The sequence below is a fragment of the Streptomyces sp. NPDC045431 genome (assembly GCF_040646655.1).
Classification (GTDB): Bacteria; Actinomycetota; Actinomycetes; order Streptomycetales; family Streptomycetaceae; genus Streptomyces.
In genome coordinates, this window is sequence record NZ_JBEZAQ010000006.1 from 55448 (window position 1) to 169904 (window position 114457).

A 114457-nucleotide genomic window follows, 5' to 3' on the forward strand; every position below is an offset into this window, starting at 1 on the left:
CTCGGCCACGCCGCACGTGAACTGTTCGGGAGCTGACGCCAGAGATGTCCACTGATCTGACCAAGTCCGCGGTCGGTCCCGTCGAGGGCGTGAGCCTCTACGACGTCGACCACCCCGCCCCGCTGATCGAGCCGCCGCGCAAGCGCACCACGAAGACGCCGAAGTCGACGCGCGGCAACTTCGAGATGGCCGCGTGGCTCTTCATGCGCCTGTCCGGCGTGGTCCTCGTCGTCCTCGTCATCGGCCACCTGCTGATCCAGCTGGTGCTGGACGGCGGCGTCTCCAAGATCGGCTTCGCCTTCGTGGCCGGCCGCTGGGCGTCCCCGTTCTGGCAGGTCTGGGACCTGCTGATGCTGTGGCTGGCGATGCTGCACGGCGCCAACGGCCTGCGTACCGTGATCAACGACTACGCCGAGCGCCCGAACACGCGCCTGTGGCTCAAGGGCCTGCTGTACACCGCCACGGTGTTCACCATCCTTCTGGGCACGCTGGTGATCTTCACCTTCGACCCGAACATCCGCTAGGCACGGGGCTGAGGAAATCCGCATGAAGATCCACAAGTACGACACCGTCATCGTCGGCGCCGGCGGCGCGGGCATGCGCGCCGCCATCGAGGCGACGAAGCGCAGCCGTACCGCCGTGCTGACGAAGCTCTACCCGACCCGCTCCCACACGGGCGCCGCGCAGGGCGGCATGGCCGCCGCGCTGGCGAACGTGGAGGAGGACAACTGGGAGTGGCACACCTTCGACACGGTCAAGGGCGGTGACTACCTGGTCGACCAGGACGCCGCCGAGATCCTGGCGAAGGAGGCCATCGACGCCGTCCTCGACCTGGAGAAGATGGGCCTGCCGTTCAACCGGACCCCGGACGGCACCATCGACCAGCGCCGCTTCGGCGGCCACTCCCGCAACCACGGCGAGGCCCCGGTCCGCCGGTCCTGCTACGCCGCGGACCGCACCGGCCACATGATCCTCCAGACGCTGTACCAGAACTGCGTCAAGGAGGGCGTGGAGTTCTTCAACGAGTTCTACGTCCTGGACCAGCTGATCACCGAGGTCGACGGCGTCAAGAAGTCCGCCGGTGTGGTCGCCTACGAGCTGGCCACCGGCGAGATCCACGTCTTCCAGGCGAAGGCCGTGATCTACGCGTCCGGCGGCACCGGCAAGTTCTTCAAGGTGACGTCGAACGCGCACACCCTGACCGGTGACGGCCAGGCCGCCTGCTACCGCCGTGGCATCCCGCTGGAGGACATGGAGTTCTTCCAGTTCCACCCGACGGGCATCTGGCGCATGGGCATCCTGCTCACGGAGGGCGCCCGCGGTGAGGGTGGCATCCTGCGCAACAAGGACGGCGAGCGCTTCATGGAGAAGTACGCGCCCGTCATGAAGGACCTGGCGTCGCGTGACGTCGTGTCCCGGTCCATCTACACGGAGATCCGCGAGGGCCGCGGCTGCGGCCCCGAGGGCGACCACGTCTACCTGGACCTGACGCACCTGCCGCCGGAGCAGCTGGACGCCAAGCTCCCGGACATCACCGAGTTCGCGCGTACGTACCTCGGCATCGAGCCGTACACGGACCCGATCCCGATCCAGCCCACCGCGCACTACGCCATGGGCGGCATCCCGACCAACGTGATGGGTGAGGTCCTCAGCGACAACACCACCGTCGTGCCGGGCCTGTACGCGGCCGGCGAGGTCGCGTGCGTGTCGGTGCACGGCGCCAACCGCCTGGGCACCAACTCGCTGCTCGACATCAACGTCTTCGGCAAGCGGGCGGGCATCGCCGCCGCCGAGTACTCGGCGAAGGCCGACTACGTCGAGCTGCCGGACGACCCCGCCTCCTTCGTCCAGGAGCAGGTCGAGCGGCTGCGCAACTCCACCGGCACCGAGCGGGTCTCCGTACTCCGCAAGGAGCTCCAGGAGACGATGGACGCCAACGTGATGGTGTTCCGCACCGAGCAGACGATCAAGACCGCGGTCGAGAAGATCGCGGAGCTGCGCGAGCGGTACAGGAACGTGGCGATCCAGGACAAGGGCAAGCGGTACAACACCGACCTGCTGGAGGCCATCGAGCTGGGCAACCTGCTCGACCTGGCCGAGGTCATGGCCGTGTCCGCCCTGGCCCGCAAGGAGTCGCGCGGCGGTCACTACCGCGAGGACTACCCGAACCGCGACGACGTCAACTTCATGCGCCACACCATGGCGTACCGCGAGGTCGGCGACGACGGCACCGAGACCGTCCGCCTCGACTACAAGCCGGTCGTCCAGACCCGCTACCAGCCGATGGAGCGTAAGTACTGATGGCTACCCCCGTCATGGACAAGGACGAGGCGGTGGCCAAGTCGGCCGCCTCGCCGTACATCACGGTCACTTTCCGGATCCGCCGCTTCAACCCGGAGATCTCCGACGAGGCGCAGTGGCAGGACTTCCAGATCGAGATCGACCCGAAGGAGCGCGTGCTCGACGGTCTCCACAAGATCAAGTGGGACGTCGACGGCTCGCTCACCTTCCGGCGCTCCTGCGCGCACGGCATCTGCGGCTCCGACGCGATGCGGATCAACGGCAAGAACAGGCTCGCCTGCAAGACGCTGATCAAGGACATCAACCCGGAGAAGCCCATCACGATCGAGGCCATCAAGGGCCTGACGGTCCTCAAGGACCTGGTCGTGGACATGGAGCCGTTCTTCCAGGCGTACCGCGACGTGATGCCGTTCCTGGTCACCAAGGGCAACGAGCCGACGCGTGAGCGGATCCAGTCCGCCGAGGACCGCGAGCGGTTCGACGACACGACCAAGTGCATCCTGTGCGCCGCGTGCACGTCGTCCTGCCCGGTGTTCTGGAACGACGGCCAGTACTTCGGTCCGGCCGCGATCGTCAACGCGCACCGCTTCATCTTCGACTCGCGTGACGAGGCCGGGGAGCAGCGGCTGGAGATCCTCAACGACAAGGACGGCGTGTGGCGCTGCCGCACCACGTTCAACTGCACGGAGGCCTGCCCGCGCGGTATCGAGATCACCAAGGCGATCCAGGAAGTCAAGCGCGCGCTGATCACGCGTCGCTTCTGACCCTCCGCCACGCCTGACGCACCGTCAGAGGGCCCGTTTCTGTACGCTCTTCCGTACAGGAACGGGCCTTCGTGGTTGTCAGGAACGGGGACAGATGAGCGAGCCGAATCCGTACGCGGGCGGGGAGTACAGGGACGGGGAGTACACGTGGGGCCCGGCGCACCCCCCGGGGGCGCCCGGGTACGGATACCCCGGCGGCGCGCCGGGGTACGGCTACCCGCAGCACCCGTACCCGCCGGTCCCCACCGGCGGTGCGGGGGCGCCCCTGCTGTCCATCGGTGACATCACCGTCCTGCCGGACTCGATCGTGACGCCCGCCGGGACCATGCCGCTCAAGGGCGCGGTGTGGAACGCCACCGACATGTCGCGCACCGAGGAGCGGATCCCGACGCACGCGGTCGTGCTGGCGGTCGTCTTCGCCGTGTTCTGCCTGCTGGGGCTGCTGTTCCTGCTGATGAAGGAGAAGCAGACGGTCGGCTTCATCCAGGTCACGGTCAGCAGTGGCGGGCGGTACCACTCCACGATGATCCCGGCGACGGGCCCCGAGACGTTCCCCCTCGTGATGGGCCAGCTCAACTACGCGCGCTCGCTCAGCGTGTAGCGACCGGCCCCTTCGGCCGTTCCGGTGGATTGGCCGAACTGCGCGTAGACCTATTAGGTGCCTCGGGCATGTAGTGGAGATCGGTACGGAGCACGACCGCTCCGTCGCCGATACACGCTTGTGAGGCCACCATGACGGAAACCGTCTCGTTCCCTCAGGACCGCACCTGCCCCTACCACCCGCCCACCGCCTACGCACCGCTGCGCGAGGCGCGGCCGCTGTCCCGGGTCACGCTCTACGACGGCCGCTCGGTGTGGGTCGTCACCGGACACGCGGCCGCGCGCACGCTGCTGACCGACCAGCGCCTGTCGACCGACACCACGCACAAGGCGTTCCCCCTCCCCTCGGAGCGCTTCGCCGCCGTACGCGACCAGCGCCGTGCCGCACTGCTGGGGTACGACGACCCGGAGCACAACGCCCAGCGGCGCATGCTCATCCCCGGCTTCACGCTCCGGCGGACGGCGGAGCTGCGACCGCGCATCCAGGCGACCGTGGACGAGCTGCTCGACGCGATGGTCGAGCAGGGGCCGCCGGCCGAGCTGGTGTCGGCGTTCGCGCTGCCGGTGCCGTCCATCGTCATATGCGACCTGCTCGGTGTGCCGTACGCCGACCACGACTTCTTCGAGGCGCAGTCGCGCCGGCTGCTGCGGGGCCCGACGGCCGAGGACACCACGGAGGCCCGCGATCTGCTGGAGGGCTACCTCGGCGAGCTGGTTGACCGCAAACGCGCCAATCCCGGGGACGGCGTCATCGACGACCTCGTGGCGCAGCAGCTCGCGGCGGGGCACCTCGACCGGCAGCAGGTCGTGGACCTGGCCGTGATCCTGCTCGTCGCCGGTCACGAGACCACGGCGAACATGATCTCGCTGGGTACGTACACCCTGCTCCGCCACCCGGAGCAGCTGGCCGAGCTGAAGTCCGACCCGGGGCTGATGCCGGCGGCCGTGGAGGAGCTGCTGCGGTTCCTGTCGATCGCGGACGGGATGCTGCGGGTGGCCACGGAGGACATCGATGTCGACGGGGCGACCATCCGGGCGAACGACGGTGTCGTCTTCTCCACGTCGGTCATCAACCGCGACACGGCCGCGTACGCCGACCCCGACACGCTGGACTGGCACCGCTCGGCCCGCCACCACGTCGCCTTCGGCTTCGGCATCCACCAGTGCCTGGGGCAGAACCTGGCGCGCGCGGAGATGGAGATCGCGCTCACCTCCCTCTTCGACCGGCTGCCGGGGCTGCGGCTGGCGGCACCGGCGGAGGAGATCCCGTTCAAGCCGGGCGACACGATCCAGGGGATGCTGGAACTCCCCGTGACCTGGTGAGTTGATGTCCGGTATGCGAATCTCCATCGACAAGGACGTCTGCATCGGAGCGGGCCAGTGCGCGCTGACGGTGCCCCGCGTCTTCACCCAGGACGACGACGGCTTCGGCGAGCTGCTGCCGGGCGCCGAGCACGGCGCCGGCGAACCCCTGGTCCGCGAGGCGGCCCGCGCCTGCCCGGTGCAGGCGATCACCGTCTCGGACTAGTCCGCCCGCGCTCGTCCGTGCTCACCGGCCCGTCGGCCGGGGCCCGTCACCAGGGGCTCCGGCCGACGGGCCGGACGGCCGTGCCCCGCCGTTGTGGTGTCGGTGCGCCGGGCTATCCTTCCCGGACTGCTCACCGACCGTAGGGATGACCAGAGTTGTCCGGCCTCTCCGCCTTTCCGCTGCCCTTTCAAGCCTCGCGTTCCATAGCCTTCGCGACACCCCGGACGCTGCGGGAGCTGCAGATGATGGAGTGCAGCGCCCACATCCGGGCGAAGCCGGGGTGGTTCGACAAGATGCACGACGCCGGCATCGTCGCGCGGTGGACGCGGGAGGCGGTCGCCCAGGGGCTCACCGAAGCGCAGGTCCGGTACGTGCTCGCGGAACTCGGGCACTACGCCGCGCTGCGGGACGGGCGGACCGGCATCGAGGTGTCCGCCGTCGACGGGGTGTGGCAGTCGGACACGCTGGTCGACGACGAGCTCACGTCCCGGCTGCGCGAGGCGGTCCGGGTCCTGGAGGAGGTGCCCGAGGCGGAACGGGACTGGCATCCGGGTTCGGACGGACAGGTGCTGGACCTGGTGCACCCCTCGCTGTTCTGCCTGGTGCGAGAGGTGAGCGGGGGGCCCGAGTGGGCCTGGAAGAACCCGACGGACCGCTACTCGAAGCACGAGTTCTCGGAGAGGTTCCAGTGGCTGCCCACGGACGTCGACGTCAGTGACGAGGGCGGCGCCGCCTTCCGTTCGTACGTCAACAACGTCCACCCCGAGACCCATCACGCACTCGCCGCCGTCTTGCCGGACGTCTTCGCGCGCATGCTGCCGCTGTGGGAGAACGTGCTCACCGACCTGCGCCATCCGCGACCCTTGCGGATCAAGGCCGATCCTTACGGGTGGTACGGCTCGGAACCGGAGTTCCCGGACCCGTCCTCCTCCGGTGACGCCGCGGCCCGTGCGGAAGCCGTACGCGCGTGGGAAAAGGCCCAGGACGGCTGGTGGGAGAACCGCCGCCCGGTCGTGCCGGACGCGCCGGACTTCACCCCGCCCGAGCTGCCCGGCGAAGCCGCCCGGGTCGACCTGCGCGGCCGCCGCCTCCAGGTCATCGTCAAGCTCGCCACCATTCACCTCACCCCGGAGAAGCCCGAGTACGCGGGCGGCTCCTGGCACGTCGAGGGGATGCTGAACGAGCGGATCGTCTCGACCGGCATCTACTACTGGGACAGCGAGAACATCACCGAGAGCCGGCTGAGTTTCCGCGCGGCGCTCAACGACCCGGACTACGAACAGAACGACGACGCGGGGATGCGCGAGGTCTACGGCCTGGAGAACGAGGACGCGCTCAACCAGGTGCTGGGATCGGCGGCGACGCCGGCGGGTCGCTGCCTGGCGTTCCCGAACATCCTGCAACACCGCGTCGGCTCGTTCCGCCTCGCGGACCCCACCCGCCCGGGGCACCGCAAGATCCTCGCGTTCTTCCTGGTCGACCCCTCGACGACGATCGTCTCGACCTCCGACGTCCCGCCGCAGCAACCGTGGTCCGCCACCTCCACGATGACGCTCGAGCAGGCGAAGGCGTACCGCGAAGAGCTCATGCGGGAGCGCAAGTTCTTCGTGGCCGAGCACAACGACCAGGTCTACGAGCGGGAATTCTCCCTCTGCGAACACTGACCGACGGCTTGGGTGAGGGCCCGCTCGGCCCTCACGGGGTCAGGGCCCGGGGAGCTTCGGGCTCCCGGGCCGCCCCTTCGTCCTTCCGGGGGTGGGGCCGCTCGGCGAGCAGCATGATCCGGCGCAGCATGTCGTTGAGGCTTCCCCGTTCGCTCTCGCTGAGCACGCCGAGCAGCCGGTACTCCTCGTGGCCCACCGCGTCCATCGCGCCCCGCCAGGTCGCCCGGCCTTCGGCGGTGAGCTCGGCGATGACGCGTCGGCGGTCTTTGCCGATCACGCCACCCTCTCCACCACCGCCTCATCCCCTGCGCACGCGCCCCTTTCAACTCCTGTTCGCCGGACGGGCCCTGTCCCTCACGGGTGACGCCGTCATCCCGGCCGCGCGCGCCAGATGGGGCTCGGCTTCCTGACGCCGATATGGCAGACCACCGTCCAGCGGGCCGTACCGCCGCACGCGCTGGCCCGCGTCACGTCGTACGACTGGCTGCTCTCGCTCGCCGCCATGCCGCTCGGGTACGCGCTCGCGCCGCCCGCCGCCGTGCTGTGGGGGCCCGAAGTGCCGCTTGTCGCCGCGGCGCCGACCGTGGCGGCCCTGTGCGCCGGCACGGCTCCGGTGCCGGGGGTGCGGCGCGTGACGGGGGTCACCGACCCCCGCGTTGAACGTGTTCAAACAGAGGTCTAGAGTCAGTCCTGCCAGCTTTTGAACGCGTTCAAGGGAGGGTGGGGCATGGACCTCACTGTCGTCGCGTATGTCGTCTACCTGCTGATCAGCGTCGCGCTCACCATCTGGGTGGCGCGCACCCTCAGCCGAAACGGGCGGATCTTCCTCGCTGATGTGCTGAAGGGCGACGAGAAGCTCGCCGAGGCCGTCAATCACCTGCTGGTTGTCGGCTTCTACCTGGTCAACTTCGGCTTCGTCGCCCTCTACCTCAGCCAGGACGAAGCCGTCACCGACGCCCGGCACCTGTTCGAGGCGCTCTCGGTCAAGCTCGGGGTCGTGCTGCTCGTGCTCGGCGTGATGCACCTGGGCAATGTGTACGTGCTCAACAAGATCCGCCGACGCGGGGCCATGGAGCGCCAGGTGGTGCCGCCGGTGCCGCCGCAGGGCTGGACCGCGCCCACTGCGCGCTGGTGAGCCGGCCGTGGCGACCGACCGGGTGGCACCGTCCACCCCCGTGAAGCGGCTGACCGTGCTGTACGACGCGCAGTGCCCGCTCTGCGTCCACCTGCGGCACTGGCTGCTGCGCCAGCCGCAGCTCGTCCCGCTGGACCTGGTGCCCGCCGCCTCCGAGGAGGCGCGGCGCCGGTTCCCGGGGCTGGACCACCGGTCGACCCTGAACGAGATCACCGTCGTCGGGGACGCCGGGCAGGTCTACCGCTCCACCGCCGCCTTCATCGTCTGCCTCTGGGCGCTGGCGGAGCACCGGCCGAAGGCCCACTGGCTCGCCACCCCGGCCGGCCTGCCGTTCGCCCGGGCCACCGTCCTCGCCGCCGCCAAGTGGCGTGCGTCGACGGCCGGGAGCGGCTGCGAGGGCGGGCGGTGCGGGGTGCCGGGGACGCCCGGTTAGGCTCGGTCACCGTGATGGACGAGAAGGACGAGAAGCGCAAGAAGGACGGGACCGACGTGACGGCCGAGGCCAGCGCACCGGAAGCCAGGGGCGCGAAGGCGGGCCAGGCGGGCCAGGCGGCCAAGGCGCCGAAGGCGCCGAAGGCGAAGGCTCCGCGCAGTGAGCAGACGCGCACCCTCATCCTCGAGACCGCGCTCCGGCTCTTCCAGGAGCGCGGTTACGACAAGACGACGATGCGGGCCATCGCCCAGGAGGCCGGCGTCTCCGTCGGCAACGCGTACTACTACTTCTCGTCCAAGGAGCACCTCGTCCAGGGCTTCTACGACCGGCTGGCCGCCGAGCACGAGGTGGCGGTCCAGCCGGTCCTCGCGGGCGACCGGGAGCTGGCCGTCCGCATCCGCGACTCCCTGCTGACCTGGCTGGACGTCGCGGAGCAGTACCACCGCTTCGCCGCCCAGTTCTTCAAGAACGCCGCCGACCCCGAGAGCCCCCTCAGCCCCTTCTCTCCCGAGTCGGTCGCCGCGCGCGAGGCCGTGATCTCCATCCACCGGCGGGTGCTCTCCGGCTCCGACACCAAGACCGCGCCCGAGCTGGAGGAGTTCCTCCCCCACCTGATGTGGCTGATGCACATGGGCCTGGTGCTGTACTGGGTGTACGACCGCTCGGACCGCGCCGAGCGCAGCCGCCGCCTCGTCGAGCGCACCGCGCCCATCGCCGCCCGCGCCATCGCGCTCTCGCGCTTCCGGCTGCTGCGGCCCCTGGTGCGTCAGGCGCACGAGGTGCTGGAGGAGTTCCTGCCGGGCGGTGTCACGCCTGCTTCGAAGCCAGCTCCACCAGCGTGATGTCCGAGGGTGCGCCGACCCGTACCGGCGGCCCCCAGGCCCCGGCGCCGCGCGACACGTACAGCTGCGTGTCGCCGTACTGTTCGAGCCCGGCGAGGGTGGGGTTGGCGAGGTCCGCGAGGACGTTGCCGGGCCAGAGCTGACCGCCGTGCGTGTGGCCGGACAGCTGGAGGTCGACCCCGTGCCGTACGGCGTCGTGGATGACGACCGGCTGGTGCGCCAGCAGCACGGCGGCGCGGGCCCGGTCGCGGTCGCCGAGGGCGCGTACGAAGTCGGGGCCGTCACCGTAGTTCTCGCCGGCCACGTCGTTGACCCCGGCCAGGTCGAAGCCCGCGATCTCGACGCGCTCGTTGCGCAGCGGGCGCAGCCCGAGCTCGCGGACGTGGTCGACCCACTCCTCGGCGCCGGAGAAGTACTCGTGGTTGCCCGTCACGAAGAAGGAGCCGTCGCGGGCGCGGAGCCGCGCCAGCGGCTCGGCGGCGGGGCCCAGGTTCTCCACGCTGCCGTCGACGAGGTCGCCGACGACGGCGACGAGGTCGGGCTGGGTGGCGTTGATGGCGTCGACGATCCGCTGGGTGTGGGCGCGCCCCAGGATGGGCCCGAGGTGGATGTCGCTCACCACCGCGATCCGGTACCCGTGCGCGCTCCGCCCCAGCTTGGCGAGCGGCACCGTCACCCGCTTGACGCGCGGTCCGCGCAGGACGCCGTAGGCGCCGTACCCGACGGTGCCCAGCGCGACGCCGGCCGCCGTGCCGCCGACGACACGCGAGACGAAGAGCCGGCGGGAGAGGGCCGCGGAGGACCCGGGGCCTCCCGCTCCGGACGCGGCGGGCTCGGCAGGCGCGGCGGGCGCGAGGGCTTCGGCGGGCACCGGCGGTGCTGCGGGTGCGGGCGCGAGTGCTTCGGGCGCGGCTGCCGGGGCTCCGGTGGAGTCCGCGGGCCGGGCACCTCCGGCACCGCCCGCGGCCAGAGCGGCTCCGGCGGCCATGGCGGTCCCGCAGACCCGGGGCAGAGCCGCTCCCGCCGCCTCCGCCGGCGCGGGCTCCGGCCGGACCGGGGGCTCGGCGGCCGCGGCACCCCGCGCCTCCAGCCACCGCCGCAGCAGCGGCCGCACCGCCTCGCCCACCACCAGCGCCAGCACCACGTACAGCAGCAGCGCCAGCCACAGGAAGCCCGGCCAGGCCAGCACGCGCTGGAGCCAGAACGGCGCGCCGGCCCGGCCCGCCGTCAGGGCGCCGAGCGACAGCAGCGGCAGCACCACCAGGGCGACCGTGCCCGCACGCCGCGCCAGGCTCCCGGGCAGCGTCACGTCGCGCACCAGGCACCGCCATACGTACCAGTGCACCGCGCCCAGCAGAGAGAGCACCACGACGATCGACACCACGACGAGCAGCACGGACACGGCCCCTACCCCCTAGGCGCGGCGTGAGCCGCGACGCAGTGCGCGGACGCCGCGCAACCCGATGACCCCGACCACCGTCCCCAGAACAAAGGACGTCACGGCGAGCAGCAGATGAACCCAGAAGTACGCCGTCGGGTCGCCCGCGTCGTCGAAGGCGAGTCCGCTCGCGTCCTTCCACAGGTTCTTGATGAAAGTGATCCAGATGACCCAGCTCCACACCCCGAACGCGAGCAGGAACCAGGAGGCGGAGCGGCTGAGCTTCATGGAGCCAGTATCGCCACCCCCGAAGGCGTGCCGTGCGCCGGGTGGGGTGTGGGTGGTAGCGCCAACCGCGAACGTGCCCTGTACGTTCTCGATCGTGTCAGCTCTGAAAAAGACCGCGTTGACGGTCACCGCCGCCGCGCTGCTCCCCGCCCTCACGGCTGTCCCCGCGTCGGCGGACACCAAGGAGGACAAGCAGCCCAAGCCGCCCGCGATCATGTCGACGGTCGGCGGCAAGGCGCTCGGCCGCCCGGGCACCCAGGTCAACCTGGCGCCCGGCGTACCGGTCCTCCCCAAGGAGGTCACGGGGCGCTCCTGGGTCGTCGCGGACGCGGAGAGCGGCGACGTGCTGGCCGCGCACAACGCGCACTGGCGGCTGCCCCCCGCCTCGACGCTCAAGATGCTCTTCGCGGACACGCTGCTCCCCAAGCTCGACAAGACGAAGTCGCACCTGGTGACGCAGCAGGACCTGGCGAAGGTGGGCGAGGGCTCCAGCCTGGTGGGGGTCAAGGAGAAGCAGACGTACACCGTCCACGACCTGTGGCTCGGCGTCTTCCTGCGCTCCGGCAACGACGCCGTCCACGTCCTGTCCGAGATGAACGGCGGCATCGCCCAGACCGTCAAGGACATGAACGCCCGCGCCGACGAGCTCCAGGCGCTCGACACCCACGTCGTCTCGCCGGACGGTTACGACGCCGAGGGCCAGGTCTCGTCCGCGTACGACCTCACCCTCATCGCGCGCAGCGGCATGCAGAAGAAGGACTTCAGGGAGTACTGCTCGACACCGCGCGCTCAGTTCCCCGGGGAGTTGAAGCCCGGGGACAAGAAGCGCGGGACGTTCGAGATCCAGAACACCAACCGGCTGCTCACCGGTGACCTCGGCGTCATGCCGTACAAGGGCATCGCGGGCGTGAAGAACGGCAGTACGACGCACGCCGGCGCGACCTTCACCGGGGTGGCCGAACGCAACGGCAAGGTGTTGCTGGTGACGGTCATGAACCCGTCCGCGAAGGAGAGCCACGCCGTCTACAAGGAGGCGGCACGGCTGCTGGACTGGGGTTTCGCGGCGGCCGGGAAGGTCCGGCCGGTCGGTGAGCTGGTGCCGCCGAAGTCGGCGCGTACGGGCAGCTCGGACACGCGGCAGATCGAGACGGGCAACGGCGAGGCGGCGACCAAGGCGCCGGTCGCCGCGTCCCAGACCGGCGGCGGCGGTGGCGCCGGGACCGCCCTGGCGGTGGCCGGCGGGGCGCTGGTGCTGCTGGCGGGCGCGGTGTTCCTGGTCAACCGCCGCTGGCCGCTTCCGGAGCTCGTACGCCGTCGTCGTCCGCCTCACTCAGGGAGCCGGTAGCCGTCCAGGCGGCGCAGTACAGCAGCAGCTTGGCGGTGAAGTTGATCCACAGCAGCAGCGCGACCGGCACGCCGAAGGCGCCGTACATCGACTTCGCCGCCACGCCGCTCATGTAGCCGCCGAGCAGCAGCTTCAGCGCCTCGAAGCCGACCGCGCCGATCAGCCCCGCGACGACGAGGCGGCGGCGCGGCGGCTCCACGCCGGGCAGCAGGGTCAGGACGTAGAGCAGGATCAGGAAGTCGGCGAGGACGGCGGCCGCGAGGGCGCCGGCCTGGAGGAGTACGCCGCCGGCGCCGCTCTCGGGGATGCCGAGCCGCTCGGCGGTCCAGCCGACGGCGGTGGAGCCGAAGGCGGAGGCGGCGAGCGAGGCGAGGCCGGTCGCGCCGAGGCCGACGAGGATGACGGCGTCCTTGCCCTTGCGGACGAAGGGGTTGCCCTCGTCGCAGTCGTCGATGCGCCACACCGCGCGCAGGCAGTCGCGCATGGCACCGACCCAGTTGATGCCGGTGAACAGCAGCACGGCGCCGGCGACCAGCCCGACGGTACCGGCGTTCGAGATGAGGGCGTTCAGGTCGAGCTGGTCGGAGATGCCGGGGACCTGCTCGGCGAGCGTGCCCTCCAGGCGGCGCACCTGCTCGTCGCTGAGGAGCGCCGCGCCGACGGTGGCAAAGACGGCGATCAGCGGGAAGAGGGCGACGAAGCTGACGAAGGTGATCGCGGCGGCGAGGCGCGTCCAGTGGACGCGGTCGAGGGTCTCGTACGAACGCCACGCGTGCGTCCGCATGAGACGCGCGGCCCACGGGCCGATGAGGGGAAGGTTGGTCAGCCAGTCCATGGGACCCGCCTACCCCCGTACCCCGAAGACCAGGGTCCTCGTCCCCCAGAAACGCAGGAAGGTGGCGAGAACCATGCCGATGCCGAGGCCGGAGACCGTGTCGGCGAGCGGGGAGGTGAGCCCGAGCCCGTGGCGCGAGACGCCGAGGCAGGCCACCTGCACGGCGGCGCCCGCGAGGTTGACGCCGAAGAAGATGGCGTACCGCCGCAGGTCGAGGGCCCTGCGGCGGTAGGTGCCGAGGGCGTTGCCCAGGTAGGCGACCGTGCAGCCGGCGAGGAAGGAGAGCGCCTTCGCGGCGAGCGGGTCGAGGGCCGTGCGGCGCAGCAGGAGGAAGACGGCGAGGTCGGCCGCGTACGCGACGCCGCCCACGCCGAGGAAGCCCAGAACTTCCCGGCGTCGCGTCCGGATCAAAGGTCGGCGACCGCCATCCCGTACATCGCCGTCCACACGAGGCCGATGACGGCGAGGGGCCGGTCGCGCAGGACGACGTCCTCGGGCGCGCCGGCGGCGCCGCGGTCGGCGAAGACGGCGTAGCGGAGGACCGCGAGGATGAAGGCGATCATCGACAGCTGGCGCCAGGTGCCGCTGTTCTCCAGGGCCCAGAGGCAGTAGCCGAGGACGGCGACCCCGGCGGCGAGCTGCCAGACGAAGCGGAGGTAGCCGGTGGTGTACTCGGTGAGCAGCGCACGCGTGGTGCCGTTCCGGCCGGCCATCTGCACGGCTTCCGAGTACCGCTTGGCCGCCACCATGAACAGGGCGCCGAAGGCGGTGGTGATGAGGAACCAGCGCGAGAGCGGGATGGCGAGCGCGACACCGCCGATCATGGCGCGCAGGACGAAGCCGGTCGTGACGACGGCGAGGTCGACGACGAGGACCTGCTTGAGGCGCAGGCAGTAGGCGAACTGCATGAGCAGGTAGGCGGCGAGGAGGGCGGCCGTCATGGCGTTGCAGAGCACGGCCCCGCCGAGGAGCGCGCCCACCGCGAGCGCGACGCCCGCCGCGTACGCCACGGGTACGGGCACCTCGCCCGCGGCGACGGGGCGGCGGCACTTGGCGGGGTGCGCCCGGTCGGCGTCGGCGTCGCGGGCGTCGTTGACGAGGTAGACGCCCGAGGCGGCGGCCGTGAACAGCAGGAAGACCACGCCGAGCTGGAGCGCGGTGTGCCGCGAGACGAGCTCGCCCGCGGCGGCGGGCGCGGCGACGACGAGCACGTTCTTCACCCACTGGCGCGGGCGCGCCGCCCGCAGCACCCCGAGCCCCACGGTGGGCAGCGCGGGCCGCCGCACCGGGCGGGGGGCCGTCGCGCGCGGTCCGGGCGGGTCGGTGACGCCGGGGGCCGTGCGGGGCGGGGGCGGGGCGGGGGGTGTCAGCCCGCCGCGGGCCTCACGCATCGCGCACCGCCCGCCCGTCCCTCGCCCAGCCCGCGCCCGCGAGGCCGGTCGCGGCGCCGAGCAGCGCGCCCGCCGCCACGTCCGTCGGGTAGTGGACGCCCACCACCAGGCGGGACAGGCACATCGCGGCGGCCAGCGGCGCGGTCACCCGGCCCGCGCGGGGGCGGAGGGCGGCGAAGAGAAGCGCCGCGGCGGTGGCGGAGGTGGCGTGGGAGCTGGGGAAGGAGTGCCGTCCGGCGGTGCGGACCAGCGCGGGCGCGTCGCTCGGGCGCGGCCGGCGCACCACCCGCTTCGCGCCCATGCTCACCCCGTGCGCCGCACCGACGAGCGCGGTGGCGCGCAGCCAGGCCGCGCGCCGTTCCCGGTCGGCCGCCGCGCCCGCGAGCCCCGCGGCCAGCCACAGCGCCGCGTGCTCGCCGCCGGCCGACAGCACCCGCGCGGCCACCGCCACGGCGGGCCTGCGGCGCCCGGCGTCGCGTGCGGCGGCGAGCAGCCGGTGGTCGACGTATCGCATCTGCCACCCCTTTCTGCACCCCTCTGCATCAGAGGCGACTGTCGCCCGCCGGGCGTCTCATCGCACGGACATCTTTCCTGACACTCGTTTAATCACCCATTTCGGGGAGTCAGGCAATAAGTGGCACATCCCGCTTGAAATCATCTGGAAGAGGCATGGAACGGCTTACCGTCGCCCCATGCCCACCGAGCCCGCCACCGAGCCCGTCACGGAGTCCCTCACCGAGCCCGCCACCGGGTCCGTCACGGAGGCCCTCACCGGCTGGGGCCGCACCGCCCCCACCGTCGCCCGCGTCGTACGGCCCCGCACGTACGAGGAGGCAGCCGCCGCCGTCCGCGCGTGCGGTGCCCGGGGGGCCGTCGCCCGCGGCCTCGGCCGGGCCTACGGCGACGCCGCGCAGAACGCGGGCGGCGCCGTCCTCGACATGACCGCCCTCGCCCGCGTCCGCTCCCTCGACGCCGACGCGGGGGTCGTCGTCTGCGACGCGGGGGTCAGCCTCCACCACCTGATGGAGGTGCTGCTCCCGCTCGGCTGGTTCGTCCCCGTCACCCCCGGCACCCGCCACGTCACGGTCGGCGGGGCCGTCGCCGCCGACATCCACGGCAAGAACCACCACGTCTCCGGCTCCTTCACCCACCACGTACGCGCCCTCGAACTCCTCACCGCCGACGGCGAGATCCGCACCGTGGCGCCCGGCACCGAGCTGTTCGACGCCACCGCCGGCGGCATGGGCCTCACCGGCGTGATCCTCGCCGCCACGGTCCGGCTCCTGCCCGTCGAGACGTCCCTGATGTCCGTGGACACCGAACGCGCCGCCGACCTCGACGACCTGATGGCCCGTCTGACCGCGACCGACCACCGCTACCGCTACTCCGTCGCCTGGATCGACCTCCTCGCGCGCGGCGCCGCGACCGGCCGCGCCGTCCTCACGCGCGGCGACCACGCTCCGTACGACGCGCTCCCGGCCCGCGCGCGGCGCCGCCCACTCGCCTTCCGCACCGGGCAGCTGCCCCCGCCGCCCCACCTGCCCTCCCGCGACGGGCTGCTGAGCCGCTCCGGCGTCCGCGCCTTCAACGCGCTCTGGTACCGCAAGGCCCCGCGCCGCCCCCGCACCGGGCAGCTCCAGCCGATCCCGGCGTTCTTCCACCCGCTCGACGGCGTGCCGCACTGGAACCGGGTCTACGGCCGCGCCGGTTTCGTCCAGTACCAGTTCGTCGTCCCGTACGGCCGCGAGGACGCCCTGCGCCGCATCGTGCACCGGATCGCGCGCCGCCGCTGCCCGTCCTTCCTCGCCGTGCTGAAGCGCTTCGGCGAGGCCGGCTCCGGGTGGCTCTCCTTCCCGATGCCGGGCTGGACGCTGGCGCTGGACATCCCGGCCGGGCTGCCGGGCCTCGGCGCGTTCCTGGACGAACTCGACGAGGAGGTGGCGGGGGCGGGCGGCCGGGTCTACCTCGCCAAGGACTCCCGGATGCGCCCGGAGACGCTGCGCGCCATGTACCCCCGGCTGCCCGACTTCCTCGCCCTGCGGGGCCGCCTGGACCCCGGCTCCGTCTTCACCTCGGACCTCGCCCGCCGCCTCGGCCTGTAAGGAGTACGCCGCCATGAAGGACGCCTTCGGCGCCCCCCAGTCCCTCCTGATCCTCGGCGGTACGTCGGAGATCGCCCTGGCCACCGCCCGCCGCCTGATCGCCGGACGCACCCGGACCGTGTGGCTCGCCGGGCGCCCCTCCCCCGCCCTGGACGCGGCCGCCGCGTCGCTGCGGGAGCTCGGGGCCGTGGCGCACACGGTGCCGTTCGACGCCCTCGACACCGCCGCGCACGAGGAGACGCTCGGCAAGGTCTTCGCGGAGGGCGACATCGACATGGTGCTGCTGGCCTTCGGTGTCCTAGGAGACCAGGCCCGGGACGAGGCCGCCCCGGCGGCCGCCGCGCAGGTCGCCCAGACCAACTACACCGGGGGCGTCTCCTCGGCGCTGGCCTGCGCCAACGCCCTGCGCGCACAGGGCCACGGCTCGCTGGTCGTGCTCTCCTCCGTGGCCGCCGAGCGGGCCCGCCGCGCCAACTTCGTCTACGGCTCCAGCAAGGCGGGCCTCGACGCCTTCGCCCAGGGCCTGGGCGACGCGATGCACGGCACGGGCGTGCACGTCATGGTGGTCAGGCCCGGGTTCGTACGGACGAGGATGACGGCCGGGCTCGCCGAGCCGCCGCTCGCGACGACCCCGGAGGCGGTCGCCCACGCCGTCGAGCAGGGTCTGCGGCGGCGCGCGGAGACGGTGTGGGTGCCGGGCGCGCTGCGGCCGGTCATGTCGGTCCTGCGGCACCTGCCGCGCCCGGTCTTCCGCCGGCTGCCGTTCTGAGGGGCCCGCCGGCAGGACGGGTCAGCCGCGCGTCGGGGCCGGCTCGTCCACCGGTGCGCCCTGCGCGGGCACGCCGCCCTTCGTCGGGCGGCCGGCGCCGAACTCGTACGCGTGCAGCTTGCGCCACACCCCGTCCGCGCCCTGTTCGTAGAGCGCGAAGGAGCCGACGGTCCACGCCGCCTCGAAGCCGGCGAGCTCGTCGTACGCCCGGTCCATCGCCTCGTCGGGGATGCCGTGCGCCACGGTGACGTGCGGGTGGTACGGGAACGCCAGCTCGCGCGCCAGCGGCCCGGAGGGGTCGCGGACCTGCTGCTGGAGCCAGGAGCACGCCGACGCGCCCTCGACCACCTGGACGAAGACGACCGGCGACAGCGGCCGGAACGTGCCCGTGCCGCTGAGGCGCATCGGGAAGGAGCGGCCGGCCGCCGCGACGGCGGCGAGGTGCGCCCGGACCTCGGGCAGCCGCGCCACGTCGACCTCGGTCGGGGGCAGGAGCGTGACGTGGGTGGGGATGCCGTGCGCGGCGGGATCCCCGAAGCCCGCGCGCCGCTCCTGGAGCAGGCTGCCGTAGGGCTCCGGGACCGCGATCGAAACGCCGAGCGTTACGGTCCCCACGTCGTTCTCCTCACTCCTCAGTCCAGTCGTCCGGTCGGTGCGGGCGCAGCGCCAGTGTGGCGGCTGCACCCGCCGCGTGGCCAGAGCCGTCGGGCCACCGCGCGAGCGCGCTCCGTGCTCGCCGACTGCTTGCTCAGGCTTGCTCAGTGCTTGCTCAGGCTTGCTCAGTGCCTGCTCAGTGCTTCGCGGGCAGGAAGCCGATCCGGTCGTACGTCCGGGCCAGCGTCTCGCCGGCGACCGTCCGGGCCTTCTCCGCGCCCTTGGCCAGGATCGAGTCCAGCGTCTCCGGGTCGTCCAGGTATTCCTGCGTACGGGTCCGGAAGGGGGTGACGAAGTCCACGACGACCTCGGCGAGGTCGGTCTTCAGGGCTCCGTACAGCTTGCCCTCGTACGACCGCTCCAGGTCGGGGACGGAGGTGCCGGTGAGGGTGGACATGATCGTCAGGAGGTTGCTGACGCCCGGCTTCTCCTCCGGGTCGAAGCGGATCACGGTGTCGGTGTCCGTGACCGCGCTCTTCACCTTCTTCGCCGTCGTCTTCGGTTCGTCGAGCAGGTTGATCAGGCCCTTCGGGGTGGACGCCGACTTGCTCATCTTGGCGGTCGGGTCCTGCAGGTCGTAGATCTTCGCCGTTTCCTTCAGGATGTACGGCGCCGGGATGGTGAACGTCTCACCGAAGCGGGCGTTGAACCGCTCGGCGAGGTCCCGGGTGAGCTCGATGTGCTGGCGCTGGTCCTCGCCGACCGGGACCTGGTGGGCCTGGTAGAGCAGGATGTCCGCGACCTGGAGGATCGGGTACGTGAACAGGCCCACGGTGGCGCGGTCGGCGCCCTGCTTGGCGGCCTTGTCCTTGAACTGCGTCATGCGGCCGGCCTCGCCGAAGCCGGTGAGGCAGTTCATGACCCAGCCGAGCTGGGCGTGCTCGGGCACGTGGCTCTGGACGAAGAGCGTGCAGCGCTCGGGGTCGAGACCGGCCGCGAGCAGCTGGGCGGCGGCGAGCCGGGTGTTGGCGCGCAGCTCGGCCGGGTCCTGCGGAACGGTGATCGCGTGCAGGTCGACGACCATGTAGAAGGCGTCGTGCGACTCCTGCAGCGCGACCCACTGACGGACCGCGCCGAGGTAGTTGCCGAGGTGGAACGAGCCGGCGGTGGGCTGGATTCCGGAGAGCACACGAGGACGACGCTGCATGGCGAAGCCATTCCCCTGAGGGTGGTGGTGGGCGACGGGAGGGCGATCTGAGGCCATGCCCCTCATTCTCGCAGGTGCCACCGACAGCTGGGGAACGGATCCCGCCCGCCCCCTGCGACGAAGGACACAGGGAGCGGGCGGGCAGGCGGGCGGGTACGTGTCAGACGGGCAGGCCCGGCGCCGGGTGGGCGGCCATCAGGTCGGCGACCTCGGCACGGATCTTGGCCAGGGAGTCCTCGTCCCCGGTCCGGGCCGCGGTGACGCCCCGGTCGATCCAGTCGGCGACGGCCGCCATGTGCGCGGTGCCCAGACCGCGCGAGGTCAGCGACGGGGTGCCGATGCGGATGCCGGAGGGGTCGAAGGGCTTGCGGGGGTCGTAGGGGACGGTGTTGTAGTTCACGACGATCCCGGCCCGGTCGAGGGCCTTCGCGGCGACCTTGCCCGGGACGTCCTTGGGCGTGAGGTCCATGAGGATCAGGTGGTTGTCCGTGCCGCCGGAGACGAGGTCGAAGCCGCGGGCGAGCAGCTCGGCCGCGAGGGCCTTGGCGTTGGCGACGACCGCGTGGGCGTAGTCCCGGAAGGAGGGCTGGGCGGCCTCGTGGAGGGCGACGGCGATGGCCGCGGTGGTCTGGTTGTGGGGGCCGCCCTGGAGGCCCGGGAAGACCGCCTTGTCGATGGCCTTGGCGTGCTCCTCGCGCGACATCAGCATCGCGCCGCGCGGCCCGCGCAGGGTCTTGTGCGTGGTCGTGGAGATCACGTCCGCGTGGGGCACGGGTGAGGGGTGGGCGCCGCCCGCGATCAGGCCGGCGATGTGCGCGACGTCGGCGACGAGCACGGAGCCCGCCTCCCGGGCGATCTCCGCGAAGGCGGCGAAGTCGATGGTCCGGGGCAGCGCGGTGCCGCCACAGAAGATGATCTTCGGCCGCTCCTTGAGGGCGAGGTCGCGGACCTGGTCGAAGTCGATGAGCCCGGTGTCTTCGCGTACGCCGTACTGCACCCCGTGGAACCAGGTGCCGGTCGCGGAGACGCCCCACCCGTGGGTGAGGTGGCCGCCCATCGGGAGGGCCATGCCCATCACGGTGTCGCCGGGCTGGGCGAAGGCGAGGTACACGGCGAGGTTGGCCGGGGAGCCGGAGTAGGGCTGGACGTTGGCGTGGTCGACGCCGAAGAGGGCCTTGGCGCGGCCGACGGCGAGCCGCTCGACCTGGTCGATGATCTGCTGGCCCTCGTAGTAACGGCGCCCGGCGTAGCCCTCGCTGTACTTGTTCTGCAGGACGGTGCCGGAGGCCTCCAGCACCGCGTCGGAGACGTAGTTCTCGCTGGGGATCAGGCGCAGGGTCTCGGCCTGCAGCCGCTCCTCGGCACCGACCAGCGCGGCCAGTTCGGGATCGGCGGCGGACAGGGCCGGGTGGTGCGGGGGAAGGGAAACGTCGCTCATGGCGTCCTCCTGGGAGGGTCGGCAGCACTCACATCCAACGAGGTCCCCAGGCGGGCGGCACCTCGAGCGGTCTGCCGCGCACGACTCCCCCGGGGTCGCTTCCCCGTACGCCAGTCGCCGTGCGTACGGCCCACCTTAGCGGGCGCGTCGCACGGAGGTTTCCCGGCCCACATCGCGAGCGACGATAGATGTGGGTGTACCCAGGCCCCCAGCCGCAGGACGAACGGAGACCCCGTGTCGAGAACGCAGGACGCGATCGCTTCCGCGGAGGCGCGCAGCGCGCACAACTACCACCCGTTGCCGGTCGTCATCGCCTCGGCGGAGGGGGCGTGGATGACCGATGTCGAGGGGCGCCGCTTCCTCGACATGCTCGCCGGTTACTCGGCGCTCAACTTCGGCCATGGCAACCGGCGGCTGATCGACGCCGCCAAGGCCCAGCTGGAGCGGGTGACGCTGACCTCCCGCGCCTTCCACCACGACCGGTTCGCGGACTTCTGCGAGCAGCTCGCCGACCTGTGCGGCATGGAGATGGTGCTGCCGATGAACACGGGCGCGGAGGCGGTGGAGACCGCCGTGAAGACCGCCCGCAAGTGGGGCTACCGGGTGAAGGGCGTCCCCGACGGCACCGCGAAGATCATCGTGGCGGCGGACAACTTCCACGGCCGGACGACCACCATCGTCAGCTTCTCGACCGACCCGGAGGCGCGCGCGGACTACGGCCCGTACACGCCGGGGTTCGAGATCGTCCCGTACGGCGACGCCACCGCGCTCGAGGAGGCGATGACCGACAACACCGTGGCCGTGCTCCTGGAGCCGATCCAGGGCGAGGCCGGGGTGCTGGTGCCGCCGCCCGGCTATCTGGCCCGGGTCCGCGAGCTGACCCGCGAGCGGAACGTGCTGTTCATCGCGGACGAGATCCAGTCGGGCCTCGGGCGCACGGGCCGGACCTTCGCGTGCGAGCACGAGGGCGTGGTCCCCGACATGTACGTCCTCGGCAAGGCGCTCGGCGGCGGCGTGGTGCCGGTGTCGGCGGTGGTGTCGAGCGCGGCGGTGCTCGGGGTGCACCGGCCGGGCGAGCACGGCTCGACGTTCGGCGGCAATCCGCTGGCGTGCGCCGTGGCGCTGGAGGTGATCGCGATGCTGCGCACCGGCGAGTACCAGCAGCGGGCGGCCGAGCTGGGCGACCACCTCCACCACGAGCTCGGCCTGCTGGTGGGCGGCGGCGCCGTCGAGGCCGTCCGCGGGCGGGGCCTGTGGGCGGGCGTCGACATCGCGCCGCGGCTCGGCACCGGGCGGGAGATCTCCGAGAAGCTGATGGAGCGCGGGGTCCTGGTGAAGGACACCCACGGGTCGACGATCCGGATCGCCCCGCCGTTGGTGATCGGCAAGGAGGACCTGGACTGGGCGCTGGAGCAGCTGCGCGCGGTGCTGCGCTGACCGCCCTCCCTACAGGATGACGTGCGGCAGGAAGCGGGCGTACTCGTCCGTGACCAGCCCGGACGACTCCCGGATGCCGAGCCCCGCCGCCTCGTCCTCGACGACCCACGCGCCGAGCACCACGCGGTTGCCTCCCCCAGAGCTGTCGCCTGGGGGTGCCCCCAGGTCGGGCAGCGGGGCGAGCTCCTGGTAGCAGCACGGCTCCTCGCGCACCACGGGCTCGGTGCCGGGCCCGTGGAGCGTGACCCCGGCGCCCTCCCGGCCGAGGAGCGGCTTGGCGACGTAACCGGGCCCGGAGGGGGCGGCCAGTTCGCGCGGGCCGTCGAGGTAGGCCGGGAGCAGGTTCGGGTGGCCCGGATACAGCTCCCAGAGGATGGCCAGCAGCGCCTTGTTGGAGAGGAGCATCTTCCAGGCGGGCTCGATCCAGCAGGTGGTGCCGGTGCCGCCGCCGTTGTCGAGGGTGTCGAGGACGTGCCCGCCGAAGGGGTCGGTCGTCAGCCACTCCCACGGGTAGAGCTTGAAGCAGCTGCGGATGAAGCGCAGCCGGTCGTCCACGAAGCGGCCGGAGAGCCGGTCCCAGCCGATCCGCTCGACCGACAGCGCCTCGGTGTCGAGCCCCGCCTGCTGGGCCGTCTCGCGCAGGTACGCGACGGTCATCAGGTCCTCGCCGAGCTCGTCGCCGTCCGAGTGGACGAAGTGGACCGGGCCCGGCGGCAGCAGGGCGGACTGCCGCTTCCAGGCGTCGACGAGCCGTTCGTGGAGGGAGTTCCACTGGTCGGCGCCGGGGAAGCGGTCCTCCATCCAGAACCACTGGGGGCTGGCGGCCTCCACGAGCGAGGTGGGCGTGTCGGCGTTGTACTCCAGCATCTTGGCCGGGCCCGTACCGTCGTAGCGCAGGTCGAACCGGCCGTAGAGGGAGGGGAGTTCGGCGCGTCGGCGCCAGGACTCGGCGACGAGCCCGGCGAGGCGCGGGTCGGTGATGCCGAGGTCGGCGAAGCGGTCGTGGTCCACGATGTGGGCGGCCGCCGCGAGGCACATGGCGTGCAGCTCCTCGACGACCTCCTCCAGCGCCTCCACCTCGGGGAGCGTGAAGACGTAGTAGGCGCTCTCGTCCCAGTACGGGCGCAGGGAGCCGTCGGGGAAGCGGGTGAGGGGGTAGACGAGCCCCTGCTCCTCGACCGTCCGCTGCCAGTCGGGGCGCGGCTCGATGGTGAAACGCTTCATCGGTGACCTCGTGCCCTCGTGCCCCGGGGCTCAGCCGCCGCCGGAGCCCGAGCAGCCGAAGCCGCCGCGCTCGACGGCCGACTTGTCGAAGCTGCCGCCGGAGACCTTGCCGTTGCTGACGGAGCCGCCGTAGTAGTACTGGCCCGTACGGGTGCTGTCCTCGCACTCGTAGCTGGGGAGCTTTTCGCGCGTGACGGGGTCAGCGCAGCGCTTGTCCGGCTCGGAGCCACAGGACGTCAGCGTCGCCGCGAGCACCCCCATGCCGCCGAGCACGACCGTGCTCGACCTCAGCCTGCGCATGCGCCCACCCTCTCGTCGTCCGTTTTCGTCGTCCGTCAACACGACCATGGACGGCACAGATTAGAGGGCGGTTCCCGCGCCGGGGAGGGCGGGTCCGGGAACGGTGCTCACGGCAGCACGCGGCACAGCGCGTCCAGCGCGCCGGCCCACGCGCTGTCGGTCGGCGTCCCGTATCCGACGACCAGCCCGTCCCGGGTGCGCTCGACCCCCGGGTGCCGGAAACCGTCGAGGCCCTGGAGGGCGAGGCCCTGCCAGGCGGCGGCCTGGACGACGGACCGTTCCGTGCCCGGCGGCAGTTCGAGCACGGCGTGGAGCCCGGCGGCGATGCCGCTGACGCGGATGTGCGGGGCCCGTTCGGCGAGCGCCGCCACGAGCTGGTCGCGCCGGCGCCGGTAGCGCAGCCGCATGGACCGCACGTGCCGGTCGTACGCGCCCGAGGAGATGAACTCCGCGAGGGTGAGCTGGTCCAGCGCGCCGGACGCCCAGTCGATGGGGCCCTTCGCCTCCGCCACCTCGCCCACCAGCGCTTCGGGCAGCACCATCCACGCCAGCCGCAGCCCCGGCGTCAGCGACTTGCTCGCCGTGCCGAAGTAGACCACCCGCTCCGGGTCGAGCCCCTGCAGGGCCCCGACCGGTTGCCGGTCGTACCGGAACTCGCCGTCGTAGTCGTCCTCCAGGATCAGCGCGCCGGCGCGCCGCGCCCAGTCGACGGCCGCCGCGCGCCGCGCGGGCGGCAGGGCACCGCCCAGCGGGAACTGGTGGGCAGGCGTGATGAGGACCGCGCCCTGGGTGCCCAAGGTGTCGGTACGGGTGCCCTGTTCGTCGAGGGACAGCACGGAGGTGCGCAGTCCGGCGTCGGTCAGGAGGCTCCAGTGGACGTCGAGGCCGTACGACTCGACCGCGACGCCCCGTACGCGGCGCCCGCGCAGCACCTTGGCCATCAGCATCAGCCCGTGGACGAAGCCGGAGCAGATCACGATCCGGTCCGGGTGGGCGTGAACCCCGCGCGCCCGGGCGAGGTAGTCGGCGAGGACGGTACGGAGCTCGGGCCGGCCGCGCGGGTCGCCGTAGCCGAAGGCTTCGTGCGGGGCGGCCGTCAGCGCGCGGCGCGCCGCCTTGAGCCACTCGCCGCGCGGGAAGGAGCCGAGGTCGGGCGTGCCGGGGTGGAGGCTGTGGAGGGGGCCCCGCCGGGGCCGGGCCGGCGGCCGGGCGGCCGTACGCGGCGCCGGTGCGCGGCCCTGGTTGCCGCCCGCCGGCGCGGGTGCGGGCACGGGCAGCCGGCGCGGGGCGGCGCGGCGGGCGACGCGCGTGCCGGAGCCCTGGCGGGCGGTCAGCCAGCCCTCGGCGACGAGTTCGGCGTACGCGTCGGCGACCGTGTTGCGGGCGATGCCCAGGTCGGCGGCGAGCGAGCGGGACGACGGCAGCCGGGTGCCGGGGGCGAGGCGCCCGGTGCGCACGGCGTCGCGCAGCGCGTCCATGAGTCCGGCGCGCAGCCGGGGGCCGCGCAGCTCCAGGTGCAGGTCGGCGCCGACGGTGACACGGGCGGCTGCCGCCGCATTGGCCCAGGGATCCGTCATGGAAATGGACCATACCCCCGCGCCATCGGGCCCGTACGGTCGCTGTCATGACGACGAACGACGCCAAGGACTACGCCCCCGAACACACCCCGCGCCTGGACTGGGCCACGCACGCGCCCGAGGTCTACAAGGCCATGGTCCGGCTGGACGCGGCGAGCCGCCGGGGCCTCGACGCGGACCTCCTGGAGCTGGTCAAGATCCGCGCCTCGCAGCTCAACCGCTGCGCGCTCTGCCTCGACATGCACGCGAAGGACGCGCTGGCGGCCGGCGAGTCGGTGGAGCGGATCGTCCAGCTCGCCGCCTGGGAGGAGTCGCGGCACTTCTACACCGAGAAGGAACTGGCCGCGCTCGAACTGACCGAGGCGGTCACGGTCCTGACGGACGGCTTCGTGCCGGACGAGGTCTACGAGAAGGCGGCCGAGCACTTCGAGGAGGCCGAACTGGCGCAGCTCATCGCGGCGATCACGGTCATCAACGCCTGGAACCGCTTCGGCGTGGCCACCCGCCAGGTCCCGGGTCACTACACCCCCGGCCAGTTCAGCCACTGAGGACGACGACCCGTGAACCTTTCACAGCCGATGCCGTCGCCGCCGCCGATGCCGTCGCCGCCGTCGCAGGTGTCACCGTCTCCCGTCGCCGCGTTCCGGTCCCTGCACCATGACCGCGCCCCCGGCGACCCGCTGGTCCTGCCGGGCCCCTGGGACGCGGCGAGCGCCCGCGCCTTCGAGGCGGCCGGCTTCCCGGCCCTGGCGACGCCGAGCGCGGGGGTCGCGGCGTCGCTCGGGTACGAGGACGGGGCCACGCCCGCGGACGAGATGTTCGCCGCGGTGTCCCGGATCGCCCGGTCGGTGTCCGTCCCGGTCTCGGCGGACGTCGAGGGCGGCTACGGCCTGCCGCCGAAGCAGCTCGTGGCACGCGTGCTGGAGACGGGCGCGGTCGGCGTGAACCTGGAGGACAGCGAGGCGGGCGCGCTCAAGGACCCGCACCGGCACGCCGAGTGGCTCGCGGAGGTACGGGCGGAGGCGGGCGACGCCCTCTTCCTCAACGCCCGTGTCGACACGTACGTACGCGGCCTGACGGGCGCGGCGGCCCTGGCGGACGCGATCACCCGCAGCCGCCTGTACGCCGAGGCGGGCGCCGACTGCGTCTATCCGATCCTCATCCCGCCCGACCACCTCCCGCCGCTGCGCGCCGAGATCACGGCACCCGTCAACGCCCTGTCCAAGCCCGATGGCCCGCCCCCCGCGGAGCTCGGCCGCCTGGGCGCCACCCGCGTCACCTTCGGTCCGGGCCTGCTGCACCGCACGCTGGCGGAGGTGCGGCGGATCGCGGAGGAGGTAGGGGGTTAGGGAGCCTCACCGGCCGCCCGAGACCCGCAGGACCGTGCCGGTGGTGTACGAGGCGTCCGGCGACAGCAGCCAGGCGATGGCGGCGGCCACCTCGGAGGGTTCGCCGGGGCGGCCGAGGGGGATCGCGGCGGCGGCCTTGGCCGGGCGGTCGGGGTCGCCCATGGCGGCGTGCATGTCGGTGTCGATGATGCCGGGGGCGACCGCGTTGACCCGGATGCCGGCCGGGCCCAGCTCCTTGGACAGGCCGATGGTCAGGGCGTCGGTGGCCGCCTTGGTGGCGGCGTAGTGGACGTAGTCGCCGGGGGCGCCGAGCGTGGCGGCGGCCGACGAGAGGTTGACGATGGCGCCGCCGGACCGCCCGGGCCCCGCCATGTCGCGGGCGGCTCGGCGGCAGCACAGCAGGTAGCCGAGGAGGTTCACCTCGACGACCCGCCGCAGGTCCTCGGTGCGGGCGTCGGCGAGCTTGCCCAGCGGGCCGGTCACGCCCGCGTTGTTCACCAGGCCGGTGACCGGGCCCAGTGCGGCCGCGGCGGTGTCGAACAGCCTCTCCACGTCCGCCTCGACGGAGGTGTCGGCCCGTACGGTGACGCACCGCGCCCCGGCCGCGCGTACGGCGGCCGCGGTCCGTTCGGCGGCGTCGGCGTCGGCGACGTACCCCAGGAGGAGGTCGTGTCCGTCGCGCGCCAGCCGGACGCAGGTGGCCGCGCCGATGCCGCGGCTGCCGCCGGTGACGACGGTGACCGGACGCGGTTGGTTCGTCGGGTGTTCCATGGCTTCCCCCGTGATCATGGCTTTTGGCCCGACGTTAGCACTGCACCATTTGCCCGATTAACCTAGTTTTGTGGACTCGTATCCGACCCGCAGTGGCGGAGTGCGCGCGGAGATCCTCGCCTCCTGGGAGCGCTCGCAGTCGCTGGGCATCGACACCGAGGGCGTGGCGCTGCCCGTCGAGGGCGACCTGGATCCCGACTCGCGGTTGATCAGGGCCGCCACGCCGGTGCTGGAGAGGCTGTGCCGCCGGTTCTCCGGGCTGCCGGTCACCGTCGCGCTGGCCGACGCCCGCGCGAACATCGTGGAGCGGTGGGGCGACCCCGTGGGGCTGGAGCTCATGAACGAGGCCTCCCTGGTCACCGGCGCCAACGTCGACGAGCGCTTCATGGGCACCAGCAGCGTCAGCATGGTGCTGAGCACCCGCTCGCCGTTCGTGGTCGTCGGCCACGAGCACTTTCTGCACAACCTCAAGTCCCTGACCTGCATGGCGGCCCCGGTGTTCGACCCCGTGGGCGGTACGGTCCAGGGCGCCGTCAACCTCTCCGTCCCCGAGTCGCTCGCCGAGCCGGGCATGGCCGTACTGCTCCAGGAGGCCACCGACCGCATCGCCGAGCGGCTGCTGGAACTGAGCTCCGCGAAGGAGCGCGACCTCATGCGCTCCTTCCTCCGGGAGCGGGAGCGCGGCGCGCACGCCCGCCTCGACCTGCACTCCGGCGAGCTGGCCGGACCCGGCGGTGAGGCGCCCCGGCTGGCCCGCCGGGAGCGGCTCGCCCTGCTGGAGGCCGCGGTCCAGCTGATCTCCTCGAACGACGAGTCCTTCGCCGAGGTCACCCTGGCGGGCGGCCGCACCGCCGCGCTGCGCCGCAGGCAGCTGCGCCACGGCGACGCGGAGGGCGCGGCGGTCGAGGTCAGCTTCCTCCCCGACGTACGGCGTACGTCGCTGCCGATGACGACTGCGGCGACGGCGACGGCGACGGGCTCCACCGGTACGACCGCCACGGCCACCCGTACGCCCATGGCGACCGCTCCCGACGGGCGGGAGGTGCCGCTGCTCCCCCGGCCGCCCGCTCCCGCCGGTCCACCGGAACCGCAGGGGCCGCCCCCGCCGCACGAGCCGTCCGGCGCTGCCGCGGGCGGCCGTCCGGACGCGTGGCTCCTGCTCGTGGGCGACCCGGGCGTCGGCCGCCTCGCCGCCGAGGCCCGCCGGCGGCTGGGCCTCCTCAACGAGGCCGGCGTACGCGTCGGCACCACGCTCGACATGCGGCGCACCGCCGAGGAACTGGCCGAGATCGCGGTACCGCGCTTCGCCGACCTGGTCGTGGTGGACCTCGTCGACGGTGTCCTGGCGGGCGAGGAGCCCCCGCCGGGCCCGCTGGCCCCGGGCGCGGGGCTGTCCCGTACCGCCGCCTGGTCGGCCGAGGACGCCGCCGGAGACGCCGGGGACACCGGGGACGCCGGGCGGGCCACCGGCGGGGGCCACGACCCCGCCCGGGGCGTCGGCCGGCCCGTCCACTACGCGCCCGGCACCCCGCAGGCCCGCTGCCTGCGCACCGGGCGGCCGGTCGCCGACTCGGTACCCGCGGCGGCCGCGTCGGCCGCCTCCGTGGGCGGCGCCCACCCCGTCGAGCTCCTCGGCGAGGGCGTGCACTCCTACCTGGGCGCCCCGCTGTGCGCCCGGGGCGCCATCCTCGGGCTGGCGGGCTTCTACCGCCGCGGCCGGGACAGGCCGTACGAGGAGGACGACCTCACCCTGGCGGGCGAGCTCGCGGCCCGCGCCGCGATCAGCGTGGACAACGCCCGCCGCTTCAGCCGCGAGCGCACCGCCTCCCTCACCCTCCAGCGCAGCCTGCTCCCCCGCGACCTGCCCCGGCTGACCGCCGCCGAGCTCGCCTTCCGCTACCTGCCCGCCGACACCGGCACCGGGGTGGGGGTGGGCGGTGACTGGTTCGACGCGATCCCGCTGTCCGGGATGCGGGTGGCGCTGGTCGTCGGCGACGTGGCCGGGCACGGCCTGCAGGCGGCGGCGACCATGGGCCGCCTGCGTACCGCCGTACGCACCCTGGCCGGGCTGGATCTGCCGCCCGAGGAGGTCCTGGCCCACCTGGACGAACTGGTCGGCCGCGCCTCCGGGACGCCGTCGGACACACCAGCGGACCCCGGCTCGGCGGAGGACCCGGAGCCGGACCCCGCCATGGCGGCGACCTGCCTGTACGCGGTGTACGACCCGGTGTCGTGCCGCTGCACGGCCGCCAGGGCCGGGCATCCGCCGCCCGCCGTGGTGACGCCGGACGGCACGGCCCGCCTGATCGACCTGCCGGCCGGCCCGCCGCTCGGACTCGGCGGGCTCCAGCCGTACGAGTCCGCCTCCGTCGACCTCGCGCCGGACAGCCTGCTGGCGCTGTACACCGACGGCCTGCTCAAGGAGGAGCGCGGGTACGAGGTCTCCGACGCGCGGACGGACCGGCTGCTGGCCGCGCTGGGCGACCGGGACGGCTCGCTGGACCGGACCTGCGACCGGATCACGGACACCCTGCTGCCCGACGGGCCCCGCGACGACGTGGCCCTGCTGCTGGCGCGGGTACGCGCGCTCCCCGAGGACCGGGTGGCCTGCTGGGAGCTGCCCGCCGACCCGTCCGTGGTGGCCGAGGCCCGTTCGCTCGTACGCCACAAACTCATCGACTGGGACCTGGCACACCTGGAGTTCACCACGGGACTGGTGGTGAGCGAGCTGGTGACCAACGCCGTGCGGTACGGCGGTGCGGGGCCGGTGGCGCTGCGGCTGCTGCGCGACGGAACGCTGATCTGCGAGGTGTCCGACCACAGCAACTCCTCCCCGCGCATCCGGCGCGCCGCCACCACCGAGGAGGGCGGCCGCGGACTGTTCCTGGTGGCGCAGTTCACCAAGAGCTGGGGCGCCCGCTACATGCCGCAGGGGAAGACGGTGTGGGCGGAGCAGGTCGCGCACACCGAACGCCGGGCGACGCCGGAGGCAGAGGCGGACGAGCATGCGCTGCTGGACATGTTCGACGACCTGGGCTGAGCCCGGGGCAGGCCCGGACAGCGCCGGGAGGACCCCGTGAACGCGGACCCGGCCGCAGACCCAGCCCCTCCCCCCGCCACGGACCCCGCCGCGGACCCCGCCGCGGCGTTGGACTCGGCGCTGGACGCGGCGCTCGGCGAGACCATGCGCCGTACCGGCGCGTCCATCGGCGCCTTCTACCTGCTGCGTCCGCAGGAGCAGGTGCTGCACCTGGTCGTCGTGGGCGGTGTGCCCCGCGAGCTGGCGGAGCCGTGGGCACGGGTCGCGACGGCCGCCCCGGCGCCCGTGGCGGACGCGGTCCGCGAGAACCGCCTCGTCTGGGTCGGCGGGCAGGAGGAGATGGCCCGTACGTATCCGCGGACCGCGGTGGCGCTGCCGTACCCGCTGGCGCTGGCCGCCGTGCCCGTCACCGGCGACCGCTGCTGGGGCGCGCTGCTGCTGATGTGGCCGGGGAACCATCCGCCGCGCACGACGCGGCGCGAACGCGGCCACATCGCCTCCAGCAGCCGCCGGCTGGCCCGGCTGCTGGACGAGGCCGCGGACGCCGGCCGCCCGGTGACGCCACCCGAGCGGCCGCGCGTCCTGGCCGCCCCGGACACCACGTCCCGGCCGACCGCACCGGAACCGGTGGCATCCCAACCCGCCCTCGCCGCCGCCGACTTCGCGGAGCGGCTGCCCGAGGGCTGCTGCGGGCTGGACCTCCAGGGGCGGGTGACGTACCTGAGCACCCGGGGCGCCGAGCTGCTCGGGCGCGGCGCCGAAAGCCTGCTGGGCACCATGCCGTGGCAGTCGCTGCCGTGGCTCGACGACCCGGTGTACGAGGACCGCTACCGCGCGGCGGTCCTGAGCCGCAGGCCCGTGTCGTTCACGGCGTGCCGCCCGCCCGACCGGTGGCTGGACTTCCGGCTGTACCCGGACGCGAGCGGCATCAGCGTACGCATCACCCCGTCGCGCACCGGGCCCCGTCCGGCGGCCGGCCCCACGCCCGACACCACGCCCGAGGCCACGCCGGGCCGGGAGCCCGGCCCGGACCCCGACCAGCCGCTCCCGGCGGCGGCACCGGCGCGGGCGGGGCAGCTGTACCAGCTGATGCACCTGGCGGCCGCGCTCACCGAGGCCGTCGGGGTGCAGGACGTGGTGGACCTGGTCGCCGACCAGATCATGCCGGCCTTCGGGGCGCACGGCCTGGTGCTGTCCACCGCCGACTCCGGGCGCCTGCGGATCACCGGCTCGCGCGGGTATCCGCGGCACGTCATCGAACGCCTCGACGGCCTCCCCCTCGACACGCGCCTCACCCCGGCGGGACGGGCCCTCGCCACCGGGGTGCCGTCGTTCTTCACGCACCCCGACGACATGGCGCGCATCTACCCGCAGGCGCCGCTGATCAGCGGCAAGCAGGCGTGGGCGTTCCTGCCGCTGATCATCTCCGGCCGGCCGGTCGGCATCTGCGTCCTGACGTACGACCACCCGAGGCCCTTCCCCGCCGAGGAGCGCGCCGTCCTCACCTCCCTCGCGGGGCTGATCGCGCAGGCGCTGGACCGGGCGCGGCTGTACGACGCCAAGCACCAGCTCGCCCACGGCCTCCAGCAGGCCCTGCTGCCCCACACACTGCCCGCCGTCACGGGCCTGAGCGTCGCCGCCCGCTACCTGCCCGCCACCCGGGGCATGGACATCGGCGGCGACTTCTACGACCTGATCCGCCTCGGCTCCACCACGGCGGCGGCCGTCATCGGCGACGTCCAGGGCCACAACGTCTCCGCCGCCGCGCTCATGGGCCAGGTCCGTACGGCCGTCCACACCCACGCGACCGCCGGCGCGGCACCCGACGAGGTACTGGCCCGCACCAACCGCCTGCTCCTCGACCTCGACCCGGGGCTCTTCACCACCTGCCTGTACGCCCACCTCGACCTCGGCAACCGCCGCGCCCACCTCGTCAACGCGGGCCACCCGCCGCCGCTGCTGCGCCGGCCGGACGGCCCCGCCCACGCCCTGGACGTGCCGCCGGGCCCGGTCCTCGGCGTCGCGCCGGACGCCGCGTACCCGGTGACGGACATCCCGCTGCACCCCGGCACCCTGCTGGCCCTCTACACCGACGGCCTGGTCGAAACCGCCGGTACGGACATCGAGGAGGCCATCACCGAGATCGCGGCCCACCTCGACGAACAGGCCGCGGAGGAGGACCTCGAGCAGGTCATGGCCGCGCTCCTCCACCACGCCCGGCCCACGCACCACCGCACCGACGACATCGCGCTGATGCTGCTGCGGGCGAGGGGGGCGTGAGCGGCGTGAGCGGTTCGCGCCGCTGCCGGGACGGGGCTCCGGTGGTCGGCCGGAGCCCCTCTCGTGCCTCCGGTCAGCTGATCAGCTGGTCGGGAAGGCGTCGGGGGTGCTGATGCGGCTCTTCAGCAGCGCCCCGGACTCGGTCAGGACGGCACTGCTGCTGTAGTCCGTGCCGTTGCAGGTGCCCGGCTTGAAGGCCGCGCTGCCCTCGTTGGCGTCGGAGTAGGTCCAGTTCGCGTAGCCGATCTTGTGCTGGTCGAGCAGGTCCAGCCAGGCCTTGCTGCTGGCCTGGTCCACCGCTCCGCCGCCGGTGTAGGTGACCGTGCCGAACTCGGTGACGAACAGCGGCAGCTTCGTGGCGGCCCGGCTCACCGCGGCGCGGTAGGCGTCCTGGTGGCTCGCCGCGTAGAAGTGGAACGCGTACATGATGTTGGTGGCGTTGACCGGGTTGTTGACGACCTCGGTCTCGTTGGAGCCGTCCGAGACGCCGAGCGAGGACCAGCCGCGGGTGCCGACGATGACGACGGCGTCGGGGTCGGCGGCCCGGATCACCGGGATGACCTGTTCGGCGTAGCTCTTGATGGCGGCCCAGCTCACGCCGTTGGGCTCGTTGGCGATCTCGTAGATCACGTTCTTCTTGGCGGCGTTGCGGGTGGCGACGGACTTGAAGAACGTCTTGGCGCGCTCGAGGTTGTAGTTCGGGTCACCCGGCGTCAGGGTGTGGAAGTCGATCATGGCGTACATGCCGCGCGCCTCGGCCATGTCGACGAGGCTGTTCACACGGCTGGTGAAGCCCGCCGGGTCGGTCTCGTAACCGCCCTCCTGCACGTACATGGCGACGCGGAACAGGTCCGACTTCCAGTCCTTCGCCAGCGCGTCCAGGGACGCGTTGTTGTAGCACTTGCTGAACCACTGGATGCCGTGCGTGCTCATGCCCCGCAGCTGGATGGGGCGGTTGTACTGGTTGCAGAGGTTCACACCGCACACGTGCAGCTGTCCGTTGATGCCCACGGGGGTGCCGGTGCCCGGGTTCGGGTTCGGGTTGGGATCCGGGTCGGGCGGGGGTTCCTCGCCTCCGACGGAGCCCGTACAGGCCACGCCGTTGAGCGTGAACGCCGTGGGCTTGGGGTTGGCGCCGGTGAACGAGCCCGTGAATCCCAGGTCGGCGGCCGCGCCGGTGGCCAGGGTGCGGTTCCAGTCGACCCCGGCGGCGCTGACGGTGGAACCGGACTGCGACCAGGTGGCGTTCCAGCCCTGGACGACCTTCTGTCCGGCGTCCGGCAGGGTGAACTTGAGCGTCCAGCCGGTGACGGGATCGCCCAGGTTGGTCACCTTCACCCCGGCCTGGAAGCCGCCCTGCCACTGGTTGGTGATCGTGTAGTCGACCTTGCAGCCGGTGGCGGCGGCGGCCGGGGGGCTGGCCAGTGCGGTGAGACCCAGGGCCGTCGCGCAGGTGGCGAGTAAGGCCACAAAGCGTTTCATCGCGTTCCTCCTCGTGCGAAGCGGATACGAGCACGATGGGAGCGCTCCCAAACCCATCGGCCCGGACGGTACACCGGCGCGGCGATGCGCGTACAGGCATGCGACCGGGGAATTCGACGGGAATTCGACGGTGATGCGACGGCGATGCGACGGACGGCCGGTCGCGTTCCGCCCGTTCCGTAGAATCCCGGCCGTGGGCAACTTCTCCTGAGCGACGCGGACTTCGCAGCCAAGCGCCCGGCCCGTGCCGGGCTCCGTCAGCGTGCCCGCACGCTCAGCTCAGGAGAAACCGACTCCATGAAGTCCCCGAAGCCCCTTCGCCCCACCTCCGCCTGCCCCGCCCTGGACGACCGCGTCGCCCGGCTGCGGCGGCTCGCCCACGCCGAGCCGCGCCTGGACGGCGTCCTGCTCTACGGCTCCTGGACCCTGGGCGAGGCCGACGCCCACTCCGACATCGAGGCGTACCTGTACATCCGCGACGAGCACGTCGACACCTTCGACGGCACCGCCTTCCTGGAGCGGCTCGCGCCGCTCAAGCTCGCGTACACCAACATGTACGGCGTCCTCGCGGTCGTCTTCGACGACCTGATGCGCGGCGAGTTCCACCTCACGGCCGCCGGGCCGGGCATCGACGAGGTGCCCACCTGGGAGGGCATGGTGCACCTGCCGTGCCCCGAGGACGCCGTCCTGCTCGACCGGACCGGCCGCCTGACCAAGGCGGCCCGGCACCTGGCCGCGTCCCGTCCTCCCGAGCCCGTCGGCACCGCCCAGCGGCTCACCGACGAACTCGCCAACTGGACGCTGATGCTCGCGCACATCCTGGCCCGTGGCGAAGTCGCCCGCGCCCACGCCCTGCTGCACACGGTGATCGCGCCGCAGCAGCTCCAGCTCTGCCGCCTCCTGCGCGGCAGCACGGCCCACTGGCTCACCCCCAGCCGCGCCCTGGAGCAGGACCTGCCCGCCACGGACCGCGCCCGCTACACCGCCACCACGGCCGTCGCCCTGGAGGAGGACGTACGGGCGGCAGCGCGCGAGACCTGGCGCTGGAGCCGGGACCTGGCCGCGGAGGCGGCGGGCCGCTGGGCGATCCGCTTGCCGCGGGAGCTGCACGAGGAGATCAGCGGCTTGCTCGCCGCGCGCCCCTGAGCCCCCCGGCTGGGGCCGCCCGAACCCCCGGCAGCCCCAGCCGGAGACGGCCCCTCACACCGCCGCGAACGTGGCGACGTACACGTCGAAGGGCTCGATGCCGACCTCGGCGCGGAGTTCGTCCATGCGCTCGGGCTCTTCGCAGGGCCACGGAACCGGGGCCCCGTCCTTCACGCCGGCGATCTGCGTGCCGTAGATCTGCTTGCGGCCCTCGTTGACCAGCGTGCGGTCGCGCAAGAAGGCCAGTTCACGGACCCCTGCGGCGCCCGCCTCCACCGCCCGCTCCATCAACTGGAGGGCGCGTCGCTGCACGTCGAGCTGCCGGTCGGCGTGCTGGGCGATCAGCCATGCCGCGCGTGCGGCGTCCTCGCCGACCCTCTCCGCCGTCGGCCACCCGTACGCGTCCATGATCTCGCGGAGCCGGTCACCGTGCCGTGCGGTCAGCCGGCGCCACGCCAACTGCTCGGCGGGGTCGTCGCTGTTCGCGTGGACGGAGGCCTGGTGATCGGCGGCGGCCATGGCGGTGAGCTCCTCCGCCAGCGCGGCAAGGTCGTGCGCCACTCTCAACTCCCCGGTCGGTTCGATGCGTTGCCCTTCCACCCGCAACCCTAAGGGCGCATACCGGACTTGAAGATCATTCCGTAGAACGGTGACAGGCACCTCGATGCGCCGCGATAATGGAACCTCCGATGGGCTGGCACTCCGACGATCCACACGGCAGACGGCCGCCCACCGCACTGTCCTGGTACGGGGTGGGGCTCTCCTGTACCGCTCGGCTCCTCAAACCGCTCCGAAGGAGCTCAGGTCACGCTTCCCGCGGCCTGGGCTCCTCGCGCTTCACGCGCGGCCTGGCGGGCCGGTTGAGCAGCAGGTCGGCGGCGCGGGCGAGAACCTCGGCCCGGGTGCGCCCGCCATGGTCGGCGGCGAGGAAGTTTTCACCGATCGCCACGCAGAAGGCGAGCAGGCTGCGGGCCTCGACCTCATCCGCGTCGGAGCAAAAGGTGCCGATCATCTGGCGCAGCAGCGCCATGCGCCCGTTGTCGACCCTTCGCAAGCGCTCGGCGACCGCCTCATCGCGCCGAGCCCAATCGCGGATCGCCAGATCGATGGGCAGCAGACGGTCGTTGGAGAAGGTGAGTGCGCCCGCCCGCTGGATCTTGGTTTTAGGGTCGCCGCCCTCGCGCTCGACGCGGTCGAGCACCTCATCGATACTCTCCCGCTCCCAGGCGTCCAGCATCGCCTCGAGCAGCGCACCACGGTCGGCGAAGTACCCGTAGAAACCGCCCTTCGTCACGCCGATCCGCTTGGCCAGCGCCTCGATGCGGACGGCATCCGGGCCGCCTTCGGCCAGGACCTGCAGCCCTTCCTCGATCCACCTGCCACGCGGCGTGCGAGGAGCTCCCACGACGTGTCCCACCTCACCACTCCAGGAATATACGGTGCCGTATAACTCTACTAGGCTCACTTATACGCACCCGTATATGTCCCATGACAGGGAAGGCGGTAGTGGCCATGAGGCTCCCGGAATCAGCCCACACCGATCAGCCGTGGCGGATCCACGAACTCACCCGAGACTTCCGGCTGGAGGACGTGTGGGCCTTCCGCACGCCCGGCGCCGGGCCCGATGACTTCCCCACGATGCTCGCGGCGATGGAGGCGGGCGACGGACCCGCGAGCCAGTCCCCATTGGTCCGGTTCCTCTTCGCGGTGCGCTGGAAGCTCGGCGCCCTCTTTGGCCTGGACAAGCCCGAAGCGGGTATCGCGGCACGGGTTCCGTCGCTGCGCGACCGCCTGCCGCGTGACCTCAGCGAGGTCCCGAGTGGCTCTGCATTCGGCCCGTTCACCCCGGTGTACGGGCTCGACAACGAGTGCGCCCTCGAACTGGCGAACAGAACCGTTCACACGATCATGCACCTCGGCTGGGTGCCGACCGCGAGCGGCGAGCACGAGCTGCGCATGGCGGTCCTCGTGAAGCCCAACGGCCTGATCGGCCGGCTGTACATGGCCGCCATCGCGCCGTTCCGGTACCTCATCGTCTACCCGGCGCTGACCCGGCAATGGGAACGCGCGTGGCAGGAGCGCGGGGGCCCGGATCAGGAAGGCGGCAGCCCGGAAACCATCGAAAGCGCTGTGTGGAAGGACGATGTCCCGGCGTCGGCCCCGGCGTCGGTGCTCGCCCTCGGTTCGTTGCCCGCCGCCGACTACGTCGACATGTTCACCCTCACCACGGACGCCGAGGCGAGCCCGGAGCAGTGGGCCCGGGCGATGTTCGGCGACGTGCCCAGCCTCCCGGCCCGAGTGATCTGGCGTGGCCTGCTCGGTCTGCGGCTCAGCCGGGGGCGATCGCCGGACACCGTGGCCGGCTGGCGGCTCGCCGAACGTGGCGAAGACTGGGTCAGGCTCGAGGCGGCGTCGTGGTTCCTCAGCGGCAACCTCGTCATCCGGGTGGCCGATGGGCGGGTGTCCCTCATTACGGTCCTGCGCTATGAACGGCTCCTCGGCCGGATCATCTGGACGCCGTCTTCCGCCCTCCACCGCCGGCTGACGCCCGGCCTGCTCCGCGATGCGGCGGCAAAGATCCGGGCACGCCGGCCCCGAGCCGGATCACCCTTGTAGGCAGAGGAATCCGCCCCTGCGGCCGATGCCGAAGCCCCCCCTCAGCCCCGGTGGCGAGGCGCCAACGGGGCGGCCACACGGGCGGACTGGCCCGCCGGGACCGTGGGAGCGATGCCGCATGCGTCGCCGAAGTCGCCGGGGGCCCACGGCAGCATCTCCGCGCCGGGGCCGCCCGCGTGGTGGGCGCGGTACGGGTGCGGGCTGCGCCCCGGGGAGTCAGGGCGCCCGCGCGGGGGCGAGGTGCGGGCGAGGGCCGGCGGGGGCGTGCATGGGTGGTGTGGGCGCGCTGCCGGGCACGGGTCGGTGCGCCGGGCGGACCAATGCCCGGGTGCGCAGCCAGGGACCACTCCACACCCCGCGAAGCCCCAAACCAGGCCATTCCGGGCACGGAAGTCCGCAGCGGGCGCTGCCCCTCGTCGCCACCGACCTCGCGGACGCGTACTCGTTCTGCCACCCGCACAACCTGGCAACGACGCGCCAGTCGAGAGCGGATCCCGATCGGCGCGTCGTGGACCTTGAGCGGCCGTATCAGCCGAGGTGCCGTGCAAAGAAGCGCAGCGTGCTGTCCAGCTCGAAAGCCGGGATCTCCCCGTGCTTGCCGGGGTTGGCGTGCAGTGTCTTCTCGGCCGAGGCCAAGGCGTCGAACAGCGCCAAGCTCTGAGCCCGCGGCACCCGCTCATCGTCCCACTGCACCAGGAACTCCACCGGGACGGTGATCCGCGCGGCCGCCTCGGCCGATGCCAGCGCCCCTCCCAGGCCCAGCACCGCCGCGCGGACCCGGGGTTCGTCGGCGACGAACGGAACGCCGAGTCCGCACCCCAACGACACTCCCCAATAGCCCACCGGACCGGCACCGACGTACTCGACTTCCTGGAGCGCGTCCAGGACCGCCCGCCACTCCGGGACCGTCTGGCGGGCTACAAGCGCCTGGAAACCGGCGATCAGCGGAGCCAACTCCTCACCGGCCTCCACGCGAGCCTGGTTCTCCGTCGCGATCCGGTTGTACTTCTCATCCATCGGCCGGTCGCCATGGCCGGGCACGTCGACCGCCGCCACTGCGAAACCGCACTCGGCCACGAAGCGGCGCGCGCGGACCACGATGTCGGGTGCCTTCTTGTGCTGCCCGCCGCCGTGTCCCATCAGGATCAGGGGGCGGGTACCGGCGGCGCCTTCCGGCGTCCACAACACGCCGGGAATCCCACCGAGGGTGAAGAGCTGTTCGGACACGCCCTCGGACGATGTCTGCGAGGTGAAGTGCATAGCGTTTCAAGCCTTTCGGGATGCCTCTGCGGGCACTCCCTAGACCATGCGAGAGAGGGAGCCCCGACCTGTCACAGCGTTGATCGGTCTCACCTCCCCGGTTCGCAATGATGCACAGCGGCGGCGAACGTATCACAAGGGGCGTCACCGCGCCCGGGCAAGAACATCGGCAGGGCGAACGCCGCCTGATGCGGCATTAGAGCAGGGCCGTGCTCAGGGCCAGAGCGGCACCGATCGTCACGGCGGTGGCCGCCCAGCGCCACGCGGTTCGTGGTGCGCCCTTGACGGGACGCCGGAGGCCGCCACACTCGGAGCGAGGGCGGCCCGCACCGCGACCCACCGCAGTCGGCCCGCCCCGAGGGCCAAGCCTCAGCCCTCCGGTGCCGAGACCAGCTCCGCCCATACCGTTTTGCCGACCGTGAGCTCCTCCACACCCCACCGAGCCGCGACCGACTCGACGATCAGCAGCGCGCCCGGACTGCTGCTCCGCGCAGGTCGTTCGCGGCTCGCGCAGGCCGACTCCCGGTCGCTCATCAGGCGCGTCATGGAGGAGAGCTAGACAAGTGAGCCGCTTCGAGTTCGTGAAGTCGTCCTACAGCACCGCCGGTGGCGAGTGCGTCGAGGTCGCCCTCAACGTGACCGGCGCCGTCGCCGTACGGGACTCCAAGGTCCCCGACGGCCCCATACTCGGCGTCGCGCCCACCGCATGGGCTGCGTTCACGGAGGGGCTGGGCTACAGGTCTTCTCCCGTGTCCGGGTAGTGCTGGTCAAGGCCGTCCGGATTCAGCGGGTCGTGGCTGCTCGCGGCAGAACGCCTCCGCACCAAGCGGCCGTTCCCCCGCATGATGGGGACCGTGAACAGGGATGCAGCGGGCGACGCAGTCGTCGAAGCGGGCTGGCAGAAAGTACGGGACGACGGGCGCGTACGGCCCGAACTGTTGGAAGCGGCCTACGCGGAACCCCGCCTCCGCCGGCTGTTCCCCTGGACCGGGATGGGGGAACTGCACTTCAGTCGCTGCACCGAACAACGGTGGACCTGGGACATCCCCTACATTCAGCCCGCCGCCGGAGGCACTTACTGGGTCTCCGGCCCCCTCCGCAGTGAGACGGTGGGTCCCGCCGCTACAGCACAGGAGGCGATCGCCATGGTGGTTGAGCGCCTGCCGGCCGGCTGCGGTCCCGCCTTCGTGGGCACCCCCGAGGAACTCGCGGCCCACGAAGCCGCAACGCAGCAGAGTGACGAAGGCTGAAGGCCCGCTCCACTGGGCCACGCGACGTCCGATTCCCGCCAGCGCCGTGAGGCGGGGCCTCCGATGCTGGCGGCATGACCACGACCTACGAAGTACGCGCCATCCCGCCCGCCGTCCTGCGGGAGTTGCGCGCGCGGGATGACGCCGGGATCACGCGCGAGACCGTCACCGACACGGAGGGCGGGGCCCCGCTGCGCTGCTGTCTGCGGCACAGCGAGGCGGGCGAGCGGCTGCTGCTCGTGGCGTACGCGCCCCTGCGGCGCTGGGCGGCGGAGACCGGGGCCGAGCCGGGGGCGTACGACGAGTGCGGGCCCGTGTTCATCCACGCCGAGGAGTGCGCGGGGCCGCGCCCGGGCGGGGGCTATCCGGTGGAGATGCACGGCGCGCTGCGGGTGCTCCGGGCGTACGACGCGCGCGGGCGCATCCTCGGGGGCACGCTCCTGGAGGTCCCCCAGGAGCGTGCCGGCGAGGTGGGTCACGCGCTGCGCGAGGTGTTCGCCGACCCGGCGGTGGCGCTGGTGCACATCCGCGCCGTGCTGTTCGGCTGCTTCATGGCCGAGGTGCGCCGCCGGTGACCGGCGTTACGGAAGCCACGCCCGCCACGTCGGCTCGTTCGCCTTGACCCACTTCTCGGCGGCCTCCTCCGGCGACAGCTTCTCCTCGGCGATCATCAGCGCGACGTCGTTCTGCGCCTCCGTCGTCCAGCGGAAGTTCTTCAGGAAGGCGGCCGCCTCCCCGCCCTTCCGGGCGAAGTCGGCGTTGAGGAACTTCTGCAGCGGCGTGTGCGGGTACGCGCAGGCGACCTTCTCCGGGTCGGCGTCGCAGCCCTCCTTGTACTCGGGCAGCTTCACCTCCGTCATCGGCACCTTCTCGAAGAGCCACTGCGGCTTGTACCAGTACGTCAGGAAGGGCTTCTTCTCCTTGGCGAACTGCTTGATCTGGGTGATCTGCGCCGCCTCGGAGCCCGCGAAGACGACCTTGTAGTCCAGGTCGAGGTTCTTCACGAGCGCCTTGTCGTTCGTGACGTACGACGGGGAGCCGTCGAGCAGCTGGCCCTTGCCGCCGCTCTCCGCCGTCCGCAGCTGGTCGGCGTACTTGTTCAGATTCTTCCAGTCGGTGACGTCCGGGTGGGCCTCGGCGAAGTACGTGGGGACGTACCAGCCGATGTGGCCGGTCACGCCGAGGTCGCCGCCGCGTACGACGGTCTTCTTGTCGTCGACGTACCGCTTCTCCTCCTCCGGGTGGCCCCAGTCCTCCATGAGGGCGTCCACCCGGCCCTGGCTGAGCGCGTCCCAGGCCGGCACCTCGTCGATCTGGACGGTGTCGACGCGGTAGCCCAGCTCGTGTTCGAGGAGGTACTCGGCGACGGCGACGTTGGCCTGCGCGCCCACCCATGAGGGGACGGAGAGCGTGACCGTCTTCGCGCCCCGGGCGGCGGCGTACGGGGACGCCTGCTTGGTCATGTCCGCCGCGCCGCACGCCGTCAGTGGCAGCAGGGTCAGGGCGGCGATCAGGGGGGCCATCACGCGCTTACGCAGCATGTCCGGCCTCCTTTCCGGTCGGCTGGGTCACCCGGTCGAGCATCAGGCCCAGGCATACGATCGCCGCGCCCGCGACCAGGCCGGTCGCCAGGTCGCCCTGCGCGAGGCCGAAGACGACGTCGTAACCGAGCGCCCCGCCGCCCACCAGGCCGCCGATGATGACGACGGCGAGGACGAGCACGACCGCCTGGTTCACGGCCAGCAGCAGCGCGGGCCGCGCGAGCGGGAGCTGGACCTGGCGCAGCTGCTGCCAGCCCGTCGCGCCCAGCGACCGCGCCGACTCCAGCGCCACCGGGTCGACGCCCCGCAGGCCCTGCGTGGTGATGCGGACGACGGCGGGCAGCGCGTACACCACGGCGGCGGCGACCGCCGGGGCGCGGCCCACGCCGAAGAGGGCCACCACCGGGATGAGGTAGACGAACTGCGGCATCGTCTGGAAGACGTCCAGGACCGGGCGCAGACAGCGTTCGACCCGCGCACTGCGCGCGGCGGCGACCGCGACGGCGAAGCCCAGCACGAGCGTGACCGCCACGGCGGCGAGCACCTGCGACAGCGTGTCGAGGGACGCGTCCCAGACGCCGAGCACCCCGATGGCGGCCATCGCGGTGACGGCCGTCAGCGCCGTGCGCCAGGTGCCGACCAGCAGCGCCAGCACGCCGACGAGCAGCAGGAGGGTCCACCAGGGCAGGGCCTGGAGGCCGTCGCGGACGGGGTCGAGCACCCAGTGGGTGAAGTGGCCCGCCCAGTCGGCCGTGCCACCGACGACGGGGACGCCCGAGTAGAGGTGGGCGGTCATCCAGTCGACGGCCCGGTTGACCGGCCCCGCGATGTCGAGGTGCCACGCCGCGGGCCAGCTGAGCCCGCCGGCCAGCCGGCCGGTCACGGCGGCCGCCACCACGCCCACCGCGCAGGCGGCCCACTCGCGGCGGCCGCCGGCCCCGGAACGCGCGCCCGTCGCCGTACGGTCCATCACGACGGCCAGCAGCACGATCGGGATGCCCGCGGCGAGCGCGGCACCGACGTCGACGGAGGCGAGCGCCTGGTAGACGCGGTCGCCGAGGCCGCCGGCACCGATGACGGAGGCGATGACCGCCATGGACAGCGCCATCATGATCGACTGGTTGACGCCGAGGAGCAGCTCCTTGCGCGCCAGCGGGAGGCGCGCGGTGAGCAGCCGCTGCCGCCCGGTCGCGCCGAGCGAGGCGGAGGCTTCCAGCACCCCCGCGTCGGCGCCGCGCAGGCCCAGCGCGGTGAGGCGGGCCATGGGCGGGGCGGCGTAGACGACGGTCGCGAGGACGGCCGCCGGTACGCCGATGCCGAAGACGAGGACGACGGGGAGCAGGTACGCGAAAGCGGGCAGCACCTGCATGGTGTCGAGCACGGGCCGCAGCGCCCGGTACGTACGGTCCGAAAGACCGGCCGCGAGGCCGAGCAGCGCGCCGAGCGCGACGGACGCGGCCACGGCGACGACCATCAGGGCGAGGGTCTGCATGGTGGGCACCCACATGCCGAGCAGCCCGCACACGGCGAACGCGCCGACGGCGGTGAGCCCGAGGCGCAGGCCCGCGACGCGCCAGGCGATGACGCCCGCGGCGGCGGTGACACCGGCCCATCCGGCGGCGAGCAGCACGAGGTAGACGGCGCGCACGGAGAGGACGACGGCGTTGCTGATGTGCCCGAAGAAGTAGAGGAACAGGGGGTGGCTGTCACGGTGGTCGATGATCCAGTCGCTGGTCGAGCCGAGCGGGCCGGAGAGGTCGACTTCGAGCGCGGCGGGCCAGCTGCCGCCGCCCGCGAGGAGGGCGCCGAGCGGAAGGACGACGAGCGCGGCGGCCAGCGGCCAGTACCCGCGGAGGAGACGCACGGCGGTCGGCAGCCGGGACTGCCGTCCGCGCTCACTCTGATGGACGGGGGTGGTGACGGCTGCGGTCATGCCGCCGCCTTCCGCCCGGCGGCGGGGTCACTCGTGGCTGCCGCCTCGCCGGTGGGGATTCCCGCCACCACCGACAGCAGGTCCTTGTGGTCCACGACCCCCACCCACCGGCCGCCGTCGACGACGCGCACCGGGCCGCCGCTGCGGGCGACCGCCTCGATGGCCTCGGAGACGGTCGCGCCCGGGGTGACGGCCGCCGCCGACTCGGTGGCGCCGTCGGCGTCGCAGGGCGGCCGCATGGCGGTGCGTACCGTCATCACCTGCTCGCGCGGCACGTCGCGCACGAAGTCGCGGACGTACGCGTCGGCGGGCGCGCCGACGATCTCCTCGGGCGTGCCGAGCTGCACGATCCGGCCGTCGCGCATCAGGGCGATGCGGTCGCCGAGGCGCAGCGCCTCGTTGAGGTCGTGGGTGATGAAGACCATCGTGCGGCCCTCCTCACGGTGGAGGCGTACGACCTCCTCCTGCATGTCCCGCCGGATGAGCGGGTCCAGCGCGCTGAACGGCTCGTCGAAGAGCAGCACCTCGGGGTCGACGGCGAGGGCGCGGGCGAGGCCCACGCGCTGCTGCTGGCCGCCGGAGAGCTGGGCGGGCGTGCGGTCCTCCATGCCCTCCAGGCCGACCTTGGCGACGACCTCGGCGGCCTTGGCGCGGCGCTCGGCGCGCGCGACGCCCTGGATCTCGAGGCCGTAGGCGACGTTGTCGAGGACCGTGCGGTGCGGCAGCAGGCCGAAGTGCTGGAAGACCATGGCGGCGCGGTGGCGGCGCAGTTCGCGCAGCCGGTTCTTGTCCATGGCCGTGACGTCCTCGCCGTCGATGGCGACGGTGCCGGAGGTCGGCTCGATGAGCCGGGTCAGGCAGCGGACGAGGGTGGACTTGCCGGAGCCGGAGAGGCCCATGACGACGAAGACCTCGCCCTTGCGCACGTCGAAGGAGACGTCGCGGACGGCGGCGGTGCAGCCGGTGCGCTCGCGCAGCTCGGCGGCGGGGAGGGCGGCCAGCTCGGGCGAGCCGGGTATGCGCTCGGCCTTGGGGCCGAAGACCTTCCACAGGCCCTGGACGGAGAAGACGGGGGTACTCGCAGGAGTGCTCATCGGGCGTCACCTCGCAGCAGATCGGCGGCCTTCTCCCCGACCATCAGCACGCCGATCATCGGGTTGACGGCCGGAATGGTCGGGAAGACGGACGCGTCGGCGATCCGGATGCCGTCCAGGCCCCGGACCTTCAGGTCGGGGGCGACGACGGCGAGTTCGTCGCCCTCGGCGCCCATCCGGCAGGTGCCGGCCGGGTGGTAGACGGTGTGCGCGACCTGCCGGGCGTACGCGCTGAGCTCCTCCTCGTCGGTGACCTCCGGCCCGGGGCAGACCTCGCGCTTGAGCCAGCCGGCCAGCGGCTCGGTCTTGGCGATCTCGCGCGCGAGGCGGATGCCGTCGACGAGGGTGCGGCCGTCGTAGTCGTCCTCGTCCGTGAAGTAGCGGAAGTCGAGGGCCGGCTTGACCTCGGGGTCGGCGCTGGTGAGGTAGAGCCGCCCGCGGCTGCGCGGCTTGGGGATGTTCGGCGTCATCGACACGCCGTGCGCGGGGCGTTCGTAGCCGAGGCGCTCGGGGTTGTCGGTGAAGGGGATCTGGTAGAAGTGGAACATCAGGTCCGGCCCCGGCGACTGCGGGTCGCGGCGGACGAAGAGACCCGCGTCGCTGTCCATGGCGGAGTTCTCGGGGATGGGCCCGTGGGTCTCCCAGACGATGACCGACTCGGGGTGGTCGAGGAGGTTCTCGCCGACGCCCGGCAGGTCGTGCACCACCGGGATGCCCAGCTTCTCCAGGTCGGCCTTGGGGCCGATGCCGGAGTGCAGCAGCAGCCGGGGCGTGTCCACGGCACCGGCGCAGACGACGACCTCGCGGCGGGCGGTGACGAGCCGCTCCTCGCCGTCCTTGGTACGGACGTGGACACCGCGTGCCGTCGTGCCGTCGAACTCCAGCCGGTACGCCCAGGTCTCCAGCATCAGCCGGAGGTTGGGCCGCTGGTCCATGATCGGGTGGAGGTACGCGACCGACGCCGACGAGCGCTTGTTGGTCTCGGGGTGGTAGGCGAGGTCGAAGAAGCCGACGCCCTCGTGGAAGGGCTTCTCGTTGAAGCCCTCGACGCGCGGGACGCCGAGCGCGGCCTGGGCGGCGTCGACGAAGTCGCGGGCGATGGCGTTCCGGTCCTTCTCGTCGACCGACACGATGTTGTTGAGGAGCTTGTCGTAGTACGGGTCCATGGCGGCCGCGTGCCAGCCCTCGGCGCCCGCCTCCTCCCACTCGTCCCAGTCGGACGGCAGTGGCTTGAAGGAGATGAGGGTGTTGTGGGAGGAGCAGCCGCCCAGCACGCGGGCGCGGCTGTGCCGGATGTGGGAGTTGCCGCGTGGCTGCGGGGTGGTGGGGTAGTCGTAGTCCAGGTCGCCGCCGAGGAGGCCCATCCAGCGGCGCAGGGTGAGGACGTCGGGGCGGTCGACGTCGCTGGGGCCGCCCTCGATGACGGCGACGGTGACGTCGGGGTCGGCCGTGAGGCGGTGCGCGATGACGGAACCGGCGGTCCCGCCGCCAACGATGACGTAGTCGTACTCGTGCTCGTGGTCGTGGTCGTACGCGTGGGTGTCGCTGTTCACAAGGTTCTCCCGCTGGTCAGCCCGCGAACCAGCGCACGGGGCGCGGGGCCAGGTTCTGGTAGACGTGCTTGGACTCGCGGTACTCGGCGAGCCCGGAGGGGCCGAGCTCGCGCCCGATGCCGCTCTTGCCGAAGCCGCCCCACTCCGCCTGCGGCAGGTAGGGGTGGAAGTCGTTGATCCAGACGGTGCCGTGGCGCAGCCGCCCGGCGACGCGCCGCGCCCGGCCGGGGTCGGCGGTCCAGACGCCGCCCGCGAGGCCGTACTCGGTGTCGTTGGCGAGGGCGACGGCCTCGTCCTCCGTACGGAAGGTCTCGACGGTCAGGACGGGACCGAAGACCTCCTCGCGTACGACGCGCATGGCGCGGTGGCACTGGTCGAGGACGGTCGGGCGGTAGAAGTAGCCGCTCGCGTGCTCGGGGCCGCCGGGGCGTTCGCCGCCCGCGCGCAGGACCGCGCCCTCGGCGAGGGCGGAGGCGACGTACTCCTCGGTGCGGGCGAGCTGCTGGGCGGAGACGAGCGGGCCGCACTCGACGCCCTCGTCGGTGCCGCGGCCGATGCGGATCTTCTCGGCGCGGCGGGCGAGTTCGGCGACGAAGCGCTCGCGCACCGACTCCTCGACGATGAGGCGGGAGCCGGCCGAGCAGACCTGACCACTGTGGATGAAGGCGGCGTTGAGCGCCTGGTCGACGGCGGTGTCGAAGCCCTCGTCGGTCGCGCAGGCGTCGGCGAAGACGACGTTGGGGTTCTTGCCGCCCAGTTCGAGGGCGACCTTCTTGACGGTGTCGGCGGCGGCGCGCATCACCTTCGTACCGCTGACGAGGCCGCCGGTGAACGACACCAGGTCGACGTCGGGGTGTTCGGCGAGGCGGGCGCCGACGGGGTCGCCGGGGCCGGTGACGAGGTTGGCGACACCGGCTGGGAGGCCCGCCTCCACCAGCAGCTCGATGAGGGCGACCGTGGTCAGCGGGGTGATCTCGCTGGGCTTGACGACGAAGGTGTTGCCCGCGGCGAGGGCCGGGGCGATCTTCCAACTGGCCTGGAGCAGCGGGTAGTTCCAGGGCGTGATCAGCGCGCACACGCCGACGGGTTCGTGGACGACGACGCTGTGGACGTCGGGCGAGCCGGCGTCGACGACGCGGCCGCCGCTCTCGGCGGCGACGAGGTCGGCGTAGTAGCGGAAGGCGTCGGCGACGCAGTCGACGTCGATCCGGCCCTCTTCGAGGGTCTTGCCGGCGTCGCGGCTCTCCAGCAGGCCGAGCTTCTCGCGGTCGCGCACGAGCAGGTCGGCGACGCGGCGCAGCAGTGCGGCCCGCTCGGCGACGGGGGTGCGCGGCCAGGCGCCGCGGCCCCCGTCGAACGCCGCGCGGGCGGCGGCGACGGCGGCGTCCGTGTCCTCGGCGCCGCCTTCCGCCACGACCGCGAGGGTCGTGGCGTCGGCCGGGTCGAGGATGTCCCTGGTGGCTCCGGATGCGGCCGAGCGCCACTCTCCGCCCACGTGGATGGTCTGTTGTTCCGCCACGGTCGCGTTCTGCCTTCCGTTGTGCCTGTCCTGCTCGGGTGGTCGTCACCGACGGTGGTCGGCGACCGGTGACCCTGCCCGGGGAGGCGGAAAGCATGCGGAATCAGTTCGCGAAAGTGGGTTTGCTCACTCGGCTACGGGGTCCCCGTACGGGTCGGGCTCGTCCTCCGCGCGCAGTCCGGCCACCCACAGCGGCATCACCCAGTGGATGACGAGCGCGCTGAACAGCACGGCGAACGCGAGCCCCTCGAACCGCACCTCGGCGAACCACGTCACGGCGCCCATGCCGGCGGCGGCGAGGAGCAGGAGCCCGGTGGTGATCCGGTGCGCCAGCGCCCGCACGCGGTCACGCTCGGTGAGCTGGCGCTCGTCGAGCATCCGGCCGCGCAGTTCGAGCAGGCCCCGCGTGGCGGCGTTGATGGCGCCGGTGGCGACGCACCAGGGCAGCACCAGCGCGAGCAGGGCGACGGCGGGCCAGAGGGCGTCGCCGTCCAGCACCATGAGGAGCCACAGGGCGATGGAGGCGAGCGTCATCAGGACGTGCGCCCCCACCACCGCGCGCCTGCGCGCCGCCGTGGCGTACAGCGCGGTGGCCTCGCGCCGGTTCATCAGCGCGTACATCCGCCGGTCGTGGCGCGTGGCGGTCGCCGTCATGGCCGTGCTCATGGGCGTGGTCGTGGTCGTGGACCTGGTCATGGTTACTGGTTCCTCCCGTTTTCCCCGTAGATCTCACTGGTGAGCGGCTGGAACGGCTCCAGCGAGAACAGCGCTTCCACCGGCAGCCGGAAGAAGCGGGCCATCTTCAACGCCAGGTCGAGGCTGGGGTTGTACTGGCCCCGCTCGATGTAGCCGATGGTCTGGTAGTGGACGCCCACGGCCTCCGCGAGGGCCTGTCGCGACACCTTCCGCTCGGCCCGGACCATCGCCAGCCTGTTGTGCACCTGCTCGCTCATGTATAAGAAGTACTACATTCGATCGCACTTACGCAATGATCCGAATGGATGACCGGAAGGAGCGTCGCTCCCCGGCCCCACGACCGGGGCGACCTAGGGTGCGTCCATGCGCAGCAGCGACGACCGCGTCTACCTCGCCCCCGTCGACCACCTGCGGGCCGTCGCCGCTGTGCTCGTGGTGCTCTACCACGGCTGCCAGCTGCTGAGCGCGCGCATCGAGGGGCGGCCGCGCTTCGTCGCCGGGACCGACTGGCTGTACTCGGCGAACCCCGCCGCCACCCTCGTCTTCGAAGGCCACACGGGCGTCGCGCTCTTCATGGTGCTGTCCGGCTTCATCTTCACCGTCGGCGCGCACGGCCGCCCGATCCGCTACGGCCGCTTCCTCACCAACCGGCTGCTGCGCGTCTACCCGCTGTACCTGGTGATCGCCGTCCTCGGCCTGGCGACCCACGTCTCCCTGCCGACCTTCCAGGACCTGCTGCGCATCCTGACGTTCGCGACGCCGAGCCTGCCCTACGGGGGCGTGTTCTGGACGCTCTGCGTGGAGATGCAGTTCTACCTGGTCTTCCCGCTGCTCAACCGGCTCCTGACGGAGCGTGGACCGGGCGCCCTGCTGCGCCTGCTGGCCGCCGTGTCCCTGCTGCGGGCTCTGGTCTGGCTCAGCAGCCCGTCGCCCGCGCCGCACACGGCGGCGCTCTACCTGGGCCTGGCGGGGCGCATCGACCAGTTCCTGCTGGGGATGCTGGCCGCCTGGGCGTACGCGCACCACCGCGAGCGGCTGCGGGCGGCGGCCCGGTGGCTGGCGCCGGGGGCGCTGAGCCTCGCGCTGGGGGCGCTCTGGTCGTACAACCAGCTCCACGGCTACGTCTCCGACAGCCCGCTGAAGCTGGCGTGGAGCGGCGCCGAGGGGGCCGTGTGGGCGCTGGTGGTCGTCGCGTACGTGGCGGCGGCCGGGGAGGGCGGGAAGGACGGGTCCGGCGGCGGGCAGGGCCGGGTGTCACGGTGGCTGGCCCGGCTTGGTGAGGTCAGCTTCTCGGTGTACTTGACGCACTTCATGGTGCTGACGCTGCTGTGCGAGTACGCCTGGTTCCCCGGCGTGCTGCCCCCGGTGGGCGAGGCGTTCCTGCTGACGCTGCTGGTGGCGCTGCCGCTGACGGTGGCGGTGTCGTTCGTGACGTACCACGCCATCGAACTGCCGTTCCTGCGGCTGCGGCGGCCGTACGTGGAGGGCGTCGCGGGCGGGGCAGCCGGGGGCGCGTCGGGCGCCACGGAAACACCGCGCCCCCGGCAGCGGTCGGCTACCGGGGGCGGCGAGGTCCGTACGCGTACGGACTCGTGAGGTCGGATCAGGCCGAGACCGCGAACGGCGACCCATCCTCGATGGCTCCTCTCGCACTGCTCGGCCCTGGCGGGCCTCACAGGCTTCGAGGAGCCGCGCCGGACTCCGTCCGGCGACGGGTCCCTCAGATCAGGCCGAGACCGCGGACCGCGTCGCGCTCCTCCACCAGCTCCTGCACCGACGCGTCGATGCGCGAGCGCGAGAAGTCGTTGATGTCCAGGCCCTGGACGATCTCGTACCGGCCGTCCTTGCAGGTGACCGGGAAGGAGGAGATCAGGCCCTCCGGGACGCCGTAGGAGCCGTCCGACGGGATGGCCATGGAGGTCCAGTCGCCCTCGGCGGTGCCGTTCACCCACGTGTACACGTGGTCGATCGCGGCGTTCGCGGCGGAGGCGGCCGACGAGGCGCCACGGGCCTCGATGATGGCGGCGCCGCGCTTGGCGACGGTCGGGATGAAGTCGTCGGCCAGCCACTTCTCGTCGTTGACGACCTCGGCGGCGTTCTTGCCGCCGATGGTGGCGTGGAAGATGTCCGGGTACTGGGTGGCCGAGTGGTTGCCCCAGATCGTCAGCTTCTTGATGTCGGAGACCTGGGAACCGGTCTTCTTCGCCAGCTGCGACAGCGCGCGGTTGTGGTCCAGGCGGGTCATCGCGGTGAAGCGCTCGGCCGGTACGTCCGGGGCGGCGGCCTGCGCGATGAGCGCGTTGGTGTTGGCCGGGTTGCCGACGACGAGCACCTTGATGTCGTCCGCGGCGTGGTCGTTGATGGCCTTGCCCTGCGGCTTGAAGATGCCGCCGTTGGCCTCCAGCAGGTCGCCGCGCTCCATGCCCTTCGTACGCGGGCGGGCGCCGACGAGCAGCGCGACGTTGGCGCCGTCGAAGGCGACGTTCGGGTCGTCGGTGATGTCGATGCCGCGCAGCAGCGGGAACGCGCAGTCGTCGAGCTCCATCGCGGTGCCCTCGGCGGCCTTGAGGCCCTGCGGGATCTCCAGGAGGCGGAGCTTGACCGGCACGTCCGCGCCGAGCAGATGGCCGGAGGCGATGCGGAAGAGCAGCGCGTAACCGATCTGGCCGGCCGCGCCGGTCACGGTGACATTCACGGGAGTGCGGGTCATGGCGATCTCCGTAAGACAGCTGGCGGTGGGGGTCCCTGCCCCTGGTGCTGGACACCCCTCTCCGTTGAGCCGACCGGCTGAGCGGCCGGTGGATCGACCGGGTGATCGATCGGTGTCTCGACGTGAAGAGATATCCAGCGGTCAGGCTATCCGACCCGGGCCCCCCTCAACCCCCGCCCCCTTGTGTCGCGGCTCACTGAATCACCCGCGGCCCGCCCGCCCCTGGGCGCTCACGCGTGGGAGCCCGCCCCGGGGCGCTCACGCGTGGGCGCTCACTCCTCGGTGGTGCAGCCCTTGGTGCCGGTCGCGAGTGTGGCGCACGCCTTCGCGTCGGCGGCCTCGGCGGCCGCGACCATCGGCGTGTAGGCGTCCGTGTCGATCTTCACGGCGCCGTTCTGGGTCGCGTCGCCGGACGTGATCCGGACGGTGTCGCCCGCCTTCGCCTGGGTGAGCCGGGCCCACGCGGCGCCGCACGTCTTGCTGTAGCGGACCTCGACCTTCGCCGTGCCGACCGTCGCGGAGGCGACCGTCGTGGCGTACTGGCCGCCGCAGCCCATGGCCTCCGGGTCCTGGCCCGTGCAGTCGTCGCCGGTGCACTTGACGCCCTCGGGCACCGGCTCGGACGCGCTGGTGCTGGGCGAGGCGGACGGCGACTTCGCCACGGGTGTGCCGCCCGGGCCGTCCTCGTCGCCGCCGAGGCCCGAGACCAAATAGGCGCCGACGGCCACCAGCAGGACGCCGAGCACGCCCGCGAGGACCATGGGCACCTTGCTCTTGCCGCCCCGCCGCCGCGCCCGCGCGGGTGCGGACTCGGGCGCCCGCTCCGTGGGCGTGGGCGCGGGCCGGGTCGCCGGGCCGCGCCGGGCGGGGCCGTTGGGGCCTCCGTCGGGCGGTATGACGGACGGACGGACGGCGCCCGCGCCGCCGCTCCCAGCACCGCCGTCGGCGCCCGGGGACGCCTGTACGGACGTCGCCGCCTGCGCCGGCTTCGCCCTCTTCGCCGTCTTCGTACGGGACGAGCCGTCGGCACCGGGGCCGGCGTCACCGCCGAACTCACCGAGCGCGGCGCGCGCCTGGGAGATGCGTATCGCTTCCATCGTCATGTCGTGGCGCATCTCGGCGCGGCTCCAGGCCCGCTCCGCCAGCTCCCACATGGTGGTCAGGTGCACCGGATTGGTGCCGGTGACCTCGGCCAGGGCGACGATCGCCCGCTTGGGCGCGAGCAGGCGCCCGTTGAGATAGCGCTCCCACGACGTCTTGCTGTAACCGGTGCGGTCCGAGACCGCGGCGATGCTCAGTCCGCTGCGGTCCACCAGCCGGCGCAGCTGCTGGGTGAACTCCTTGACCTGTGGGTCGAGCTCCTCCGGTAGCGCCTTCCAACGAGGCATTGCCTCCCCCTTGTCCCCCGTACGTGCCTGATGTGCTCCCCGCTCCGCGTGCCCCCTTGCCGCCCCCCGGAACGGGTGTCACCGAGGGGGATGCGCGTAGCCAGGATGTCAGTTCCTCGGGCGGGGGCGCAGGGGCGCGAACGGGACGGGCCGGGTGCCCCCACACGCCGGGTCGTCCTGTCGCCGCCCCAGTTTCGCATCCGTTGCGGGTCGATCACACCATGCCGGAATGGTCACCTCCGCGCTACAGGGACCGGACACACCTTGCCCTCTCTTGGCGCGTCCATGACTCTTTACGCAGGTGACGGCGCCCGTCCTGCTCGGGGGAGGGGACGGTCGCCGTCGCCCCCGCCGTCAGCGGGCCGCCATCTTCTTCTGCAGCCCGGTGTCGAGGGTCTCCAGGAACTGTTCCGTGGTCAGCCACGGCTGGTCCCCGGAGACCAGGGCGGCGAGGTCCTTCGTCAGCTGGCCGCCCTCGACGGTCTCGGCGCAGACCTCCTCCAGCGCCTCGGCGAAGTCGACGACCTCGGGTGTGCCGTCCAGGCGGCCCCGGTGCGCCAGACCCCGGGTCCAGGCGTGGACGCAGGCGACCGGGTTGGTGGACGTCGCCTTGCCCTGCTGGTGGCGGCGGTAGTGGCGGGTGACGGTGCCGTGCGCGGCCTCCGTCACGACGGTCCGGCCGTCGGGGGCCATGAGCACGGAGGTCATCAGCCCGGGCGAACCGGCCCACCGCACCAGGGCGTCGGACTGGACGTCGCCGTCGTAGTTCTTGCACGCCCAGACGTAGCCGCCCTCGCCCGCCGGGGCCGAGGCGGCCATGTCGTCGACGAGGCGGTGCTCGTACGTCAGCCCGGCGGCGTCGAAGTCCTCCGTGAACTCCGTGTCGAAGACCTCCTGGAAGAGGTCCTTGAAGCGGCCGTCGTACTTCTTCAGGACGGTGTTCTTCGTCGAGAGGTACACCGGGTAGCCGCGGGCCAGCCCGTAGCGGAAGGAGGCGCGCGCGAAGTCGCGGATGGACGCGTCGACGTTGTACATCGCGAGCGCGACGCCCGGGCCCTCGAACGCGTACACCTCCAGCTCGACCGGGTCGGCGGCGGGACCGGTGGTGGTGGCAGCGGGGGTGAAGGCGAGGGTGAGCGTGCCGGGGCCGGGGACCCTGAGCTCGGTGGCCCGGTACTGGTCCCCGAAGGGATGGCGGCCGATGACGACCGGTCTGGCCGGGCGCGGCGCGGCGCCCACGAGGACCGGCTCGCGGAAGACCGCGCCGCCGAGCGCCTCCCACAGGGTCGCGCCGGGCGGGCGGTACCTCGCCTTGAGACCGAACTCGGCGACGCGCGCCTCGTCCGGTGTGATCGTGGGGCACTTGACGCCGACGCCGTACTCCTTGACGGCCCGCGCGGCGTCGGCCGTCACCTGGTCGCGGGTGGCGTCGCGGTGCTGGATGCCGAGGTCGAAGGAGCGCAGCTCGACATCCACGTACGGCAGGATCAGCCGCTCCTTGATGAACCGCCAGACGATGCGGGCCATCTCGTCGCCGTCGAGTTCGACGACGGGGGTGGCCACCTTGATCTTGACCATGGGGCGAACGTCCCTCTCGCGCGGGGCTGGGTCGGTCTGTCACCCCATGTGTGCACGGAAGGTACGCGCCTCTAACGCACCGTGAACCGGACGGCTTTCTCCAGGAACGGGATCTCCAGCCACGGGTTGGGCTGCGTCATCAGCGCCAGCAGCACGATCACCACGCCGAGCAGGCCGTACGTGACCATGTCGGTGAAGCGCGACCGTACGGCGAGCATGCCGACGGACGGCACGGCGCGGCGCAGCGCGGCGCCGGTGAGCAGGGCGAGGCCGATGAGGATGGCCCCGATCCGCGGCGCCTGCGGGAAGGGGTCGAGCCCGACGACGACCAGCCCGAGGGTGGCGACCCCGAGCACGGTCAGCAGCGGCCACTGGCGCGCGGGCGCGGGCGCGTCCCCGGGCGCCGCCCGCCCGCCGCCCTCGGGCCGCGCGGTGTCCCGCGTCATGGCGGGCGGCCGCCGCGTGTGCCGCGGCGCGGGCGCGTCCTCCTGCGCGGTACCGGCGCCCGTGCCGTCCTGCGCCTGCGCCTGCGGGGCCTCGGGCGCGGTGCCCGCGTCCGTGCTGTCCTTGTCGGTCCCGGCCTGCGGGGCCTCGGACGCGGCGCCCGCGTCCGTGCTGCCCTTGTCGGTCCCGGCCTGCGGGGCCTCGGGCGCGGTGCCTACGGCGTTGGCGGGCTGGTCCTGCGAGGCCTCCGGCGCGGCGCCTGCGGCGTTGCCGGTCGCATCCTGCAGGGCCTCGGGCGCGGCATCTGCCGACGAGCCGGGCTCGACCTCGGGCGCGGTGCCTGCAGCCGGGGGCTTGCCGCCCGGCTGGGGCTCCTGTGCGGGGCTCGCGGGGCTGTCGGCGCCCGCGTCCGGGGGGACGCCGTCGGCGGCACCGGGCGCGTGGACGCCCTCGCCGGGGCCCGAGGCGCCGGCCGGCGCCTCGTCCTCGGCGGCTTCGTGCCCCGCGGGCCCGGGTGCCGTGGAGCCGCCGGCCGCGGCCGCATCGGTGCCGACCGGCGCCGCCTCGGCGGCAGCGGTCGCGGTCGCGGGGTCCTCGTTCGCCCGTACGCCCATGGGGTCGCCCTCTCCGGTCCGGCTCAGCTCGCGGTGGCGGCGCGCTCCGCCGCCTCGACGACGTTGACCAGCAGCTGCGCCCGGGTCATCGGGCCCACGCCGCCCGGGTTCGGGGCGCGCCACCCGGCCACCTCGGCGACGCCGGGGTGGACGTCACCGACGATCTTGCCGCTCTCGTCCCGGCTGACGCCCACGTCCAGGACGGCGGCGCCCGGCTTGACGTCCTCGGGCTTGATCAGGTGCGGTACGCCCGCCGCGGCCACGATGATGTCGGCGCGGCGCAGGTGCGCGGCGAGGTCGCGCGTACCCGTGTGGCACTGCGTGACCGTGGCGTTCTCGGACTTGCGCGTGAGCAGCAGCGGCATCGGGCGCCCGATGGTCGTGCCGCGGCCGACGACGACGACCTCCGCGCCGCTGATCTCGACGCCGTGCGCGCGCAGCAGCGTGATGATGCCGTTCGGGGTACAGGGCAGCGGGGCGGGCTCGTTCAGCACGAGGCGCCCGAGGTTCATCGGGTGGAGGCCGTCCGCGTCCTTGGACGGGTCCATGAGCTCGAGGATGCGGTTCTCGTCGATGCCCTTGGGGAGCGGCAGCTGCACGATGTACCCGGTGCAGTCGGGGTCCTCGTTCAGTTCGCGTACGACCGCCTCGATCTCCTCCTGCGTGGCGGTGGCGGGCAGTTCCCGCTGGATGGAGGCGATGCCGACCTCGGCGCAGTCGCGGTGCTTGCCCGCGACGTACTTCTGGCTGCCCGGGTCGTCGCCGACCAGGATGGTGCCGAGACCGGGTGTGATGCCCTTGGTCTTCAGGGCCGCCACACGGGCGGCCAGGTCGGACTTGATCGCTGCTGCGGTGGCCTTGCCATCGAGAATCTGGGCGGTCATGGCCCCATCCTCGCGGATGAACCCGCCCGGGTTCCAATTCGCGCACCCCAGTGGAACGCCAGGTTGCACTTGCACAACACGTACAGATTCCGACTGGACAAAAAGGAGATGGTACGACCACGATGATCCGCGCAGTGCCGCGGGCAGTGCCGGGGGGCCAAACCGCTCAATACATGTGAAAGTTCGTTCCTCCGCGCGGGCCGCGCCGTCCCCGCACCCATCAACGGAGGAACACGCCATGAGTTTCGGCGACCCGAACAACCCCTACGGCCAGCCGCAGGGCCAGCCGCAGCAGCCCGGTTACGGCTACCCGCAGCAGGGCCAGCCCCAGCAGCCCGGCTACGGCTACCCGGCCGCCCCGCCGCCGGCCCCGGCGTACGGCGGCGGCTACCCGGGCGTGCCGATGGAAATGCCCGGGGGCGTCAAGGCCGCACGGGTCATGCTCTTCATTCTGGGCGGCCTGCAGGCGGCCGGCGCGGTCTTCGTCCTCATCGCCAGCGCCTGGATCATGGAGATGATCTCCGGCTCGCCGGAGATCAGCAGCGCGGACGCGGACAAGGCCGCCGCCGTCGGCATGGGCGCCATGATCTTCGCGGCGATCCTCATCGCCGGCTTCGCCCTGTGGGCCATTCTCACCGCCGCCAAGTTCTCCAAGGGCCGCGGCGGCATCCGCATCTCGGCGATCATCTACGCCTCGGTCATCACGCTGTTCAGCCTGTTCAGCCTGCTGACCGGGAACATCTTCGCCCTCGTCAGCCTGGTCCTGGGCATCCTGATCATCGTGTTCTGCGCCAAGTCGGACGGCGGCGCCTGGTTCAACCGCCCGCGGTACTGAGCCCTTCGGGCGCGGCGAAGGCCGTAACCCCCCTCCGGGGCGGGTTACGGCCTTCGCCGTTTCAGCTCCCGACGCCCACCGCGCCGGCGGAAGACAGCGGGAGCCTCAGCGGAACGCTCAGTGGGACGCTCAGTGGAAGAAGTGGCGCGTGCCCGTGAAGTACATCGTCACGCCCGCCTTCTTCGCCGCCTCGACGACCTGCTCGTCGCGGACCGAACCGCCCGGCTGGACCACGGCCTTGACGCCCGCCGCGGTGAGGATCTCCAGGCCGTCGGGGAACGGGAAGAACGCGTCCGACGCGGCGTACGAGCCGCGTGCCCGCTCCTCGCCCGCCCGCTCGACGGCGAGCTTCGCGGAGTCGACGCGGTTGACCTGGCCCATGCCCACGCCGACGCTCGCGCCGTCCTTGGCGAGCAGGATGGCGTTGGACTTGACGGCGCGGCAGGCGCGCCAGGCGAAGGCCAGCTCGGCCAGCTCGTCGGCGGAGAGCGCCTCGCCGGTGGCGAGGGTCCAGTTGGCCGGGTCGTCGCCGTCCGCCTGGAGGCGGTCGGTGACCTGGAGCAGCGCGCCGCCGTCGATCGGCTTGACCTCGACCGGGGCGGACGGGGCGCCGGGGGCGCGCAGCACGCGGATGTTCTTCTTGCGGGCGAGCACCTCGACCGCGCCGTCCTCGTAGTCGGGCGCGACGATGACCTCGGTGAAGATCTCGGCGACCTGCTCCGCCATGGCCACGGAGACCGGGCGGTTGACGGCGATCACTCCGCCGAAGGCCGACAGCGGGTCGCACGCGTGCGCCTTGCGGTGCGCCTCGGCGACGTCGGCGCCGACCGCGATGCCGCAGGGGTTCGCGTGCTTGATGATCGCGACGCACGGCTCGGTGTGGTCGTACGCGGCCCGGCGCGCGGCGTCGGTGTCCGTGTAGTTGTTGTACGACATCTCCTTGCCGTGCAGCTGCTCCGCCTCGGCCAGCCCGCCGGTGCCGTCGACGTACAGCGCGGCGCCCTGGTGCGGGTTCTCGCCGTAGCGCAGGACGTTCTCACGGGTGTACGTGGCGCCGAGGAAGTCGGGGAAGCCGCCCGCGGCGGAGCCGCTATCAGACGCAGTGTCGGCGGCGGCGTAGTCGTCGGCGAACCAGGAGGCGACGGCGACGTCGTACGCGGCGGTGTGCTGGAACGCCTCGGCGGCCAGGCGCTTGCGGGCGGCCATGTCGAAGCCGCCCGCCTGGACGGCGGCGAGGACGTCGCCGTAGCGCGCCGGGGAGGTGACGACGGCGACGGAGGGGTGGTTCTTGGCGGCGGCGCGGACCATGGAGGGGCCGCCGATGTCGATCTGCTCGACGCACTCGTCGGCCGTGGCGCCGGAGGCGACCGTCTCCCGGAACGGGTAGAGGTTCACGACGACCAGCTCGAACGGCTCGACGCCCAGCTCGGCGAGCTGCGCGCGGTGCGCGTCCAGGCGCAGGTCGGCGAGGATTCCGGCGTGCACGCGCGGGTGCAGGGTCTTGACGCGGCCGTCCAGGCACTCGGGGAAGCCGGTGAGCTCCTCGACCTTGGTGACCGGGACCCCGGCGGCGGCGATCTTCGCGGCGGTGGAGCCGGTGGAGACCAGCTCGACGCCGTTCTCGTGCAGCCCGCGGGCGAGCTCTTCCAGCCCCGTCTTGTCGTAGACACTGATCAACGCGCGACGGATGGGCTTATTCACCGACATGAACCTTTCGTCCCTCAATGCGGTAGCCGTGCCGGGCCAGACGCCCCACGACCTCGACGAGCAGCGTGCGCTCGACTTCCTTGATGCGCTCGTGGAGAGCGGCTTCGTCGTCCTCGTCCCGGACCTGGACCACACCCTGGGCGATGATCGGGCCGGTGTCGACGCCGTCGTCGACGAAGTGGACGGTGCATCCGGTGACCTTCACGCCGTGCGCGAGCGCGTCCCGCACTCCGTGGGCACCGGGAAAACTGGGCAGCAGGGCCGGGTGCGTGTTGACGATCCGCCCGCCGAACCGGGACAGGAACTCCTTGCCGAGGATCTTCATGAACCCGGCCGAGACGATCAGGTCCGGTGCGTACGCGGCGGTCGCCTCGGTGAGCGCCCGGTCCCAGTCCTCGCGCGAAGCGTGGTCCTTGACCCGGCACACGAAGGCCGGCAGCCCGGCGCGCTCGGCCCGCTCGAGACCGGCGATGCCGTCGCGGTCGGCGCCGACGGCGACGATCTCGGCGCCGTACGCCTCGGGATCGTCACCGATGGCGTCGAGCAGGGCTTGCAGGTTCGTCCCCGACCCGGAGACCAGGACGACGAGGCGGGCGGCAGCCACGGGGGAAACTCCTTGTTTGTGTGGTCGTACGAATGAATCGCGCCCCTCGACACGGGGAACCCTACGAACGAGCCGACCGTCAGCAACGATACCGGCACACCGAGCCGCCCCCACGGGACGGGGGCGGAGCCGGGGGGTAGCGTCTGGGAGGGAGCCGTCCCGAACGGACGGACACGACAACACAAGGCCCTTTGCGCACACCGGGTCTGAGGGGAAGACGTTCACCACATGCCGGACCGCCACCGCCCGTCCACGGAGTCCACGTCCACGCCCGCGTCCACGTCCGGGTCGACGCCCGGGACCTCCGGGACGTCCGGGGACGAGAACAATCCGTTCGCGCCGCCCCCCGAGGGCCGGCCGGACCAGCCGTGGCAGCCGCGCCGCCCCGAGAACGGCGACGACGACTCGGGCGACGACCGGTCCGAGCGGCCCGCCTGGGGCAGCCAGTGGAGCCCGCGGCAGCCCGGCCGCTCCTCCGGCGGCTTCGGCAGCCGCCCGAACGGTGACCAGCAGGGCGGCGGCTCCGGCGGCGGCCCCGGCGGCGGCCAGCAGGGCCCGGCGCTGCGCTGGGACCCGACGGACCCCGCCCAGCGGCGCGCCCGCTACGCGCTCCTGTCGGGCATGTGGGCGTTCTTCTTCGCGCTCTTCGACTTCCCGGAGATCGCCCTGCTGCTCGGCGCGCTGGCCCTCTACTGGGGCATCAGCTCCCTGCGCGCCAAGCCCGCCACGGCACCGGCCGCCTCCACCGAGGGCTCCCCCGCCCCGACGGCTCCCGCGCCCCCCGCCCCGGCTCCGGCCCCGGCTCCGGCCCCGGCTCCGGTCGCCGCTCCGGGAGCCCCGGCCGGCTCCGCAAGCCCGCGCCCCGGGGCCCGCCCCCAGCGCACGGCCGCGCTCAGCGGCCTGGTGACGGCGGCGCTGGCGCTGGCGATCGTGGCGGCGACCTTCACGGTCCAGCTGGTCTACCGCGACTACTACAGCTGCGTGGACGACGCCCTGACGAAGACGGGTCAGCTCTCCTGCAACGAACTGCTCCCGACGCCGCTGCGCGACGTCTTCGGCGTACAGGAGTAGCCGGCTCGGCCCTCACGGGCTGACCGGCGGGTCCTCCTTCGCCAGGACCTCCTCCGCCGGGGCCTGTTCCGGTGAGTCCTCACCCGCCGGGACCTCACCCTCCGGGACCTCACCCTCCGGGACCTCTTCCGGCGGGCCCTTCTCCGTCTCCGGCTCTTCGGTGTCGAGGGCGGCGTCAGGGGCCTGGGCGGTGACAGCCGGCGTCTCCCAGGCCGCCGGGAGCACCCCGTACGGCTCGGCGGAGTCCTCGTCCGCCCGCTCCCGCTCGGCGGGCGCGGACGCCGCCACCAGGGCAGGGGCCTGAGCCGGGGCGGGGAGAGGAACCGCGGGCGGTACGGCGGTGGCGCCCCGCAGGCGCCAGGCGCGTACCGCGAGCGCTCCCGGGACGCCGAGCAGCACCGTCCACGCCAGGGCCGCCGCGCCCACGCGCCACCCCACGGGCCCGAACTCCGCCAGGCGACCCGCCCCCAGCGGCCCGCCCGCCGCCGCGCCGAGTACCGCCGCGCCCGCGCCGCACAGCGCCGCCGCCGCGCACGCCGCGAGCACCGTGTCCCGTACGCTCCGTAGCGACTCCGCCCGCCCCGCGAACCAGGCGACCACCAGGCCCGCCATCGCCGGCACCGCCGCGGCCGCCCAGTGCGGCCAGGTTCCGCGCCCCTCCCCCGGTACCGCGGCGAGGAGGGGGAAGAGCGGCACCGCCGGGTCGCCCGTGAGCGCGAGCGGCGTGGCCACCGCGCCCGTGCCGAGGGCGAAGCCCGCGCCCAGCGCGTACGCCGAGCCCCACACCGCCGCGTTGGGCAGGAGCGCGACGGCCAGCACCAGCACCCCCGTCCGCCCGGCCCACGTGTCGGACAGGCCCACGAACCCGTCCCGCACGGCGCCCAGGTGCCACACCAGCGACACCGCCACCACGAGCGCTCCGCCGCCCACCAGCGTCACCAGGCCGGCCGCGGCGGCGCGTGCCGCGACACCCGTCCGCGAGCGGGCCAGCTCCACGCGCAGCCACTGCGGGAGCCGACGCGGCAGAGGCCCGGCCGGGCGGCCGTTCGCCGTCCACACCCCGGCCGCCGCCGCGAGCGCGACGAGCGGCGGCAGGTGCAGCGCCGCGCTGAGCGGCTGCGGGGCCAGCGGGCCGCCGAGCGCGTACGCCACGGCGCCCGCGCCGACGACCACGTACCCCGCGGTCACCCCGCCGACGACGCTCACCGCCGGTCCGGGCGACACATCGCGCGTGGTGCGGTACGCCAGCCAGCCCGGCAGCGCGAGGAGCAGCAGCGGTACGACGCCGACGGGTGCCGGCGCCCCGGCCGGTGGCGCTCCGGCCTCCCGTACCAGCTCCGTCCCATGGGCCAGCAGCCACACCGCGGCGGCGACGTGCAACGCCCCGTCCGGGCCCCGGTCCGGGTAGGGCGAGCTGATCCACATCACCATCACCAGGACGGTGACGGAGCCGAGCCCGAGCCCCGCGGCGAGCGCGCCGCGCACACCGCTCAAGGTGATCCTGGTCATGGCCGTCACGGCCGTCGCGCGAGTCACGGCGCCATGCTGCCAACGACACGCGCTTTCTCTGCGTAACGGGAGATTGCCCGCTGTGTCGCCCAATATACGGTTATGTACTTTTTCGTCGTGTGCAGCGCCGCGGGGAGTCTCCCATGACCCAGAGCACCACGACCCGCTCCGCGCCGCCGCTCCCGCCCCCCAAGGAGCGGCGACGACTGCGTGAGGCGAGATCGTTGAGCGAGAGCCAGGTCGCCGAGGTCCTCGGGGTCACCAAGGCGACCGTGCGCTCCTGGGAGACGGGACGGTCGAGCCCGCGCGGGCGCAAGCGCGAGGCGTACGTGAAGCTGCTGCGCGCGCACGAGGCCGCCACGGCGGGGGCGAAGCCGGCCAACAAGTCGGCGAAGTCCGCCGCGAAGGGCCAGACCCGGCCGCGCACCTCCCAGCAGGCGCCACGGGCCGAGCGCCGGCGTCCGCAGAGCACCACGGCGCCCGACGCCTCACGCGCGCAGAGGCCGGAACCGGAACCGGAGGCGGAGGAGGCGGAGGAGGCGGAGGAGGCGAAGGAGGCTCGGGCGTCGCAGGAGCCCCAGGAGCCGGAGACTGCGAAGGAAGCCTCGGAAGCAGCCGCGGCGCCGCAGAGCGCGGAGAAGTCCGGTCACGTCGCCCTCGACGCCGCCGACGCCTCCGCGACGTCCGCGACATCCGAGTCGGAGGAGGCGGAGGAGACGGAGGAGGCGTGCGAGACGTCCGAGGCACCCGCCACCGCCTCCGACGCGTTCGACGCGCTGTACGCCTGCGCCGCCCCCGCCGTCCTCCAGCAGGCGTACCTGCTCACGGGGCGGCGCCGGCTGGCGCGCGAGGCCGTCGAGTACGCCTTCCACCTCGCCTGGGAGCGCTGGCCGGAGGTCGCCGTCGACCCTGACCCGGCCGGGTGGGTGCGCGCGGCGGCGCACGCGTACGCCCTCTCCCCCTGGCACCGGCTGCGCCCCACCCACCGGCAACCCGACCCGCCGACCACCGACCGCGCCGCCCGGGCGCTGCGCGGCGCGGTGCTCGACCTGCCGCCGCCGTACCGCCGCGCCCTGCTGCTCTACGACGGCCTCGGCATGGACCTGCCCGAGACAGCCGCCGAGCTGGAGGCGAGCACCCCGGCCGCCGCGCACCGCATCCTGGGTGCGCGGGAAGCCGTCGCCGAGCGGCTGCCCGAGCTGGCCGACCCGGACGCGCTCCACGAACGCCTCGCGGAGCTGCTCGCCAAGGGCCCGACCATGGTGCTGGCCCTGCCCCGCGCCGTCCGTACGGGCAGCGAGCGCCGCGCCAGGACCTGGACACGGGCGGCCATCGGCCTGACCACGCTCATCGTCGGCGCGACCGCGTTCACGCTGGCCACGGCGCCGACCGCGTACGAGCCGCCGCTCGCGCCGGGCGAGGCGATCGCCGGCGTACCGGTGCTGAGCGGGCCGCAGCGGCTGACGCCGGAGGACGAGGAGCTGCGCGACGCGCTGCGCGGCCTGCCGTTCGCCGGCCCGCCGCGGCTCCTCCCGGACCCGCGCTGAACACGCGGATGGGCCCGCCCCCGGAGATCCGGGAGCGGGCCCATCCGCTGTGCGGCGGTGCGGTACAGCCTGTCGAGCCTGTTCAGGCGGTTCAGGCAGGTCAGCCGGCGAGGATGGCGCGCGCCAGCTTGGCCGTCTCGGTCGGGGTCTTGCCGACCTTGACGCCCGCGGCCTCGAGGGCCTCCTTCTTCGCCTGCGCGGTGCCGGACGAGCCGGACACGATCGCACCGGCGTGGCCCATCGTCTTGCCCTCGGGGGCGGTGAAGCCCGCGACGTAGCCGACGACCGGCTTGGTGACGTTGGCCTTGATGAAGTCGGCCGCCCGCTCCTCCGCGTCGCCGCCGATCTCACCGATCATCACGATCAGCTCGGTCTCGGGGTCGGCCTCGAAGGCCGCGAGCGCGTCGATGTGGGTGGTGCCGATGACCGGGTCGCCGCCGATGCCGACGCACGACGTGAAGCCGATGTCGCGCAGCTCGTACATCATCTGGTACGTCAGCGTGCCGGACTTGGACACCAGGCCGATCTTGCCCGGCTTGGTGATGTCGCCGGGGATGATGCCGGCGTTGGACTGGCCCGGCGTGATGAGGCCGGGGCAGTTCGGGCCGATGATCCGGGTCTTGTTGCCCTTCTCGACGGCGTACGCGTAGAAGGCGGCGGAGTCGTGCACCGCGATGCCCTCGGTGATGACGACGGCCAGCGGGATCTCGGCGTCGATGGCCTCGACGACGGCGGACTTGGCGAAGGCCGGCGGGACGAAGAGGACGGAGACGTCGGCCCCGGTCTTCTCCATCGCCTCGGCGACCGTGCCGAAGACGGGTACCTCGGTGCCGTCGAAGTCGACGGTCGTGCCCGCCTTGCGCGGGTTCACGCCACCGACGATGTTGGTGCCGTCACCCAGCATGAGCTTGGTGTGCTTCATGCCCGTGGCACCGGTCATGCCCTGGACGATGACCTTGCTTTCCTTGGTCAGGAAGATAGCCATGGTGTTTCTGACCTCGTCCCTTACTTCGCAGCCGCGAGCTCGGCGGCCTTGTCGGCCGCGCCGTCCATGGTGTCCACGCGCTGCACGAGCGGGTGGTTGGCGTCCGACAGGATCTTGCGACCCAGCTCCGCGTTGTTGCCGTCGAGGCGCACGACCAGCGGCTTGGTGACTTCCTCGCCCTTGTCGGCGAGCAGCTGCAGCGCCTGGACGATGCCGTTGGCGACCTCGTCGCAGGCGGTGATGCCACCGAAGACGTTGACGAAGACGGACTTGACGTCCGGGTCGCCGAGGATGATCTCCAGGCCGTTCGCCATCACCTGGGCGGACGCGCCGCCGCCGATGTCGAGGAAGTTGGCGGGCTTGACGCCGCCGTGCGCCTCACCGGCGTACGCGACGACGTCGAGCGTCGACATGACCAGGCCGGCGCCGTTGCCGATGATGCCGACCTCGCCGTCCAGCTTGACGTAGTTGAGGCCCTTGGCCTTGGCGGCAGCCTCGAGCGGGTTGGCTGCGGCCTTGTCCTCGAGCTCGGCGTGCTCGGGGTGGCGGAAGTCGGCGTTGGCGTCCAGGGACACCTTGCCGTCGAGGGCGATGACCCGGCCGTCGGCGACCTTGGCCAGCGGGTTGACCTCGACGAGGAGCGCGTCCTCGGCGACGAAGGTCTTCCACAGGGTCACGAGGATCTCGGCGACCTGGTCCTTGACCTCGGCCGGGAACTTCGCGGCCTCGACGATCTCGCGGGCCTTGGCCTCGGTGACGCCCTCGTTGGCGTCGACCGGGATCTTCGCCAGGGCCTCGGGCTTGGTGGCCGCGACTTCCTCGATGTCCATGCCGCCCTCGACGGAGGCCATGGCGAGGAAGGTGCGGTTGGTGCGGTCGAGGAGGTACGAGACGTAGTACTCCTCGGCGATCTCGGGTGCCGTCTCGGCGATCATCACCTTGTGGACCGTGTGGCCCTTGATGTCCATGCCGAGAATGTCCGTCGCGCGGGCGACGGCCTCGTCGGGGCTGGCGGCCAGCTTGACGCCGCCGGCCTTGCCGCGGCCGCCGACCTTCACCTGCGCCTTGACGACCGAACGGCCGCCCAGTCGCTCGGTCGCCTCGCGCGCCGCCTCAGGCGTGTCGATGACTTCACCGGCCAGCACCGGTACACCGTGCTTGGCGAAGAGGTCCCTCGCCTGGTACTCGAACAGGTCCACGCGCGTCCGTCCCTTTTCTGGTGATCGCGGTTCGTTGTCTGCGTGGGCGTGCCGCGCGCCCGGACCGGGCGGAGGGCAACGTGACTGCGCTGTCACAAGGGAGGCGTACACGGTGTCCGTGGACGCGGCATGTCCGTCTCGCAGGTTATCCCCGTAGGACCTGGGTCCCTAAATCACAGGTCACACCCGCGCGGTGATACCTGTCACAGGGACAGACCTCAAACGGGCGGCCTCACGGGTTGTGAGACCGCCCGTAGCTACGGATTTCGTAGCGGACCAGACGTGGTGAACCGGCCCGGTGGTCCGGCCCGGTGATCCGGCTCGGCGATCAGCCGCCGTAGGGGAGGTAGTCCGGGGTGACCGACTGGACGGTGGACTGGACGCCGGTGACCGCGTTGGCGGAGAGCGGCTGGACGTCGGCGGTGACGTGCGAGACGACGGACTGCCCGAACGTCTGCGCGTCGCCCGTGACGCCCTGCGTGAACGGCTGCACCTCGCCCGTCACCCCGTACGCCAGACCGGTCGCGCTGCCGCCGACGCCGTCGACCACCGGCTGGACGTGGTCGGAGACGGTGTCGACGACCGCCTGGACGAACGGCTGCACGGCACCCGTCACCCCGTACGCGAACGGCTGGACCTCGCCCGTCACGCCGTACGCCAGCGGCGGCACGTCCGCGACGACACCGCCCGCGAAGGGCTGCACGCCGGAGACGACGCCCTGGGCGAGGGTGCCGGCGTCACCGACGGCCTGGCCCGCGACCGGGACGGCTCCGTCGACGGCGCGGTCGGCGATGGGCGGCAGGACGTCCTGGGCGACGCCGTCGAGGATCGGGGTCGCGGTGCCGACCGGGTCGCCGTGGACCTCGTGGGCGAAGGAGGCGAGGGGGCCGAAGAGGTAGTCGATCTCGCCCGTGGCGGTGTCGACGGTGGTGTCCACGGCCGGGGTGACGGCGCCCTGCACCTGCTGGACATCGGTCTGGACGTCCTGGGTGACGCCCTGGACGTTCTGGACGGTGGGGGTGGTGGCCGACGCGACGGTGTTCACATCGGTCTTGGCGTCCTGCGTGACGTCCCGGGCCGTGTCCTGGGCCGCGTCCTCCACCGCGTCGACGACCTTGTCCGGGGTCGACAGCGGCACGGAGACGTTGACCTCGGCCGCGCTGGCGGCCGCGGTGCCGATGGCCCACATGCCGGTGGCGGTGGCGGCGACGGCTATGGAACGGCGGATGTTCTTGTTCATGGGGTGCGTCGGTTCCTTCGAATTCCGTGTGTGGTGTCACCGATGGGGTGACGGCGGGCAGACCTGTCCCGCCCCCGCGCGGCAGGTCTTGGGCGTCCTGGACGGGGGACGGTCTGCCCTAGCCGGGGAATTCGAGGATGTCGTGCGGTCGGTCGTGGACCGGGGCGACGGTCGCCGGCAGTCCGGCGCCGCGTACGGGCGCGGGGTACGGGACCGACGCCGACTGCGCGGCGTGCTGGTCGGCGCCGCGCGGCGAACCGCCGTCACCGGCGCCGACACCGGCGGTCGGGAGGCACACGCCGCCGGAGCAGGGCTCCGGGGCGGCGGGCGGCGACGCGGGAAGCGCGACGGCGGTGGCGGGTGTGGCGAGTGTGGTGGGTGTGATGGCCCAGTGGTCCTCGCCGTACGCGGGTATGCGCTCGGCGCTCGCCAGGGTGGCGGTGTCCGCGTGCGAGGCGGCCGGGGCCGCGGAGCCCGTACGGGCGCCGGCGCCGGTCGTGGTGGTCGCGGTCCCGGCGACGGTTCGGACGCCGGGGCTTTCGGCCTCCGCGGGTGCCGGGGCCTGCGGCAGCTCGGGCGCCACCGGCAGGCCGGGCAGGCCGGGCGCCGAGGGGCGCTCGACGGGACCCGCCGGAAGGGCTCTGGTGAGACCCGAGCCGAGGTCCCGCACCGCCCCGGTGGCGACGGCGACGGCCCCGCCGACGGACTCGACGGCTTGGGCCGCGTCGGCGGCTTCGGCGGCGTCAGGGGCTTCGGCGGCTATGGCGGTACGGTCGGCGGCCTCGCGGACGGCTTCCGTGGCGCGGGGCGCGGCGGTCTCCGGCTCGGCGGCGCGGAGCCGCTCGGCAGGGGCCTGCGTGACGTGCGTGGCGTGCGTGGCGTGCGTGACCTGTGTGCCCGGCGCCGCGCCCGGCGTGGGCTCCGCCGCGTACGCCTGGCCGCCGCAGAGGAAGCCCAGTGCGAGCAGGCCGCCGAGGAACAGCGCGGCGGTCAGCGCCCGCGCGCCGAGCGTGTGGTGCCGCGGCGCGTGCCGCCGGGCCGCTCCGCGCACCAGGCGCAGGGCGGCAACCGGCACGGCTGCTGCGGCGGTCACGGCGTTCGGAGTCCTTCCAGGGCGGCGGAAGTCGAGGTTCGGACTCCGCATACGGCGCGCTGATGCTTGCACGAGCCTCGGGGGGTCACGCAAGTCCGGTGTTACTGATGCGTCACCATGTCCGGTATGGGCAGGGGGCGCTTCTCGATCGCGGCGGCCATCACTTCGGGGAAGAGGTCCGGGGTACAGGCGAACGCCGGGGCGCCCAGTGCCGCGAGCGCCGCCGCGTGCTCGCGGTCGTACGCCGGGGTGCCCTCGTCGGAGAGCGCGAGGAGCGCCACGAACTGCACGCCGGACGCCTTCATCGCGGCCACCCGCTTGAGCATCTCGTCGCGGATGCCTCCCTCGTAGAGGTCGCTGATGAGGACCACCACGGTCTCGGCGGGGCGGGTGATCTGCGACTGGCAGTAGGCCAGCGCCCTGTTGATGTCCGTGCCGCCGCCGAGCTGGGTGCCGAAGAGGACGTCGACCGGATCGTCCAGCTGGTCCGTCAGGTCCACGACGGCGGTGTCGAAGACGACGAGCCGGGTGGCGATGGACCGCATGGAGGCCAGCACCGCGCCGAAGACCGAGGCGTAGACGACGGACGCCGCCATCGACCCCGACTGGTCGATGCACAGGACGACGTCCTTCTTGACGGACTGCGAGGCGCGGCCGTAGCCGATGAGCCGCTCGGGCACCACGGTGCGGTGCTCGGGGAGGTAGTTCTTCAGGTTCGCCCGGATCGTCCGGTCCCAGTCGATGTCCCGGTGACGGGGGCGGCTGACGCGCGCGCTGCGGTCGAGCGCGCCGGTGAGCGTGGCACGGGTGCGGGTGGCGAGCCGCTTCTCCAGGTCCTCGACGACCTTGCGGACGACGGCCCGTGCGGTCTCCTTCGTCGTCTCGGGCATCGCCTTGTTGAGGGAGAGGAGCGTGCCGACGAGGTGCACGTCGGCCTCGGCCGCCTCGAGCATCTCCGGCTCCAGCAGCAGCGTCGACAGACCGAGACGGTCGATCGCGTCGCGCTGCATGACCTGGACGACGGAGCTCGGGAAGTACGTGCGGATGTCACCGAGCCAGCGGGCGACGGACGGCGCCGACGCTCCCAGCCCGGCCGAACGGTCCCGCCCGGTCCTGCCCCGGCCGCCGCTCTCGCCGTAGAGGGCGGCCAGGGCGCCGTCCATGGCGGCGTCGGTCCCGGCGAGCGCGCGGCCTGTCCCGTCGGCCGCTCCGCCGCCGAGCACCAGCCGCCAGCGCCGCAGCCGCTCGTCCTCGTCCTTGGCCGTGGCCTCGCTCATCGTCCCGCCCCCACCAGGTCGTCGTCGTCCATGCCGTGCGCGTCCCGCGCGCCGTCGAGCAGCAGCCGCACCAGCGGCACGACGGCGTCCGCGCGCTCCTCGTCCAGGCCCGGGCCGAAGCCCGGTGCGCCGGGCTCGGCGGCGCGGCCCGCCGCCGTTGCGCCGGGCGCCGCCGGGCCGCGCCGCACCAGCTCGCCGAGCGTGCGCCGCACACCCGGTTCATACGCTCCGAACGTGCGCCGCAGCAGCGGCAGTACGTCGGTGAACGCCTCCGTCGGGACCCCCGTCAGCCAGGCGTCGACCAGGCCCAGCAGCCGCTCGTCGTGGACGAGGAGCATGCCCCCGCCGGAGGAACCGGCTCCCGGGCCGCCGCCGACGAACCCCTCGATCCAGGCCGCCGCCTCAGCGGGCGGCGTGCCCGGCGAGAGGGCGAGGGCCATCAGCCGGGCCGCCTCCTCCTCGGCGAGCCGCCCGTCGTCCAGCAGCAGCCGGGCGGCTCGGCCGCGTATCACTCCGGGCACGGTGTCCCGGCCGGCGAGACCGCGCAGGACCGTGCCCCAGCGGGCGGTGACCTCCTCGGCCTCGGCCCCCGGCAGGAGCCGGATGGCGGTGTGGACGCCGTCGAGGTGGCCGCGCATCTCGGCGGCGCCGTCCGCGTCGAGCCCCGCGCAGGCGGGCGGCAGCCCGACGCAGACGCGCAGCGCGAGGCCGGTGGCGACCTCGCCGAGCGCGGCCGTGTCCGTGGCCCGCACGTCGCCGTACCGCAGCGAGCGGGCCAGCGCGGGCAGCGCCTGGGCGAGGTGGCCGACGTCCGCATCGAGCGCGGCCCGGTCGGCGAGCGCCTTCATCACCACGGGCAGCGCGTCGGGCAGCCCGGCCAGGAGGCACCGCTCGGCGAGCGCGGTCACGTCGGCCAGCGCGGTGGCCGACACCGCGAGCGACTCGGCCTTGGCGGTGGCGGCGGCGAGCACCGTGGTGCCCCACACACCCGCCTCCGCCACGCGCACGTGCAGCTCCGGCTGCCAGCGCAGCCGCCAGCCCTCCCGGAACGTGCCGGTGGAGCCGCGCCCGCCGGCCGGGTCGCCCCAGTCGATGCCGAGCAGCCGCAGGCGGTGCAGCAGCCGGCTGCGCTCGGCGTCCGTCTCCTTGCGCAGGTCGAGGTCGAGTTCGCGCTCCAGGGCCTCCGGCTTGAGGCGCAGAGTGCGCTGAAGCCGGGTCAGGTCCCGCTGCAGCGGGACGGCGGGCGCGCTGTCCGGCACCTCGCCGAGCACGTCGCCGACGATCAGCCGGTCCCTGATGAGGTCCAGCGGCACGTCGGAGCCGTCGCACATCACCGCCCGTACGGCGTCCATGGTCTCGGTGAGCCCGGCGAGCGGGCGGCCGCGCAGGACGGCGAGCGTCCCGGCGAGGCGTACGGCCTCGATGACATGGGCCGAGGAGACGATCCGGTCCTCGTCGCGCAGCAGCCCGGCGACCTTCGTCAGCCAGCGCTCGACGGGCCGGTCGGGTGCGCTGAACAGGTGCCCGTACCAGCCGGGGGAGTCGATGCCCGCGCCGTAGCCGGTGTGGCGGGCGAGGCGGCGGTGGGTCCACGGCACCCAGGTGATCTCGGTCTTGACCTTGGGCAGGCCCTTGAGGAGGGCGCGGTCGGCGGTGACGGTGCTCTTCGCCGCGAGCGCCGGCACGTGCCAGGCGCCGCACACGACGGCCACGCCGTCGCCGTACGTCTTGCGCTCGGCGCGCAGCTGGAGCCGCATGTAGGCCTCGCGGATCAGGTCCCGGCGGTGGCCGCCGTGTCCGTACGCCTCGCGCAGTGCGGACATGGCCTCCGCGAGCCCGTCGAAGACGGCGACGGGGTCGGTGCCTCCGTCGTCCGTGCCTTCGTCGTCGCCCGGGGGCCCGTGGCGGGCCCCGACCGGGCCGCGCGGCCCGCGGTGCTCGACGACGTCCTCCCACCAGCGCTCCGGGTCGTCGTATCCGGCGGTCTCGGCGAGCACGGCGAGCGGGTCGACGCGGACGCCGTCGGCCTCCTCCTCGTCCCCGTCGCCCCAGGTGGGGTCCGCGGCCATGGCCAGCGAGTGGGTGGCCGGCAGGTCGATGAAGCGGACGGGCACGCCGTGGTCGAGCGCCCAGCGGACGGCGACCCACTCCGGCGAGAACTCCGCCAGCGGCCAGAACGCCGCCCGGGCCGGGTCGTCCACCGCGTGCGCCAGCAGGGCGACGGGCGGGCGCATCCGCTCGTCGGCGGCGAGCGGGAGCAGCGCGTCGCCCTCGGGCGGGCCCTCGATCAGCACGGCCGGGGGCTTCGCGGCGTCCAGGGCGGCCCGGACCGCGCGGGCGGACCCCGGGCCGTGGTGCCGCACGCCGAGCAGCAGCGGCTTCGTGGCGGTCGCGCGCGCCGTCGCCGTAGCCTTCGCCGTCATGCCGAGACCTCCCGGCAGGCGCGGTAGAAGTCCTTCCAGCCGTCGCGTTCGCGGACGACCGTCTCCAGGTACTCCTGCCAGATGACGCGGTCGGCCGCAGGGTCTCGGACGACCGCGCCGAGGATGCCGGCGGCCACGTCGCCGGGGCGGAGCACGCCGTCGCCGAAGTGCGCGGCGAGCGCGAGGCCGCCGGTGACGACGGAGATCGCCTCGGCCGTGGAGAGCGTCCCCGACGGGGACTTGAGCTTGGTGCGGCCGTCGGTGGTGACGCCGTCGCGCAGCTCGCGGAAGACGGTGACGACCCGGCGGATCTCGTCGACGCCCTCCGGCGTCGCGGGCAGGTCGAGCGAGCGCCCTATCTGGTCGACGCGCCGCGAGACGATCTCGACCTCGGCCTCCGGCGTCGCCGGCAGCGGCAGGACGACGGTGTTGAAGCGGCGGCGCAGGGCGCTGGACAGGTCGTTGACCCCGCGGTCGCGGTCGTTGGCGGTGGCGATCAGGTTGAAACCCCGTACCGCCTGGACCTCTTGGCCCAGCTCCGGGATGGGGAGCGTCTTCTCGGACAGGATGGTGATCAGCGTGTCCTGCACGTCGGCCGGGATGCGGGTGAGCTCCTCCACCCGGGCCGTCATGCCCTCGGCCATGGCGCGCATCACCGGGCTGGGCACCAGCGCGTCCCGGCTGGGGCCGTGGGCCAGCAGCTGCGCGTAGTTCCAGCCGTACCGGATGGCTTCCTCGGGTGTGCCCGCCGTGCCCTGCACGAGGAGCGTGGAGTCGCCGCTGACCGCCGCGGTGAGGTGTTCGGAGACCCAGGTCTTGGCGGTGCCGGGCACGCCGAGCAGCAGCAGGGCGCGGTCGGTGGCGAGTGTGGTGACGGCGACCTCGACGATGCGGCGCGGGCCGACGTACTTCGGTGTGATGACGGTGCCGTCGGGGAGGGTGCCGCCGAGCAGATAGGTGGCGACGGCCCACGGCGAGAGCCGCCAGCGGGCGGGGCGGGGCCGGTCGTCGGCCGCCGCCAGCGCCTTGAGCTCGTGCGCGAACGCGTCCTCGGCGTGCGGCCGCAGAGGCTCGGCGCCGGTGACCGGGGCGGACTCTGCGCCGGTGGGCGCGGTGGGCGGGGTGGCCTCGGCGCCGGTGGGCGCGGTGGCCTCGGTGGTTTCGGGCACGGTCATGGATCCCCCTCCAGATCGTTGCGACCGGGTGTGGGATCCACCGTGCACCATGCCACTGACAATCGATCGTCTGCGCAGGTCAGAGCCGATTGTCAGTGGTGGGGCCTACGGTCGGGGACATGAATCAGCAGGGGGTGCGCTGGACGGCTGAACAGGTGCTGGCTCTGGCTCCTGACGACGCCTCACGCAAAGCGGGAAGCAAACTCGGCACGGCCGGACCGTGGTCCGGCTCGGGCGCCGGCGGCGCGGGGGCCGTCTGGGGTCTGTGCAAGGGCAGCGGGAGCAAGCCGTATCAGACGATCGTGGACACCACCGGCCCGGCGTACAACTGCAGTTGCCCGAGCCGGAAGTTCCCGTGCAAGCACGCGCTGGGGCTGCTGCTGCTCTGGGCGTCGGACGAACGGGCCGTGCCGGACGCCGACGTCGCGCCGGAGTGGGCCGAGCAGTGGCTCGCCGGGCGCAGAGAACGGGCTGCCGGCCGCGACGGAGGGGACGCGGCCGGCTCCCCCACCCCGAGAACCGCCGACCCCGAGGCGGCGCGGCGCCGCGCCGAACGCCGCTCGTCCCGGATCACCGCGGGCGCACGGGAGTTGGAGCAGCGGCTCGCCGACCTCCTGCGCGGCGGGCTCGCCTCCGCCGACCAGGCGGGGTACGGGCTGTGGGAGGAGACGGCCGCCCGCATGGTCGACGCGCAGGCCCCCGGGCTGGCCGGCCGTGTGCGGGAGCTGGGCGCGATACCGGGCTCGGGCCCCGGCTGGCCCGTACGGCTGCTGGAGGAGTGCGCCCTGACGCACCTCCTCGACCAGGCGTGGCTGGGCATCGACCGGCTGCCGGAGCCACTGGCCGCGACCGTACGCACCCGCGTCGGGCTCACCGCGCCCGCCGGCGGCCCGGCCGTGCGCGACCGCTGGACGGTCCTCGCCCAGTACGACACCTCGGACGGCAAGCTGACCACGCGCCGCATCTGGCTGTACGGGCGGGACAGCGGGCGCACGGCCCTGCTCCTGTCCTTCGGCGCCGCGGGGCGGGCGCCGCAGCTGGCCCTGCCCGTCGGCGTGGTCATCGACGCCGAGGTCACCCCGTACGCGGGCGCCGGACAGCTGCGGGCCGAGCTCGGGCCGCAGTTCTCGCCGCCGGTCCCCGCCGAGGCGCCGCCGCCCGGCGGGACGGCCACGGAGGCCCTCGCCGCGTACGGGCGCGCGCTGCGCGAGGATCCCTGGCTGGACGCCTGGCCGGTGACGCTCGCCGACGTCATACCCGTGCCGTCGCAGGACGGCACCTGGCAACTGGCCGCGGCCGACGGCACGTCCGCGCTGCCGGTGGCCCCCGCCGCGCTCGGCCGCGCGGGCCTGTGGCGTCTCGTCGCCCTCTCCGGCGGCGGCCCCGTCACCGTCTTCGGCGAATGCGGGCACTGGGGCTTCACCCCGCTCGCCGCGTGGTCGGCGGAGACGGCCGGGACGCCGGGAGCGGTCGGGAAGCCGGGGACGGTCGGGACGACCGAGCCGTTCGAGCCGCTCCAGCCGTTCGAGCCGCTCGAGACCGTTCCGCTCACCTGACGCCGGGCTACGGAAGGACGACGCCATGACCACCGCCACATCCTGGGAAGACCTCGTGACCTCGGCACTGCTCGGCACCGAGCGGCGGCCGCCCGGCGCCGGTTCGGATGGGAAGGACGCGCCGGTCGCGCTCCTGGACGCCGCCGCCCTGCACACCGTGCGGCGCAGGGCGGGCCTGCTGCCCGCGCCCGCCGCCGCCCCGCCCGAACCGGCGCCGCACGATCCGCGGCCACCCGTCCCCGAAGCGGCCCGCCGCCGGCTCACCCAGCTGCTCGCCGACCGGGCCGGGCCGTCACAGGGCGGCGGCCGGCGCGGGGCGGCACCCGACCTCACCGAGCTGCTGCCCCAGTGGCTCGCGACCGCGAACGCACACGGCTACCGGGCGCCCGCCTCCGTCCTCCCCTCCCTGCTGGACGCCGCCCGCGCCCGCACCGACCTGCGCCCCCAGGCCCTTACCTTCGCCGGGCCGCGCGGGCTGTGGCTCGCCCGGTTCAACCCCGAGTGGCGATTCGCCCTGCGCGGCCCCTCGGGAGTGGCCGCGCTCCCCGCGCCCGACGACACACCGGCGGTGCGGAGCCTGTGGGAGGAGGGACTCTTCGCCGAGCGCGTCGCCCTCCTCGCGGCCGTACGGGCCCACGAGCCGGGCGCCGCACTCGCGCTGCTGCGCTCGACCTGGTCCGCCGAACGGGCCGAGGACCGGCTCATGTTCCTCGACTCCCTGCGCACCGGACTGTCCGACGCGGACGAGCCCTTCCTGGAGGACGCGCTCTCCGACCGCAGCCGCAACGTCCGCGCCACGGCCGCCGAGCTGCTGTCCGCGCTCCCGCACTCGGCGCTGGCCGCGCGCATGGCCGAGCGGGCGGCGACCTGCGTCAGCCTCGACCGCACCGGCGACACGGCCGTGATCTCCGTCGAGGCGCCGCACGAGTGCGACGCCGGCATGCAGCGCGACGGCGTCCTGCCGAACCCGCCCGCCGGACGGGGCGAGCGGTCCTGGTGGCTCGGCCAGCTGGTCGAGGCGACGCCGCTCGCCGCCTGGCCCGCGCGGCTCGGCGGGCGCACGCCCGAGGAGATCGTCGCCCTGCCCGTCGCCGACGACTGGCGGGACGAGCTCCACGCCGCGTGGTGCCGGGCGGCCGTCCGGCAGCGCGACGCGGCCTGGTCGCGCGCCCTGCTGGGCCCGCCCGCGACGCCGCCCGCCTCGCTGGCGGAGCGGTCCAAGCTGCTGTCCACCCTGCCCGCGGACGAACGGGCCCTGTGGGTCGCCGACTTCATCGCCGCGCACGGCCTGTCGGAGGCGTTCCAGCTCCTCGGCGTCTGCGCCGTGCCCTGGGCGGAGCCGCTGGGCCGTGCCGTCGTCGACGCGCTCGACATCGCCCGCGACGCCGGGAGCTACCCGTGGAGTTTCAGCGGCGTGATGGGCCTCGCGGAACGCTGCCTCGACCCCGTCGAAGCGGCCCGGCTCGAGGTCCTCACCGCCGTTCCCGACGAACCGGAGGACGCGTCCCCCGGCGCGGGCGGCTACTGGTCGGAGGCCTTCCAACGCCTGGTGTCCACGCTGAGGCTCCGCGCGACGATGCACGCGGAGCTCACGCGGTAGCACGGCGTGCGCCGGGGGCGGCGGTGCGGTGCTTCTGCCCGGTGGGGCGGCTTTCCGGCGCGCCGTGGCTTGCGCCGGTGGGCGTGGGACGGGTGCCGGGGGTTCCGGTGGGGGGTGGCCGGACTCTCGTTCACCGCGCTTCGCGCGAGTTCAGTCGTTTTACGTCCGACCACCCCCCACGCTCCACCCCCGACCCCCTCACGTAGTCGGTCGGTCCCGCCGCCGGTGCGTGCACCCTCCGGCGGTGCCCCAAGGGCCCGTTCCGTGGCCCCACGTGGCTGTCTGTCCCATGCACCCGGAGCGCCCGCGCCACCGCGCCAACCCGCCGCACTCCAACACCGAAACCTCCGCGGCGCGAAGCTGCCGCGGAGTGGCCCCGGCCGGGGGCTGGGGGCGCAGCCCCCGGTTACGGGGAGTGGGGGTCCCCCCACTCCCGCAGGGCGTAGGGGGAGGGGTGGGGGAAAGACCTCCGGGCCGCACCCCGCAGGGGCCGTGCCGCTACGCGGCGACGCGGACGTTCGCGTTGACCCAGTCGACGATCGACGCCGTCGTCGCGCCCGGCGTGAAGATCTCCGCGACGCCCTTCTCCTTCAGCGGCGGGATGTCCGCCTCCGGAATGATCCCGCCCCCGAAGACCTTGATGTCCTCCGCGTCCCGCTCCTTCAGCAGCTCCAGCACCTTCGCGAACAGCGTGTTGTGCGCGCCCGAGAGGATCGAGAGGCCGATCGCGTCCGCGTCCTCCTGGATCGCGGTGTCCACGATCTGCTCCGGCGTCTGGTGCAGGCCGGTGTAGATGACCTCCATACCGGCGTCACGCAGGGCCCGCGCGATCACCTTGGCCCCGCGATCGTGGCCGTCGAGACCCGGCTTGGCCACCACCACGCGGATCGGACCGGTCACACCCATCACTGCCTCCACATGCGTCCCCCGTAGCTGTATCCCGGGGAGGTGAACGAACGTTATCTACAGCATCCCGCAAGCGGCCGTTTCACGGTGAATACCGAGGGGGAAATCACACGTGGGACATGCTCGCGAGGGAAAACCTCACGTGCGCGGCGTGGCGCGGTGCCTCGTGTGCCGGTGCGGGAGGGCGAGGTCGGCCATGAGGGTCATCGCGCTGTTCAAGGCCACAACCCTGGAGCTGGCCATCCTCGCCTGCCACCTGCTGCTCTACCCCACCGGTGTCGCCCCGGAACGCCGCCGCCGCGTTCCCGTCACGGCCGTCGGCGGGCGGCCGCCCGTCGTGCTGCTGCACGGGTTCATCGACAACCGTTCCGTCTTCGTGCTGCTGCGCCGCTCCCTCGTCCGCTCCGGCCGACCGCCTCAGCACCTGGAGTCGCTCAACTACTCCCCTCTCACCTGCGATCTGCGGACCGCCGCCGCGCTGCTCGGCCGCCATGTCGAGGACCTCTGCTCCCGCACCGGCCACCCCGAGGTGGACGTCGTCGGGCACAGCCTCGGCGGTCTGATCGCCCGCTACTACGTGCAGCGGCTCGGCGGCGACCGGCGCGTACGCACGCTGGTCACGCTCGGCACACCGCACGCGGGCACCACCTTCGCCCCGCTGGCCGGTGCCCACCCGCTCGTCCGCCAGATGCGTCCCGGTTCGTCCGTGCTGCGGGAGTTGAGCGAGCCCGCACCCCAGTGCCGTACGCGGTTCGTGAGCTTCTGGAGCGATCTCGACCAGGCGATGGTCCCCGCCGAGACGGCGTGCCTGCGCCACCCGGACCTGATCGCGGAGAACGTCCGGGTCACCGGGGTCGGCCACCTGGCGCTCCCGGTCCACCCGGCGGTCGCCGCCGCGGTCCGCCGGGTGCTGGAGTCGGAGGAGCCGACCGCCGGAGCGGTGGATTCCATGTCGGTGGCGTGAAGGCAACGCCACAACTGTCGAACGGATTTCGAACGTACGGCCAAGGCTCTGTGTGCACTCCGCCGAAAGGCGGCTGAATGCCCGTTTCCCCCGGGCCCAAAACTCTCGGAAGATTGTCGCTTGCGCGTACCGCCGGGTACAGTCGCGCCCACTGCTTTCCCCTCTGGGGTTCCCCATCCCGGGGGCCGCGCCCAGACCTGGTCCTGCTGCCGAGGCGAGAGAGAAGTTGGTGAACGACCAGCACCCCCACGCCGGGTACGTCGGAGACGACGCCTACACCACGGGCAGCTACAGCACTGGCAGTTACACCACGGGCACGTACGAGACCGGGACCTACGACACCGGCGCCTTCGCGACCGACCCGCTCTTCGGCGCCCTCCCCGGGTCCTACGACGGCGGCTACCAGGCGAGTTACGACACCGCCGGCCATCAGACCGGCTACGACGCCGGGCACAGCGGCCAGTACGACACCACGCAGTGGGACGGCGCCACCACCGGTTACGTCGAGTACTCCGAGTACACCGGCCAGTGGGACGCCGGCGCCTGGAACAACCAGACGCAGTACGACACCGGCGCCTACGACGCCACCGCCTGGCACTCCGCGCCCACCGAGACGTTCGTGCCGGAGCAGTACGACTACGCCTCGGCGGAGGCCCTCCATGCGGAGGCCCCGCACGCCGAAGCCCCTGAGCCGGAGCACGAGCAGGGCCAGGAGCACGAGGAGTCGGATCCGGAGCCCGAGGCGACGCCCGAGGCGGCGCCCGAGGCCGAAGCCGAGCCCGTGGCCGCGGCCGTCGTCCCCCGCCCCGCCCGCCGCTCCGGCGGAGGCGGCAGCCGTGGCCGGCGGCGTACCCCCGCGAAACGTTCCGCGCTTCTGACCGTGGCCGTGCCCTCCGCGTGCGTCATGGGTGTCGCCGGGATCGCGGCGGCCTCCGTCAGCGGCCTCACCGGCGGCGAGGAGAAGGCCGAGGCCAAGCCGGTGACCGCCGAGGACCCGTCCTCCGTCAAGACCGTCGCCGCCGCCAACAGCGCCCTGGACACCCAGCTCGCCGCGCTCAGCGCCGACGCCCGCGACTTCGGCGACCGCGCCAGCCGCACCCAGGAGCGCATCGACCTCAAGGCCCGCCAGGAGGCCGAGCGCAAGAAGCGCGAGGAGGAGGCCGCGCGCCGCGAGGCGCTGCGCCCCAAGTTCGCGCTCCCCGTCAAGCTGCACCAGCTCAGCGCGTACTACGGACAGGCCGGCGTCAACTGGATGTCCCTGCACACCGGGATCGACTTCCCCGTGCAGTACGGCACGCCCGTGATGGCCGCCACCGACGGCACCGTGCGCACCCAGTGGAACAGCGCCTACGGGAACATGGCCATCGTGACCGCCAAGGACGGCACCGAGACCTGGTACTGCCACCTCAGCAGCACCAAGATCCGGTCCGGCGAGGTCAAGGCCGGTGACGTCATCGCGTACTCCGGCAACTCCGGCAACTCCACCGGACCGCACCTGCACTTCGAGGTACGGCCCGGCGGCGGCTCCGCGATCGACCCGCTGCCGTGGCTGCGCAGCCACGGCCTCGACCCGACCGCGTAGCGCTTACAGCTTCTCGACCGGCGCGTACCGCAGCAGCAGCCGCTTCGGCTTCTCGTCCCCGAAGTCGATCGTCGCCTGCGCGTCGGCGCCCGCGCCCGTCACCGCCATCACGGTCCCGAGCCCGAACTGGTCGTGCGTCACCCGGTCCCCGACCGCCAGCGCGATCACCGGCTTGTCGGTCGTACGCCGCGTGGCGAAGCCCGACGGGCCGGAGCGGGAGCGCGAGGACGACAGCGACGCGGTGATCCCGGAGGCCGGGCCGCCGGACGACGGCTTGGCCATCGCGCCCGTGCGCTTCCACTCCAGGTGCTGGGCCGGGATCTCCTCCAGGAACCGCGAGGGCGGGTTGTACGAGGGCTGGCCCCAGGCGCTGCGCATCGACGACCGCGTGAGGTAGAGCCGTTCGCGGGCGCGCGTGATGCCGACGTACGCGAGGCGCCGCTCCTCCTCCAGCTCCTTGGTCTGGCCGAGGGCGCGCATGTGCGGGAAGACGCCGTCCTCCATGCCCGTCAGGAACACCACCGGGAACTCCAGGCCCTTGGCGGTGTGCAGCGTCATCAGCGTGATGACGCCGGAGCCCTCCTCGTCCTCGTCCGGGATCTGGTCGGAGTCGGCGACGAGCGCCACCTGCTCCAGGAACTCGGCGAGCGTGCCGGGGTTCTCGCCGCGCTCCTGCTCGAACTCCAGGGCCACGGCGGCGAGCTCCTGGAGGTTCTCGATGCGGGTCTCGTCCTGCGGGTCGGTGGAGGCCTGCAGTTCGGCGAGGTACCCGGTGCGCTCCAGGACCGCCTCCAGGACCACGGCCGGACCGGCGCCGGATTCGGCGATGGTGCGCAGCTCGTCGAGGAGCGTGTTGAAGCGCTTCACGGCGTTCGCGGAGCGCGCCGCCATGCCGTACGCCTCGTCGACGCGGCGCAGCGCCTGCGGGAAGGTGATCTTCTCGCGGAGGGCCAGCGCCTCGATCATCGCCTCGGCGCGGTCGCCGATGCCCCGCTTGGGCACGTTGAGGATGCGGCGCAGCGGGACGCTGTCCTCCGGGTTCGCCAGCACGCGCAGATACGCCAGGACGTCCCGGACCTCCTTGCGCTCGTAGAAGCGGACGCCGCCGACGACCTTGTACGGCAGGCCGACGCGGATGAAGATCTCCTCGAAGACGCGGGACTGGGCGTTCGTCCGGTAGAAGATCGCGACGTCGCCGGCCTTCGCCTCGCCCGCGTCCGTCAGCCGGTCGATCTCGTCGGCGACGAACTGCGCCTCGTCGTGCTCGGTGTCCGCGACGTACCCGGTGATGCGCGAGCCGGGGCCGGCGTTCGTCCACAGGTTCTTGGGGCGGCGGCTCTCATTGCGCTCGATCACGGCGTTGGCCGCGGAGAGGATGGTCTGGGTGGAGCGGTAGTTCTGCTCCAGCAGGATCGTCGTCGCGTCCGGGTAGTCCTCCTCGAACTGGAGGATGTTGCGGATGGTGGCGCCGCGGAAGGCGTAGATCGACTGGTCGGCGTCACCGACGACGCACAACTCGGCCGGGGCGAGGTCGTCGTAACCCGTCCCCACCAGTTCGCGTACGAGCGTGTACTGGGCGTGGTTGGTGTCCTGGTACTCGTCGACGAGGACGTGGCGGAAGCGGCGGCGGTAGTGCTCGGCGACGTCCGGGAACGCCTGGAGCAGGTGGACCGTCGTCATGATGATGTCGTCGAAGTCCAGGGCGTTGGCCTCGCGCAGCCGCGCCTGGTACATCCGGTACGCCTCGGCGAGCGTCTTCTCGAAACCGTCGGCGGCCTGGTCGGCGAAGGTCTCCTCGTCGATCAGCTCGTTCTTGAGGTTGGAGATCTTGGCGCTGAAGGACTTCGGCGGGAACTTCTTCGGGTCGAGGTCCAGGTCGCGGCAGACCAGCGCCATGAGCCGCTTGGAGTCGGCGGCGTCGTAGATCGAGAAGGACGACGTGAAGCCGAGCCTCTTCGACTCTCGGCGCAGGATGCGGACGCACGCACTGTGGAAGGTCATCACCCACATGGCGTTGGCGCGCGGGCCGACGAGCTGCTCGACGCGCTCCTTCATCTCGCCGGCGGCCTTGTTGGTGAAGGTGATCGCCAGTATCTGGCCCGGGTGGACGTGCCGGGTGGCCAGCAGGTGGGCGATGCGGTGGGTGAGCACCCGGGTCTTGCCGGAGCCCGCACCGGCCACGATGAGCAGCGGCGAGCCGGTGTGGACGACGGCGGCGCGCTGCTGGTCGTTCAGCCCCTCCAGCAGCGCGGCGGGGTCCACGACGGTGCGCGGCGCACCGTCGCGGTGGTACGCGTCCCGGGCCGGGGGCACGTCGAAGCGGTCCCCGAAGAGGTCGTGCGGGACCTCCTCCGGGGCCGGGGCGTGGCCCTCGGCGTCCTCGGGGGGCGGCGGCGGTTCCTCGGAGGTGTGGTTCCGCAGGTCCGCCAGGAAGCTGTCGTCAAAGAGGCTGCTCATCGCCTATCGAGTCTAGGCCGCCCCACTGACAGTCGGGGCCGAACAGACTTCGTCGCAGAGCGCGATGACACATAAGCACCGCGTAAAGGTCACGAAAATGTATCCGGCATATCGAACATCATCCTTCACAGCACCACCACACGTTGGCTAGCGTGCCGCACAAGCGGACCGTTCCCTCATCGGCGAACCACGCCGATCGGACCGCCCACGCCGAATCCACTCTCCCCGCACGGGAGTTGGAACCGGGGACCCACCATGCACCATGGGGTGAATCGGCCGCTTCCGCAGGCCGTAGGGCACCTTCCGTTCGCCCGAACCCGCCGGTTGACCCGGTAGGCGGTCTACGGAAGGAGATGCCGGCCTTGGCGTCGCATCGCAAGCCGCGCAGCAGCACCACCCGCACGTTCGGTTCGTTTGGCACGTTCGGTACGAATTCCCCCGCCGTCGGGGTCACGACGGCCGCCATCGCCTCGGTCACGACCCTGCTGTCCGCCCAGTCGGCCGAGGCCGCGCCGGGCCGGCCGACGGTGGAGGAGGTGCAGAGGAAGATCGACGACCTCTACCGGCAGGCCGGAGGCACGGGTACGCAGGCGCAGCGGTACGCCCAGCCCGTGCGGCCCGCCCCGCCGGCCCAGCCCGTGCGGCCGGCCCAGCCCGTCGAGCCCGCCCCGCCCAGCCCGTACGTCCCGCACATCGAGGCGGAGCCGACCGCGAGGCCCGACAACGATGCCGTCGAGGCCGCCGAGGCGTGGAAGGCGGAGATCCCGGCCCCGCGGGCCGAGCCCGCGAAGACCCCCGAGGCGCTGCGCGCCGGCAAGCGGACGGTGCAGCGCAAGCTCGCGGAGGCGCACGCCCTGCTGGCGCGGGAGGAGACGCGGACGGAGACGCTGAGCGAGACGCCGACCGGGACGCCGACCGGGACGCGGGCGGAGGCCCCGGCGTACGGGCCGGAAGCCCGCGGGACCGAGAACGGAACCGGTCACGGGCCCGACCGCACCGCGGCCGAAGCGGACAAGGTGCTGGCCTTCGCCCGCGCCCAGCTCGGCAAGCCGTACGTCTGGGGCGCGGCCGGCCCGAGCTCGTACGACTGCTCCGGCCTGACCCAGGCGGCCTGGAAGGCGGCGGGCGTCGACCTGCCGCGGACCACCTGGGAGCAGGCCCGCGTCGGCACGCGCGTCTCCATGGACGAGCTGCGCCCCGGCGACCTGGTGTTCTTCTACGACGACATCAGCCACGTCGGCGTCTACCAGGGCGACGGCGTGATGATCCACGCCCCGCGCCCCGGGATGAACGTCCGCGAGGACGCGGTCCACTCCATGCCGCTGTACGGCTGCGTGCGCCCCGCCTGAGGGGCCCGCCTGAGGGGGGCGGCCCGCCCGTGGGAAGCGGGCCGCTCAGGTCACATCAGGTCCAGAGCGTCGCGATGAAGATGTTGGCGACGGTGAGGCCGCCCACGGCGCCGAACAGCGCCTTGTCGACCGTCTCCTCGTCCCGCTTGACGTAGACCAGACCGAGAATGACGACCAGGATCGCCAGCTTCACGCCGATCTTGATGTTGTTCACGGTCTGGTCGTCGGCCTGGTTGAGCCCGACCAGGGCCACACCCGTCACCAGCATGGTCAGCGCGCCGTGCAGCATGCCGGGGCTGAAGCGCGCCGTACCCGCGCCCATCGCCTTCATCTGGGACAGGAAGCCGCCCAGCAGGGCGCCGATACCGATGATGTGCAGCGCGACGAAGACATTGATGAGTACGTCCATGGGCCGGAGCCTAACCGGGGCCATAGCACCGGTCGCCGGTCAGGGTTGCCTCATTCGTCGCCTCGGTCACAGCTGATACGGAATGAGAGATTCCAGGCGCGTCGCCGCCAACGGAAGCCGTTCCCGAACTCTCACCTGCGGGCAATTGCGGTCACTCCCCCTCACCACCGTGACCGGCGGGTTTAGCGTCCTCCCCCAGGTGGCCGGTTCTCCCACCGCCGTCTTCCGACTCCCGGGCGGCGGCCGGCCACCCCACCCACACGCGACAGGGAAGGGAAGTGACCCGCCCTCGTGGCAGCTCACCCAGAACCTTCGAAGCACGGCGATGACGGCGGTCACGGCAAGCACCGCAAGCCCCGGCAGCGCTCCCTGAACGGATCTGCGGCCGGGCGGGTGGCCGGGCGCACCGCCGTCGGCTTCGTCCTCGCCGGGGCGGCGACCGCCACCGCCCTCAGCGGCGCCGGGCACGCGGAGCCCCGCCTGTCCCCCGCCCAGGTCAGGAGCGAGGTGGACCGGCTGCACCGGGAGGCCGAGGAGGCCACCGAGCGGTACAACGGCGCGAAAGAGCAGGCGGACAAGGCCCGCTCCTCCCTGGACGCCCTGCGGGACGAGGCCGCCCGCCGGACGGAGCGGCTCGCCGCCACCCGCCACGCGCTCGGTTCCGTGGCCACCGCCCAGTACCGGCACAGAGGCCTCGACCCCGCCCTCCAGCTCGCCCTCTCCAGTGACCCCGACGCGTACCTGGAGGGCGCCGCCCTCGCCGAGCGCGCCGGGACCCGCCAGGCCGACGCCATCGCCGCCCTGCGCCGCGAACTCGCCGGGCTCGCGCAGCTGCGCGCCGAATCCGGCGGCCACCTGCGGGAGCTGGAGGCCCGCCAGGACGAGCTGCGCCGCCACAAGACCACCATCCGGCAGAAGCTCGCCGCCGCCGAGCGCCTCCTGGGCCGGCTGTCCGCCCCCGAACGCGCCCGGTACGAGAACCCCGGCCCGTCGGCCGGAAGCCTCCCGCCGGCGCGAGCGCCGCAGGCGCCCAACCCGCGCGCCGCGCAGGCCGTCGCGTACGCGTACGGGGCCCTCGGCAAGCCGTACGTATGGGGCGCGACCGGGCCGTCGGCCTTCGACTGCTCGGGCCTCACCCAGGCCGCGTGGCGCTCCGCGGGGGTGTCCCTGCCGCGCACCACGTACACCCAGATCAACGCCGGACAGCGCGTACCGCGCTCCGCGCTCGCCCCCGGTGACCTGGTGTTCTTCTACTCCGGTGTCAGCCACGTCGGGCTCTACGTCGGCGACGGCAAGATGATCCACGCGCCGCGCCCCGGCGCGCCCGTACGGATCGCGCCGATCGACGAAATGCCGTGGGCGGGAGCGACCCGGGTCGCATAGGGTCCGGGATCCATGACCATGGATCGCGACACCCGTGAAGCCGTTCCCGACGGCATCGCCGCCGACCTCCAGGACTGCGTCCGCACCCTGGCGCAGCGGTCCCCCGACCACCGCCGCGTGGGCCCCTTCACCCTGCGCTACAACCCCGCATGGGACATCCCGCCCGCCAACTACGCCGTCCCCGACGCGGGCGCCGCGCCCACGAAGGCGGAGATCGACCAACTGGTGGCGGCCTTCCGCGCGCTGCAACGGTTGCCGCGCCTGGAGTTCCAGCCCGCCTGCGCGCCGGAGCTGGAACCTGCGCTGCTCGCCGCCGGGTTCACCGTCGAGCGGCGGGCGCCGCTGATGGCGTGCGCGCCGGGCGGGCTGCGGGAACCGGGACCCGTCGACGGCATCGCGTTCGGCGAACCGGCGGACGACGCCGCGTACGCGGCCGCCGCCGCGGTGCAGAACCTCGCGTACGGCGGGACCGGCGAGGCGGACGAGGGCGCGATCCGCTGGCTGCGCACGGCGGCGGCCGGCGGCGGCGTCGCCGGCGTCGCCACGGACACCTCCGACGGTACGACGGTGGGGGCGGGCGGCTGCTCGGTACCGGTGGACGGGCTGAGCGAGCTCGCCGGGCTGGCGGTCGCGGCGAGCCACCGGCGGCGTGGCATCGGCGCGGGCCTCTCGGCGTACCTGACGGCGACGGCGTTCGCGCGCGGTTGCCGGCTGGTGTGGCTGGAGCCGGCCGACGCGGCGATCGAGCGGATCTACGCGGGGATCGGTTACCGGCGGGTGGCGGAGAAGGTGGACGTCTCACTGGCTCCGTGACCCCCGGCGGCCCCCGCCCCGGGTCCCGTCCCCATGCGCGCCGTCAGCCACTCGAAGACCGCCGGCACCTCCCGCATCCAGGAGGCCGTGCGGTGGCCGCCCGTGACCTGGCGCACGTCGATCCGGGTCGGCGGCCGGGAGACGGCGCGCAGGTCCAGGCCCTGCTGGAAGCCGTCCTGCCCGTTCCCGGTGAACAGCATCGTGACCCTGGGCGGGGTCGCGGCCGCCTTCAGGAGGGTGAGCGGGTTGTGCCGGTGCCGCAGCTCCGGGTCCCGGCCGGTGAGCGAGGACGGCTCCGCGGCCGGGTCGTTGTAGCCGGACATGCTGATCGCGTACCCGTACCGGTCGGGGTGCGCGACGGTCAGCTTCGCGGCGCAGTGGGCGCCCGCCGAGTACCCGGCGACGGCCCAGCCGTCGGGTGTGTCGAGGGCGCGGAAGTTGTCGGTGACCATCCGGCGTACGTCGATGCTGAGCCACGAGTCGGCGTTCACCTTGCCGGGGATGTTCGCGCAGCCGGTGTCGGTGTCGCCGAGCAGGGTGGTCCGCGGCGACACCAGGATGAACGGCGCGACCTTGCCCTGCCGCATCAGCGGCTCCAGCTGCCTGCTCGCGTACAGGCTGCCGAACCAGGACTTCGGGGAGCCGGGGAAGCCGGAGAGCAGCTCGACCACCGGGAACCTGCGGTCCTTGTACGCCGGGTCGTCGTACTGCGGCGGCAGCCATACGTACACCTCTGCCTTCACCCCGGAGATCCGGCCCTTGAGGGTGGTGCGCCGGATGCCCTCGCCCATGCCCGGGTCGTCGACCGGCTCGAACGTCTGCCGCACCTTCGGCAGGTCGGTGACGCGCTTGCCGCCCGTGCCGTCGGGGCCGAGGTCGATCGCCGCGTCGACGTGGTCGCTGGTGCCGAGGAGGTCGCCCCAGCTGTCGTACAGGCGGTTGGCGTTGTTGACCGCGACGAAGACCACCACGATCGCGGTGAGCTGGGCGAAGGCGACCATGCCGAGCCGGAGTGCGCCCCGCACGACCGCCGGTCCGCGCAGTCGGGTCCACAGCACCAGCGGCAGCAGGACCGCGATCACGGCCAGCACGATCGCGGTCACGAGGAAGGGCGTACCCGTCAGGCTCATCACGGTCTGTAGGAGGGGCCCGGAACCGTGCGGGTTGCCCCGGTTATGTCCCGGTTACGTCCTGAGCGGCCGGGGACGGGTGGCCCTCAGACGAGGCGGCGGGCCGTCGCCCAGCGGGTCAGCTCGTGCCGGTTGGACAGCTGGAGCTTCCGGAGCACCGCCGAGACGTGCGACTCGACCGTCTTGACGGAGATGAACAGCTGCTTGGCGATCTCCTTGTACGCGTATCCGCGGGCGATCAGCCGCAGCACCTCGCGCTCCCGCTGCGTGAGCCGGTCGAGGTCCTCGTCGACGGGCGGGGCGTCGGTCGAGGCGAAGGCGTCCAGCACGAACCCGGCCAGCCGGGGCGAGAACACGGCGTCGCCGTCCTGCACCCGGAAGATCGAGTCGACCAGGTCGCTGCCGGTGATGGTCTTGGTGACGTACCCGCGGGCCCCGCCGCGGATGACGCCGATGACGTCCTCGGCGGCGTCCGAGACCGACAGCGCGAGGAAGCGGACCGGGTTCCGGGCGTCGGCCATCAGCGGCGCGCAGCGGCGCAGCACCTCGACGCCGCCGCCGCCCGGCAGGTGGACGTCGAGGAGGACGACCTCGGGGCGGGTCTCGGTGATCACGGAGACGGCCTCGTCGACGTCGGCGGCCTCGCCGACCACCTCGACGCCGGTCGTCTCGGTCCGGCCGATCTCGGCCCGGACGCCGGTGCGGAACATCCGGTGGTCGTCGACGAGCACCACCCGTACGCGCCGCCCCACGGGCTGCCCGGACTGCTCGGACTGCCCGGACTCCACGGGCCCCACGGACTGCCGCGACTCCCCGGACTGCCGGGACGCCCCGGACTCCCCGGGCCCTACGGAAGCCGTCGTCTCCTCGGTCATGCGTCCGCCCTCTCCATCTCGAGCTCCACTTCGGTGCCGTCCCCCGGCACCGACCGCAGCCGCGCGGTGCCGCCGTTGCGCTGCATCCGGCCGATGATCGATTCTCGTACGCCCATCCGGTCGGCGGGCACCGCGTCCAGGTCGAAGCCGGGCCCCCGGTCCCGTACGGAGACGAAGACGGTACGGCCCTCGACCTCGGCGTACACCTGTACGGCCCCGCCCCCGCCACCGTACTTGGCGGCGTTGACCATCGCCTCGCGCGCGGCCTGCGCCTGCGCGGCCAGTTTCTCGTCCAGCGGGCAGTCGCCGACGACCACGACCTCGATGGGGACGCCGTGGGTGTCCTCGACCTCGGCCGCGGTCCGCTTCACGGCCTCGGCGAGGGTCTCGGGCTCCTCGTCCGCGTCCTTGCCGGTGCCCTCCGGCTTGTACAGCCAGTCGCGCAGCTCGCGCTCCTGGGCGCGGGCGAGGCGGCGGACCTCGCCCGGGTCGTCGGCGTTGCGCTGGATGAGGGTGAGGGTGTGCAGGACGGAGTCGTGGACGTGGGCGGCGACCTCGGCGCGCTCCTGGGCGCGGATGCGCATGGTCCGCTCCTCGGAGAGGTCCTGCGACATCCGCACCAGCCAGGGCCCGGCGAGCAGCGCTATGCCCGCCAGCACCGCTATGGCTGCGGTGAGCGCCGTGCCCAGCTGGGCCGCCGAGCCGCGCACCACCATGAACACGGTCAGGCCCATGCCGACGAGCGCCACCCCGGCCAGACCGCGCGCGAGCTGGAAGAGGCGCTTGCGACGGCCGGAGCGGGACCACTGGGCCCGGCGCGCGTTGTCCGCCTGACGCCACACCAGGACGACACCGACGCCCACGAGCAGGATCGGCCAGACGTACCGCTCGCCGCCCAGGTCGACGCTGCCGACGAATGCAGCTGCGCCGATCAGCAGCGCGATGAGGGCGACGATCTGGCCCTTGTCGGGCTTGCGGAGGCGGCGGCGCCCGTCGGGGGTGGTCTCGAACACGGAACGCGGCTCGGCGGTCCTGGCCCTGCCCCCGACGCCGAGCGGGACGACGATCCAGAAGACGGCGTACAGCAGCACGCCCAGGCCGTCGGCCATGAAGAGGGCGAGGAAGACGAAGCGCACCCAGATGACGGGCAGGCCCAAGTGCCCGGCGAGGCCCCGCGCGACACCGCCGAGCATCCGCCCGTCGGCGCTGCGGTACAGCTTGCGCACGGGCGGTTCGTCGGTCTCGGGCGGACGGGTGGCGACGGGCATGGTCCGATCGTCACACGGCACCCGGCCCGCCCACATCAGGGTCGGTCCCCTACGCGGCCCTGAGACGGCTCCCCGGGGCCCAGGGGCGATATCAGGGACGGGCCAGGGTCGGCCCCGGTGCCGCCGGGGCGCGCGGACCGCCACCATGGACGTATGACCAGCACGACTCCCGCGCCGCCCGAGGAGGTTCCCGAGGGCGCGGCCGGCCCCGCCCTCTCGGGAACGCCCGCGCCCGCCGCCCCTCCGCCGCTGCGCCGCGCGCGCCGGCACAAGGTGCTGGCCGGGGTGTGCGGCGGTCTCGGCCGGCACTACGACCTCGACCCGGTGATCTTCCGGGTGGCGGTCGGCGTGCTCGCCGTCACCGGCGGCCTCGGCCTGCTCTTCTACGGCTTCGCCTGGCTGCTGATCACCGCCGACGGCGAGGAGGAGAACGAGGCGCGCCGACTGCTGTCGGGCCGCGTCGACGGTGCCTCGTTGACCGCCGTGCTGATGGCGCTCGTCGGCTGCGGGCTGTTCCTGTCGATGCTGGGCAACAGCAGCACCATCTCCTTCTCGCTGCTGCTCGTCATAGCGGTGAGCGGCGCGGCCGTCTGGTCGCAGCGGCGCCGGCTGACGGTCGAGGCGGAGGTGCCGCTGGACCCGGCGGCAGCGCACACGGTCGCGGAGGCGCCGCCCGAGACGCAGGCCCCGCCGCCGCCCGCGGCGCCGTCGTGGTGGCGGGACCCGATCGTCAAGGACGGTACGACGGGGCCGCTGGCCCTCGGCTACCTGTGGGGCCCCGAGGACGCGGTGGGCGTCGAGGACGCGATCCGCGTACGCGCCCACAGGCGCGCCTGGGCCCCGTCGCCGCCCGCCGCCCCGGCCCCGCGCGGCCCGCGTTCGATCGGCGGCACGGTCGTCCTGCTCGCGCTGCTGGCGGGAGCGCTCGGCACGGCCCTGCCCTGGGGGTCGCAGCCGCTCGGTACGTGCCTGCAGACGGGGCTCGCGTGCGCGCTGGGCGTCCTCGCCCTCGGCCTGGTGGTCAGCTCGTTCGTGGGCCGCACCGGCTTGGGCACGGTCTTCATGACGGTCGTCATGGCCCTGCTGCTGGCGGGTGCCTCGCTGATACCGCGGCAGATCGGCACCGAGTGGACCCGTACGACATGGCGACCGGCCACCGTCGCGGACGTCCAGCCGCGCTACGCCGTGGGCAGCGGCGTCGGCACGGTGGACCTCTCCAAGGTGGCCGTCCCCCCGGAGCGGACCCTGCGCACCTCGGCGGAGGTGGGCGCCGGCCGCGTGGAAGTGGTCGTCCCCCGGAACGTGACCGTGACGGTGCACGCCCAGGTGGGCCTCGGTGACGTGCGGCTTCCGGCCGACCCGTCCGGTGAGATCGACATCGCGCCGGACCAGGACACGGTCCGTACGATCCCCCCGCCCCGAGGGGTGCCCCCGGCCGGCACCCTGCACCTCACGCTGAACGCCGCGCTCGGACTGGTGGAGGTCACCCGTGCCGCTGCATGAGTTCCGCCCGGGCCGGCTGATCGCGGGCGCCACGGGCATGACGATCGCCGTCCTGTACGGGGGTGATGCCGCCGGTTCCTGGCACACGCCCTGGTACGCGGTGATACCGCTGCTCTGCGGCGGGCTGGGGCTGGCGGGCGCCGCCGCCTGGGCCGCCTACCGGCTGCGCCGCCGCCGCGCGGCAAGGACCGCGTCGACGGAGAGGACGGACGCCCCGGCCAGCACCAGCGGGAGCCACGCCATGAGGTAGGCGAGGTCGTTGCCGTAGTAGTAGGGGTCGGACTGCCAGCTCACGGTCAGCCACAGGCTCAGCGAGATGAGCGCCCCACCGGCGGCGGCGAGCCGCGCGAACAGCCCGAGCAGCGTCCCGACCCCGACGGCCAGCTCGCCGAAGGCGATGGCCTGCCCGAACGCCTCCGGGTTCTTCAGCGCCAGGTCGACCAGCCACGGCACGGCGGAGGAGTCCCGCACGGATCGCATCAGCTCGCCGACCGAGCCCGCTCCGGACGCGGCCAGGAACCGGTCGTCGGTGAGCTTGTCGAGCCCGGCGTAGACGAACGTGACGCCGAGGAAGATCCGCAGCGGCAGCAGCGCGTAGCGCGATGCCGCCGCCCGCAGCCCCCGGGGCGGCGTCCCCGTCGCCCCCGCCGTCCGGTACGTGTGCCCGCCCATCGCCGACCCGCCTCTCCGCCACCGCGTGAACCGATTCTCCGGCCCCACCCCATGGATACGCGACGGAAGGACCGCCGGTTCAGCGCTTCAGCGAGGTACGACGAAGCCGCCGCCCACGAGGGTGAACGGCGGCTTCATCCGGCTACGCCCGGAGTCGGAGTGGGGTCACTCCCACTCGATGGTGCCCGGGGGCTTGCTGGTCACGTCCAGCACGACGCGGTTGACGTCGCGCACCTCGTTGGTGATGCGCGTCGAGATCCGCGCGAGCACGTCGTACGGCATCCGCGTCCAGTCCGCGGTCATCGCGTCCTCGGACGAGACGGGCCGCAGGACGATCGGGTGGCCGTAGGTACGCCCGTCACCCTGGACGCCCACGCTGCGCACGTCGGCCAGGAGCACGACCGGGCACTGCCAGATCTCGCCGTCCAGGCCGGCCGCGGTGAGCTCTTCGCGGGCGATGGCGTCGGCCTCGCGCAGCAGGTCCAGGCGCTCCTTGGTGACCTCGCCGACGATGCGGATGCCGAGGCCGGGGCCCGGGAAGGGCTGGCGCTGGACGATCTCCTCCGGCAGGCCGAGCTCCTGGCCGACCATCCGGACCTCGTCCTTGAACAGCTTGCGCAGCGGCTCGATCAGCTTGAACTCGAGGTCCTCGGGGAGCCCGCCCACGTTGTGGTGCGACTTGATGTTCGCCGTGCCCGTACCGCCGCCGGACTCGACGACGTCGGGGTAGAGGGTGCCCTGGACGAGGAACTCGACCGGCTGGTCGTCCGGCGCCTCGGCCACGATCTCGGCCTGGGCCTGCTCGAAGACCCGGATGAACTCACGGCCGATGATCTTGCGCTTCTCCTCGGGGTCGGAGACCCCGGCGAGCGCGGCGAGGAACCGCTCCTGCGCGTCGACGACCTTGAGCTGGACGCCGGTCGCCGCCACGAAGTCCTTCTCGACCTGCTCCGTCTCGCCCTTGCGCATCAGGCCGTGGTCGACGTACACGCAGGTCAGCTGCGAGCCGATGGCCTTCTGGACGAGCGCGGCCGCGACGGCCGAGTCGACGCCGCCGGAGAGGCCGCAGATGGCGCGCTTGTCGCCGACCTGGGCGCGGATCGCCTCGATCTGCTCCTCGATGACGTTCCCGGTGGTCCAGTCGGGGCGCAGGCCGGCGCCGCGGTAGAGGAAGTGCTCCAGGATCTGCTGGCCGTGCGTGGAGTGCATCACCTCGGGGTGGTACTGCACGCCGTACAGCTTCTTCTCGTCGTTCTCGAAGGCGGCGACCGGCACGACGTCCGTGGACGCGGTGACGGTGAAGCCCTCGGGCGCGGCGGAGCAGGCGTCGCCGTGCGACATCCACACCGGCTGCTCGGCCGGGGTGCCCTCGAAGAGGGTCGAGGAGACCTTGCTGACGTGCAGCGGCGTACGGCCGTACTCGCGTGCGCCGGTGTTGTCGACCGTGCCGCCGAGGGTCGTGGCCATCAGCTGGAAGCCGTAGCACATGCCGAAGACGGGGACGCCGGCCTCGAAAATCTCGCGGTCGAGGGTGGGGGCGCCTTCCTCGTACACGGAGGACGGGCCGCCGGAGAGGATGATCGCCTTGGGGTTCTTGGCCAGCATCTCGGCCACCGGCATGGTGGACGGGACGATCTCGCTGTAGACCCGCGCCTCACGGACGCGTCGGGCGATGAGCTGGGCGTACTGCGCGCCGAAGTCGACGACCAGTACGGCGTCGGGCGCGGCAGCGGGATTCGCTGATGACACTACGGCGGCCTTCCGGCGGTGGGAGGAGGGGCTGTACGCCAATTCTACCGGCGCGCCCGCGCGACCTTTCGTCTCACCATCCGAACCCGAGCTTGCCGTGATGTGCGGATGCACCATACTGGCGCCCATGCACAAGCACCTGACCTACGTCTTTACCTATGGCACCGGGCCCGTCCGGCTGCCATGGTCGTGCTGCTTGAGCCACTGACAAGCGACTTCCCCAGGCGCCCCGGGCCGACAAGGTCCGGGGCGCCTGTCGTTTCCGGGCCATGCCGCTCGGGGCACCGCTCACCGACTGAGGAGCCCCGCCATGACCGCACTCGACTCGCTCGACAAAACCGGCGCCCGCACGGACGACGCCGCGGAGCTGATCACCGACGCGCGCGAGCGCATCGACGCGCTCGACGACCGGATCATCGGCCTGATCCAGGAACGGGTGGCCATCTCGGCCGTCATCCAGGAGGCCCGCATCACCTCCGGCGGCCGCCGCGTGAACCTGGCCCGCGAGATGGAGGTCCTCGCCCACTACCGCTCCGCGCTGGGCAAGCCGGGCACCGCGCTGGCGATGACGATGCTGGAGCTGTGCCGGGGCCGTATCTGAGTTCGGTCCCACCCTCACCCGTACGGCGCGTGACCGCACGGTACCGGCCTTCGTTGGATCGGTTGTCCGTGTCAGCCAGGGGCGGGCCGAAGAAACCACGCGTGGCTCCGCTGGAGCGTGTGGCGTACCCCTCGGGTACGTCGTGGGACCTCGCTCCAGCGTGCGTGACCGGACGGCAGGGGACAGCAGCCCGGTCACCCGAAAAAGCGGTCGGCTCCGGGGACGCCCGGAGCCGACCGCATCCGCCCCGGACCGCAGTCAGTCCCTCTCCCGGTCCCCGCACGTGCACCCATGCAGCACGCCGACGACCAAGGCCCCGCGGTGGGGATGACCGCGGGGCCTTGGCGTGCGCGGATCCCGGACGCCGGACACTAGGCCATTCGTGTGACGCGGGACACATAAACTTTTCGTCAGTTGGCGTGCAACCATCCCCACCCGTCACGGGTCATGCATGCGAAACAACGGCCACACCCGTGACACCCCCACCTCGGGAGGCGGCCCGCCAGACTCCGTGCCGCGTGATGCGGTACGCCAGACCACGAGGTCTTGAATGAAGCTTCGCCGCGCCATGGCGGTCGCCGCCGCGACCGCCGTCATCGCCCCTGCCGCCTTCCTGGCGGCTCCGGCCGCGTACGCGACGGACGGCACCACGAGCACGACCTCTACCGGCGGCGCCGGGGAGCAGGGCGCCACCACGCCCGACACGACGACGCCGGACACGGCGAACGACGACACCACGACGCCGGGCTCGACGACCCCGGACGACGCGGACACCACGGAGGGCGAGAAGCCCGCCGCCGAGGCCGAGAAGCCCGCCGCGGAGGACGAGAAGCCCGCCGCCGAGGGCGAGAAGCCGGCTGAGAAGCCCGCCGCCGAGGGCGAGAAGCCGGCCGAGGGCGAGAAGCCCGCCGAGAAGCCGGCCGAGGACAAGGACTCGTCGGGCAAGCCGGGCAGTGGCGACGAGTGGTCCCCCTACGACTGCACCGAGTTCAACCTCGACGAGAACCTCGAGGTCAGCGTCAACGGCCTGCCCAACAAGATCGTGGCGGGCTCCGGCTGGCACGACTTCAAGTTCACGGTGAAGAACTCCTCGGACGCCGACCTCAAGAACGTCTACGTCGAGACGTTCACCGAGTACGGCGACGACACCCCGGAGACGCTGAACGACGGCCTGGCCGAGCTGCAGTACAAGGACCCCGAGACCGACGAGTGGACCGACTCGTTCCAGGAGTCCTACGAGGACGAGGACGGCAACTACGTCTCGACCGGCAGCTTCGTCGGCGTCATCGACAAGATCGAGAAGGGCGCCACGGTCGACATGGAGCTGCGCGTCCGCGTCGACGCCAAGGCCCCGGCCGGTTCTTCCTTCGCCTTCAGCAGCGCCATCTACGCCGGCAAGGGCTCGGCCTGCAACGGCAACGGTGACGCGTACGAGTTCACGGTCGTCGCCGCCGGCAGCAAGCCGGGCGACGTGGAGGACGCCAAGCCGAGCGGCCAGAAGCCGGAAGGCAAGCCGAGCGGCACCAAGCCGCAGGGTGACGTCAAGCCGCTGCCCGTCACCGGCAACCTCGCCGAGACCGGTTCGTCGTCGATGCTGCCGGTGATCGGTATCGCCGGTGGTATCACCATCGTCGCCGGTGCCGGTGTCGTCTTCGCGATGCGTCGTCGCAACAGCGGCGCCACCGCGTAACCAGCACCACACAGACAAGAGAGGCGCTGCACTCGGAGGGGGGTGCAGCGCCTCTCGTGTGTCCGGGGCCGCTCAGGCCTTCGGCGGGACCGTGGGGATGCCCAGGAACGGGAGCTTCAGGGCCGCGAAGGCGTCCGCCGGGACCGCCGGGGACTTGGGTTCGACCGGGGTGAGGCGTTCGTAGGCGGCGCCTTGGCGGGGGCGGGGGTCCGGTTCGCCCTTGTTGGGCCAGAAGGACATGGCACGCTCCGCCTGGGCCGTGATGGTGAGGGACGGGTTCACACCGAGGTTGGCGGAGACGGCCGCGCCGTCGACGACCGAGATGCCCGGGTGGCCGTAGAGGCGGTGGTACGGGTCGATGACGCCGTCCTCGGCCGTGGCGCCGATCACGCAGCCGCCCAGGAAGTGCGCGGTGAGCGGGGTGCCCATGAGCTCGCCGACGTTCGAGCCGGCGAAGCCGTTGATCTCCTCGGCGAGGAGGGAGGCCGCGCGCGTGCCCTCGGGGATCTGCTTGGGGTTCGGGGCGCCGTGGCCCTGGCGGGCGGTGAGGAGGCCCTTCCCGATGCCGTCGCGCTTGCGGTAGGTGGTGAGGGAGTTGTCCAGGGACTGCATGACGAGCCCGATGATGGTCTTCTCCGACCAGCGGTGGTTGGAGAGCGAGCGCAGTGCCTGCAGCGGGTGGCGGGCGACGTTGCCGAGCCAGGCGGCGACGCGGTGGTCGGCGTACGGCACCTGGAGGATGGACAGGGACCCCATGGCGTTGGAGCCCTTGCCGTAGCGGACGGGCTCGATGTGGGTGTTGGCGTCCGGGTGGATGGAGGACGTGATCGCGACGCCGCGCGTGAAGTCGACGCGGCGGTGGCCGTGGCGCTTGCGGTAGCGGCGGTCCGTGGTCTGGGACCCGACCAGCGCCTCCGAGTTCGTGCGGGTCAGCTCGCCGAGGCGGGAGGAGAGGCGGGGCAGTTTCCCCTCGTCCTTCATGCGGTGCAGCAGGGTCTGCGTGCCGTACGTGCCCGCCGCGACGACGACGTACCGGCAGCGCAGTGTGTGCGGGGTGGCCTTGCGGCGGCGGTGCGTGGGGACGGTGGTGACCAGGTAGCCGTCGCCCGAGGCGGACTCGGTGACGGCGGTGACCGTGGTCATGGGGTGGATGACCGCTCCCGCCTTCTCGGCGAGGTGCAGGTAGTTCTCGGTGAGGGTGTTCTTCGCGCCGTGCCGGCAGCCGGACATGCACGAGCCGCACTCCGTGCAGGCGCTCCGGGCGGGGCCGGCCCCGCCGAAGTACGGGTCGGGCACGGTCGAGCCGGGTGTGGCCTTCGCCGTACCGTCGGCGTCCCGGCCGTCGCCGAAGAAGACACCGACCGGGGCGAGGTGGAAGGTGTCGCCGACCCCCATCGCCTCGGCCGTGGCCTTGAGGTGGACGTCCGAGGGGGTCATGGTCGGGTTGAGGCGTACGCCCAGCATCCGCTTGGCCTGGTCGTAGTACGGCGCCAGCTCCGCCTGCCAGTCCGTGATGGCGGCCCACTGCTTGTCCTGGAAGAAGGGCGCGGGCGGTACGTAGAGGGTGTTGGCGTAGTTGAGGGAGCCCCCGCCGACACCGGCGCCCGCCAGAACCATGACGTTGCCGAGCAGATGGATGCGCTGGATGCCGAACAGGCCGAGGGCGGGGGCCCAGAGGTAGTTCTTCACGTCCCAGGAGCTCTTGGGGAGGGTCTCCCGGGTGAAGCGGCGGCCCGCCTCCAGGACGCCGACCCGATAACCCTTCTCCGTGAGGCGGAGGGCCGAGACCGAGCCGCCGAAGCCGGAGCCGACGACGATGACGTCGTAGTCGTACGCGTCAGCCGGTTCATCCTGATTCTGGGCAGGGGGGACCTGGGGCATGGGCTCTCCTCGTACCGAAAAGGGGACTTCTAGCGGAAGCGGAACGCCTTCATCAGTCGCAGGCTGTGGCTCATGAACGCCGCGTACTTCTCGTCGTCCATGCCGAAGGACGGCGCCAGCGGCATCAGCCGCTGCTGCGCGATCGTCTGGGCCTCGGTGTACTTGAGGATGCCCTCGGAGCCGTGGCGGCGGCCGAGGCCCGAGTCCTTCATGCCGCCCATGGGCGACTGGACGCTGCCGTACGCCGGGGCGAAGCCCTCGTTGATGTTGACCGTGCCGGTACGCAGGCGGGCGGCGACGGCGTGGCCGCGGCGGCCGTCCTTCGTCCAGACGCTGGCGTTGAGGCCGTACGCGGTGGCGTTGGCGCGCTCGACGACCTCGTCCTCGTCCGTGAAGCGGTAGACCGAGACGACCGGGCCGAAGGTCTCCTCGGCGCAGACGGACATCGGTTCCTGGACGCCTTCGAGGATGGTCGGCTCGTAGAAGAGCGGGCCGATGTCGGGGCGGGCGACGCCGCCCGCGAGGAGCGTGGCGCCCTTGGCGACGGCCTCGTCGACGTGCCGGGTCACCGTCTCCAGCTGGCGCTCGCCGACCAGGGAGCCCATGTCGGCGCCGTACGCGAGGGAGTTGCCGAGCCGCATCGCCTTCGTACGGGCGGCGAAGCGCTCGATGAAGTCGTCGGCTATGGACTCGTGGACGTACAGCCGCTCGATGGAGATGCACAGCTGACCGGCGGAGGAGAAGCAGGCGCGGACGGCGCCGGCGGCGGCCTTCTCCACGTCCGCGTCGTGGAGGACCAGCATGGCGTTCTTGCCGCCGAGTTCGAGGGAGACCCCGACGAGCCGGGCGGCGGCGCCCTGGGCGACCTCGCGGCCGGTGCGGGTGGAGCCGGTGAAGGAGACGTAGTCGGCGTGCTTGACGACCTCGGGGCCGACGACCGGGCCGTCCCCGAGGACCACCTGGAAGACCTCGGCCGGCAGACCGGCTTCGATGAGCAGGTCACGGGCCCACAGCGCGGTCAGCGCGGTCTCGGTGTCGGGCTTCATGACGACGGCGTTGCCGGCGACGAAGGCGGGCAGCGCGTCGCCGACGGAGAGTTCGAGGGGGTAGTTCCAGGGCGCGATCTGGCCGACGACACCGCGCGGTTGACGCAGCTCCGTGACCTTGGTGAGCGCCGGTACGACGCCGGCGTGGCGCTTCGGCTTCAGGTACGCGCCCGCGCGGCGGCCGTAGTGGCGGGCCGCGACGGCGACGGCCTGGACCTCTTCGTGGGCGTGCAGGCGCGCCTTGCCGGTCTCCAGCTGGATCAGGTCCAGCACCTCGGCCTGGCGCTGGAGGACCAGGTCGTGGAAGCGGAGGAGTACGGCGGCGCGGGCGCGGACCGGGGTCGCGGCCCAGACCGGCTGGGCGGCGCGGGCGCGCGCGAACGCCTCGGCGACGTCCTCGGGGGTGGACTCCGGCAGGTCCGCCAGCTTCTCGCCGGTGAACGGCGTGTGGTTGGCCGTGCGGCCGGAGCCGACCACGCCGCGCGTGAGCTGGGCGACCACTTCGGGGGTGACCACATCGGCGGCGGTGCGGGCGCCGGCCGGGGCGGGGGCCACGGGGTTCGTCCCGATCCGCTCCGTCGCTGCGGGGGAAGCCGAGGGGGCAGAGGTGGCCCGCGTCTCCGTGGAGTCCGTCGTGTCCGTCGAGTCCGTCGAGTCCGTCATGGGGGCGAGGGTATGCGGAATGCCGGGCGCGCGGTACCCGCCGGTAACAGCTTTTCGCGGGACCCTCACACCACGCCAGCGATCACTGGCAAATAAGCCCTGATCAGGGGCTCGTCAGGCGTGCCGTACACGGAACGAATCCAGAACCGTGTCGAAATGGCGCTTCAGCTCGTCCAGGCGCGTGCGCGGTGCCGAGACCCACACGTTGTACAGGCGGCCGCCCTCGTCCCAGCAGATGTCGTACGTACGCCGGGGGCCCTCGCCGTCCGTGAAACCGTTCCAGGTGAACTCGCGGAGGGCGGCAGGCAGGCCGTTGTGCGTGGTGGGGGTGACCTTGGCGTCGCGGTAACCGGGGTTGCGGTCCGGGCCGTCGGCGTCGGCGCGGCGCATGGCCGCCAAGGGGCCGCCCTCGACGGGCCGGCGGATCCGGATGCCGATCCGGTACGCCTTGTCCGGGGACATGTAGTAGACGCGCTGGCCGTCGGTGCTGCGGAGGTATCCCTCCGGGACGACGAGGGAGAAGCCGCCGGGGTCGGAGACGGCGCGGTATCCGGCGGGTACGGGGGTGGAGCGCGTCGGGGTCGGGGCGGGAGCGGGGGTGGGGCCGTTCTGGTGCCCCGAGGGGGACGCCGTGACGGTGGCCACGGGCGGCGCGGCGCCGCCGTCACCGGTGTCCCCGGGGTCGTCGCGCAGGAGCAGCACGCCCGCGGCGCCCGCCCCGGCGAGTGCCGCGGCGGCGGCCAGCACGGTGGCGGCCACGACGGGGGTGCGGAGGGGGTGGCGCGTGCGGTGGGCGGTGGGCGTGGGGCGCGTGACGGCGGAGTGGGGTGGAGGGATGGGGGCGGCGGGGGCGGACGTGACACTGGGGGGAGGGGAGAGGGCGGAGGTGGCCGTAGCGTCACCGGGGCTGCTGGAGCATGTGGGGTTGGTGGGGCTGGTGGGGTTGGTAGGGGCGCGTGAAGCGCTTGGGTCGCCGGGGCTGTGTGAGGTGGTGGTGTCGCGCGGGGCCGGCGAGCCGCCCGAGGTGTCTGCGCCGACCGGGGCGGGTGACCCGCCGGAGGTGCCGGAGCCCGGTACGGCAGGCGCCCTACCGGAGCCACCGGAGCCGTCGGCGCCGGCCGGGGCAGGGGCCCCTCCCTCACCGTCGGCGCCGTCGGCCCCGCTCGAACCCGGCGAGACGGCGGGGCCGCCCGAGTCACCCGGGCCACCGGCGTCGCCCGAGCCGCCCGGCGTCTGCCGGAAGGGCCGGGGTGGCCAGTGGAGCAGTTCCGACCGCTGAGCCCTCTCGGACCGCCCCTCGGACCGTCCCTCGGACCGTCCCGCCGAACCCTCCGGCCCCTCCGACCCCTCCGACCCCCGGGACCGCTCACGAGCACGCTGCGACCTCTGCGCCCGCTGCGCCCACCTGCTCCGGGTCCGCGCGGTTCCGTCCTCCGCCGCCTCGTCCCGCGCCCGGGCGTGGCCCGGTTCCGGAGGCCGCTCGGCCGGTGGCGGCGGCTCGTACAGCGGGGTCGTCCCCGTCGCCAGGTAGGTCCTCAGCAACCGCTCCGCCTCCGCCACGCCGATCCTGCGCTCCGGGTCGCGCTCCAGCAACCCGCGTACCAGCGGCATCAGCGGCCCGGCCGCCGCCGGGTGCCGGACCTCCTCCTCCACGACCGCGTGCAGCACCCCGCCCAACGAGTCGCGGTGGAAGGGCGACTGGCCGGTCAGCGCCGCGCACAGCAGCGCGCCCAGCGACCACAGGTCCGTCTCGGGGCCCGCCTGCGCGCCCTGCATCCGCTCCGGAGCGGTGTACTCGGGGGAGCCGACGAACATCCCCGCCTCCGTGAGCGTCGTCGCCCCCGCGAGGTGCGCGATGCCGAAGTCGGTGAGGACGACCCGCCCGGTGCCGTCCTCCAGCAGGACGTTGGCGGGCTTGAGGTCCCGGTGCAGCACCCCGAGCGCGTGCGCGGCGCGCAGCGCGCCCAGCAGCGCGAGGCCGATGCGCGCCGCCTCGGGCGGGTCGACGGGGCCGCGTACCGCGAGCAGTTCGGCGAGCGAGAGTCCCTCGACGAGCTCCATCACGATGTACGGGGTGCCGTCCTCCTCGACCACGTCGTGGACGCAGATGACGTTCGGGTGGTGGACGCGGGCGACGGCGCGCGCCTCACGCAGCGAGGAGTGGGGGGTGGCGCCGGCGTCGACGTGGATCTCCTTGACGGCCACCCGGCGGCCGAGGAGTTCGTCGTACGCCCGCCAGACGGTCCCCATGCCACCGCGGCCGAGCCGGGATTCCAAACGGTAACGATCGGCGATCCGCCGCTGCTGCCCCAGTCCGGACACGGCACATCCCCTCTGCTCGCGCCGAGGTCACTCCTCGGCGGGACGCCAGCCGCGCAGCACGATGTCGAACTGCTTCCGAGTGGTCGCCCAGTCCTCGGCCGGGGACGACATGTACAGCGCGTACTCGGTTCCGTCGTCCGCGTAGTACACCTGGTCGATCGCGCGTCGCTCCCCCGCGTGTTCCTTGGTCTCCACCCAGGTGAACTCCCACAGACAGGATTCCAGTTGATCACGGAACGTGTTCGTTTGCAGCTGCTTCCGTGCATACTGTGGCAGCCGTTTCCGCAGGCTCTTCTCGATGTCGCTCATGTGCAGGCACGGCGTCTCGAAGTCCGGCGCCGGGTCCTTGCTGATCCGGATGAGGTGGCGGCCGTTGTCAGGGGTGTAGTCGATCTGGTCCCCCTCCATGCGCCGCTCCCAGCCCTCGGGCACAAAAAGGCTGAAACCTTCCGGGTCCTTGACGCGTTCCCAGCCGTCCGGGACGGCCGTCGGCAGCGCGCGGTCGGGGCGGCTGCCGCCGTCGTCCCCGTACCGCGTCACGGCGAAGCCGGCGGCGCTGCCGACGACGGCGGCGAGGACGACGACGAGGGCGGCCGCACGCCAACGGCGTCCGGCGCCCCTTTCCGCGACCGCGGCGGTGGCGGCTGCGCTTTCCCGGGCGGTCTTCGGGGCGGGCGCGGACGAGGCGGAACCGGCTGACGCAGACGGCCCAGAGGGCCCAGAGGACCCGGAGACCCCAAAGGCCCCAGAGGACCCAGCGGCCCCAGACGACGCGGAGGACCCGGAGGACCCGGAGGTCTCCTCACCCGGCCGCCCGTCCACCCTGGTGGGCGCGTCGTCCCGGTCCGCCGTCGCCGCGGCGCGGTCCGCCTCGTCGACGCGCCGCGTCGGCACGTACGCCTGGGCGGCGGCCGGGGTGCGGCCCTCCATGGCCTCCAGCAGCATCCGTTCGGTCTCGGCGGCGTCGGGGCGGTCCGCCGGGTCCTTGCGCAGCAGCGCGGTGATGACGGGGGCGAGCGGTCCGGCGTGCTCGGCGGGCGGCTGCTCCTCCGTCACGACGGCCTGCATGGTGCTGATGGGGGAAGAGCGGCGGAAGGGCGAGACGCCCTCGACCGCCGCGTACAGCGTGGCGCCCAGCGACCACAGGTCGGAGGCCGGGCCGGGGGAACCGCCCCGTACCCGCTCGGGCGCCAGGTAGTCGATGGAGCCGACGAGTTCCCCGGTACGGGTGATGGTCGCGTCGCCCTCGATGGCGGCGATCCCGAAGTCGGTGAGCAGCACGCGGCCGTCGCGGGCCAGCAGGACGTTGCCGGGCTTGACGTCCCGGTGGAGCACTCCGGCGGCGTGGGCGGCACGCAGCGCATTCACCACGTGCATGCCGATACGGGCCGCCTCACGCGCTTCGATACGGCGGTTTTCGGCCTCCTTGGCGGCGTCGGCGAGGGAGGGCCCGTCGACGTACTGCATCACGATCCAGGGCCGGTCGTCGTGCTCCAGGACGTCGTGGACGGTGACGACGCCGGGGTGGCTGATGCGGGCGGCGGCGCGTGCTTCCTTCTGCGTACGGGCGTGGAGGACGATCCGGTCCGCCTCCGACGCGTAACGGCCCGCCGTCAGTTCCTTGACGGCGACGGTCCTGTGGAGGAGCTCGTCATGGGCCCGCCATACCTTGCCCATGCCACCGCGGCCGATGGATTCGGCCAATCTGTAACGCCCGGCCAATACCAGACCCTTGGCCGTTTCCTCAGAGTGTTCCACTTGCCCCCGCCCATTGCTCAGGAGGCCAAGGTTACGGAGGGTGGCGACCGGCGGGGAACCTCGGGGCCACCACGGAGACCGCACCGTGATGCGTGCGGCCGCCGTGCCGGTCCCCGGTGGGGCTCAGCGGGTGGCGCGGTAGGCGGTGACGGCCTGTTCGTAGACCTCGTTGACCTTGTCGCGCTGGCCGTCCGGGCCGATGACCTGGATGACGTGGTAGCGGTCGCCGACGATGAGGGCGAGGTTGCGGACGTACACCTCACGGTTGTTGACGTCCTGCCAGGTGAACTGGCCCTCCGCCATGACCTGCTGCCCGACGTCGACGCGGCGCATGCCGGTGACGGAGGACCAGGAGGAGTCCCGCCAGGGCTGCAGCTCGCGCTCCTTGGTGCGCTGGTACTCCATCGGGTCGGCCCCGTTGGCCCGCACGGTGTCGCGGCCGGGGACGACGATCAGGGTGTAGTCGCCGTTCGTGTAGCGCACTTGACCGACGTCGTTGATGGGGCTGCGGCGCCAGTCCTTGGGGACGCCTATGCGGAAGCCCTCGGGGTCCTCCCGGAGCGTGTAGCCGGCGGCGAGGGCGGGGGTGGTCGGGGTGACGGCGTTGGGAGAGGGGGCGGGGGTGGTGGGGGTCGGCGTGGGCGTGGGCGCCGGCTGCCCGGTCTGACCGTCCTGCCCGGTCTGCCGGGGCGCGGTGGGCCGGGGCGCCGCACCCTGCCGCTGCCGCTCCTGGGGCTCGGCCTTGGGCATGAACAGCACGGCGTACGCGATGGCGGCCGCGAGCGCGGCCAGGATGAGCAGCAGGAGGGTACGGCCGAGCGCACGCGGGCGCCGGGCGCCGTCCTGGTGCCCCTTGGGCGCTCTCGCCGGGCGCGGCTCGCGGCTCGCCGCCCTGGGCTTCTTGTGGCGGTGGCGGCCGTGGCCCGCCTGCTCGACCGTGCCCGCGCGGCCGCGGCGCCTGCGGACGAGCTCGCCGCGTCGGCGTACGACCGGCAGGCGCGCGCTGTCGACCGGGACGGACGGCATGGGGACGACGCCGACGCCCGCGTCGGGCTCGGGCGCGGAGCGGATGAGCGAGCGCAGCCAGCCGCGCAGCTCCTCGAAGTCGGGGCGCTCGGTGGGGTCCTGGCGCAGCAGCGACTCGACGACCGGGCGCAGCGGGCCGCACTCCTCCGCGTACGCGGGCGGTTCGGCGCACACCAGCTGCACCAGCTCGGCGGCGCTCTCCTCGGGGTACGGGGCATGCCCCTGGACCGCGCGGTAGAGCAGCGCCCCGAGCGCCCACAGGTCGGTGGCGGGGCCGATGGGCGGGGCCAGCTGCCAGGTCCCGTGGACGGGCCCGGCCTGCTCGGGCGCCCACCGCTCGGTCACGGCCCCGACGACGGCGATCCGGGCCTGGCGGGCGCGCTCGGCGGCGAGGGGGGTGGCCGGGCCCCGGTAGGGGGTGTCGGGGCGGCTGCCCGCGACGACGTCGTCCCAGCGGCCGGCGGGCGCGGAGGCGTGCCCGGGCTCGGGCGCGGAGGCGTGCCCGGGCTCGGGCGCGGGTACGGGCTCGGGCCGCACGGGCTCCTGCGAGGACCGGGGCACGGGCACGCGGCCGCCGCCGGCCGGTACGGGTCCGGTGGCGCCGGGGCCGTCGTGCCAGGTGCCCGTCAGCAGGGCGCGCGGCGCCTCGCCGCCGTACGCGTCGTGGTCTTCGAGGTCGTCGAGGTCGTCGAGGTCCTCGTCGTACAGCGCCGCATGGGCCTGGTGGGGCTCGTAGCCGGGCGGCAGCGTGCCGCCGGGGGGCAACGCGACGGCACCGGCCTCGTGGGCGCGGCTCGCGGCGGCCGCCCCGGCCCGGTACGCGGCGATGGCCCCGGCGCGCACGGCGCGCGGGTCCGCCGCGGAGGCGCCGGCCGGGTCCACGCCGTACGGCCGCGTGCCGTACGGCAGCCCGGGCTCGGCGCCCGGAGTCGGCCCGGGGGCTTCCGGGGCGTCCGCGAGCTCCGTTTCGTCGTCGTCCTCGTCGTCCTCGTCGTCCGGTACGGGGACCGGCGCGTACCCGCACAGGGCCTCTTCGGCGGCGCCGGCCGCCAGGCCCGTCAGGATGACACGCCCGTCGTCGCAGACCAGCACCGTACGCGCGGTGATGTTGCGGTGGACCCAGCCGTGCGCGTGCAGGGCGCGCAGCGCGGTGAGCACGTCCGAGGCGATCTCGGCCGCCCGGTACGGACTCAGCGGTTCCTCGGCGAGCAGCGCGGCCAGCGGGCGGGCCGGCACGAGCTCGCTCACTATCCACAGGGAGCCGGCCTCCGTGAACACGTCGAAGACCTGGTCCAGGCGCGGGTGATCCGGGATCTGCGCCGCGGCCTGGGCGGCCTCGACGGCCCGCCGTACGGCAGGATCACCGGGCCGCCGGGTGGCCCGGCCGGGCGCCCCACGCCGCGGCGCCGCCGCGTACCCCGGCGGTGTGCCGTCGGCGTCGAGCACCTCGGCCTCGACGACCTCCGGCAACGGCAGTTGCCGGACCAGCACCTCCTGGCCGCTGTAGGTGTCGAAGGCGCGGGTCTCGACGAGGTCGTACTCGTCCGAGGGCGGCAAGGGCAGGCGGTAGCGGTCGGCGAGCACCCTCCCCGCGTAGTCCTCCACGACGCCTCCCCACGAGCGCGCTGTCCCCCCGGTCCGCCAGGCCGTGCGGAACCGTCAAAACCGGTCAGTACCCGTACCGTTAACTACCCAATCGGCTTCGTACGGTCCTCGCGCTCTCACGATACGTGGCCCCGGTCAGTCCTTGGGGCGGAACGTCGCGAACGCCGTCTTGCGCAGCGTGGTGCACTCCGCTCCGTTCCACTCGCTGGACTTGCAGGTGATCATGATCGAGTAGCCGTGCTTGGCGTCGACCTTGAAGCCCCTGTTGAGCACCCATACCCGCTCACCGCCCTGATTGCGCTCGAACTGCCAGTCGGCGGCGGTGGGGTAGCCGTTGTAGTCGACCTTCTCGATGCCGTGGTGCTTGTAGCCGTTGCTGGTGGCCGAGACGGCGCCCACGGCCGCGGCCCAGGCGCTGGCGGCGTCGTCCTTGGGGCTGGCGTTGAAGTCGACCTGGACGCGCGGGAACCCGCCGTTCGCGCTGAATATCCCGCCGGAGTTCTGCCCGGCTATGCCCGTCATGCGGAAGGTGGAGGGCATGGCCATGGAGAAGTGGAAGCGGTCGTTCGTGACCATGGTGTAGCCGGGCGGGAGGGCCGCGCCGTTGCCGGTCCCGCCGGTGGACTGGCCGGTGCCGGTGCTGGTGCCGGTTCCCGTGCTCGTACCGGTGCCGGTGCTCGTGCCGGTGTTCGTGCCGGTGCCCCCGCCCTGGGCGCCCTGGGTGGCGTCCTGGCCACCGGTGGCCGGCTGCTGTCCGCCCTGCCCCTTGCCGCCGTCCTCGCCCTGGTCCCCGCCGGTGGCCCCCGCGGACGCGGTCGTACCGCCCTGCGGCTTGCCCTGCCCGCCGGTGCCCTTCCCGTCGTCGCCGCCGAGCGCGAAGGCCAGCACGACGGCCACCACCGCGAGCACGACCACGACCGCGATGACCACGAGCGTGCGGCGCGGCACCACGTCGGTGAGCGGCGCCCGCACCGGTGCCTGCGGCTTCTGCTCCGCCGCCGGCCCGGGCCGGGGCGCGGGCTCCGGCTTGGTCGCCGCGTTGCGTACGGAGCGCAGCGCCCCGCGCATCCGCTCGGCCGCCGCGTCGGCCGCCTCCTTGCCCTTCGCCGCGGCCGAGGGCGCGGGCGGCAGCGGCACCACGCGGGTGGCCTCCGGCGACGGCTCCGGGGCCGGAGGCGCCACCGACGGCTCGGGTGTGTGGATCACGTCGTTGAGCAGCACCCGCGCGCCCGCGTCGTCGAGCCGCTTCTCGGGGTCCTTGTGCAGGAGGCCGTAGATGACCTCCTCCAGCCGGCCCGCGTTCTGCGGCGGGTCGAGCTGCTCGGTCATCACGGCGGTCAGCGTCGCGATGGCGGAGCCCTTGTCGTACGGCGGGCAGCCCTCCACGCACGCGTACAGCAGGCCGCCGAGCGACCACATGTCCGCCGCGGGGCCCGGCTTGTGGCCACGGGCGCGCTCGGGCGAGATGTACGAGGGGGCGCCGACGAGCATGCCCGTCGAGGTGATGGACGGGTCCCCTTCGACCTGGGCGATGCCGAAGTCGGTGAGGACGACGCGCCCGTCGTCGGCGATGAGCACGTTGGACGGCTTCACGTCGCGGTGGAGGATGCCCTCGCGGTGCGCGGAGCGCAGGACGTCGAGGATGGCGAGGCCGACCTCGGCCGCGCGCTTCGGCGTGAGCACGCCGTCCTCGCGGATGACGTCGGCGAGCGACTTGCCCTCGATGAGCTCCATGACGATCCAGGGGCGGTCGTCCTCGTCGACGACGTCGTAGACCGTCACCGCGCCGTTGTTGCGGATCCGCGCGATGGCCTTGGCCTCGCGCAGGGTGCGCGTGATGAGGCGGCGCTTCTCCTCCTCGTCGATGCTGTTGGGGAAACGCAGCTCCTTGACGGCGACGGTCCGGCCGAGGGTCTCGTCGACGGCCCGCCAGACGGTGCCCATGCCGCCGCGGCCGAGCACGGCACCGAGCCGGTACCGGCCGGCCAGGAGGCGGCCCTCGGCCGTCTTGGCGACCGTACCCGCCGAGCGTCCGGCCGCCGCACCGGTCGTGCGGCCTGCCGCCTCGCCGGAGGCGGAGGTGCCCTTCTTGTCCGCGTCACCGGGCTGCCGGGCTCCCGGCACCGACGGCTTGCGTGCGGCGGCCGCGGACGCCGGGGGCTCGGCCGCGGACGCGGACGCTCCGCCCGGTTCCGCCGGCTTGTCGGCCCGCGAGGGCTCCGAGCCCTCCGAGCGCTCCGAGGACCGCGCGGGCCGGGAAGGCCCGGTGGGCTTGGCGTCGTCGTCCGCCGCGCCCGACCGTGCGGCGGGGACCGCCGCACGGGCCTCGGGCGTGGTACCGCTCTTCACCCGCGCCGCTCCGGCTTCCGCTTCCGCTTCCGCTTCGGCTCCGGCTTCCGCTTGGGCGGTTCCATTCCGCTTCACGTCCTGTCCGACGCCCGACTCCACGGCCGCACCCTTGCCCGTCTCGACACCCGGCTTCACGTCCGGCCCGTCCTCCGCTCCGGCCTCCGGACCGGCCTCCCGACCGGCCTCCCGGCCGTCATCCGACCCGCCGCTCCGGCTCTTTCCCGCACCGTCGTCGACCGCGCCGCCTTCGGCCACACCGTCGTCGACCGCGCCGTCGGCCCGGCCGTCGACGGTGCCTCCGGCCTGCCCGTCATCCGGCTTGACGTCCGCTTCGGCGCCCGGCTTCGCTTCGTCCCGCTGAGGTTTCCGCGCCGCGCCCCGCGACTGCTCCGCTTCCGACATGCGTCCCCTCTGCGATCCCTGATCCTCGCCCGCGCCTGCCGCTTCCCGCGCGATGCGGTAACCCGCCCTGGAAGAGCGTCCATTGTCCCTCACTCCGGGACCGGCGGTTCTTCCGGGTCCGCCGTGCGTCAGGATGGCCCCGGAGGAAGGGACCCGGACCATGCCAACGCCCTGGAAGCGAAGCGCCGTCGTCGTGGCGGCGGTCCTGCTCGCGCTGGGCGCGCGGCCCCTCTCCCCGGAGCCGGACCCCGTGCCCGACTCCCTCGTCCTCCAGCGGTTCGTGTCGGAAGGTCACGCGCCCGCCGCCGCCCTGTTGTCCGCTTCACCACGCTCCTCCCGTTTCCAGGCCACTGGTCCGGACATCGACCGTGCGGACCACTTCCGCGCGGGCAGCATCACCAAGACGTTCATCGCGACGGTGGTCCTCCAGCTCGGCGCCGAACGGCGGTTGCGCCTGGACGACCCGGTGGCACGCCATCTGCCCGGACTGCTGCCCGGCCCTCTGGGCCGCCGCGTCACCCTGCGCGCCCTGCTGACGCACACCAGCGGCATCCCGGACTACGCCACCGCCGCGGGCCCCGCACCGGCCCGCCCGGCGGACGCCGTCCGCAGCGCCCTGGCCCGCCCACCACGACCACCGGGCTCGTACGCGTACTCGAACACCAACTACGCCCTGCTGGGCATGGTGGTCGAGCGGGTCACCGGCCGCTCCTACGCGGACGAGACCCGGCGCCGCATCATCAACCCCCTTCGCCTCACAGGCACCTCGTTCCCCGGCGCCCGGACCGCACTCCCCGCCCCGCACGGCCGCGCGTACGACGCGCGGGGCCATGACGTGACCGCCCTCGACGCGCGCCACGCGGGCGCGGCCGGCGAGCTGATCAGCACGCTCGACGACCTGAACCGCTTCTACGCCGCCCTCCTCGGCGGCCGCCTGCTCCCCTCGCCCCAGCTGCGCGAACTGCTCGACACCCGCCCGTCCCACGGGGCGTACGGCATGGGCGTCTACCCGGTCACCCTGTCCTGCGGCATCACCGTGTGGGGACACAACGGGCACATCACCGGGAGTTACGTCCGTACCGCCGCGACCACAGACGGCCGACGCACCCTCACCTTCCGGGTCAACACGGACACTCTCGCGGCCGGGACGCTCCCCGCCCTGGAACCGGCGCTCCTGGAGGCCGAGTTCTGCGCGCGCCCGCCGGTCGACCGCCCGCCGGTCGACCGCCCACCGGGCTAGATCGGCACGATGTCCGGTGCGCCGAGCCGTGCCGCGTCCGCCGTCAGGTCGTCCGGCTGCCGCTGCGACTCGCGCTCCGCCTCGACCCGCTTGTCGTAGTGCTCCACCTCCTTGTCGACGTGGTCCCGGTCCCAGCCGAGCACCGGCGCCATCAGCTCCGCGCACTCCCGCGCGCTGCGCGTGCCCCGGTCGAAGGTCTCGATGGAGATCCGGGTCCGCCGGGTCAGCACGTCGTCCAGGTGCCGCGCCCCCTCGTGCGACGCCGCGTAGACGATCTCGGCACGCAGGTAGTCGTCGGCCGCCGCCAGCGGCGCTCCGAGCGAGGGATCGGCGGCTATCAGCTCCAGCACCTCCTCCACCAGGGAGCCGTACCGGTTCAACAGGTGCTCCACGCGCGCCACGTGAAGGCCCGTCCGGGCCGCGATGCGCGCCCGCGCGTTCCACAGCGCGCGGTAGCCCTCGGCGCCGAGCAGTGGCACATCCTCGGTGACGCAGGCCGCCACCCGCGTGTCGAGCGCGTGCACCGCCTCGTCGACGGCGTCCTTGGCCATCACCCGGTACGTCGTGTACTTGCCGCCCGCCACGACGACCAGGCCCGGCACCGGGTGCGCCACCGTGTGCTCGCGCGACAGCTTGCTCGTGGCGTCCGACTCGCCGGCCAGCAGCGGCCGCAGCCCGGCGTACACGCCCTCCACGTCGTCCCGGGTGAGCGGCACCGCCAGCACGCTGTTGACGTGCTCCAGCAGGTAGTCGATGTCGGCGCTGGAGGCCGCGGGGTGCGCCTTGTCGAGGTCCCAGCCGGTGTCGGTGGTGCCGATGATCCAGTGGCGGCCCCAGGGGATCACGAAGAGCACGGACTTCTCCGTGCGCAGGATCAGCCCGGTGCTCGAGTGGATCCGGTCCTTGGGCACGACGAGGTGGATGCCCTTCGACGCCCGTACGTGGAACTGCCCCCTCTCCCCGATCAGCGCCTGGGTGTCGTCCGTCCACACGCCCGTCGCGTTGACGATCTGCTTGGCGCGGACCTCGTACTCCCCGCCCGATTCCACGTCCTGCACCCGGGCACCGACGACGCGCTCCCCCTCGCGCAGGAACCCGACGACCCGGGCCCGGCTGGCGACCCGGGCGCCGTAGCTCGCGGCCGTCCGCACCAGGGTGGTGACGAAGCGGGCGTCGTCCATCTGGGCGTCGTAGTACTGCAACGCGCCCACCAGGGCGTCCTTGCGCAGCGCCGGCGCCACCCGCAGCGCGTGCCGCCGCGTCAGATGCCGGTGTACGGGCAGCCCGCGCCCGTGCCCGGAGGAGACCGACATCGCGTCGTACAGCGCGACGCCCGACCCGGCATAGAGCCGCTCCCAGCCCTTGTGCTTCAGCGGGTAGAGGAAGGGCACCGGCTTGACCAGGTGCGGTGCGAGCCGCTCCAGCAGCAGCCCGCGCTCCTTCAGCGCCTCGCGGACGAGCGCGAAGTCCAGCATCTCGAGATAGCGCAGCCCGCCGTGGATGAGCTTGCTGGAGCGGCTCGACGTGCCGGACGCCCAGTCGCGCGCCTCCACCAGCCCGGTCGCGAGCCCGCGGGTCGCCGCGTCGAGGGCGGTCCCGGCGCCGACCACTCCGCCGCCGACCACCAGCACGTCCAGCTCACCCTCGGCCATGCCCGCCAGCGCCTCGGCGCGCTCCGCGGGTCCCAGTGTCGCTGTCCTCACCGCTGCCTCCCGTCGTCCCCCCGTGTGGTCGGGCCCACAGCTTCGATTCTGTCCCCGCGCTCCGACTTCAGCCACCGCCTGTGGACAACACTCGGACGTCCAAACGCTGGCAATGCCACATAACGGTCATATTTACGCCTAGTCTGACATTGCTCCCGCTCGTTCTGTCCACAGGACTTGCACAACGCGTCCACTCCGGCTACGGGAAAGGACGGCATCACCCATGCCCGCAGACCTCGCCGTCATCGGCCTCGGCCACCTCGGACTGCCCCTCGCCCAAGCCGCCACAGCAGCCGGTATCGGCACCATCGGCTTCGACACCGATCCCCGCCCCGTCGCGGAGCTCGCCGCCGGCCGCCCCCCGGTCGACGGCTCGCTGACCGCGTCCGAGATCCGCCGGATGCTCTCGGGGGGCTTCCGGCCCACCACGAACCCCACCGAGCTCGGCCGGGTCCGCACCGCCGTCATCTGCGCGCCCACCCCGCTCGGCGCCGACCAGGCCCTGGACCTGACCGCCGTCACCGGCGCCGCCCGCGCCCTGGCCGCCCGGCTGCGCCCGCACACCACCGTCCTGCTGGAATCCCCGGTGCACCCCGGCACCACCGAGGACGTCCTGCGCCCGCTGCTCGAAGAGGGCTCCGGGCTGCGAGCCGGCCGCGACTTCCACCTGGCGTACTCGCCCGGCCGCCTCGACCCCGGCAACCGCGCGCACGACTACGCCCACATCCCCAAGGTCATCGGTGGCCTCACCCCCGCCTGCACCGAGTCGGCCGCCGCCTTCTACGGCCGCCTCACCGACAAGGTCGTCCGCGCCCGCGGGCCGCGCGAGGCGGAGACCGTCAAGCTGCTGGAGACCAACTTCCGCCACGTCAACATCGCCCTGGTCAACGAGATGGCCGTCCTCTGCCACGACCTCGGCGTCGACCTGTGGGACGTCATCCGGTGCGCCGAGACCAAGCCCTTCGGCTTCCAGGCCTTCCGCCCGGGCCCCGGAGTCGGCGGCCACGGCACACCCGTCGACACCATCGGCCCCCACCGGCCGCTGCGCCTGGTCGAACTGGCGACGCGCATCAACGAACGGATGCCGCAGTACGTCATCCAGCGCTGCGCCACCCTCCTCAACGAGCACGGCAAGTCGGCGCGCGGCGCGCGCGTGCTGCTGCTCGGCATCACGTACAAGCCGGACCTGGCCGACCAGGAGGGCTCCCCCGCCACCGAGATCGCCCGCCGCCTGATGGACATGGGGGCGGTGGTCAGCTATCACGACCCGTACGTGGCCGACTGGCGCGTCCGCGACCTGCCGGTGCCCCGCGCGGACTCGCTCTACGAGGCGGCCGCCGCCGCGGACCTGACGATCCTGCTCCAGCACCACCGTACGTACGACCTCCAGGGGCTGGCGGTGAAGGCCCAGCTCCTCCTGGACACCCGCGGGGTCACCCCGGTTGGGGCGGCACACCGCCTCTGAGCGGTGCCTGTTGGGCCGGACGGGTGACGGTCGAGCAGGGCCCGCCCCACCTGACACCCCGCGTAACGAAGACCTCACGGCCAATCCGTACAACTTTTCCCCAACGTGGTCCGTCTGAGTGCAAGATGCGGGAAAGGCTTGCGCGCATACCGGAGGGGGGTCCTCGCACATGAAACGCCGTACCGTGCTCGTCGGCGGCGCCGGCGCCGCCGGCACGCTCGCCGGAGTGGCGGCCTTCAGCACCTCCCGGGCCCCCGCGGCGAAGGACTTACGGCCGCAGAGCGACCTGACGGGCAGGGACCCGGCGGCCACCCCCGCCGCCCGCGCCGTCTACGGCTTATTAGCCGCCCTGGAGGCCGACGCGCGGGCAGGCCGCCCCAGGGGCACGGTCATCGGCCAGCACGTCGAGCTCCACAACGAGCGGTACAACCCGCGCTACGGCGACCACCAGGGCGTCAAACCCGCCGGGTACTACTACCGCAAGCCCCGCGACATCACCGGCGAACTGCCCGGCTTCGTCGAAGTGGACCTCGGACCGGGCTATCAGGAGGCCGACTGGGGCGTCGGCGAGCCCCGCTCCTACTCACGCGCCGCCTGGCCCGCGCGCCGCGCCCACTGGACGTACACGAACGACGCCGTCGACCTCGCCATGGGCGTCTGGCACGGCCTCCCCCGCACCCCCGACGGCTCCTACAACCGGGACGGCAGGGAGCGCCGGTGGGACGGCACCCGCGGCGCCCTGCCCCACAACGGCGGAGCACCCGCCGGACTGGTCGGGATGTCCTTCCACCAGCCGTGGCCCGGCAGCCCGGTCAAGAGCTTCGACCACACCATGCGGCGCGCCTCCCCGGCCGCCCGCGACGCGGGCTGGATCGACCGGGTGATCACCCCCGGCACCGCCGAACACCGGGCCCTGCTGCTCGACCTCTCCTTCCTCGCGGACCACCTCGGCTACCTCGCCGCCCATGACGTCCCCGTACTGCTGCGCCCGTACCACGAGATGAACGCGCTCGGCGGGGACCGCGGCTTCTGGTGGTCGGGGTTGCGCCCGGAGCAGTACGCCGCGCTGTGGCGCACGCTCCACGACTACCTGGTGGGCTCCCGCGGCCTGCACAACCTGATCTTCGTCTGGGCACCGTCCGCGTGGGACGGGGTCCACGGCAGCGAGCCGTGGGACCACTTCCCCGGGGCCGAGTACGTCGACGTGGTGGGCGTCGACGACTACAGCGGCACCCCGGACCAGCCCTTCGGCCCGGACTCCTGGACCAGCAGGTGGCACCGGGACCTCGCCCGATACGGCAAGCCGCGCGTGCTCGCGGAGTCCTTCCACGTGCCCCTGGGCGTGCGCCGGCGCGACACGTTGCGGGACGCGCCCTGGGTGCTGTGGACGGTCTGGGGGGACGGACTGACCGCCCGGAACGCGCCGGAGGACGTCAAGGCGACGTACGGCGCACCGTCGGTGCTCACCGGCGGCAGCGGCGGCCCCGTCGACTGGGGGGCGCTGCACCGCCGCTGACCGTACGGC

Annotated in this window: 95 protein-coding genes, 4 pseudogenes and 1 riboswitch (1 of these 100 only partly in view); of the genes and pseudogenes, 42 read left to right on the forward strand and 57 right to left on the reverse strand. The window is 73.1% G+C overall.

The window, feature by feature from the left end; all coding sequences use genetic code 11:
* The 8 genes from sdhC to AB0A69_RS15720 all read left to right on the forward strand — a co-directional run.
* Positions 1–36 carry the 3' portion of a succinate dehydrogenase, cytochrome b556 subunit gene (gene sdhC / locus AB0A69_RS15685; protein ID WP_361420963.1) on the forward strand. The gene continues 345 nt to the left of window position 1, outside the view, so only the last 36 of its 381 coding nucleotides appear in the window; its start codon lies off the left edge, out of view; the stop codon is at positions 34–36.
* Between the two features lie 8 nt (positions 37–44).
* Positions 45–524, forward strand: coding sequence for a succinate dehydrogenase hydrophobic membrane anchor subunit (locus AB0A69_RS15690; RefSeq protein ID WP_361420966.1), 480 nt, complete (start codon positions 45–47; stop codon positions 522–524).
* Positions 525–546: 22 nt separating this feature from the next.
* Positions 547–2301 carry a succinate dehydrogenase flavoprotein subunit gene (sdhA, locus tag AB0A69_RS15695; protein WP_361420969.1) on the forward strand — a complete coding sequence of 585 codons (1755 nt, stop codon included), beginning with the start codon at positions 547–549 and terminating at the stop codon, positions 2299–2301.
* Complete coding sequence (locus tag AB0A69_RS15700; protein WP_361420972.1) at positions 2301–3065, forward strand: succinate dehydrogenase iron-sulfur subunit; 765 nt, start codon at positions 2301–2303, stop codon at positions 3063–3065. The genes sdhA and AB0A69_RS15700 overlap by 1 nt, the downstream gene beginning before the upstream one ends.
* 94 nt (positions 3066–3159) lie before the next feature.
* Positions 3160–3666 (forward strand): hypothetical protein, encoded by a 507-nt coding sequence (locus AB0A69_RS15705; protein WP_361420975.1) that lies wholly within the window; start codon positions 3160–3162, stop codon positions 3664–3666.
* A 131-nt stretch (positions 3667–3797) separates the two neighbouring features.
* Positions 3798–4988, forward strand: coding sequence for a cytochrome P450 (locus tag AB0A69_RS15710; protein WP_361420978.1), 1191 nt, complete (start codon positions 3798–3800; stop codon positions 4986–4988).
* Between the two features lie 13 nt (positions 4989–5001).
* Positions 5002–5193: a ferredoxin gene (locus AB0A69_RS15715; protein WP_361421658.1), complete on the forward strand. Its 192-nt coding sequence runs from the start codon at positions 5002–5004 to the stop codon at positions 5191–5193.
* 155 nt (positions 5194–5348) lie between these two features.
* Positions 5349–6857 (forward strand): DUF4246 domain-containing protein, encoded by a 1509-nt coding sequence (locus AB0A69_RS15720; protein ID WP_361420981.1) that lies wholly within the window; start codon positions 5349–5351, stop codon positions 6855–6857.
* A 31-nt stretch (positions 6858–6888) separates the two neighbouring features.
* Here the strand turns inward: AB0A69_RS15720 and AB0A69_RS15725 are convergent, their stop codons facing one another.
* A complete protein-coding gene (locus AB0A69_RS15725; protein WP_361420984.1) occupies positions 6889–7134 on the reverse strand; it encodes a hypothetical protein in 246 nt (81 codons plus the stop codon).
* Positions 7135–7251: 117 nt separating this feature from the next.
* Here AB0A69_RS15725 and AB0A69_RS15730 point away from each other — a divergent pair.
* The 4 genes and pseudogenes from AB0A69_RS15730 to AB0A69_RS15745 form a co-directional block, all read left to right on the forward strand.
* Positions 7252–7539 (forward strand): annotated as a pseudogene (locus AB0A69_RS15730) (hypothetical protein); the annotation flags it as partial.
* A gap of 45 nt (positions 7540–7584) precedes the next feature.
* Positions 7585–7992, forward strand: coding sequence for a hypothetical protein (locus AB0A69_RS15735; protein ID WP_361420987.1), 408 nt, complete (start codon positions 7585–7587; stop codon positions 7990–7992).
* A gap of 7 nt (positions 7993–7999) precedes the next feature.
* Positions 8000–8425: a DCC1-like thiol-disulfide oxidoreductase family protein gene (locus tag AB0A69_RS15740; protein ID WP_361420990.1), complete on the forward strand. Its 426-nt coding sequence runs from the start codon at positions 8000–8002 to the stop codon at positions 8423–8425.
* Between the two features lie 11 nt (positions 8426–8436).
* Positions 8437–9267 carry a TetR family transcriptional regulator gene (locus AB0A69_RS15745; protein ID WP_361420993.1) on the forward strand — a complete coding sequence of 277 codons (831 nt, stop codon included), beginning with the start codon at positions 8437–8439 and terminating at the stop codon, positions 9265–9267.
* Here the strand turns inward: AB0A69_RS15745 and AB0A69_RS15750 are convergent.
* Together AB0A69_RS15750 and AB0A69_RS15755 are read right to left on the reverse strand one after the other, a co-directional pair.
* Positions 9233–10663, reverse strand: a complete 1431-nt coding sequence (locus tag AB0A69_RS15750; protein ID WP_361421661.1) for a metallophosphoesterase — start codon at positions 10661–10663, stop codon at positions 9233–9235. The two genes, AB0A69_RS15745 and AB0A69_RS15750, sit on opposite strands and share 35 nt — an antisense overlap.
* A gap of 18 nt (positions 10664–10681) precedes the next feature.
* Positions 10682–10933, reverse strand: a complete 252-nt coding sequence (locus tag AB0A69_RS15755; protein ID WP_355363835.1) for a hypothetical protein — start codon at positions 10931–10933, stop codon at positions 10682–10684.
* A 94-nt stretch (positions 10934–11027) separates the two neighbouring features.
* Between AB0A69_RS15755 and AB0A69_RS15760 the strand changes: the two are divergent.
* Positions 11028–12248: pseudogene (locus AB0A69_RS15760) on the forward strand (D-alanyl-D-alanine carboxypeptidase); the annotation flags it as partial.
* Here the strand turns inward: AB0A69_RS15760 and AB0A69_RS15765 are convergent.
* Genes AB0A69_RS15765 through AB0A69_RS15780 form a run of 4 tightly spaced genes read right to left on the reverse strand, consistent with a single transcriptional unit; the run spans position 12211 to position 15018 of the window.
* Positions 12211–13113 (reverse strand): YihY/virulence factor BrkB family protein, encoded by a 903-nt coding sequence (locus tag AB0A69_RS15765; protein WP_361420996.1) that lies wholly within the window; start codon positions 13111–13113, stop codon positions 12211–12213. The pseudogene AB0A69_RS15760 and the gene AB0A69_RS15765 overlap by 38 nt on opposite strands.
* Positions 13114–13122: 9 nt before the next feature.
* Positions 13123–13521, reverse strand: a complete 399-nt coding sequence (locus AB0A69_RS15770) for a GtrA family protein (RefSeq protein ID WP_361421664.1) — start codon at positions 13519–13521, stop codon at positions 13123–13125.
* Positions 13521–14504 (reverse strand): decaprenyl-phosphate phosphoribosyltransferase, encoded by a 984-nt coding sequence (locus AB0A69_RS15775; protein ID WP_361420999.1) that lies wholly within the window; start codon positions 14502–14504, stop codon positions 13521–13523. Before AB0A69_RS15775 ends, AB0A69_RS15770 begins: the two co-directional genes overlap by 1 nt.
* Positions 14497–15018, reverse strand: a complete 522-nt coding sequence (locus tag AB0A69_RS15780; RefSeq protein ID WP_361421002.1) for a phosphatase PAP2 family protein — start codon at positions 15016–15018, stop codon at positions 14497–14499. The genes AB0A69_RS15775 and AB0A69_RS15780 overlap by 8 nt, the downstream gene beginning before the upstream one ends.
* Before the next feature lie 178 nt (positions 15019–15196).
* Between AB0A69_RS15780 and AB0A69_RS15785 the strand changes: the two genes are divergently transcribed.
* Both AB0A69_RS15785 and AB0A69_RS15790 read left to right on the forward strand, forming a co-directional pair.
* A complete protein-coding gene (locus tag AB0A69_RS15785) occupies positions 15197–16606 on the forward strand; it encodes an FAD-binding oxidoreductase (protein ID WP_361421005.1) in 1410 nt (469 codons plus the stop codon).
* Between the two features lie 13 nt (positions 16607–16619).
* Positions 16620–17375: a decaprenylphospho-beta-D-erythro-pentofuranosid-2-ulose 2-reductase gene (locus AB0A69_RS15790; protein ID WP_361421008.1), complete on the forward strand. Its 756-nt coding sequence runs from the start codon at positions 16620–16622 to the stop codon at positions 17373–17375.
* Between the two features lie 21 nt (positions 17376–17396).
* Here the strand turns inward: AB0A69_RS15790 and AB0A69_RS15795 are convergent, their stop codons facing one another.
* The 3 genes from AB0A69_RS15795 to glyA all read right to left on the reverse strand — a co-directional run bounded on the left by AB0A69_RS15795 (position 17397) and on the right by glyA (position 20614).
* A complete protein-coding gene (locus tag AB0A69_RS15795) occupies positions 17397–17990 on the reverse strand; it encodes a 2'-5' RNA ligase family protein (protein WP_361421011.1) in 594 nt (197 codons plus the stop codon).
* Between the two features lie 175 nt (positions 17991–18165).
* Positions 18166–19176, reverse strand: a complete 1011-nt coding sequence (gene trpS / locus AB0A69_RS15800; RefSeq protein ID WP_361421014.1) for a tryptophan--tRNA ligase — start codon at positions 19174–19176, stop codon at positions 18166–18168.
* A gap of 160 nt (positions 19177–19336) precedes the next feature.
* Complete coding sequence (gene glyA / locus AB0A69_RS15805; RefSeq protein WP_361421017.1) at positions 19337–20614, reverse strand: serine hydroxymethyltransferase; 1278 nt, start codon at positions 20612–20614, stop codon at positions 19337–19339.
* A gap of 234 nt (positions 20615–20848) precedes the next feature.
* Between glyA and rocD the strand changes: the two genes are divergently transcribed.
* Entirely contained in the window at positions 20849–22051 is a 1203-nt protein-coding gene (gene rocD, locus AB0A69_RS15810; RefSeq protein ID WP_361421020.1) for an ornithine--oxo-acid transaminase, read from the forward strand.
* 9 nt (positions 22052–22060) lie between these two features.
* On the opposite strand, the gene AB0A69_RS15815 is transcribed toward rocD, so the two are convergent.
* The 3 genes from AB0A69_RS15815 to AB0A69_RS15825 all read right to left on the reverse strand — a co-directional run bounded on the left by AB0A69_RS15815 (position 22061) and on the right by AB0A69_RS15825 (position 25152).
* On the reverse strand, positions 22061–23275 hold the full coding sequence (locus AB0A69_RS15815; RefSeq protein ID WP_361421022.1) for a glutathionylspermidine synthase family protein: 1215 nt from the start codon (positions 23273–23275) through the stop codon (positions 22061–22063).
* 30 nt (positions 23276–23305) lie between these two features.
* Complete coding sequence (locus AB0A69_RS15820) at positions 23306–23575, reverse strand: hypothetical protein (RefSeq protein ID WP_361421025.1); 270 nt, start codon at positions 23573–23575, stop codon at positions 23306–23308.
* 107 nt (positions 23576–23682) lie between these two features.
* The gene (locus AB0A69_RS15825; RefSeq protein WP_361421028.1) at positions 23683–25152 is read right to left on the reverse strand and encodes a PLP-dependent aminotransferase family protein; all 1470 of its coding nucleotides are present in this window, start codon (positions 25150–25152) and stop codon (positions 23683–23685) included.
* Positions 25153–25199: 47 nt separating this feature from the next.
* Here AB0A69_RS15825 and AB0A69_RS15830 point away from each other — a divergent pair, with 47 nt between their 5' ends.
* The gene (locus AB0A69_RS15830) at positions 25200–25700 is read left to right on the forward strand and encodes a carboxymuconolactone decarboxylase family protein (RefSeq protein WP_361421031.1); all 501 of its coding nucleotides are present in this window, start codon (positions 25200–25202) and stop codon (positions 25698–25700) included.
* A gap of 48 nt (positions 25701–25748) precedes the next feature.
* Positions 25749–26501 (forward strand): isocitrate lyase/phosphoenolpyruvate mutase family protein, encoded by a 753-nt coding sequence (locus AB0A69_RS15835; RefSeq protein ID WP_361421667.1) that lies wholly within the window; start codon positions 25749–25751, stop codon positions 26499–26501.
* A gap of 6 nt (positions 26502–26507) precedes the next feature.
* Here the strand turns inward: AB0A69_RS15835 and AB0A69_RS15840 are convergent, their stop codons facing one another.
* On the reverse strand, positions 26508–27272 hold the full coding sequence (locus AB0A69_RS15840; protein ID WP_361421034.1) for an SDR family oxidoreductase: 765 nt from the start codon (positions 27270–27272) through the stop codon (positions 26508–26510).
* A 70-nt stretch (positions 27273–27342) separates the two neighbouring features.
* On the opposite strand from AB0A69_RS15840, the gene AB0A69_RS15845 reads away from it, so the two are divergent.
* Positions 27343–30312, forward strand: a complete 2970-nt coding sequence (locus AB0A69_RS15845) for a SpoIIE family protein phosphatase (protein ID WP_361421036.1) — start codon at positions 27343–27345, stop codon at positions 30310–30312.
* A 144-nt stretch (positions 30313–30456) separates the two neighbouring features.
* The gene (locus AB0A69_RS15850) at positions 30457–32592 is read left to right on the forward strand and encodes a SpoIIE family protein phosphatase (protein WP_361421670.1); all 2136 of its coding nucleotides are present in this window, start codon (positions 30457–30459) and stop codon (positions 32590–32592) included.
* A gap of 81 nt (positions 32593–32673) precedes the next feature.
* Here the strand turns inward: AB0A69_RS15850 and AB0A69_RS15855 are convergent, their stop codons facing one another.
* Positions 32674–34074 (reverse strand): cellulase family glycosylhydrolase, encoded by a 1401-nt coding sequence (locus AB0A69_RS15855; RefSeq protein WP_361421039.1) that lies wholly within the window; start codon positions 34072–34074, stop codon positions 32674–32676.
* A 297-nt stretch (positions 34075–34371) separates the two neighbouring features.
* On the opposite strand from AB0A69_RS15855, the gene AB0A69_RS15860 reads away from it, so the two are divergent.
* On the forward strand, positions 34372–35220 hold the full coding sequence (locus AB0A69_RS15860; RefSeq protein WP_361421042.1) for a nucleotidyltransferase domain-containing protein: 849 nt from the start codon (positions 34372–34374) through the stop codon (positions 35218–35220).
* Between the two features lie 54 nt (positions 35221–35274).
* On the opposite strand, the gene AB0A69_RS15865 is transcribed toward AB0A69_RS15860, so the two are convergent.
* Together AB0A69_RS15865 and AB0A69_RS15870 are read right to left on the reverse strand one after the other, a co-directional pair.
* Entirely contained in the window at positions 35275–35781 is a 507-nt protein-coding gene (locus AB0A69_RS15865) for a DUF6624 domain-containing protein (protein WP_361421045.1), read from the reverse strand.
* Between the two features lie 244 nt (positions 35782–36025).
* Entirely contained in the window at positions 36026–36637 is a 612-nt protein-coding gene (locus AB0A69_RS15870; protein ID WP_361421048.1) for a helix-turn-helix domain-containing protein, read from the reverse strand.
* A gap of 95 nt (positions 36638–36732) precedes the next feature.
* Between AB0A69_RS15870 and AB0A69_RS15875 the strand changes: the two are divergent.
* A pseudogene (locus AB0A69_RS15875) lies at positions 36733–37305 on the forward strand (DUF2867 domain-containing protein); the annotation flags it as partial.
* Between the two features lie 1059 nt (positions 37306–38364).
* On the opposite strand, the gene AB0A69_RS15880 reads toward AB0A69_RS15875, so the two are convergent.
* Both AB0A69_RS15880 and AB0A69_RS15885 read right to left on the reverse strand, forming a co-directional pair.
* Positions 38365–39096: an alpha/beta hydrolase gene (locus AB0A69_RS15880; protein WP_361421051.1), complete on the reverse strand. Its 732-nt coding sequence runs from the start codon at positions 39094–39096 to the stop codon at positions 38365–38367.
* 369 nt (positions 39097–39465) lie between these two features.
* Complete coding sequence (locus AB0A69_RS15885; protein WP_361421054.1) at positions 39466–39642, reverse strand: hypothetical protein; 177 nt, start codon at positions 39640–39642, stop codon at positions 39466–39468.
* Between the two features lie 17 nt (positions 39643–39659).
* Between AB0A69_RS15885 and AB0A69_RS15890 the strand changes: the two genes are divergently transcribed.
* The 3 genes from AB0A69_RS15890 to AB0A69_RS15900 all read left to right on the forward strand — a co-directional run bounded on the left by AB0A69_RS15890 (position 39660) and on the right by AB0A69_RS15900 (position 40921).
* Complete coding sequence (locus AB0A69_RS15890; protein ID WP_361421057.1) at positions 39660–39857, forward strand: DUF397 domain-containing protein; 198 nt, start codon at positions 39660–39662, stop codon at positions 39855–39857.
* A 93-nt stretch (positions 39858–39950) separates the two neighbouring features.
* The gene (locus AB0A69_RS15895; protein ID WP_361421060.1) at positions 39951–40346 is read left to right on the forward strand and encodes a DUF6193 family natural product biosynthesis protein; all 396 of its coding nucleotides are present in this window, start codon (positions 39951–39953) and stop codon (positions 40344–40346) included.
* A gap of 74 nt (positions 40347–40420) precedes the next feature.
* Positions 40421–40921: a DUF1203 domain-containing protein gene (locus tag AB0A69_RS15900; RefSeq protein WP_361421063.1), complete on the forward strand. Its 501-nt coding sequence runs from the start codon at positions 40421–40423 to the stop codon at positions 40919–40921.
* Positions 40922–40927: 6 nt separating this feature from the next.
* Here the strand turns inward: AB0A69_RS15900 and AB0A69_RS15905 are convergent, their stop codons facing one another.
* The 7 genes from AB0A69_RS15905 to AB0A69_RS15935 all read right to left on the reverse strand — a co-directional run bounded on the left by AB0A69_RS15905 (position 40928) and on the right by AB0A69_RS15935 (position 48939).
* On the reverse strand, positions 40928–41869 hold the full coding sequence (locus tag AB0A69_RS15905) for an ABC transporter substrate-binding protein (RefSeq protein WP_361421673.1): 942 nt from the start codon (positions 41867–41869) through the stop codon (positions 40928–40930).
* A 7-nt stretch (positions 41870–41876) separates the two neighbouring features.
* The gene (locus AB0A69_RS15910; RefSeq protein WP_361421065.1) at positions 41877–43820 is read right to left on the reverse strand and encodes an ABC transporter permease subunit; all 1944 of its coding nucleotides are present in this window, start codon (positions 43818–43820) and stop codon (positions 41877–41879) included.
* Entirely contained in the window at positions 43817–44914 is a 1098-nt protein-coding gene (locus AB0A69_RS15915; RefSeq protein ID WP_361421068.1) for a glycine betaine/L-proline ABC transporter ATP-binding protein, read from the reverse strand. Before AB0A69_RS15915 ends, AB0A69_RS15910 begins: the two co-directional genes overlap by 4 nt.
* A complete protein-coding gene (locus tag AB0A69_RS15920) occupies positions 44911–46467 on the reverse strand; it encodes a GMC oxidoreductase (protein WP_361421071.1) in 1557 nt (518 codons plus the stop codon). The genes AB0A69_RS15915 and AB0A69_RS15920 overlap by 4 nt, the downstream gene beginning before the upstream one ends.
* A 16-nt stretch (positions 46468–46483) precedes the next feature.
* Entirely contained in the window at positions 46484–47986 is a 1503-nt protein-coding gene (locus AB0A69_RS15925; protein ID WP_361421074.1) for an aldehyde dehydrogenase family protein, read from the reverse strand.
* A 126-nt stretch (positions 47987–48112) separates the two neighbouring features.
* Positions 48113–48682 carry a hypothetical protein gene (locus AB0A69_RS15930; protein ID WP_361421076.1) on the reverse strand — a complete coding sequence of 190 codons (570 nt, stop codon included), beginning with the start codon at positions 48680–48682 and terminating at the stop codon, positions 48113–48115.
* A 2-nt stretch (positions 48683–48684) separates the two neighbouring features.
* A complete protein-coding gene (locus AB0A69_RS15935) occupies positions 48685–48939 on the reverse strand; it encodes a helix-turn-helix transcriptional regulator (RefSeq protein WP_361421079.1) in 255 nt (84 codons plus the stop codon).
* 106 nt (positions 48940–49045) lie between these two features.
* Between AB0A69_RS15935 and AB0A69_RS15940 the strand changes: the two genes are divergently transcribed.
* The gene (locus AB0A69_RS15940; RefSeq protein ID WP_361421082.1) at positions 49046–50278 is read left to right on the forward strand and encodes an acyltransferase; all 1233 of its coding nucleotides are present in this window, start codon (positions 49046–49048) and stop codon (positions 50276–50278) included.
* Between the two features lie 124 nt (positions 50279–50402).
* Here the strand turns inward: AB0A69_RS15940 and AB0A69_RS15945 are convergent, their stop codons facing one another.
* The 5 genes from AB0A69_RS15945 to AB0A69_RS15965 form a co-directional block, all read right to left on the reverse strand.
* Positions 50403–51392 (reverse strand): malate dehydrogenase, encoded by a 990-nt coding sequence (locus AB0A69_RS15945; protein WP_361421085.1) that lies wholly within the window; start codon positions 51390–51392, stop codon positions 50403–50405.
* Positions 51393–51664: 272 nt separating this feature from the next.
* Entirely contained in the window at positions 51665–52780 is a 1116-nt protein-coding gene (locus tag AB0A69_RS15950; RefSeq protein WP_361421088.1) for a DUF2690 domain-containing protein, read from the reverse strand.
* A 354-nt stretch (positions 52781–53134) separates the two neighbouring features.
* On the reverse strand, positions 53135–54358 hold the full coding sequence (locus tag AB0A69_RS15955) for an NADP-dependent isocitrate dehydrogenase (protein WP_361421091.1): 1224 nt from the start codon (positions 54356–54358) through the stop codon (positions 53135–53137).
* 71 nt (positions 54359–54429) lie between these two features.
* Positions 54430–55089, reverse strand: coding sequence for a DUF3017 domain-containing protein (locus tag AB0A69_RS15960; RefSeq protein WP_361421676.1), 660 nt, complete (start codon positions 55087–55089; stop codon positions 54430–54432).
* A 350-nt stretch (positions 55090–55439) separates the two neighbouring features.
* Entirely contained in the window at positions 55440–56300 is an 861-nt protein-coding gene (locus AB0A69_RS15965) for a bifunctional methylenetetrahydrofolate dehydrogenase/methenyltetrahydrofolate cyclohydrolase (protein WP_361421094.1), read from the reverse strand.
* Positions 56301–56538: 238 nt separating this feature from the next.
* Between AB0A69_RS15965 and AB0A69_RS15970 the strand changes: the two genes are divergently transcribed.
* Positions 56539–57135 carry a hypothetical protein gene (locus AB0A69_RS15970; protein ID WP_361421097.1) on the forward strand — a complete coding sequence of 199 codons (597 nt, stop codon included), beginning with the start codon at positions 56539–56541 and terminating at the stop codon, positions 57133–57135.
* Between the two features lie 129 nt (positions 57136–57264).
* Here the strand turns inward: AB0A69_RS15970 and purH are convergent, their stop codons facing one another.
* Both purH and purN read right to left on the reverse strand, forming a co-directional pair.
* A complete protein-coding gene (gene purH, locus AB0A69_RS15975) occupies positions 57265–58842 on the reverse strand; it encodes a bifunctional phosphoribosylaminoimidazolecarboxamide formyltransferase/IMP cyclohydrolase (RefSeq protein WP_361421100.1) in 1578 nt (525 codons plus the stop codon).
* The gene (purN, locus tag AB0A69_RS15980) at positions 58829–59446 is read right to left on the reverse strand and encodes a phosphoribosylglycinamide formyltransferase (RefSeq protein WP_361421103.1); all 618 of its coding nucleotides are present in this window, start codon (positions 59444–59446) and stop codon (positions 58829–58831) included. Before purN ends, purH begins: the two co-directional genes overlap by 14 nt.
* A gap of 228 nt (positions 59447–59674) precedes the next feature.
* Here purN and AB0A69_RS15985 point away from each other — a divergent pair, with 228 nt between their 5' ends.
* Positions 59675–60517, forward strand: a complete 843-nt coding sequence (locus tag AB0A69_RS15985) for a hypothetical protein (RefSeq protein ID WP_361421106.1) — start codon at positions 59675–59677, stop codon at positions 60515–60517.
* A 12-nt stretch (positions 60518–60529) separates the two neighbouring features.
* Here the strand turns inward: AB0A69_RS15985 and AB0A69_RS15990 are convergent, their stop codons facing one another.
* Positions 60530–62053, reverse strand: a complete 1524-nt coding sequence (locus AB0A69_RS15990) for a DUF6350 family protein (RefSeq protein ID WP_361421109.1) — start codon at positions 62051–62053, stop codon at positions 60530–60532.
* A 116-nt stretch (positions 62054–62169) separates the two neighbouring features.
* On the opposite strand from AB0A69_RS15990, the gene AB0A69_RS15995 reads away from it, so the two are divergent.
* Positions 62170–63573: a helix-turn-helix domain-containing protein gene (locus AB0A69_RS15995; RefSeq protein ID WP_361421112.1), complete on the forward strand. Its 1404-nt coding sequence runs from the start codon at positions 62170–62172 to the stop codon at positions 63571–63573.
* Positions 63574–63673: 100 nt separating this feature from the next.
* Here AB0A69_RS15995 and sucD read toward each other — a convergent pair whose 3' ends face one another.
* The 7 genes from sucD to AB0A69_RS16030 all read right to left on the reverse strand — a co-directional run bounded on the left by sucD (position 63674) and on the right by AB0A69_RS16030 (position 72965).
* The gene (gene sucD, locus AB0A69_RS16000) at positions 63674–64558 is read right to left on the reverse strand and encodes a succinate--CoA ligase subunit alpha (RefSeq protein ID WP_361421115.1); all 885 of its coding nucleotides are present in this window, start codon (positions 64556–64558) and stop codon (positions 63674–63676) included.
* Between the two features lie 20 nt (positions 64559–64578).
* Positions 64579–65757, reverse strand: coding sequence for an ADP-forming succinate--CoA ligase subunit beta (gene sucC / locus AB0A69_RS16005; RefSeq protein WP_361421118.1), 1179 nt, complete (start codon positions 65755–65757; stop codon positions 64579–64581).
* 328 nt (positions 65758–66085) lie between these two features.
* On the reverse strand, positions 66086–66997 hold the full coding sequence (locus AB0A69_RS16010; protein ID WP_361421120.1) for a hypothetical protein: 912 nt from the start codon (positions 66995–66997) through the stop codon (positions 66086–66088).
* A 118-nt stretch (positions 66998–67115) separates the two neighbouring features.
* Positions 67116–68090 (reverse strand): hypothetical protein, encoded by a 975-nt coding sequence (locus AB0A69_RS16015; RefSeq protein WP_361421123.1) that lies wholly within the window; start codon positions 68088–68090, stop codon positions 67116–67118.
* Between the two features lie 101 nt (positions 68091–68191).
* Positions 68192–69367, reverse strand: coding sequence for a VWA domain-containing protein (locus tag AB0A69_RS16020; protein ID WP_361421126.1), 1176 nt, complete (start codon positions 69365–69367; stop codon positions 68192–68194).
* Positions 69364–71790, reverse strand: coding sequence for a DUF5682 family protein (locus AB0A69_RS16025; protein ID WP_361421129.1), 2427 nt, complete (start codon positions 71788–71790; stop codon positions 69364–69366). Before AB0A69_RS16025 ends, AB0A69_RS16020 begins: the two co-directional genes overlap by 4 nt.
* Positions 71787–72965 carry an AAA family ATPase gene (locus AB0A69_RS16030; RefSeq protein WP_361421132.1) on the reverse strand — a complete coding sequence of 393 codons (1179 nt, stop codon included), beginning with the start codon at positions 72963–72965 and terminating at the stop codon, positions 71787–71789. Before AB0A69_RS16030 ends, AB0A69_RS16025 begins: the two co-directional genes overlap by 4 nt.
* A gap of 119 nt (positions 72966–73084) precedes the next feature.
* On the opposite strand from AB0A69_RS16030, the gene AB0A69_RS16035 reads away from it, so the two are divergent.
* Complete coding sequence (locus AB0A69_RS16035; RefSeq protein WP_361421135.1) at positions 73085–74521, forward strand: SWIM zinc finger family protein; 1437 nt, start codon at positions 73085–73087, stop codon at positions 74519–74521.
* Positions 74522–74546: 25 nt separating this feature from the next.
* Entirely contained in the window at positions 74547–76121 is a 1575-nt protein-coding gene (locus tag AB0A69_RS16040) for a DUF5691 domain-containing protein (RefSeq protein ID WP_361421138.1), read from the forward strand.
* Positions 76122–76619: 498 nt separating this feature from the next.
* Here AB0A69_RS16040 and AB0A69_RS16045 read toward each other — a convergent pair whose 3' ends face one another.
* A complete protein-coding gene (locus AB0A69_RS16045) occupies positions 76620–77027 on the reverse strand; it encodes a cobalamin B12-binding domain-containing protein (protein WP_361421141.1) in 408 nt (135 codons plus the stop codon).
* 196 nt (positions 77028–77223) lie between these two features.
* On the opposite strand from AB0A69_RS16045, the gene AB0A69_RS16050 reads away from it, so the two are divergent.
* Positions 77224–77991 carry an alpha/beta fold hydrolase gene (locus AB0A69_RS16050; RefSeq protein WP_361421144.1) on the forward strand — a complete coding sequence of 256 codons (768 nt, stop codon included), beginning with the start codon at positions 77224–77226 and terminating at the stop codon, positions 77989–77991.
* Between the two features lie 229 nt (positions 77992–78220).
* Positions 78221–79573, forward strand: a complete 1353-nt coding sequence (locus AB0A69_RS16055; RefSeq protein WP_361421147.1) for a M23 family metallopeptidase — start codon at positions 78221–78223, stop codon at positions 79571–79573.
* A gap of 3 nt (positions 79574–79576) precedes the next feature.
* Here the strand turns inward: AB0A69_RS16055 and pcrA are convergent, their stop codons facing one another.
* Positions 79577–82030 (reverse strand): DNA helicase PcrA, encoded by a 2454-nt coding sequence (gene pcrA / locus AB0A69_RS16060; RefSeq protein WP_361421149.1) that lies wholly within the window; start codon positions 82028–82030, stop codon positions 79577–79579.
* A 198-nt stretch (positions 82031–82228) separates the two neighbouring features.
* A riboswitch (cyclic di-AMP (ydaO/yuaA leader) is annotated at positions 82229–82385 on the forward strand.
* Between pcrA and AB0A69_RS16065 the strand changes: the two genes are divergently transcribed.
* The gene (locus AB0A69_RS16065) at positions 82384–83379 is read left to right on the forward strand and encodes an NlpC/P60 family protein (protein WP_361421152.1); all 996 of its coding nucleotides are present in this window, start codon (positions 82384–82386) and stop codon (positions 83377–83379) included. Its footprint overlaps the riboswitch before it by 2 nt.
* 55 nt (positions 83380–83434) lie before the next feature.
* On the opposite strand, the gene AB0A69_RS16070 is transcribed toward AB0A69_RS16065, so the two are convergent.
* A complete protein-coding gene (locus AB0A69_RS16070) occupies positions 83435–83788 on the reverse strand; it encodes a hypothetical protein (RefSeq protein WP_361421155.1) in 354 nt (117 codons plus the stop codon).
* Between the two features lie 291 nt (positions 83789–84079).
* Here AB0A69_RS16070 and AB0A69_RS16075 point away from each other — a divergent pair, with 291 nt between their 5' ends.
* Complete coding sequence (locus AB0A69_RS16075) at positions 84080–85171, forward strand: NlpC/P60 family protein (protein ID WP_361421158.1); 1092 nt, start codon at positions 84080–84082, stop codon at positions 85169–85171.
* 12 nt (positions 85172–85183) lie between these two features.
* Positions 85184–85984: a GNAT family N-acetyltransferase gene (locus AB0A69_RS16080; protein ID WP_361421161.1), complete on the forward strand. Its 801-nt coding sequence runs from the start codon at positions 85184–85186 to the stop codon at positions 85982–85984.
* Here AB0A69_RS16080 and AB0A69_RS16085 read toward each other — a convergent pair.
* The 3 genes from AB0A69_RS16085 to AB0A69_RS16095 all read right to left on the reverse strand — a co-directional run bounded on the left by AB0A69_RS16085 (position 85939) and on the right by AB0A69_RS16095 (position 89257).
* Positions 85939–87114 (reverse strand): alpha/beta hydrolase-fold protein, encoded by a 1176-nt coding sequence (locus AB0A69_RS16085; RefSeq protein WP_361421164.1) that lies wholly within the window; start codon positions 87112–87114, stop codon positions 85939–85941. The genes AB0A69_RS16080 and AB0A69_RS16085 overlap by 46 nt on opposite strands.
* Before the next feature lie 86 nt (positions 87115–87200).
* Positions 87201–87989, reverse strand: a complete 789-nt coding sequence (locus tag AB0A69_RS16090) for a response regulator transcription factor (RefSeq protein ID WP_361421167.1) — start codon at positions 87987–87989, stop codon at positions 87201–87203.
* A complete protein-coding gene (locus AB0A69_RS16095; protein ID WP_361421170.1) occupies positions 87986–89257 on the reverse strand; it encodes a PspC domain-containing protein in 1272 nt (423 codons plus the stop codon). Before AB0A69_RS16095 ends, AB0A69_RS16090 begins: the two co-directional genes overlap by 4 nt.
* Before the next feature lie 153 nt (positions 89258–89410).
* On the opposite strand from AB0A69_RS16095, the gene AB0A69_RS16100 reads away from it, so the two are divergent.
* A complete protein-coding gene (locus tag AB0A69_RS16100) occupies positions 89411–90760 on the forward strand; it encodes a PspC domain-containing protein (RefSeq protein ID WP_361421173.1) in 1350 nt (449 codons plus the stop codon).
* A gap of 156 nt (positions 90761–90916) precedes the next feature.
* Here the strand turns inward: AB0A69_RS16100 and AB0A69_RS16105 are convergent, their stop codons facing one another.
* Both AB0A69_RS16105 and guaA read right to left on the reverse strand, forming a co-directional pair.
* On the reverse strand, positions 90917–91432 hold the full coding sequence (locus AB0A69_RS16105) for a DoxX family protein (RefSeq protein ID WP_361421176.1): 516 nt from the start codon (positions 91430–91432) through the stop codon (positions 90917–90919).
* Positions 91433–91597: 165 nt separating this feature from the next.
* On the reverse strand, positions 91598–93181 hold the full coding sequence (gene guaA, locus AB0A69_RS16110) for a glutamine-hydrolyzing GMP synthase (RefSeq protein WP_361421179.1): 1584 nt from the start codon (positions 93179–93181) through the stop codon (positions 91598–91600).
* 310 nt (positions 93182–93491) lie between these two features.
* Between guaA and AB0A69_RS16115 the strand changes: the two genes are divergently transcribed.
* Both AB0A69_RS16115 and AB0A69_RS16120 read left to right on the forward strand, forming a co-directional pair.
* The gene (locus AB0A69_RS16115; protein WP_361421181.1) at positions 93492–93782 is read left to right on the forward strand and encodes a chorismate mutase; all 291 of its coding nucleotides are present in this window, start codon (positions 93492–93494) and stop codon (positions 93780–93782) included.
* A 550-nt stretch (positions 93783–94332) separates the two neighbouring features.
* The gene (locus AB0A69_RS16120) at positions 94333–95472 is read left to right on the forward strand and encodes an LAETG motif-containing sortase-dependent surface protein (protein WP_361421184.1); all 1140 of its coding nucleotides are present in this window, start codon (positions 94333–94335) and stop codon (positions 95470–95472) included.
* Between the two features lie 72 nt (positions 95473–95544).
* Here AB0A69_RS16120 and AB0A69_RS16125 read toward each other — a convergent pair whose 3' ends face one another.
* The 7 genes and pseudogenes from AB0A69_RS16125 to AB0A69_RS16155 form a co-directional block, all read right to left on the reverse strand.
* Complete coding sequence (locus AB0A69_RS16125) at positions 95545–97353, reverse strand: GMC family oxidoreductase (RefSeq protein ID WP_361421187.1); 1809 nt, start codon at positions 97351–97353, stop codon at positions 95545–95547.
* A 29-nt stretch (positions 97354–97382) separates the two neighbouring features.
* Positions 97383–99062, reverse strand: a complete 1680-nt coding sequence (locus tag AB0A69_RS16130; protein WP_361421190.1) for a succinic semialdehyde dehydrogenase — start codon at positions 99060–99062, stop codon at positions 97383–97385.
* 114 nt (positions 99063–99176) lie between these two features.
* Entirely contained in the window at positions 99177–99524 is a 348-nt protein-coding gene (locus AB0A69_RS16135; RefSeq protein WP_361421679.1) for a hypothetical protein, read from the reverse strand.
* Between the two features lie 1044 nt (positions 99525–100568).
* Positions 100569–101312: pseudogene (locus AB0A69_RS16140) on the reverse strand (serine/threonine-protein kinase); the annotation flags it as partial.
* Between the two features lie 99 nt (positions 101313–101411).
* Entirely contained in the window at positions 101412–103142 is a 1731-nt protein-coding gene (locus AB0A69_RS16145; RefSeq protein WP_361421193.1) for a serine/threonine-protein kinase, read from the reverse strand.
* 123 nt (positions 103143–103265) lie between these two features.
* Positions 103266–105773: a protein kinase gene (locus AB0A69_RS16150; protein WP_361421196.1), complete on the reverse strand. Its 2508-nt coding sequence runs from the start codon at positions 105771–105773 to the stop codon at positions 103266–103268.
* Positions 105774–105908: 135 nt separating this feature from the next.
* The gene (locus tag AB0A69_RS16155; RefSeq protein WP_361421199.1) at positions 105909–108524 is read right to left on the reverse strand and encodes a serine/threonine-protein kinase; all 2616 of its coding nucleotides are present in this window, start codon (positions 108522–108524) and stop codon (positions 105909–105911) included.
* A gap of 160 nt (positions 108525–108684) precedes the next feature.
* Between AB0A69_RS16155 and AB0A69_RS16160 the strand changes: the two genes are divergently transcribed.
* On the forward strand, positions 108685–109764 hold the full coding sequence (locus AB0A69_RS16160) for a serine hydrolase domain-containing protein (RefSeq protein ID WP_361421202.1): 1080 nt from the start codon (positions 108685–108687) through the stop codon (positions 109762–109764).
* Here AB0A69_RS16160 and AB0A69_RS16165 read toward each other — a convergent pair.
* Positions 109761–111467 (reverse strand): glycerol-3-phosphate dehydrogenase/oxidase, encoded by a 1707-nt coding sequence (locus AB0A69_RS16165; RefSeq protein WP_361421205.1) that lies wholly within the window; start codon positions 111465–111467, stop codon positions 109761–109763. The genes AB0A69_RS16160 and AB0A69_RS16165 overlap by 4 nt on opposite strands.
* Positions 111468–111690: 223 nt before the next feature.
* On the opposite strand from AB0A69_RS16165, the gene AB0A69_RS16170 reads away from it, so the two are divergent.
* Together AB0A69_RS16170 and AB0A69_RS16175 are read left to right on the forward strand one after the other, a co-directional pair.
* Complete coding sequence (locus AB0A69_RS16170) at positions 111691–112932, forward strand: nucleotide sugar dehydrogenase (protein WP_361421208.1); 1242 nt, start codon at positions 111691–111693, stop codon at positions 112930–112932.
* Positions 112933–113101: 169 nt separating this feature from the next.
* Positions 113102–114448, forward strand: a complete 1347-nt coding sequence (locus AB0A69_RS16175; RefSeq protein WP_361421211.1) for a glycosyl hydrolase — start codon at positions 113102–113104, stop codon at positions 114446–114448.
* The last annotated feature ends 9 nt before the right edge of the window (positions 114449–114457 follow it).

Coding starts and splice junctions, on each gene's coding strand:
- AB0A69_RS15690 (WP_361420966.1), top strand. CDS start 45: ATGTCCACTGATCTGACCAAGTCCGCGGTCGGTCCCGTCGAGGGCGTG.
- sdhA (WP_361420969.1), top strand. CDS start 547: ATGAAGATCCACAAGTACGACACCGTCATCGTCGGCGCCGGCGGCGCG.
- AB0A69_RS15700 (WP_361420972.1), top strand. CDS start 2,301: ATGGCTACCCCCGTCATGGACAAGGACGAGGCGGTGGCCAAGTCGGCC.
- AB0A69_RS15705 (WP_361420975.1), top strand. CDS start 3,160: ATGAGCGAGCCGAATCCGTACGCGGGCGGGGAGTACAGGGACGGGGAG.
- AB0A69_RS15710 (WP_361420978.1), top strand. CDS start 3,798: ATGACGGAAACCGTCTCGTTCCCTCAGGACCGCACCTGCCCCTACCAC.
- AB0A69_RS15715 (WP_361421658.1), top strand. CDS start 5,002: ATGCGAATCTCCATCGACAAGGACGTCTGCATCGGAGCGGGCCAGTGC.
- AB0A69_RS15735 (WP_361420987.1), top strand. CDS start 7,585: ATGGACCTCACTGTCGTCGCGTATGTCGTCTACCTGCTGATCAGCGTC.
- AB0A69_RS15755 (WP_355363835.1), bottom strand. CDS start 10,933: ATGAAGCTCAGCCGCTCCGCCTCCTGGTTCCTGCTCGCGTTCGGGGTG.
- AB0A69_RS15765 (WP_361420996.1), bottom strand. CDS start 13,113: ATGGACTGGCTGACCAACCTTCCCCTCATCGGCCCGTGGGCCGCGCGT.
- AB0A69_RS15775 (WP_361420999.1), bottom strand. CDS start 14,504: ATGCGTGAGGCCCGCGGCGGGCTGACACCCCCCGCCCCGCCCCCGCCC.
- AB0A69_RS15780 (WP_361421002.1), bottom strand. CDS start 15,018: ATGCGATACGTCGACCACCGGCTGCTCGCCGCCGCACGCGACGCCGGG.
- AB0A69_RS15785 (WP_361421005.1), top strand. CDS start 15,197: ATGCCCACCGAGCCCGCCACCGAGCCCGTCACGGAGTCCCTCACCGAG.
- AB0A69_RS15790 (WP_361421008.1), top strand. CDS start 16,620: ATGAAGGACGCCTTCGGCGCCCCCCAGTCCCTCCTGATCCTCGGCGGT.
- trpS (WP_361421014.1), bottom strand. CDS start 19,176: ATGCAGCGTCGTCCTCGTGTGCTCTCCGGAATCCAGCCCACCGCCGGC.
- glyA (WP_361421017.1), bottom strand. CDS start 20,614: ATGAGCGACGTTTCCCTTCCCCCGCACCACCCGGCCCTGTCCGCCGCC.
- AB0A69_RS15815 (WP_361421022.1), bottom strand. CDS start 23,275: ATGAAGCGTTTCACCATCGAGCCGCGCCCCGACTGGCAGCGGACGGTC.
- AB0A69_RS15820 (WP_361421025.1), bottom strand. CDS start 23,575: ATGCGCAGGCTGAGGTCGAGCACGGTCGTGCTCGGCGGCATGGGGGTG.
- AB0A69_RS15825 (WP_361421028.1), bottom strand. CDS start 25,152: ATGACGGATCCCTGGGCCAATGCGGCGGCAGCCGCCCGTGTCACCGTC.
- AB0A69_RS15830 (WP_361421031.1), top strand. CDS start 25,200: ATGACGACGAACGACGCCAAGGACTACGCCCCCGAACACACCCCGCGC.
- AB0A69_RS15835 (WP_361421667.1), top strand. CDS start 25,749: ATGCCGTCGCCGCCGTCGCAGGTGTCACCGTCTCCCGTCGCCGCGTTC.
- AB0A69_RS15840 (WP_361421034.1), bottom strand. CDS start 27,272: ATGGAACACCCGACGAACCAACCGCGTCCGGTCACCGTCGTCACCGGC.
- AB0A69_RS15850 (WP_361421670.1), top strand. CDS start 30,457: ATGCGCCGTACCGGCGCGTCCATCGGCGCCTTCTACCTGCTGCGTCCG.
- AB0A69_RS15855 (WP_361421039.1), bottom strand. CDS start 34,074: ATGAAACGCTTTGTGGCCTTACTCGCCACCTGCGCGACGGCCCTGGGT.
- AB0A69_RS15860 (WP_361421042.1), top strand. CDS start 34,372: ATGAAGTCCCCGAAGCCCCTTCGCCCCACCTCCGCCTGCCCCGCCCTG.
- AB0A69_RS15880 (WP_361421051.1), bottom strand. CDS start 39,096: ATGCACTTCACCTCGCAGACATCGTCCGAGGGCGTGTCCGAACAGCTC.
- AB0A69_RS15885 (WP_361421054.1), bottom strand. CDS start 39,642: ATGACGCGCCTGATGAGCGACCGGGAGTCGGCCTGCGCGAGCCGCGAA.
- AB0A69_RS15900 (WP_361421063.1), top strand. CDS start 40,421: ATGACCACGACCTACGAAGTACGCGCCATCCCGCCCGCCGTCCTGCGG.
- AB0A69_RS15905 (WP_361421673.1), bottom strand. CDS start 41,869: ATGGCCCCCCTGATCGCCGCCCTGACCCTGCTGCCACTGACGGCGTGC.
- AB0A69_RS15910 (WP_361421065.1), bottom strand. CDS start 43,820: ATGACCGCAGCCGTCACCACCCCCGTCCATCAGAGTGAGCGCGGACGG.
- AB0A69_RS15915 (WP_361421068.1), bottom strand. CDS start 44,914: ATGAGCACTCCTGCGAGTACCCCCGTCTTCTCCGTCCAGGGCCTGTGG.
- AB0A69_RS15930 (WP_361421076.1), bottom strand. CDS start 48,682: ATGACCAGGTCCACGACCACGACCACGCCCATGAGCACGGCCATGACG.
- AB0A69_RS15935 (WP_361421079.1), bottom strand. CDS start 48,939: ATGAGCGAGCAGGTGCACAACAGGCTGGCGATGGTCCGGGCCGAGCGG.
- AB0A69_RS15940 (WP_361421082.1), top strand. CDS start 49,046: ATGCGCAGCAGCGACGACCGCGTCTACCTCGCCCCCGTCGACCACCTG.
- AB0A69_RS15945 (WP_361421085.1), bottom strand. CDS start 51,392: ATGACCCGCACTCCCGTGAATGTCACCGTGACCGGCGCGGCCGGCCAG.
- AB0A69_RS15950 (WP_361421088.1), bottom strand. CDS start 52,780: ATGCCTCGTTGGAAGGCGCTACCGGAGGAGCTCGACCCACAGGTCAAG.
- AB0A69_RS15955 (WP_361421091.1), bottom strand. CDS start 54,358: ATGGTCAAGATCAAGGTGGCCACCCCCGTCGTCGAACTCGACGGCGAC.
- AB0A69_RS15965 (WP_361421094.1), bottom strand. CDS start 56,300: ATGACCGCCCAGATTCTCGATGGCAAGGCCACCGCAGCAGCGATCAAG.
- AB0A69_RS15970 (WP_361421097.1), top strand. CDS start 56,539: ATGAGTTTCGGCGACCCGAACAACCCCTACGGCCAGCCGCAGGGCCAG.
- purH (WP_361421100.1), bottom strand. CDS start 58,842: ATGTCGGTGAATAAGCCCATCCGTCGCGCGTTGATCAGTGTCTACGAC.
- AB0A69_RS15985 (WP_361421106.1), top strand. CDS start 59,675: ATGCCGGACCGCCACCGCCCGTCCACGGAGTCCACGTCCACGCCCGCG.
- AB0A69_RS15995 (WP_361421112.1), top strand. CDS start 62,170: ATGACCCAGAGCACCACGACCCGCTCCGCGCCGCCGCTCCCGCCCCCC.
- sucD (WP_361421115.1), bottom strand. CDS start 64,558: ATGGCTATCTTCCTGACCAAGGAAAGCAAGGTCATCGTCCAGGGCATG.
- AB0A69_RS16010 (WP_361421120.1), bottom strand. CDS start 66,997: ATGAACAAGAACATCCGCCGTTCCATAGCCGTCGCCGCCACCGCCACC.
- AB0A69_RS16020 (WP_361421126.1), bottom strand. CDS start 69,367: ATGAGCGAGGCCACGGCCAAGGACGAGGACGAGCGGCTGCGGCGCTGG.
- AB0A69_RS16025 (WP_361421129.1), bottom strand. CDS start 71,790: ATGACGGCGAAGGCTACGGCGACGGCGCGCGCGACCGCCACGAAGCCG.
- AB0A69_RS16030 (WP_361421132.1), bottom strand. CDS start 72,965: ATGACCGTGCCCGAAACCACCGAGGCCACCGCGCCCACCGGCGCCGAG.
- AB0A69_RS16035 (WP_361421135.1), top strand. CDS start 73,085: ATGAATCAGCAGGGGGTGCGCTGGACGGCTGAACAGGTGCTGGCTCTG.
- AB0A69_RS16040 (WP_361421138.1), top strand. CDS start 74,547: ATGACCACCGCCACATCCTGGGAAGACCTCGTGACCTCGGCACTGCTC.
- AB0A69_RS16045 (WP_361421141.1), bottom strand. CDS start 77,027: ATGGGTGTGACCGGTCCGATCCGCGTGGTGGTGGCCAAGCCGGGTCTC.
- AB0A69_RS16050 (WP_361421144.1), top strand. CDS start 77,224: ATGAGGGTCATCGCGCTGTTCAAGGCCACAACCCTGGAGCTGGCCATC.
- pcrA (WP_361421149.1), bottom strand. CDS start 82,030: ATGAGCAGCCTCTTTGACGACAGCTTCCTGGCGGACCTGCGGAACCAC.
- AB0A69_RS16065 (WP_361421152.1), top strand. CDS start 82,384: ATGCCGGCCTTGGCGTCGCATCGCAAGCCGCGCAGCAGCACCACCCGC.
- AB0A69_RS16070 (WP_361421155.1), bottom strand. CDS start 83,788: ATGGACGTACTCATCAATGTCTTCGTCGCGCTGCACATCATCGGTATC.
- AB0A69_RS16080 (WP_361421161.1), top strand. CDS start 85,184: ATGACCATGGATCGCGACACCCGTGAAGCCGTTCCCGACGGCATCGCC.
- AB0A69_RS16085 (WP_361421164.1), bottom strand. CDS start 87,114: ATGAGCCTGACGGGTACGCCCTTCCTCGTGACCGCGATCGTGCTGGCC.
- AB0A69_RS16090 (WP_361421167.1), bottom strand. CDS start 87,989: ATGACCGAGGAGACGACGGCTTCCGTAGGGCCCGGGGAGTCCGGGGCG.
- AB0A69_RS16095 (WP_361421170.1), bottom strand. CDS start 89,257: ATGCCCGTCGCCACCCGTCCGCCCGAGACCGACGAACCGCCCGTGCGC.
- AB0A69_RS16100 (WP_361421173.1), top strand. CDS start 89,411: ATGACCAGCACGACTCCCGCGCCGCCCGAGGAGGTTCCCGAGGGCGCG.
- AB0A69_RS16105 (WP_361421176.1), bottom strand. CDS start 91,432: ATGGGCGGGCACACGTACCGGACGGCGGGGGCGACGGGGACGCCGCCC.
- AB0A69_RS16115 (WP_361421181.1), top strand. CDS start 93,492: ATGACCGCACTCGACTCGCTCGACAAAACCGGCGCCCGCACGGACGAC.
- AB0A69_RS16120 (WP_361421184.1), top strand. CDS start 94,333: ATGAAGCTTCGCCGCGCCATGGCGGTCGCCGCCGCGACCGCCGTCATC.
- AB0A69_RS16125 (WP_361421187.1), bottom strand. CDS start 97,353: ATGCCCCAGGTCCCCCCTGCCCAGAATCAGGATGAACCGGCTGACGCG.
- AB0A69_RS16130 (WP_361421190.1), bottom strand. CDS start 99,062: ATGACGGACTCGACGGACTCGACGGACACGACGGACTCCACGGAGACG.
- AB0A69_RS16135 (WP_361421679.1), bottom strand. CDS start 99,524: ATGTCCCCGGACAAGGCGTACCGGATCGGCATCCGGATCCGCCGGCCC.
- AB0A69_RS16155 (WP_361421199.1), bottom strand. CDS start 108,524: ATGTCGGAAGCGGAGCAGTCGCGGGGCGCGGCGCGGAAACCTCAGCGG.
- AB0A69_RS16160 (WP_361421202.1), top strand. CDS start 108,685: ATGCCAACGCCCTGGAAGCGAAGCGCCGTCGTCGTGGCGGCGGTCCTG.
- AB0A69_RS16170 (WP_361421208.1), top strand. CDS start 111,691: ATGCCCGCAGACCTCGCCGTCATCGGCCTCGGCCACCTCGGACTGCCC.
- AB0A69_RS16175 (WP_361421211.1), top strand. CDS start 113,102: ATGAAACGCCGTACCGTGCTCGTCGGCGGCGCCGGCGCCGCCGGCACG.